This is a genomic window from Klebsiella pneumoniae subsp. pneumoniae HS11286, from assembly GCF_000240185.1.
GTDB classification, from domain to species: Bacteria; Pseudomonadota; Gammaproteobacteria; order Enterobacterales; family Enterobacteriaceae; genus Klebsiella; species Klebsiella pneumoniae.
In genome coordinates this window covers 1,540,527-1,655,071 of the sequence record NC_016845.1, presented here as the reverse complement: position 1 = coordinate 1,655,071, position 114,545 = coordinate 1,540,527, and the positions used below count along the sequence as shown (strand labels likewise).

The window sequence follows — 114,545 nt, the reverse complement described above, 5'->3', positions numbered from 1 at the left end:
CGCTGACTATCGACCGCGTCGTGCCTTACTGGAACGAAACCATTCTGCCGCGCCTGAAAAGCGGTGAGCGCGTGATCATCGCCGCTCACGGTAACTCCCTGCGCGCGCTGGTGAAATACCTCGACAACATGGGCGAAGACGAGATCCTCGAACTGAACATCCCGACCGGCGTACCGCTGGTATATGAGTTCGATGAAAACTTCAAGCCGATCAAACATTACTATCTGGGCAACGCGGAAGAGATCGCGGCGAAAGCGGCTGCCGTCGCCAACCAGGGTAAAGCGAAGTAATTTCTCCTGGTGAGAACAAAAAAGCGTGGAAATCTCCACGCTTTTTTTATGACCTGCGCTAGCGCGGAGTAGCTTAGCCGCGGCGGGTTTTCACCGCTTCCGCCAGCTGACGCAGGATCGTTTCGGTATCCTCCCAGCCGATGCAGGCGTCGGTGACGCTCTTGCCGTAGGTCAGCGGTTCACCGCTCTCGAGGCTCTGGTTGCCTTCCACCAGATGGCTTTCAATCATCACGCCCATAATGGCGCGCTCGCCGCCGGCGATCTGCTGGCATACGTCGGCGCCCACTTCCATCTGCTTCTTGAACTGCTTGCTGGAGTTGGCATGGCTGAAGTCGATCATCACCTGGGCCGGAAGACCCGCTTTCGCCAGACCGATTTTCACCTCCGCCACGTGCTTCGCGCTGTAGTTAGGCTCTTTGCCGCCGCGCAAAATAATATGACAGTCGCCGTTACCGCTGGTATTCACGATGGCGGAGTGGCCCCACTTGGTGACCGACAGGAAACAGTGCGGCGCGCCGGCGGCGTTAATCGCATCGATAGCCACCTTGATGGTGCCATCGGTACCGTTTTTAAAGCCCACCGGGCAGGAGAGTCCGGAGGCGAGCTCACGGTGCACCTGGGATTCGGTGGTTCGCGCGCCAATGGCGCCCCAGCTCATCAGATCGGCGACATACTGCGGGGTGATCATATCGAGGAATTCCCCCGCCGCCGGCAGGCCGCTGTCGTTAATGTCCAGCAGCAGTTTGCGCGCGATGCGCAACCCGTCGTTGATGCGGAAGCTGTTATCCATATGGGGATCGTTGATGAGCCCTTTCCAGCCGACGGTGGTGCGCGGTTTTTCAAAATAGACCCGCATGACGATCTCGAGCTCGCCCTTCAGCGCCTCGCGCAGGGTCAGCAGGCGGGCGGCATACTCTTTCGCCGCTGCCGGATCGTGAATAGAACAAGGCCCAATCACCACCAGCAGACGGTCATCGTCGCCTTTGAGGATCTGATGGATCGCTTTGCGAGCATGTGCAACGGTGTTTGCAGCATTTTCGGTAGCAGGGAATTTTTCCAGGAGCGCAACGGGAGGTAATAATTCGTTGATCTCTTTAATGCGTAAATCGTCGTTCTGATAATTCATCTTATTTCCAGCGTGGCCATACTTATTCAATGAAATGCAATCCCTCCAATCTATCTCTTCGCTGAAATAGTGTAAACGTGATTTTACAGTAGTGATGGAATAATCCTGGAAATAGGCAAAAATACGCCATAAAGTAGCGAAACCAGGCTCATGAACTACAATATTTAACTGTTAAAGCTAATTAAGTCTTACGTTTCAGGATTATATAGTGACACTGCGATCGTCTGCGGAGTCTTAAACCATAGCGAGTCAGATCCCTGGCACACTCACCGCGGGAAGCGCATTTCCCCTTCCCGGCTTAACAGGAGTATCCGATGAATATGAAAAAACTGACGACCCTTTTGCTCACCGCCACCTTAGGTCTTGCCAGCGGCGCGGCCCTGGCGGCAGACACCGGCGCCCAGTCCAATAATGGCCAGGCCAACTCTTCCGCGGATGCCGGTCAGGTGGCGCCGGATGCCCGTGAGAACGTGGCGCCGAACAACGTGGACAATAGTCAGATCAACTCTGGCTCTGGGGGCACCACGGGCTCGACGATGACCCAGGATAATATGTCGAGCGATGAGGTACATAAAAACTCGATGTGTAAAGACGGCCGCTGTCCGGACACCGGTAAAAAACTGGACAACGGCGGCAATACGACCCAAGACAACAGCAAAACCGACGGCACCACCCAGTAACACATGAGGTGGGCAGATCGAAGAAAAGGCGAGCCGGTCTCGCCTTTTCTTCGTTTTTTATCGCTCTCTGTTTATGATGTCATAGCGTAATAATGATAAGTATTAAGGGACGACACTATGGCGCACTCGCATTCGCACTCCTCTGTCCAGGCTCCGGATAACAGCAACGCCCGCCGGCTGCTATGGGCGTTTATCGTCACCGCCGGCTTTATGCTGATTGAAGCCGTCGGCGGCGCGATCTCCGGCTCGCTGGCCCTGCTGGCGGATGCCGGCCATATGCTCACCGACTCCGCCGCTCTGCTGTTTGCGCTGCTGGCGGTTCGCTTCGCCAGCCGCCCACCAAATGCCCGCCATACCTTTGGCTGGTTGCGTTTAACCACCCTGGCGGCGTTTCTCAATGCTATTGCTCTGGTGGTGATCACCATGCTGATTGTCTGGGAGGCGATTCAGCGCTTCCAGCATCCGCAGCCGGTAGCCGGCGTGACGATGATGGTCATTGCAGTCGCCGGTCTGCTGGCCAACGTGCTGGCGTTTTGGATCCTACATCGGGGTAGCGAGGAGCGGAATCTTAACGTACGCGCCGCAGCGCTACACGTGCTTGGCGACCTGCTGGGCTCGGTCGGCGCGATCGTGGCGGCCGTGGTGATCCTCACCACCGGCTGGACGCCTGTCGACCCGATTCTTTCCGTGCTGGTTTCCTGCCTGGTATTACGTAGTGCCTGGCGATTACTGAAAGAGAGTCTGAATGAATTGCTGGAAGGCGCGCCGCGTTCGCTGGATGTGGCGGCCCTGCAGCGGGATATCCGTCGCTCTATCCCGGAGGTACGCGATGTTCACCACGTCCACGTCTGGCTGGTGGGGGAAAAACCGGTGATGACGCTCCATGTACAGGTCGTTCCACCGCACGATCATGACGCGTTACTCAACCGCATCCTGCATTTCCTGGAACATAAATATGAAATTGCGCATGCCACGGTGCAGATGGAGTACCAGCCCTGCAGCGGCCCGGAGTGCCATCTCAACACGATGCACGCCGGGCACGATCATCACCACCACCATTAGCCAGAAAACGCGTGAGAACCTCGCTCACGCGCGCTGTTTATCCACATCCGGCTGCCGTTCAACGCAATGAACGTCAGCAAGAGGTATTCCAGCGACATGGCATAGACGCCCTGACGGGCAAAAATCACCACGCTTATCACGTTGACGATCACCCACAGCAGCCAGTTTTCAACATACTTGCGGGTCATTAAGATCATCGCCACCACCGACAGCACCGTCATACAGGAGTCCCAGAACGGGAAAGCATCCGGCTGCAGTTCCGGCATAGTGACCTGCAAACCGAGCGCTTGCATCAGGCTGACCGCGATCCGCGTCAGGAAAGCAAAGAACGGGTTGATAAAAAGGGTCAGCAAGCCGATCGCTACCACGCAGGCCGCCAGCCAGCCCAGCGCTTTGCTGCGCGGCAGCCAGCGGATCTGCAGCTCAGCCTCATGGTTGCTGCTTTGTCGCGACCATGCATACCAGCCGTAAACGTTAGCGGCAAAAAAGAACAGTTGCAGCAGCAGGCTGGCGTACAGCTGGATCTGAAAGAAGATGATGGCGAACAGCGTGACGTTGACCAGCCCGAAAGCATAGTTACTGATCTTCTCCAGGCTCGCCAGCCAGATACACAACAGCCCGGCAATCGTCCCCACGGCCTCTATCCAGGAGAGATCGTACCCCCCAGCGCCGATGGGTATATGTACTAAAATATTCTGCGTGCTAAAAAAATCCATTTCCTCCCCTCAGCGTCTGGCGACGCGACAATAGGTTATCCCCGTAGTGTAGCCGCAAAATCCAGCATCCGGTTAAGGGGAATTAATGCGCCGGTTCGCAGCGCTTCGTCGACATGGATTTCATGTTCAGCGCCGCCCTGCTCGAGACCCTCGGCAATGGCTTTCAGGCCATTCATCGCCATCCACGGACAATGCGCGCAGCTGCGACAGGTCGCTCCTTCGCCGGCGGTGGGCGCTTCCAGCAGCGTTTTCTCCGGCACCGCCTGCTGCATTTTATAGAAAATACCGCGATCGGTGGCCACGATCAGCTGGCGCTGGGGCAGGCTTTTCGCCGCCGCAATCAGCTGGCTGGTGGAGCCTACGGCATCGGCCATCTCAACGATCGCCTGCGGCGACTCGGGATGGACCAGCACGGCGGCTTCGGGATGCAGAGCCTTCATCCGCATCAACGCCTGGGTTTTAAACTCGTCGTGCACGATGCACGCCCCCTGCCAGCACAGCACGTCTGCGCCGGTCTGACGCTGAACGTAACGCCCAAGGTGGCGGTCCGGCGCCCAGAGGATCTTTTGACCAAGACTATCCAGATGGTCAATGAGTTCCACGGCGATGCTGGAGGTCACCACCCAGTCGGCGCGGGCCTTCACCGCGGCGGACGTATTGGCATAGACCACGACGGTGCGGTCAGGATGGGCGTCGCAAAAGGCGTTGAATTCCTCAATCGGACAGCCCAGATCCAATGAACACTCGGCGTTCAGGGTCGGCATCAAAATGGTCTTTTCCGGGCTGAGGATTTTGGCTGTTTCCCCCATAAAACGCACTCCGGCGACCAGCAGCGTGGAGGCCGAATGGCGGGCGCCAAAGCGCGCCATCTCCAGCGAGTCGGCGATACAGCCGCCGGTCTCTTCCGCCAGCTGTTGAATTTCAGGATCGGTGTAGTAATGCGCCACCATCACGGCATCGCGCTCGCGCAGCAGGCGCTTGATTTTTTCGCGGTAAAACTGCTTTTCGTCGACGGTCAGCGGCTGCGGTTTAGCAGGGAAAGGATAAATCGCCGTTTCAGGATCAAACATTACGCTCATCATGCAATCTCGTTTTACTGGCTTAACTCTACAACCGTCAGTATGGCCTGTCGGCGGCTTAACACGGTCATGGTGTTTTATATGCTAAACAAGATAGCCGATTACGAGCTAAAAGTCGTGATGAATTTTGTACATCAGACCCTTTTCCCGGGGACGGTGCTGCGCATCTGCCCGAACGACCGGTTCGTATCCTGTGCAGGCACGGTAAGCGCAGCGTGACCGTGGGAAAATGATGAATTAAGAAATTATTAACATTGATGAGTGGCAGGGAAATGCAGATAGCAAAAAGGCGCCTTTAGGGCGCCTTTTTACATTGGTGGGTCGTGCAGGATTCGAACCTGCGACCAATTGATTAAAAGTCAACTGCTCTACCAACTGAGCTAACGACCCCTTGCGGGATTTTACTGCTGCCATCATTCAGGATGGTGGGTCGTGCAGGATGACTCGACTTCGCCTCGCCCTTCGGGCCGTTGCTGTCGCAACGTTATCCTTCACGTTCAGCATCTGAGTTAAATACTGAAATTGGTGGGTCGTGCAGGATTCGAACCTGCGACCAATTGATTAAAAGTCAACTGCTCTACCAACTGAGCTAACGACCCGCTCTGGTACTACCTGAATAATTTCACTCGACACCAATTCAGAAATTGGTAGGTCGTGCAGGATGACTCGGCTTTGCCTCGCCCTTCGGGCCGTTGCTGACGCAACGTTATCCTTCACGTTCAGCATCTGAGTTAAATGCTGAAATTGGTGGGTCGTGCAGGATTCGAACCTGCGACCAATTGATTAAAAGTCAACTGCTCTACCAACTGAGCTAACGACCCGAGTGGTGGGTGATGACGGGATCGAACCGCCGACCCCCTCCTTGTAAGGGAGGTGCTCTCCCAGCTGAGCTAATCACCCGAAACTGCGCTGGATACTACCGATACTGCGTCCACCTACCCCATCATAAAAATGATTGGAGTGCAGGATGACTCGCTTCGCTCGCCCTTCGGGCCGTAGCTGAAGCAACGTTATCCTTCACGTTTAACACCGACGTTCGATGTTAAAGATGGTGGGTCGTGCAGGATTCGAACCTGCGACCAATTGATTAAAAGTCAACTGCTCTACCAACTGAGCTAACGACCCGGTGGTGGGTGATGACGGGATCGAACCGCCGACCCCCTCCTTGTAAGGGAGGTGCTCTCCCAGCTGAGCTAATCACCCGATACTACGCTGGATACTACTAAGCGGTGGGTCGTGCAGGATGACTCGGCTTCGCCTCGCCCTACGGGCCGTTGCTGACGCAACGTTATCCTTCACGTTTTACTATCGCGTTCCACCAGAACGATTGGTGGGTCGTGCAGGATTCGAACCTGCGACCAATTGATTAAAAGTCAACTGCTCTACCAACTGAGCTAACGACCCACTCTGGCATTGCTTTGGGCTTGTTTGATATCCCTTGGCAACGGCGGCATATATTACTGATTTCAGAATTCAGCGCAACTAAAATTTCGATAAAGATCACTTAACTGCTGGCGATTCAGGCGACAAGACCAGAAATAACGCGATTTCTGGTCATGCCGTAATCAACCAAGAGCATTAAGTCGTTTTTGCGCTTGTTTCGCACCGTCGGTGCCGGGGAATTTATTGATCACCTGCTGGTAAACCGCTTTCGCTTTCGCGGTATCACCTTTGTCCTGCATGATCACGCCGACTTTAAACATCGCGTCAGGCGCTTTTGGCGATTTCGGGTAGTTCTTCACCACCGAAGCGAAGTAAAACGCCGCGTCGTCTTTTCTCCCCTTATTGTAGTTCAACTGCCCGAGCCAGTAGTTAGCGTTTGGCTGGTAGGTTGAATCCGGGTACTTTTTGACGAAGTTTTGAAACGCCACCATCGCGTCATCCTGGCGTGAGGCATCCTTCACCAGGGCAATAGCGGCATTATAATCGGTGTTCGCATCGCCGGTCATCGCCGGGGCGCCTGAGGTGGCCGCTGGCGCTGCGCTGGTGGCAGCCGCGCTCTGATCGCCAGAAGACGACGGAGCCTGCGCACCTGATGCTGCGCCGCCACCGCTGCTCAAACTATCTATCTGCAGCAGAATCTGTTTCTGGCGCTCAACGATCTGATTCAGCTGGTACTGGTTCTCCTGGATCTGCCCGCGGAGAGAATCAATGTCAGTCTGGTTATCAGAGAGTTGTTGCTGGAGTTGGGTTAAAAGCTGGCTGTGAGCATTGGAAATACGCTCGAGTTGAGTGACGCGGTCTTCGACCGAGCCTGAGCCGACACTACTGATTGGCGCCTGAGCAAAAGCGGCCCAGGGGGCCGCTATGCCAACCAGTAACGACAGACTCAATAAATGATGTCTGAAGTTACTGCTCATGCAATTCTCTTAGTAAACCAGTACGGCGCGACGGTTTTTGGCATATGCCGCTTCGTCATGACCCAGTACTGCTGGTTTTTCTTTACCGTAAGAAACGATGGAGATCTGATCGGCAGAAACACCTTTGCCCTGCAGATACATCTTAACGGCGTTAGCACGACGCTCACCCAGAGCGATGTTGTATTCCGGCGTACCGCGCTCATCCGCGTGACCTTCTACAGTCACTTTGTAGGACGGGTTGCTGCGCAGGAAGTTAGCGTGCGCGTCCAGCATAGCAGCGAAGTCAGAACGGATATCGTACTTGTCGAGATCGAAGTAAACGATGTTGTTCTGCTGCAGCTGCTGCATCTGCAGACGAGCTTGCTCTTCAGAAGACATGTTGCCGCCGTTACCGTTAGCGTCCATACCAGTGCCGGCACCCAGCATGCCTTCACCGCTCTGGTCGTTGCTGGCGTTCTTGTTAGAAGAACATGCCGCGATTGCCATAACCGGCAGAGCGATCATCAGCCCTTTCAGCACTTTGTTCAGTTGCATTTCTTTGATTCCTTTAATAATCAATTATTTATTATCACAGATACGGCGACCAGGCAGGCGATTTTACCTGTCCATCAGTTGCCGGAAGACGCGCTTTGAAACGCCCATCTGTAGAAACCAGATTCAGCACGGATCCCATCCCCTGAGAAGAGCTGTAGATTACCATAGTGCCGTTAGGTGCCAGACTTGGCGTTTCGTCTAAAAACGTTGATGACAGAACCTGTACACCACCCGTTTCCAGATCTTGTTTGGCAATGTGCTGCTGACCGCCGGCCGAGCTGACCATTACCATGGTTTTACCATCCGCGCTCACGTCGGCGTCCTGGTTCTGAGAACCTTCCCAGGTGATACGCTGCGGCGTGCCGCCATTAATGTTGACTTTATATACCTGCGGACGACCTGCCTGGTCAGAAGTGAAGGCCAGATTCTGGCTGTCCGGGAACCAGCTTGGTTCGGTGTTGTTGCTGCGACCGTTGGTCACCTGACGAATCTGACCCGATCCCAGATCCATTACGTACAGGTTCAGGCTACCGGTTTTCGACAGCGCGAACGCCAGTTTAGAACCATCCGGTGAGAACGCCGGGGCGCCGTTGTGCTGCGGGAAGGAGGCGATCTGACGCACAGAGGCGTTCGCCAGGGTCTGAACCACCAGCGCAGAACGACCGCTTTCAAAGGTAACGTAGGCCAGTTTAGAACCGTCCGGAGACCAGGCCGGGGACATCAGCGGCTGGGAGGAACGGTGAACCAGGAACTGGTTGTAACCATCGTAGTCGGACACGCGCAGTTCGTAAGGGTACTGGCCGCCGTTTTTCTGCACCACGTAGGCGATACGGGTACGGAAGGCGCCCTTGATGCCGGTCAGCTTCTCAAATACCGCGTCGCTGGCCGCGTGCGCCGCATAGCGCAGGTACTGCTTAGTGACTTTAAAAGAACCTTGCGCCAGCGTTGTGCCCGGCGCTCCGCCGGTGTCCACCAGTTGATACGCAACCTGATAAGAACCATCCGGATTTTGCGTGACCTGGCCGACGACTACGGCGTCAATACCCAGCGCAGACCAGGCAGCAGGCTGCACTTCCTGGGCACTAGTCGGCTGCTGCGGCAGACGAGAGCGATCCAGCGGATTGAATTTACCGCTGTTGCGCAGGTCAGCTGCCACGATACCACCGACATCTTCCGGCGCAGCGCCCTGGCCGGCCCACTGGAACGGTACCACGCCGATAGGGCGCGCCGAGTCCACCCCCTGGGTGATCTCGATACGTACTTCTGCGTGCAGCACCGCCGCCCACAGCATTAAAAAACCAAATGCTACTCGTAATGCCTGCTTCATCATATCTCCCTTATCCGGGCGGAAAGCCCACGATAATTTAGCAGAATGTTAACAAACTCAAATATACAAAACTACCAAAACCCTGTGACTACCATAGATTGTTTTTCCCCGTTTGCACGGGGAAAAATGTCACTGAGGTTTGAAGTCCAGTGGCGCATTTTTGAAGACTTCATATACTGCCTGGCTAGGTGGTTTCGGAAACTTAGCCTGTCGGGCTGCGGCAAGAGCGGCCTGGCACAGAGCAGGATCACCACCTTCGGACTGTATATTTAACAACAGACCGTCAGGAGCAAGTTTGATACGCAAGGTACATGTTTTGCCCGCATAGGACGATGCGTCATAAAACTTACTTTCAATCGCCGATTTTATCTGTCCGGCATAGTTGTTGATATCAGCCCCTGAGGCACTGTTTTTAGTATTACCACTCCCGGCAGCGGAGGCATTGTTTCCTTTGGCCCCACCGCCTGTTTTAGGCGCATTCTTACCAGAACTCAGATCGCCGAGCAGGTTGTCAACGCCGTCCGCTTCTTTCGCAGCCGCCGCTTTCTTCGCCGCCGCGGCTTTTGCTGCTGCCGCCTTGGCCGCTTTATCAGCTGCAGCCTTCTCTGCTGCAGCCGCTTTCGCTGCCGCCGCTTTTTCAGCGGCTGCGGCTTTCTCGGCGGCGGCCTTCTCAGCGGCCGCTTTTTGCGCGGCTGCTTTCTCAGCGGCTTTTTCGGCAGCCGCTTTTTCAGCTGCCGCCTGCTTAGCCGCTTCCTGCTGGGCTTTTTTCTCCGCTTCCTGTTGCGCTTTCTTCGCAGCCGCCGCTTCCGCTTTCTTCTGCGCCTCGGCCGCAGCTTTCGCCGCTTCAGCTTCCGCCTGTTTCTTCGCCTCGGCAGCGGCTTTCGCTGCAGCGGCTTCGGCCTGCTTCTTCGCGTCAGCAGCCGCCTTGGCCGCCGCCTGTTCTGCCGCTTTCGCCTGGGCATCCGCCTTCGCTTTCGCCTCGGCGGCCGCTTTGGCAGCGGCTTCCTGCGCTTCTTTTGCCTGTGCGTCCGCTTTGGCTTTTGCCGCCGCGGCGGCCTTGGCAGCCGCTTCTTCAGCCTGCTTCTGCTGCTCCTTCGCTTCTTTCGCCGCTTCCTGCGCCTGCAGCCGCTCCTGTTCGAGCTGTTTCAGCCGTTCCTGTTCCGCCGCCTGTTTCTCACGTAACTCTTCCGCCTGCTGCTGCGCCTGTTTTTCACGCTGTTCAGCGGCGCGACGTGCGCTGGCCTGCTGCTGTTGCTGACGGTTATAGTTATTTACCACCGCCCCCGGATCGACCATGACGGCATCAATCGACGATCCGCCGCCGCCGGCAGAGGCATCCAGATGCTCGTCAAACGAACTCCAGATCAGCAGCGCGATCAGAATGATGTGCAGCGCGACTGAAATGATGATCGCTCGTTTAAGCTTGTCGTTTTGTTCGGTTGCCTTTGACACTATCGGTTCCCAAAAGCTGTTCGCCTGTATCCGCGATGCGCACCGACGACGAGCGATACCCGCCACCGGACGCCGCGCGGACGCACCTACCTGAAGCGATTAAATAGGTTTGGTCATCAAGCCGACCGATTTAACCCCTGCACTATGCAACAGGTTCAGCGCTTTAATAATTTCATCGTAAGGGACGTCTTTCGCACCGCCGATCAGGAATACCGTTTTTTCATTGGCTTCAAGACGACGCTTCGCTTCGGCAATTACCTGCTCCGGCGGCAGCTGGGACAGCGTCTCCTGCCCCACCTTCACGCTGTACTGCCCTACCCCGGAGACTTCCACAATCACCGGCGGATCGTCATTGCTTTTCACCGCTTGCGATTCCGTGGCGTCCGGCAGATCGACTTCCACGCTCTGCGTAATGATCGGCGCCGTTGCCATAAAGATCAGCAGCAGCACCAGCAGGACATCCAGCAGCGGAACGATGTTGATCTCGGACTTCAGTTCGCGACGTCCGCGTCCACGTGCTCTGGCCATGGCTTACCCCTTATTGCTTTCGCTGGTGGTAAAGGCCTGACGGTGCAGAATAGCGGTGAACTCTTCCATAAAGTTGTCGTAATTCAGTTCAAGCTTGTTCACGCGCTGGTTCAGGCGGTTATACGCCATGACCGCCGGGATTGCGGCGAACAGACCAATCGCGGTGGCGATCAGCGCTTCGGCGATACCTGGCGCCACCATCTGCAGGGTGGCCTGCTTCACCGCGCCAAGGGCGATAAAGGCGTGCATAATCCCCCAGACGGTACCGAACAGACCGATATACGGGCTGATCGAGCCTACGGTGCCGAGGAACGGAATATGGGTCTCCAGCGTTTCCAGTTCGCGGTTCATCGAAATACGCATCGCGCGCGATGCCCCTTCGACAATCGCTTCCGGCGCATGGCTGTTAGCCCGATGCAGGCGTGCAAACTCTTTGAAACCGCTGTAGAAGATTTGTTCCGAACCGGTCAGGTTATCGCGACGCCCCTGGCTCTCCTGGTACAGACGAGAGAGCTCGATCCCGGACCAGAATTTGTCCTCGAACGCTTCAGCTTCACGCGCGGCCGAGTTAAGGATACGCGTTCTCTGAATAATGATAGCCCAGGAAGCGATAGAAAAACCAATCAAAATCAACATGATAAGTTTTACCAGAAGGCTCGCCTTCAGGAACAAATCAAGGATATTCATGTCAGTCACTGCTTAAACTCCGCGACAATAGACTTGGGAAGCGCACGTGGCTTCATTAAGAGTGGATCAACGCACACAATGAGAACCTCAGCTTCGTTTAACACTGTATTCTCGGCGTTGACGATTCGCTGCGTGAAAACCAAAGAGGTGCCGCGCATCGAGGTAATTTCCGTCTGGACTTCGAGCATGTCGTCGAGTCTGGCGGGGGCAAAATACTCCAGCGTCATTTTGCGAACCACGAAGGCAACGCGTTCAGCCAACAGCACCTGTTGACTAAAGTGATGGTGGCGCAGCATCTCTGTGCGTGCTCTTTCATAAAAAGCGACGTAACTGGCGTGGTAAACCACACCACCGGCATCGGTATCTTCGTAGTAGACCCGAACCGGCCATCGAAACAGCGTTGTATTCACTTTACATCCCGGTAATGCAAAAAAAGGTTAGAGCTTTCAAACTTCGCTACTATACGCGCGGGAAAGGTGCTTTGGAATGGGGGAAAGTAAACGGGGCGTAAATTTTTATGGGCTTATGCAAGCCCATAGCATTAACAGAGATCTCTTATTCAAAAGAAGAAAAAGAAGAGACCTAAAGCGAGCACGATATCAGCGATAAGCGGACAAAAAATCCCCTGCCAGTGAACGGCACGCGGGCGAAAGCCCACGCCGTGAATAACGCCGCTGCAAACCGCCCACATCAGCAAGAAACCATGCCAGATTTCCAGCTCGCTGGTCTTCGCCGCAAAGCGCGACGGATCCCAGAAAATGCAGCCAGCCAGCAGCAGCGCCATCAATAAGGAAAGCGCCCGGAGCGGGCGCTTGTCCATTATCGCGTACAGAGTAGCGATAAATTTCATCAGATTTCTTCTTTCTTCCCGGCTTTGGTGGCTTCCACGTGCTCAAGCGCCAGCGCGGTAATGACCCCAAAAGCACAGGCAAGAAGCGTTCCCAAAATCCATGCGAAGTACCACATATATAGCTCCTTACCTTAGTACAGCGAGTGGGTATTCTTTTCGATGTCTTCGCGCGTTATGCGGCCAAACATCTTCCAGTAACACCAGCTGGTGTAGGCCAGAATGATCGGCACGAAAACAATCGCCACGTAGGTCATCAGGTTCAGCGTCCGCTGACTGGAGGTCGCGTCCCACATTGTCAGGCTGGCGTTCAGCATGGTGCTGGACGGCATGATGAACGGGAACATCGCGATACCGGCAGTCAGAATGATGCAGGCCAGGGTCAGCGAGGAGAACAGGAATGCCCAGGCACCTTTATCCGCTTTGGTCGAAACGACGGTCAGCAGCGGCAACACCACGCCCAGGGCAGGCACCGCCCACAGCGCTGGCATATTGTTAAAGTTCACCATCCACGCGCCAGCTTCCCGCACCACTTCCTTGGTCAGCGGGTTAGACGGGCCGGTATGGTCAATCACCGATTTCACCACATAGCCGTCGATGCCGTAGTAGACCCACACGCCCGCCAGCGCGAAGCAGACCAGCGTCACCAGCGCCGCCACCATGGAAACGGTGCGAGTACGCAGGTGCAGTTCGCCTACGGTACGCATCTGCAGATAGGTGGCGCCCTGAGTCAGGATCATCGCCACGCTGACGATACCGGCCAGCAGACCAAACGGGTTCAGCAACTGGAAGAAGTTACCGGTATAGAACAGACGCAGGTATTCATCGACGTGGAACGGCACGCCCTGCAGCAGGTTGCCAAAGGCCACGCCAATCACCAGCGGCGGCACGAAGCTACCGATGAAGATGCCCCAGTCCCACATGTTGCGCCAGCGGGTGTCCTCGATCTTGGAACGGTAGTCAAAACCGACCGGACGGAAGAACAGCGAGGCCAGCACCAGAATCATCGCCACATAGAAGCCAGAGAACGCCGCGGCGTAAACCATCGGCCAGGCAGCGAACAGCGCGCCGCCGGCGGTGATCAGCCACACCTGGTTACCGTCCCAGTGCGGGGCGATGGCGTTGATCATAATCCGACGCTCGGTGTCGTTGCGGCCGAGGAAGCGGGTGAGCATGCCCACCCCCATGTCGAACCCGTCGGCGACGGCAAAACCAATCAGCAGAATGCCAATCAGCAGCCACCAGATAAAACGCAATACTTCATAATCGATCATTTGACGACTCCTGTCTTAGCGTGCCGACTGAATAGCCGCAGAGGACTGTTCAAAGTGATAGCGGCCGGTTTTCAGGCTGCTAGGTCCTTTGCGGGCAAACTTGAACATCAGGAACAGTTCAGCCACCAGGAACAGCGTGTACAGACCACAGATCAGCAACATTGAGAAGATCAGGTCGCCCGCGGTCAATGATGAGTTAGCCACCGCCGTCGGCAGGACCTCACCAATCGCCCACGGCTGACGGCCGTATTCGGCAACAAACCAGCCCGACTCCACGGCAATCCACGGCAGCGGCAGGCCGTAGAATGCGGCGCGCAGCAGCCATTTTTTCTCGCCGATGCGGTTACGGATCACGCTCCAGAAGGAGGCGCCTATAATCAGCAGCATCAGGATGCCGCACGCCACCATGATACGGAAGGCGAAGTACAGCGGTGCGACGCTTGGAATGGAATCTTTGGTCGCTTTGGCGATCTGCTCTTCCGTGGCGTCAGCGACGTTCGGGGTATAGCGCTTCAACAGCAGGCCATAACCGAGGTCCTTCTTCACGTTATTGAACTGGTCGCGCACGGCCTGATCGGTTGAACCGGCGCGCAGCTGTTCCAGCAGCGCGTAGGCTTTCATGCCGTTACGGATACGCTCTTCGTGCTGAACCATCAGATCCTTGAGGCCGATAACCGGCTTGTCCACCGAGCGGGTAGCAATGATGCCCAGCGCGTAGGGGATCTGGATCGCAAAGTGGTTGGTCTGCGCATTCTGATCGGGAATACCAAACAGGGTGAAGGCCGCCGGCGCAGGCTGGGTTTCCCACTCTGCTTCGATAGCCGCCAGTTTGGTTTTCTGCACGTCACCCATTTCGTAACCGGATTCGTCACCCAGCACAATAACGGAGAGGATCGCCGCCATACCGAAGCTGGCTGCGATGGCAAAGGAGCGCTTGGCAAAGGCGAAGTCGCGACCTTTCAGCATGTACCAGGAGCTAATCGCCAGGATGAACATCGCGCCGGTGACATAGCCCGACGCCACAGTGTGAACGAATTTCACCTGGGCGACCGGGTTGAGCACCAGTTCAGAGAAGCTGACCATCTCCATACGCATGGTTTCGAAGTTGAAGTCCGATGCGATAGGGTTCTGCATCCAGCCGTTGGCGACAAGGATCCACAGCGCGGAGAGGTTGGAACCCAGCGCAACCAGCCAGGTGACGGCCATGTGCTGAACTTTGCCCAGACGATCCCAACCGAAGAAGAACAGACCTACAAAGGTGGATTCGAGGAAGAAGGCCATCAGACCTTCAATGGCCAGCGGCGCACCAAAGATATCGCCCACGTAGTGTGAGTAATACGACCAGTTAGTCCCGAACTGGAACTCCATGGTCAGACCGGTCGCCACACCCAGCGCGAAGTTGATACCAAACAACTTGCCCCAGAATTTGGTCATATCTTTATAAATCTGTTTGCCGGAAAGGACGTAGACCGTTTCCATGATGGCCAGCAGGAACGCCATACCGAGCGTTAGCGGCACAAACAGGAAGTGGTACATCGCGGTCAAGGCAAACTGTAAGCGCGACAGTTCGACTATATCTAACATCATGACTCCTTGCTCATCGCATGAAGACTCCGAAAATGAACCGAGAAGCTCTGGCTCATACGCATGCCCCAATACAAATTTATTTGTCGCCCGTCCACAGCAGGTTTCAATCGAAGGTAAAACCATGCCAGGGTAAGGTTACAAATACGTTAACGAAAAACCCAATTGATTCCCCAATATATTACGCCGCAATAACCTTACAATAAATATGTTTTTATTGTTCCAGTTTTACATTTTTCGACGGTGATCAATATATAGTGAAGATGGCTGAATTCAGCCAATTTGACTTGAGACAATTTAACGTTTTTTGAGGGATTTTTCCAAGGATTAAGTATTGATATAAATCAATTTTTACTCTATGTGTTAATTATGTAGCCCAATAAAGAATATTGGTGAACTTAATGTTAATTAAGTGTTTAAACTATGGCTTTTCCAGTTACTAAAAAGAGAGATATGAGAATCATAGGTAATATTATTTAACGTCGTGGAAAAAAAACAAAAAAAAGGAACCGTTCCGAATAATGTTAGACCGCTCACAGTATTTTATCTTCTTCCTTATCCCCTGCCCCACGCTTTTTCGCTGCCGCTTTTGTTTCCCAACGGTACAGCCGGGATATATTTTTTAGCCAGTACAGCGCATCGAAAATACTTATTAAATAATAAATTAAATCAATATGATAGATAGGGCTTTTCGCAGAAAATCAATTCGTTGTTGGCGCTGCGGTTCTGACGAGACGGGATAACGGTCACAAAAAAGGCCACCTGACGGTGGCCAACCATGTCGAAATCGGACAGATTTCTGCTTGCGGACAAGCAGAGAGGGTTTACTTGATAATAGCTTTCAGCGCTTCGCCGATGTCGGCCAGGCTGCGAACAGTTTTCACACCCGCCGCTTCCAGCGCTGCGAATTTCTCATCCGCTGTACCTTTACCGCCGGCGATGATAGCGCCCGCGTGGCCCATACGCTTGCCTTTCGGCGCGGTAACGCCCGCGATGTAGCCGACAACCGGCTTAGTGACATGATCTTTAATATAAGCAGCCGCTTCTTCTTCCGCGCTGCCGCCGATCTCACCGATCATGACGATCGCTTCGGTCTGCGGATCTTCCTCGAACATCTTCAGGATATCGATGAAGTTGGAGCCCGGGATCGGGTCGCCGCCGATACCGACGCAGGTAGACTGGCCGAAGCCGTAGTCGGTGGTCTGCTTAACCGCTTCATAGGTCAGGGTGCCGGAACGGGAAACGATGCCCACTTTACCCGGCTTGTGAATGTGACCCGGCATGATGCCGATTTTGCACTCGCCCGGAGTGATAACGCCCGGGCAGTTCGGGCCGATCATACGCACGCCCGCTTCGTCCAGCTTCACCTTCACGGTCAGCATATCCAGCGTTGGGATACCTTCGGTGATGGTGATGATAAGCTTAATGCCCGCGTCGATCGCTTCCAGGATGGAATCTTTGCAGAACGGCGCCGGAACGTAGATCACGGTCGCGGTCGCGCCGGTCGCTTCAACGGCTTCGCGCACGGTGTTGAACACCGGCAGGCCCAGGTGAGTGGTGCCGCCTTTGCCTGGCGTCACGCCGCCAACCATTTGCGTACCGTAAGCGATCGCTTGTTCAGAGTGGAAGGTCCCCTGGCTACCGGTGAAGCCCTGGCAGATAACCTTGGTATCTTTATTGATTAAAACTGACATTATTTCCCCTCCACTGCGGCAACAACCTGCTGTGCTGCGTCCGTCAGACTTTTCGCTGCAATAATATTCAGGCCGCTGTCAGCCAGTTTTTTCGCGCCCAGTTCGGCGTTGTTACCTTCCAGACGTACAACAACCGGAACGTTAACCCCTACTTCCGCTACCGCGCCGATGATGCCGTCAGCGATCAGGTCGCAACGCACGATGCCGCCGAAGATGTTAACCAGCACCGCTTTAACGTTGTCGTCAGAGAGGATGATTTTGAACGCTTCGGTCACGCGCTCTTTGGTCGCGCCGCCGCCTACGTCGAGGAAGTTAGCCGGTTCGCCGCCGTGCAGCTTAACGATGTCCATGGTACCCATCGCCAGGCCTGCGCCGTTAACCATGCAGCCGATGTTGCCGTCCAGCGCGACGTAGTTCAGTTCCCACTGCGCCGCCTGCGCTTCACGTGGGTCTTCCTGAGACTGATCGCGCATTTCGCGCAGATCCGGCTGGCGGAACAGCGCGTTGCCGTCAGCGCCCAGTTTGCCGTCGAGGCAGATCAGGTCGCCCTGCTTGGTGATCACCAGCGGGTTGATCTCGATCAGCGCCAGGTCGCGCTCAAGGAAAATGGTCGCCAGACCCATGAAAATCTTGGTGAACTGCTGAACCTGTTTACCTTCCAGACCCAGTTTGAACGCCAGTTCACGACCCTGGTAAGGCATCGGGCCCGCCAGCGGATCGATGGCGATCTTGTGGATCAGGTGCGGGGTCTCTTCCGCCACTTTCTCGATTTCCACGCCGCCTTCGGTAGACGCCATGAACACCACGCGACGGGAGCTACGGTCAACAACCGCGCCCAGGTACAGCTCTTTGTCAATATCGGTCGCCGCTTCAACCAGGATCTGGTTAACCGGCTGGCCGTTCGCATCTGTTTGATAGGTCACCAGACGTTTGCCCAGCCAGTGCTCGGCAAATGCGCGGATCTCTTCTTTGCTCTTAACTACTTTCACACCGCCCGCTTTGCCGCGGCCACCAGCGTGAACCTGACATTTCACTACCCACGGACCCGCGCCGATTTTTGAAGCGGCTTCTTCTGCTTCACGCGGAGTAGTACAGGCATAACCCACCGGCGCCGGTAAGCCATAGCGGGCAAAAAGTTGTTTTGCCTGATATTCATGTAAGTTCATGTGTTCAGTCCATCCTTCAGGGTGTAATTATCTTTAAACCTGTAGGCCTGATAACGGCGCTAACGCGTGTTATCCGGCCTACGGTAGGTAATACGCTTGCTGACTACACGTCCAGCAGCAGACGGGTCGGATCTTCCAGCAGCTCTTTAATCGCCACCAGGAAGCCTACCGATTCACGTCCGTCGATCAGACGGTGGTCATAGGAGAGCGCCAGGTACATCATCGGCAGGATCTCTACCTTGCCATTGACCGCCATCGGACGGTCTTTAATGGCATGCATACCCAGAATAGCGCTCTGCGGTGGGTTGATGATCGGCGTGGACATCAGGGAGCCGAAGACGCCGCCGTTGGTAATAGTGAAGTTACCGCCGGTCAGGTCGTCTACGGTCAGCTTGCCGTCGCGGCCTTTCACTGCCAGCTCTTTGATATTCTTTTCGATATCCGCCATGCCCAGCAGGTCGACGTCACGCAGCACCGGGGTGACCAGACCGCGCGGAGTGGATACGGCCATGCTGACGTCGAAGTAGTTGTGGTACACCACGTCGTCGCCATCGATGGAAGCGTTCACTTCCGGATAGCGTTTCAGCGCTTCCACTACCGCTTTCACGTAGAAGGACATAAAGCCCAGGCGGATGCCATGACGTTTTTCGAACGCCTCACCGTACTGCTTACGCAGATCCATGATGGGCTTCATGTTGACTTCGTTAAAGGTCGTCAGCATGGCGGTAGAGTTTTTCGCTTCCAGCAGACGTTCGGCTACGCGTTTACGCAGACGGGTCATCGGGACGCGTTTTTCCGAACGGTGGCCCAGCTGCGGCGCCGGCGCGGCTGCCGGGGCGGCGGCTGGCGCTTTGGCTTCTGCCGGCGCCGGGGCTTTCGCCAGATGTTTCTCAACGTCTTCGCGGGTCAGACGACCGCCGACGCCAGTGCCTTTGATGGCCGCTGGGTCAAGGTTGTGTTCAGCCAGCAGACGACGGATCGCCGGGCTCAGCGCGTCGTTGTTCTGCTCTTCCAGAGAGGCCTGCTGACGCTGCGCCGGAGTGGACGCTTTCGCATCGGCTTTCTCGCTGCTTTCTTTACCTGCGCTGTTGCCTTCGCGCAGGCGGCCAAGGATCTGGCGAGACAGGACGGTGGCGCCCTCGTCTTCCAGCACTGCATCCAGAATGCCGTCCGCTGATGCCGGTACTTCCAGTACCACTTTGTCAGTTTCGATTTCGACCAGAACTTCGTCACGGACGACCGCGTCGCCCGGTTTTTTGTGCCAGGTGGCGACGGTTGCGTCAGCTACGGACTCAGGCAGGTCGGGAACCAGAATATCTACGCTACTCATTGTGTATCCTTTAATTAATCGACGTTCAGCGCGTCATTGACCAGATCTTGTTGCTGTTTCTGGTGAACGGACATATACCCTACCGCCGGAGAGGCGGAGGCCGGGCGGCCTGCATAACGCAGAGAGGCCCCAAACGGAATCACTTCACGGAAGTGATGCTGGCTGCAGTACCATGCGCCCTGGTTGAGCGGCTCTTCCTGGCACCAGACAAAATCATGCACGTGCGCATACGCTTTCAGCGCTTCCTGCACCGCCTGATGCGGGAACGGATAGAGCTGCTCGATACGAACGATAGCGACATCTTTTTGCTCGTTTTTGCGGCGCTGTTCCAGCAGGTCGTAGTAAACCTTACCAGAGCACAGCACAACGCGCTTCACAGCCTGCGGATCAAGTTGATCGATTTCACCAATAGCCGGCAGGAAAGTGCCGTTCGCCAGCTCATCCATGCTGGAGACCGCCAGCGGATGACGCAGCAGCGACTTCGGCGACATCACCACCAGCGGACGACGCATACCGCGCAGCGCCTGGCGACGCAGCATGTGATAAACCTGTGCCGGCGTGGACGGCACGCAGACCTGCATGTTTTGTTCAGCGCACAGCTGCAGATAACGCTCCAGACGCGCGGAGGAGTGCTCCGGGCCCTGGCCTTCGTAACCGTGCGGCAGGAGCATCACCAGGCCGCACATCCTTCCCCATTTCTGCTCACCGGAGGAGATGAACTGGTCGATCACCACCTGCGCGCCGTTGGCGAAGTCGCCAAACTGCGCTTCCCAGATGGTCAGAGTGCGCGGCTCGGCGGTGGCGTAGCCATATTCGAACGCCAGCACCGCTTCTTCAGACAGTACCGAGTCCCAAACGCGGAACTGGCCCTGGCCGTTATGGACATGCTGCAGCGGCGTGTAGGTTGAACCATTGGTCTGGTTATGGATCACCGCATGACGGTGGAAGAAGGTGCCGCGGCCGGAGTCTTCGCCGGACAGACGAACCGGAATACCTTCGTCAACCAGCGTGGCGTAGGCCAGGTTTTCGGCGCCGCCCCAGTCAAACAGCTTCTCGCCTGCCGCCATCGCCTGGCGGTCGGCGTAAATTTTCGCCACGCGGGACTGCATTTCGATACCTTCCGGTACCGTGCTGATGCGTTTGGCCAACTCCTGCAGACGTTTCGGCTCAACTTTATCCGGATAGCTCTCGTCCCACTCGTGGTTGAGGTACGGCGACCAGGTAAAGGAATGCATATTCATCGGACGCCATTCCTGCACCACGCATTCGCCGGCATCCAGCGCATCGCGATAGAGGTTAACCTGCTCGGTCGCATCTTCCAGAGTCGCCACCTTCTCCTGCTCCAGCTTGTCAGCATAGATTTTGCGCGGAGTCGGATGCTTTTTGATCTTCTGATACATCAGCGGCTGGGTTGCGCTCGGCTCATCGGCTTCGTTGTGGCCGTGACGGCGGTAGCACACCAGATCAATGAAGACATCGCGTTTAAAGGTATTGCGGAAATCAAGCGCCAGACGGGTGACGAAGGCGACCGCTTCCGGATCGTCCGCATTGACGTGGAAAATCGGCGCCTGCACCATTTTACCGATGTCGGTGCAGTACGGCGTCGAGCGCGCATCCAGCGGGTTAGAGGTCGTGAAGCCCACTTGGTTGTTGATAACGATGCGCACGGTACCGCCCACTTCGTAACCGCGGGCTTTGGACATGTTCAGAGTTTCCTGAACCACGCCCTGGCCGGTGACGGCGGCGTCGCCGTGGATGGTAATAGGCAGAACTTTGTTGCTGCTTGGCTCGTCCAGACGATCCAGACGGGCGCGTACGGAACCGATAACCACCGGGCTGACGATCTCGAGGTGCGACGGGTTAAACGCCAGCGCCAGGTGCACCAGACCGCCTTCGGTTTCCATATCGGAAGAGAAGCCCATGTGGTACTTCACGTCGCCGGTGCCGAGGTGTTCTTTATGTTTGCCCGCGAACTCGTCGAACAGGTCCTGCGGTTTTTTACCCAGCACGTTGACCAGCACGTTCAGACGGCCGCGGTGCGCCATGCCCAGCACCACTTCGCGGGTGCCGCTTTTGCCTGCATGGCGGATCATCTCTTTGAGCATCGGGATCAGGGCGTCGCCACCCTCCAGCGAGAAGCGCTTCGCCCCCGGGAATTTGGCGCCGAGGTAGCGCTCCAGACCTTCCGCGGCGGTCAGTTCGCTGAGGAAGCGTTTTTTCTCTTCCGGGGTAAAGCTCGCTTTGCCAGCTACCGATTCAATGCGCTGCTGGATCCAGCGTTTTTCTTCGGTAGAGGTGATATGCATGTATTCCGCGCCGATGGAGCCGCAGTAGGTTTGCTTGAGGGCGACAATCAGCTCGCCCAGCTTCATCGTGTCTTTACCGATGGCAAATGAACCTACGTTATAGCTTTCCTGGAAATCGGCCTCGGTCAGATCGTGGTAGGCCGGATCGAGATCCGCCACTCTCTCTTGCTTCCACAGCCCCAGCGGATCGAGATTCGCATGCTGGTGGCCACGGAAACGGTATGCGTTGATGAGCTGCAGGACTTTAACCTGCTTCACATTAGTGTCTGGGTCGGAAATCGAAGAAGTGTAACGTGAGGCATCCTTCGCCAGTCGACGGAAATAATCACGCGTTTTGGAATGAAATTGATCCGGTTTAACTCCGGTGCCAGGTAACTGCTGGAACATTGAACGCCAGTTGGCGTCAACAGAGTCAGGATCGGTTAAGAAGTCTTCATAGAGCTGTTCTATCCAGCTCTGGTTCGAACCAGAGAGGTAAGAAGAGTCCAGCCAGGCTTTCATTGCGCCGTTCTGCATCGTGATCCCTTAAGCATTCATATGCTTATTTCGCCGTAGAAACTACCACGCACACCGAGTGCACGTGCCGGGGTTCACTTGTTGCGGACGAGTTGTGGTTTCTATCCGCTAAGGAACCTTTAAAAACTGCCATTAATCTTCAGCGTTCAGGCTGCGGTTGCGTTGGCTGCCTTCGCTTACCCCGGTCACATAGTTCACTATGCTCCCGGGGATGCGCTCAGTTGCCGCCTTACCTCGCACTGAACGCCTCGATTACTGGTACATCTTGTGGCGGTTTTTAAAGATTTCCTGCTATATCCCCCGGCGGCGCTAACGCTTGCCGGGGCTACTGCTTTGGTAGCCCGGATAAGCGCTAGCGCCATCCGGGACAGACCGTGTTGCTTACGCGCTGCGCTGCAGCAGCATCGACTTAATATGGCCGATGGCGCGCGTCGGGTTCAGCCCCTTCGGACACACACTGACGCAGTTCATAATGCTGTGACAGCGGAATACGCTGAAAGCATCGCTCAGGCCGTCCAGGCGCTCGCTGGTTTCGGTATCGCGACTGTCGATCAGGAAGCGATACGCGGCCAGCAGGCCAGCCGGGCCGATGAACTTGTCCGGGTTCCACCAGAACGACGGGCACGAGGTCGAACAGCAGGCGCACAGAATACACTCGTACAGCCCGTCGAGTTTCTCACGCTGCTCAGGCATCTGCAGATGCTCGCGAGCCGGAGGATTTTGCCCATTATTCAACAAGTAAGGCTTAATCTTCTCATATTGTGCATAGAATTGCCCCATGTCCACCACCAAATCACGGATAACCGGTAATCCTGGCAGCGGACGGATAACAATCTTCTTGCCCGGCTGATTCAGCGCGGAGATTGGCGTGATGCACGCCAAACCGTTTTTCCCGTTCATGTTCAGACCATCGGACCCGCAGACCCCTTCACGGCAGGAGCGGCGGAACGACAGCGACGGATCTTTTTCTTTCAGCTGGATCAGCGCATCCAGCAGCATCATGTCGCGACCTTCTTCCGCTTCAAGGGTGTAATCCTGCATGTGCGGAGCGTCGTCAACATCCGGGTTATAGCGATAAATTGAAAACTCGAGTTTCATTTTCCTGTCTCCGCATTAGTAAGTACGAATCTTCGGCGGGAATGCCGGACGCAGTTTCGGTTCCATATTGACGCTACGACGCGTCATGGATTCCGACTCTGGCAGGTACAGGGAATGGCACAGCCAGTTTTCATCATCACGATCCGGGAAGTCGAAGCGGCTGTGGGCGCCACGGCTCTCGGTACGGAAGTTAGCGGATACGGCGGTCGCGTAGGCGGTTTCCATCAGGTTATCCAGCTCCAGGCACTCAACGCGCTGGGTGTTGAACTCGCTGGAGGTATCGTCGATACGGGCGTTTTTCAGGCGCTCGCGGATCACTTTCAGTTGCTCCAGACCTTTGTGCATCGCATCGCCTTCGCGGAACACCGAGAAGTTATGCTGCATACATTCCTGCAGCGCTTTACGAATCGCCACCGGATCTTCACCAGAGCGGGTGTTGTTCCAGCGGTTGAGGCGATCCAGCGAGCCTTCGATATCGGATTCGCTGGCGTCGCGCAGCGTGCCCTGCTCGGCAATGGATTCCTGCAGATGCAGGCCCGCCGCGCGGCCGAAGACCACCAGGTCGAGCAGCGAGTTGCCGCCCAGACGGTTGGCGCCGTGGACCGATACGCAGGCGATTTCGCCTACCGCGAACAGGCCCGGGATCACCACGTCTTCGCCCTTCTCATTCACGGTCAACGCCTGGCCGGTGACTTTGGTCGGGATACCGCCCATCATGTAGTGACAGGTTGGGATAACCGGGATCGGCTCTTTCACCGGATCGACGTGGGCAAAGGTACGGGAAAGTTCAAGGATACCCGGCAGACGAGATTCCAGAACCTCTTTACCGAGGTGATCCAGTTTCAGTTTCGCGTGCGGGCCCCACGGACCGTCGCAACCGCGGCCTTCGCGGATTTCGATCATGATGGAACGCGCCACCACGTCACGGCCCGCCAGGTCTTTAGCGTTCGGGGCATAACGCTCCATAAAGCGTTCGCCGTGTTTGTTCAGCAGGTAACCGCCTTCGCCGCGGCAACCTTCGGTAACCAGAACCCCAGCCCCGGCGATACCGGTCGGGTGGAACTGCCACATTTCCATATCCTGCACCGGCACGCCGGCGCGGATGGCCATCCCGACGCCGTCACCCGTATTGATGTGGGCGTTGGTGGTGGACTGATAGATACGGCCTGCGCCGCCGGTCGCCAGCACGGTGGCGCGGGCTTTAAAGTAGACCACTTCGCCGGTCTCGATGCACAGGGCGGTACAACCGACTACCGCGCCGTCCTGGTTTTTCACCAGATCGAGGGCGTACCATTCGGAGAAGATAGTGGTGTGGTTTTTCAGGTTCTGCTGATACAGAGTGTGCAGCAGGGCGTGACCGGTACGGTCAGCCGCCGCCGCGGTACGCGCCGCCTGTTCGCCGCCGAAGTTCTTCGACTGGCCGCCAAACGGGCGCTGATAAATACGGCCATCGTCAAGACGAGAGAACGGCAGTCCCATGTGCTCCAGCTCAAGAATCGCTTCCGGGCCGGTCTTACACATGTATTCGATGGCGTCCTGGTCGCCGATATAGTCCGACCCTTTTACGGTGTCGTACATATGCCATTCCCAGTTATCTTCATGGGAGTTACCGAGCGCGACGGTGATGCCACCCTGCGCGGATACGGTATGGGAACGGGTAGGGAACACTTTGGAGAGCAGTGCACAAGTCTGTCCGCTCTGGGAAATTTGCAGCGCCGCGCGCATACCTGCGCCGCCGGCACCGATGACAACAGCATCAAACTCTCTGACTGGCAATTTCATTACACACCCCACACCACAACAAATCCATAAAGAACGTAAGCCACCAGCGCCACAACGATAGCCAGTTGCAGAACCAGGCGCAGAGCCAGTGGTTTAACGTAGTCTGTTAACACCTGCCACATCCCGATCCAGGCATGGATGAGAATGGAAACGAGAGCCAGCAGAGTGAAGACTTTAGTGAAGCCGGAGGCAAAGAATCCGGTCCACACTTCCCATGAGATTTCACCGGTGGTGGCGAAGAAGCCAACCATGTAGATGATGTAGAGGGTCAGAACGATGGCGGTAGCACGGACCAGGATAAAGTCATGTACGCCGTTGCGTCCCAGTGCTGAGGCGTTGCTTACCATACGAGGACTCCTGCGAGAAGTGAAAGCACGACAGTAATAACAAAAGAAATTTTGGCGGAACGTTTCCCTGCTTCGAGGGTTTCGTCAAGGTAGCCAAAGTCCATCATCAGATGGCGAATACCGACAACGACGTGATAGGCCAGCGCGGTGAGAATGCCCCACATGATGAACTTCACAAAGAAGCTATCCATGATGGAGGCCGCCGTCAGAAAACCTTCTGGGGAGGAAAGGCTGGTGCCCAGCAGCCAAAGCAGAATTCCGACCGCCACGAAGGTGATGACACCGGAAACGCGATGGAGAATGGACGCTATCGCCGTGATTGGGAACCGTATCGTTTGTAGATCCAGATTGACAGGTCTTTGTTTTTTCACATTTCTTACCATGAATAACGCCCACATGCTGTTCTTATTGTTTCCTTCCTCCGGTCTGCTTGCGGGTCAGACAGCGTCCTTTCTATAACCAGAAGTCATGTTAAAACGTCTTTTCAGGCATTAAAACATCACTAAACAACGCTGGGTGGCTCGGGATTGCAGGGTGTTCCGGAGACCTGGCCGCAGTATAGGCCGTTCACAAAATCATTACAATTAACCTACATATAGTTTGTTGGGTTTTCTCCGGAACAGTGATCAAGGTCACGATACCAACATTTTTTTAATTTTTAATCACCTGATTTGACAAATATTAAACATTCTTGTTACAACCATTACCAGTTAAATGCAATAATGCTCAAAAGTTATGGGGTCACTCTTTCACCTGAGAATAAGTTATGTAACAGTGTGTCAGTATTGACCGATGTAATCAGGACAGTTATTAGTGGTATATAGGTTTTAATATTCGGACTGCTAAAACGCTGATTTGCTGTTGTTTCACCGCAGCCCTGAAGGACGTGCCATCAAGCGCCGTTGCTCTGTACCCTGCCCTTTTCGCTGACGCAGAGCTGTGTGCAACATAACAAACTGGTAACGTATGCAGGCGCGGGCCGAAAGCAAATCCACCACCCGGCAGTCTTAAGCAATAAAGGCGCTAAGGAGACCATAAATGTCTGATGCTAAAGCAAAAATCACCCTGGGTGGTGACACTGCTATTGAACTGGATGTGCTAAAAGGCACGCTCGGTCAGGATGTTATTGATATTCGTAGTCTTGGTTCAAAAGGCGTATTTACCTTTGACCCAGGTTTCACATCAACGGCTTCTTGTGAATCTAAAATTACGTTTATCGATGGTGACGAGGGGATCCTGCTGCACCGCGGCTTCCCGATCGACCAGTTAGCGACCGAATCTAATTATCTTGAAGTCTGTTATATCCTGCTGTACGGCGAAAAGCCGACCCAGGCCGAATATGACGAATTCAAAACTACCGTCACCCGCCACACCATGATTCATGAGCAGATCACCCGTCTGTTCCACGCGTTCCGTCGCGATTCCCACCCGATGGCGGTGATGTGCGGGATCACCGGCGCGCTGGCGGCGTTCTATCATGATTCCCTCGACGTGAATAACCCGCGTCACCGCGAGATTGCCGCCTACCGTCTGCTGTCCAAAATGCCAACCATGGCAGCCATGTGTTACAAGTATTCTATCGGCCAGCCGTTTGTTTATCCGCGCAACGACCTCTCCTACGCCGGCAACTTCCTGCGCATGATGTTTGCGACACCGTGCGAAGAGTATGAAGTCAATCCGGTGCTGGAGCGCGCGATGGATCGTATTCTGATCCTGCACGCCGATCACGAGCAGAACGCGTCGACCTCCACGGTACGTACCGCAGGCTCCTCCGGCGCTAACCCGTTCGCCTGTATCGCTGCGGGCATCGCCTCCCTGTGGGGACCGGCACACGGTGGCGCCAACGAAGCGGCGCTGAAAATGCTGGAAGAGATCAGCTCCGTTGAGCACATTCCGGAATTTGTTCGTCGTGCGAAAGACAAGAATGACTCTTTCCGCCTGATGGGCTTCGGCCATCGTGTTTACAAAAACTACGATCCGCGCGCCACCGTGATGCGTGAAACCTGCCATGAAGTGCTGAAAGAGCTGGGCACCAAAGACGACCTGCTGCAGGTGGCCATGGAGCTGGAGCATATCGCGCTGAACGACCCGTACTTCATCGAGAAGAAACTGTATCCGAACGTCGACTTCTACTCCGGTATCATCCTGAAAGCGATGGGTATTCCGTCCTCCATGTTTACCGTTATCTTCGCCATGGCGCGTACCGTGGGCTGGATTGCGCACTGGAACGAAATGCACAGCGATGGCATGAAGATCGCCCGTCCGCGTCAGCTGTATACCGGCTACGCCAAACGCGATTTCCAGTCCGACATTAAGCGTTAATCTCACTGTCCGGATCATAAAAAACGCGCCTGCTGGCGCGTTTTTTATGCCTGATAACGCGCTTCATGCTGAAATCGCCCGCCAGCCGGCTTAATGCTGGCATCCTGGACACCAGTAAAATGGCCGCGAGGAGAGCGTCGTCTTCTCAATGATTCCCCCACAGCGTTCGCACCTTTCCCCATCGCGATGGAAGACCTTAAAGCGAAACAGCGCGCCATGATGCTTGTTGTCATCCACCAGACCGCGAGTACGATAGGACAGCCGCGGGATATCGAGCAGCGCGTGCGCCAGCGCATCCAGCTGACTGTCGCTCAGTTCAGCGGCTTTACGCTTACCGCTTAATCCCACCTGCCAGAGAATTTCCACCCGCAGATAGTTTCCGAGCCCGGCAAGAAAAGCCTGATCCAGAAGCAGGCCGGAAAACTGACGATTGCGGAATTTGGCCGACAGCAGCCGCGCTTTCACCTGCTCCGCGGTTAACGTCATGTCCAGCACGTCCGGTCCGACGCGCAGCAAGAACGGATGGTTGGCAACCTGCTCCGCCGTGAGGATATCAATGTCCGACGCGCTGTAGAGCAAAATCGCCTTGCTGGCGGTCTGCAGCCTGACACGCAGTACGCGGTTCGATTGCGGCTCAACGCCGGCATCCACCACCCGCCAGACGCCGTACAGCTGGTTATGGCTATACAGGGTCAATCCGCCGGAGAAGTGGGTTAACAGGGCCTTGCCGCGGGTGGCGATATGGGTCACCCGCTGACCAATTAGCTGAGTTTGATAGGGTTGCAACTGAGGAAAGGCGAACCAAACGTTGGTTAAGGGTTCGCCTTTTATTGCCGCCTCCAGTTTATCCGCCGCACGGCGGATCTCCGGACCTTCCGGCATACTGTCATCCTTCTGTTAATGGGTGGCGCCGCCGCCAATTTTGACATCGTCATTCTGTTCAAGGGCGACGGCAATCGCCGTTTCCAGCGCCGCGCGTACCGTCGCGACCGACATACTCGCCTGCCCCGGGTGGGCCGCCGCCTGTTCAGGCAGATAAGGAATATGGATAAAACCTCCCTTCTGCCCGCTTTTTCCCTGCAACTGATGCAGCAAACCATACATCACGTGATTGCAGACGAAGGTGCCCGCGGTTTGCGACACCGAGGCCGGGATCCCCTGCTGGCGCAACGCGCTAACGATCGCTTTGATCGGCAGCGTACTGAAGCAGGCCGCAGGGCCATTAGCGACGATCGGCTCATCGATCGGTTGCTGGCCTTTATTGTCGGGGATCCGCGCATCATCGACATTGATCGCTACACGTTCGACGGTAATATCGACACGGCCGCCGGCCTGTCCGACGGCAATCGTCAGCCGCGGTTGATAGGTTTCCAGCGCCGCCTTCAGCACCGTCAGCGCTTCGCCGAATACGCAGGGTAACTGTTTAGCCACCACCTGCTGTCCGCGAATAATCATGCCATCCAGCTGCTTAACCACTTCCCATGAAGGGTTAACCGTTTCGCCGCCGAACGGCTCAAAACCGGTAATCAATACGCCAGCCATCATCCCTCCTTACAGGAACATCAGGAAATAGAGTAAGAATACATTGACGATAAGCAGCAGGATACCGGTCGGTATCTGGGCTTTAATCACCGCATTTTTATCCGGCAGTTCCAGCAGCGCCGCCGGGACAATATTGAAGTTCGCCGCCATCGGCGTCATCAGCGTGCCGCAGTAGCCGGAAAACATACCAATCGCCGCCATTACCGCCGGATTGCCGCCGTGCTGCAGGACTAAAATCGGAATGCCAACTCCGGCGGTCACAATCGGGAAAGCGGCAAAGGCGTTGCCCATCACCATTGTCAGCACCGCCATGCCGATGGCATACACAGCCACGGCGATAAAGCGGTTATCGACCGCCAGATAGTGCTCGGTCAGCCATGAAATGCTGGTTCCGACGCCCGCTGCGGTAAACAGCAGCCCCAGCACCGCGAGGATTTGCGGCAGGATAAAGGCCCAGCCGACGGAATCAAGCAAACGGCGCGCTTCCTGCATTGGCTGCGCCACCGTTTCATGCGTCATACGAATCGCCATCGCCAGGCCAATCAGCGTACCGACAGTCATCGAGAACAGAGTAATCAGCGTCGCGTGGTTGCCCGGCCCGAAGAGCGCCACCTGCCATGAGGGCAGATTGTTAAACAGCAGTACGCCAATGACGGTGACGACCGGAATCGCCAGCGCCGGAAAGAAAAGTTTGTTGCCGAGGCGTTTCGCGCTGGCGGTTTTCTCTTCCTGGCTACGCTGATGGTAGCTGCCGAGGCGCACGCCGCCAAAACCGGCGATCAGCGCCAGGACGACCACCACCCCGCCGACAGCGATATTCACCTTACGCTTATCGCCCACCAGTTGATATGTCCAGTCGCCGAGCAAGAACACCAGCCCGTACAGGCCCCAGAACAGACCGGTTGTCAGACGTCGCGGATTGCTTTTGTCGCGCCAGGACATGATAGCCACGACCAGCAGTACCGCGCCGGCCAGCCAGTATAAATAGGTTTGCTGGAAATTCATGCCGCACCGCCTTTCGCCTGTCCGGCGTTTATCCGGTCCAGCTCGCGCTGGAGATGGCGATCGAGTCGCCACAGGCGCGCGGCGTGGATCAGAAAGGCGCAGATCGCCGTCGGGATCCCCCACAGGGCAATATGCAACGGTTCTGTCTGGATCCCACCCGACTCCAGCATAAAGTTGTGCATGAAGATGATCGCGCCGAAGGCGACAAAAATATCTTCGCCGAAGAACAGCCCGACGTTATCGGTCGCCGCCGACATCGCGCGCAGGCGGTAGCGTACATTGCCCGGCAGCGGGCCAAAGCGCTTTTCCGCCGCCCCCTCCGCCATCGGCGCCAGCAGCGGGCGCACCATTTGCGGATGTCCGCCGAGGCTGGTCAACCCCAGAGCGGCGGTGGCTTCGCGCACAAACAGATAGACGATCAGCAGACGTCCGGCGGTCGCGCTATGGATCTTCGCGATCCACGCCTGCGCCCGCTCTTTCAGACCATGGCGCTCCAGCAGCCCGATCACCGCCAGCGGCAGCAGCAGAATAAACGGCAGATTACGGGTATTCAGGAAGCCCTCGCCCAGTTTCTCCAGAATAGTGGCTATTGGCATATGCGCCGCCACGCCGGTGACGATCCCGGAGATAATCACCACCAGCACCGGGTTAAAGCGTAATACAAAACCGACCACAATCACGGCAATGCCGATTAGCGGCCAGAGGGATATCGCCTCTTGCATAATAACGTCCTGTTCAGTTGTGAGTATTGTGAGTGTTGTTAATTATTTGATTTAATTATTATTAATAACTTAGGCGGACTATTACTCGAGGTCCGCGCTGACGTCGATATTCCGCCCGGCAAACGCGGCGCGCAAGCGTCGGGCGAAATCGAGCGCGTGAGCGCCATCGCCATGCAGGCAGACCGTTTCCGCCTTTACATGCGCCCATTCGCCGCTCAGGCTGCGCACCCGGTTGTGCTGCACCATTTCCAGCGTTTGCGCCAGCGCCTGCTCTTCGCTCTCAATCAGCGCGCCCGGTTGGCTACGCGGCACCAGGCTGCCGTCGGCCAGATAGCCGCGATCGGCGAAGACTTCCTGGCGCGTCGTCAACTGATAATGCTGTCCGGCGCGGATAAGCTCGCTGCCCGCCAGCCCAACCAGCACCAGGTCGGCGTCGGCATCGCGCACCGCACGGGCGATAGCGTCGGCCAAAGGCGGCTCTTTCGCCGCCTGGTTGTACAACATGCCATGCGGTTTGACGTGCCGCAGCTCGCCCCCCTGGGCGTGTACGATTGCCGCCAGCGCGCCAATTTGGTACAGCACCTGGGCGTAGACCGTCTCTGGCGGTAACTGCATCGCGGTTCGACCGAAATTTTCCCGGTCCGGGAAGCTCGGGTGTGCGCCGATAGCGACGCCGTTTTTCAGCGCCTCGCGCACGCATTGCTGCATGAGAACCGCATCGCCGGCGTGAAAGCCGCAGGCGATATTGGCGGAAGAGACCAGCTGCAGCAGCGCGCTATCGCTGGCGCAGCCTTCGCCGAGGTCGGCATTTAAATCAATTTTCATCGCTTAATCTCCAGGCCAGTTGTTCAAGGTAGCGCTGCTGGTCGGCGCGCGCTTTTAGCGCTTCCTCCAGCGAACAGGGGACGAAATGGATCGGCTGACCTAGCGGAATTTGCGCCAGTTGGTACATATCGGCTTCAATAATGCAGGCTATACGCGGATAGCCGCCGGTGGTTTGCGCATCGTTCATCAACACAATCGGCTGGCCGTTATGCGGTACCTGTACCACGCCGGGCAGCAGGCCATGAGAGAGCATTTCCCGGTCGGTTGTGCGCCTGAGCGGCTGCCCCTGCAGGCGGTAGCCCATACGGTTGCTTTGCGGACTCAGCTTCCACGGCGAGCGCCAGAAAGACTCCTGCGACACGCTGTCGAATTCGTGATACTCCGGCCCCGGCAGCGCGCGAATAATATTGCCTATCGGCAGCTGTTTAACGCCGCGCGAGGCGCTAAAGCGGCGGGACGATTTCCCAATCTTCACTTGATCGCCATCCTGCAACCGGCGCCCTTCGATTCCGCCGATACCGACTTTCAGATCGGTAGAGCGGGAACCTAAAACTTCAGGGACATCAATACCGCCCGCGACCGCCAGATAGCTGCGGATCCCATGCTGAGGATTTTTCAGCACCAGCCGCTGCCCGGCCTTCGCCTCCATTCGCCAGCCCAACCAGACCGGCGCGCCGTCGAGCGTCGCTTCACAGGCGGCGCCGGTCAACGCGAACCAGCAGTGGCGGGTAAACTGCACATCGACCTGACCCAGCGTAATTTCCAGCGCCGCCGCCTCCGGCGCATTGCCCACCAGCAGATTGGCAATGGTCATCGCCGGTTTATCCAGCGCGCCGCAGCGGCTAATCCCCCACTGGCGCTGGCCTTCCCGGCCGCCATCCTGTACCGAGGTATACATGCCGGCGCGGATAAATTTCAACATACCCCCTCCTTCTGCGGCACAAAGCGCACGCGATCGCCGGAACGCAGCAGCACCGGCTCTTCACGTTTTGGATCGAATAATGCCAGCGGCGTGCGCCCCAGCAGCTGCCAGCCGCCCGGCGTCGCCAGCGGATAAATACCGGTTTGCGATCCGCCGATGCCGACGGATCCCGCCGGTACCAGTACGCGCGGCTCGGCGCGACGCGGCATCGCCAGCTGCTCCGGCAGGCCGCCAAAGTACGGAAACCCCGGCTGGAAACCCAGAAACCACACCATGTACTCCACCGAAGAGTGCAGTTCAACCACCTGCTTTTCGCTCAACCCGCTATGGCGCGCGACGTCGCCAAGATCTGGTCCCGCCTCGCCGCCGTAGATAACCGGGATACTTATCTCACGGTATTCCGGCTCCAGCGCATCGCTCTCTTCCCACCAGCGCTGCAGCTTGTCAATCGCCTCCCACGCCATCTCCTGCGGACGACGCAGCACAACGGTGATGTTGTTCATCCCCGGGATCACTTCAACCACCTCTTCGCGATCGGTCAACCGCTGCGTCAGTCCCCAGATACGTTTTTGGCTCTCCAGGGTCACCGGAGGCTCAAGCTCCAGGACCACCGCCGTTTCACCTAACAGATAACAACGCGCTCGCTGCACTTTCTTCTCTCCCGTCAGGCAGGGTTAGGAATATCAATAAAGGTAACATCCAGATCGGTCGTTTCCGTCAGCCATTCGCTGAGGGCGCGAATGCCGCCACGCTCGGTGGCGTGGTGGCCGGCGGCATAAAAATGCAGGCCCTGCTCGCGGGCAGAGTGAATAGTTTGTTCCGACACTTCGCCGGTGATAAAGGCGTCCACGCCAAAGCGCGCCGCGGCGTCGATAAAGCTCTGGCCGCCGCCGGTACACCAGGCGACGCGGCTGACGGTGTCCGGCCCGGTATCGCCGCACCACAGCGGCTTGCGCCCCAGCCGCGCTTCGATCCACGAGGCCAGTTCGAGGCCGGAAACCGGCATCGACAGCTCGCCCCACGGCACCAGCGGTTCGATTTCGCCGAGCACGTTAATCCCCAGCAGATGCGCCAGCTGCGCGTTATTGCCCAGCTCCGGATGGGCATCCAGCGGCAGGTGCCAACCGTAGAGATTGATATCGTTGGCCAGCAGGGTTTTCAGGCGACGGCGCTTCATGCCGCGGATCACTGGCAATTCGTTTTTCCAGAAATAGCCGTGATGAACAATCACCGCATCCGCCTGCAGACGGACGGCCTCATCCAGCAGCGCCTGGCAGGCCGTCACTCCGGTGACGATCTTGTGCACCGTTTCGCGTCCTTCCACCTGCAGACCGTTAGGGGCGAAGTCACTGATGGCCGCACTATTGAGCTTGTCGTTAATCAGTTGTTCCAGTTCGCTATTTTTCATCGCCACTCCAGCAGATAATCAGGTTATACAAAGGCATAACATAACCATATCCATTCGGGTCGTCGATAGTCCGCTACCGTCACTGACCATGACTTTTTAACGAATCCCGCAATTTGTCTATTCATCCCGCCGCGCATTAGTGTATATTTATGCACTAATAAAGCATATTAAATAATCAGAAAGCCCCTCAAGCCATGAATATGACTGATAAATCGCTATTCATGCAGAACGATCGACTTTCGCTTTACGCCAGGAAACACACGTCATATGCAGACAACATCATCGCAGCCGCGGGCGATCTACTACGTCGTGGCGCTGCAAATCTGGGAGTACTTTAGCTTTTACGGCATGCGCGCCCTGCTGATCCTCTATCTCACCAATCAGCTCAAATATGACGATAACCATGCCTACGCCCTGTTCAGCGCCTACTGTTCGCTGGTCTATGTGACGCCGATCCTCGGCGGCTATCTGGCCGATAAGCTGTTAGGCAACCGGATGGCGGTCATGCTCGGCGCGCTGCTGATGGCCATTGGCCATCTGGTGCTCGGGGCCAGCGAAACCGCTCCGCTTTTCCTGTACCTGTCGCTGGCGATCATCGTCTGCGGCTACGGGTTGTTTAAATCCAACGTCAGCTGTCTGCTGGGCGAGCTGTACGAACCCGCCGATCCGCGTCGCGATGGCGGCTTTTCGCTGATGTATGCCGCCGGCAATATCGGCTCGATTATCGCGCCGATCGCCTGCGGCTACGTACAGGAGGAGTATAGCTGGGCGATGGGCTTTGCCCTGGCGGCCATCGGCATGGTCGCGGGGCTGGTGATTTTCCTCTGCGGCAACCGTCATTTCCAGCATACCGCTGGCGTCAACCGCCAGGCGCTGTGCGCGCGCCGCTTCCTGCTGCCAAACTGGGGCTGGCTGCTGGTGTTGCTGGTTACCGCCCCGCTGCTGATTGCGGTACTGTTCTGGCAGGAGTGGTCGGTGTATGCCCTGATCGTGGCCACGGCCATTGGCCTCGCGGTACTGGCGCGGATCTACCTGCGCGCCGAAACCGATAAACAGCGCAAGGATCTGCGCCTGATCGTCGTCCTGACCGCCTTCAGCCTGCTGTTCTGGGCCTTCGCCCAACAGGGCGGGAGCTCCATCAGCCTGTATATTGACCGCTTCGTTAACCGCCATATCATGAGCTACGAAGTCCCTACCGCTATGTTCCAGTCAATCAACGCCTTCGCGGTGATGCTCTGCGGGATGGTGCTGGCGTGGCTGGTGAAAGAGAGCGTGAACGGCAATCGCACCGTGCGCATCTGGGGGAAATTTGCCCTCGGTCTGGGCCTGATGAGCGCCGGGTTCTGCATTTTGACCCTCAGCGCCCGCTGGTCGGCGGCCTATGGTCAGTCGTCCATGCCGCTGATGGTGCTGGGTCTGGCGGTGATGGGCTTTGCCGAACTGTTTATCGACCCGGTCGCGATGTCGCAGATCACCCGCATTGAGATCCCGGGTGTCACTGGGGTGCTGACCGGTATTTATATGCTGCTCTCAGGGGCCATCGCCAACTATCTGGCCGGCGTTATCGCCGACCAGACCTCGCAGGCGTCATTCGACGCCGCCGGAGCGGTGAACTACTCCATTGACGCCTACATTACCGTCTTCAGCCAGATCACCTGGGGCGCGCTGGCCTGCGTCGGCGTGGTGCTGGTCATCTGGCTGTATCATTCGCTGAAAGTCAGGACCCGCCGTCTGGCGGTGGAGTAATTCCTTTTCTGGCGGCCTCCCAGGCCGCCAGCGTCTCCTGCCGCGCCTGCTTGTGATCAACTATCGGGCGCGAATAATCCAGCGTGATCCCTTGTTTATCCGCCCACGCCCACGGCTGATGCAGGGCCTTCTCCGGCACCTTTGCCAGCTCCGGCAGCCAGCGACGTATAAACACCCCCTGTTTATCAAACTTTTCGCCCTGGGTGGTGGGATTAAATATGCGGAAATAGGGCGCGGCGTCGGTGCCCGTTGAAGCCGCCCACTGCCAGCCGCCGTTATTCGCCGCCAGGTCGCCATCAATCAGCTGGCTCATGAAATAGCGCTCGCCCGCCCGCCAGTCGAGGCGCAAATCTTTGGTCAGGAAGCTGGCTACAATCATGCGCAACCGGTTATGCATCCAGCCGGTGGCGTTAAGCTGGCGCATGGCGGCATCAACAATCGGAAAACCGGTCTCCCCGCGCTGCCAGGCCTGTAGGGAGGCCTCCTCTGCGCGCCAGGCGACCTTATCTGTCCAGGCAGTAAATGGCCGCCCTTTACAGAGCTTCGGATAGTAGACCATCAGATGGCGGTAAAACTCGCGCCAGATCAGCTCGTTAAGCCAGGTGGCGCCGGCTCCGCCGTCCAGCGCGGCGGGATGTTCCGTCAGCAGACGATGCAGGCACTGGCGGGGGGACAGCACGCCGATGGCCAGGCAGGGCGACAGGCGACTGGTCCCTTCCACGGCCGGGAAGTCGCGCTGCCCCTCGTAATCCGCCGCCGCTTGCTGACAAAACGCGCGCAGACGCGCCAGCGCCGTTTTTTCATCCGCGGCAAACAGCAGCCCGTCAAACGGCGTTTGCGGGTAGTTAAGCTCAGGCAGCGGCGGCGCCTGGCGGGCAGGCGCCTGGCGCGGCTTCGGGGCCGCCACGCACGCCGGCAGCCCGTCCCGCAGACGGCGAATAAACGCATTTTTAAACGGGGTGAAGACTTTATACATTTCGCCGCCACCGGTCAGTACGCTGCCGGGGGGCAACAGGACGCTGTCGTCAAAGCCCTGGCAAATCACGTCGCACAAGGTGTTCTCAACGGCGGCATCGCGCTGGCGTTCATTGAATTCGTACTGATAGTTGTAGAACAGGTGACTGACCTGATGCTGCTGGCAAAAATCGGCCAGCCGTTCGACGCTGGCGGTAAAATCGTCCGCCTCTTCTACCCACAGCGGTATGCCCCGTTCCGCCAGCGCGGCATGCAGACTCTGTAAATGGCTGGCGATAAAAGCGGCCTGCCGTGGCGCCAGGTGATGTTCACGCCACTGCCCCGGGGTGGCGATATACAGCGCCAGCACCTGCGCCTGCGGATCGCGGCAGGCGGCAGCCAGCGCCAGGTTATCGTGAATGCGTAAATCCGTGCGTAACCAGACCAGATGGGTGGCCATATCACTCCTTATTATCCGTCAGCAATACTCATCTTATGATCTAAGCCGGCAAAAATAGCGCGCTCCGGCAAAATACGCACCTGCCAATTCCAAGGCGGCGCATAAAAACGAGTGTAGACAAGCGGCGAAAAAAAACCGCCGGGGCAACCTGGCGGTCTTGTTATTTTCTTCGCAGCAGGAGGATTAATAGAAATCGTGAGCGGCTTTCTCCGCCTGCGCCATCCACACCGGCTGCTCGCTGGTTTTCGACCACACCCGGTGCAGCCAGCTGTAGTAGCGGGCGCGATCTTTCCAGAACAGCATCACCGGCAGCGCTGCGACACCAGCCACGACGGCGAAAGCACGACGCAGCAAAATAATATGAGCAGGATAAGCTTTGTACAACGCCATCATTTCTCTCCCCTTTGTCAGGCCGGCAAGCAGCGCCGGTAAAATTAATCATGTTTGTCTGAGCAAAATAATACCGCTCTGCTTGTAATTTTACTACTCATCCGACCACTAAAAAGCACGTATTTATACTTAATTTACATTCGCCACGTAAATTAGTTACGAAAAAGTTAAATTAATACTAACCATCAGTTAATTTGTGCCTTTGTCATTTTTATACTTTTTTTACACCGCACCCGCGGATTTTTGCGAAATCTTTGCGCCGTAATTTCTATCCTCCAGGTAAATCGAAAACACACCCGGAGGTGGATTGTGACTGCAGGCGTACTCACTGGCGTTGGGCTGGTGTTCCTGTTACTGGCTTATCTGGTTTATGCCTTGATACATGCGGAGGCATTCTGATGGCTGCCCAGGGATTTTTATTATTAGCCAGCTATCTGCTGGTATTGCTGGTGCTGGCGCGCCCGCTGGGGATGTGTCTGGCGAGAATGGTGAACGATATCCCGCTTCCCGGCCTGGCCGGCGTCGAGCGCGTCCTGTGGCGCGTGGCCGGGATCCGCGCCGAGGAGATGGGCTGGCTGCAGTATTTGCTGGCGATCCTGCTGTTTAACGCCCTCGGCGGCCTGGCGCTGTTTGCCCTGCTGATGCTCCAGGGCGTGCTGCCGTTTAACCCGCAGCACCTGCCGGGGCTGTCATGGGATCTGGCGCTCAATACCGCGATCAGCTTTGTCAGCAATACCAACTGGCAGGCTTACGCCGGCGAAAGCACCATGAGTTATCTCAGCCAGATGGTCGGCCTGACGGTGCAGAATTTCCTCTCCGCCGCCACCGGCATCGCCGTGGTCTTCGCCCTGACCCGCGCCTTCGCCCGGCAGAAAATGTCGACCCTCGGCAATGCCTGGGTCGATCTGACGCGCATTACCCTGTGGCTGCTGCTGCCGCTCTCTCTGCTGGTGGCCCTGTTCTTTATTCAGCAGGGCGTGCCGCAGAATCTGCAGGCCTACCAGCCCTTTACCACCCTCGAAGGGGTGCACCAGCTGCTGCCGATGGGGCCTGTCGCCTCACAGGAAGCGATTAAGCTGCTGGGCACTAACGGCGGCGGTTTCTTCAATGCCAACTCCGCCCATCCGTTTGAAAACCCGACCGCGCTGACCAATCTCGTGCAGATGCTGGCGATCTTCCTGATCCCGGCGGCGCTGTGCTTCGCCTTCGGCGAGGTGGTAAGCGATCGGCGTCAGGGACGCGCCATCCTGTGGGCAATGACGCTGATCTTTATCCTCTGCGTCGCCGTGGTGATGTGGGCGGAGACCCGCGGCAATCCGCATCTGCTGACGCTGGGTGCCGACAGCAGCCTGAATATGGAAGGAAAAGAGAGTCGCTTCGGTATTCTCGCCAGCAGTCTGTTCGCGGTGATCACCACCGCCGCCTCCTGCGGCGCGGTCAATGCCATGCATGACTCCTTCACCGCGCTGGGCGGCATGGTGCCGATGTGGCTGATGCAGATTGGCGAAGTGGTATTCGGCGGCGTCGGCTCGGGCCTGTACGGCATGCTGCTGTTCGTTATGCTGGCGGTATTTATCGCCGGGCTGATGGTCGGCCGCACCCCGGAGTACCTCGGGAAGAAAATCGATGTCCGGGAAATGAAAATGATCGCCCTCGCCATTCTGGTCACCCCGACGCTGGTGTTGCTCGGCACGGCGCTGGCGATGATGACCGACGCCGGCCGCGCCGGGATGTTCAACCCTGGACCGCACGGCTTTAGCGAAGTGCTGTACGCCGTCACCTCGGCGGCCAATAACAACGGTAGCGCCTTCGCTGGCCTGGGTGCGGCGACGCCGTTCTGGAACCTGCTGCTGGCGTTCTGCATGCTGGTCGGCCGCTTCGCCGTCATCATTCCGGTGATGGCCATCGCCGGCTCGCTGGTGGCGAAGAAAATTCAACCGGCCAGCCCCGGCACCCTGGCCACCCACGACGCCCTGTTTATCGGTTTACTGATCGGCACCGTGCTGCTGGTGGGCGCCCTGACCTTTATTCCTGCGCTGGCGCTTGGCCCGCTGGCTGAACACTTTTCCTTACTTTGAGCGATGCGGAGCACCCTGTTATGAGTCGCAAACAATTAGCCCTGCTGGAGCCGACGCTGGTGCGCCAGGCGCTGCTGGATGCCGTGAAAAAACTCAGCCCGATGGTGCAATGGCGCAATCCGGTGATGTTTATCGTCTGGGTGGGCAGTCTGTTAACCACCCTGCTGGCGATCGCCATGGCTGGCGGCGCCCTGACCGGTAGCGCCACCTTTACCGCCGCCGTCAGTATCTGGCTGTGGTTTACCGTGCTGTTCGCCAACTTTGCCGAAGCGATGGCGGAAGGCCGCAGCAAAGCCCAGGCCAACAGCCTGAAAGGGGTGAAAAAAACGGCCTTCGCCCGCAAACTGCGCACCCCGCAGCATGACGCGCCGGTCGATCACGTGCCGGCGGAAGACCTGCGCAAAGGCGACGTGGTACTGGTGGAAGCCGGGGATATTATCCCCTGCGATGGCGAAGTCATCGAAGGCGGCGCCTCGGTGGACGAAAGCGCCATTACCGGCGAGTCTGCCCCGGTGATCCGTGAATCCGGTGGCGATTTTGCCTCGGTGACCGGCGGGACACGCATTCTCTCCGACTGGCTGGTGATCCGCTGCAGCGTGAACCCGGGAGAAACCTTCCTCGACCGGATGATCGCCATGGTGGAAGGCGCCCAGCGCCGTAAAACGCCGAACGAGATCGCCCTGACGATCCTGCTGATCGCCCTGACGCTGGTGTTCCTGCTGGCCACCGCCACCATTTGGCCCTTCTCGGCGTGGAGCGGCAATGCGGTCAGCGTTACCGTACTGGTCGCCCTGCTGGTGTGCCTGATCCCGACCACCATCGGAGGGCTGCTGTCGGCCATCGGCGTCGCCGGGATGAGTCGTATGCTCGGCGCCAACGTGATCGCCACCAGCGGCCGCGCGGTGGAAGCCGCTGGCGACGTCGATGTTCTGCTGCTGGATAAAACCGGGACTATTACTCTCGGCAACCGCCAGGCCTCCGCCTTCCTGCCGGCTCGCGGCGTGGAAGAGCGAACCCTCGCCGACGCCGCCCAGCTCTCCTCGCTGGCGGATGAAACCCCTGAGGGGCGCAGCATCGTGGTGCTGGCGAAACAGCGCTTTAACCTGCGCGAACGCGATCTGCAGTCGCTGCACGCCACCTTTGTCCCCTTTACCGCGCAAACGAGGATGGGCGGCATCAATATCGATCAGCGCATGATCCGCAAAGGGTCGGTGGACGCCATTCGCCGCCACGTGGAGGCCAACGGCGGCCACTTCCCTGCCGATGTCGATAAACAGGTGGAAGAGGTCGCTCGCCAGGGGGCCACGCCGCTGGTGGTCGCCGAAGGCGAAAAGGTGCTGGGGATTATTGCGCTCAAAGATATCGTCAAAGGCGGCATCAAAGAACGTTTCGCCCAGCTGCGCAAAATGGGCATTAAAACGGTGATGATCACCGGCGATAACCGCCTGACCGCCGCGGCGATCGCCGCCGAGGCCGGCGTCGATGATTTCCTCGCCGAAGCGACGCCGGAAGCCAAGCTGGCGCTGATCCGCCAGTACCAGTCGGAAGGTCGGCTGGTGGCGATGACCGGCGACGGCACCAACGACGCGCCCGCGCTGGCTCAGGCCGACGTGGCGGTGGCCATGAACTCCGGCACCCAGGCGGCGAAGGAAGCGGGCAACATGGTCGACCTGGATTCCAACCCCACCAAGCTGATTGAGGTGGTCCATATCGGCAAACAGATGTTAATGACGCGCGGTTCGCTGACCACCTTCAGTATTGCCAACGACGTGGCGAAATATTTCGCCATTATTCCGGCGGCGTTTGCCGCGGTCTATCCTCAGCTGGCCATGCTGAACGTGATGGGCCTGCATTCGCCCTCATCGGCGATCCTCAGCGCCGTTATCTTCAACGCGCTGATCATCGTCTTTCTGATCCCGCTGGCCCTGAAAGGCGTCAGCTATCGCCCGCTCTCCGCCTCGGCGATGCTGCGCCGCAACCTGTGGATCTACGGCCTCGGCGGTCTGCTGGTGCCCTTTATCGGTATTAAAGCCATCGACCTGCTGCTGACCCTGAGCGGTCTGGTGTGAGGAACAAACTATGTCATTGATTCGTCCGGCACTTGTGCTATTTATTCTGTTAACGCTGCTCACCGGCGGCGTCTATCCTCTGCTTACCACCAGCCTGGGACAATGGTGGTTTAACTCACAGGCCAACGGCTCGCTGATCCGCCTGAACGGTGAAGTGCGCGGCTCGGCGCTGATTGGCCAGAACTTCACCGCCGCAGGCTATTTTCAGGGCCGCCCGTCGGCCACCGCGGAGACGGCGGATAATCCCATGGCCTCTGGCGGCAGCAACCTCGCCGCCAGCAACCCGGCGCTGGATAAAGCGGTGAGCGAGCGCGTGCAGGCCCTGCGCGCCGCCAACCCGGACGCCGACCCGCGGGTGCCGGTCGAACTGGTCACCACCTCGGCGAGCGGTCTCGATAACAACCTGACTCCGGCCGCCGCGCTGTGGCAGGTGCCCCGGGTGGCTCAAGCGCGCCAGCTGAGCGTTGAGCAGGTAACCCAGTTGGTGAATCAGGCCACACAAACCCCGCTGCTGAGCTTCCTTGGCCAGCCGGTGGTCAATATACTGCAACTCAATATGGCGCTGGATGCCCTGAAGGATAAGTAAATGAGTGACGAGCCGCTGCGCCCGGACCCTGACCGCCTGCTGCAGCACACCGCCGCCCCGCATCGCGGCAAACTGAAAGTGTTCTTTGGCGCCTGCGCCGGGGTGGGGAAAACCTGGGCGATGCTGGCGGAAGCGCAGCGGCTGCGCGCCCAGGGGCTGGATATTCTGATTGGCGTGGCGGAGACCCACGGCCGTAAAGAGACCGCCGCGATGCTGCAGGGCCTGAGCACTCTGCCGCCGCGGCGGCTTGCCCATCGCGGGCGGTACGTCTATGAGTTCGATCTCGACGCCGCCCTCGCCCGCCGTCCGGCGTTGATTCTGGTGGATGAGCTGGCGCACAGCAATGCGCCAGGCTCCCGCCATCCAAAGCGCTGGCAGGATGTGGATGAACTGCTGGAGGCCGGGATAGATGTTTTCACTACCGTTAACGTCCAGCATCTGGAAAGTCTGAATGACGTCGTCAGCGGGATCACCGGCGTGCAGGTGCGGGAAACGGTTCCCGATCCCTTCTTTGACGCCGCGGACGACGTGGTGCTGGTGGACCTCCCCCCTGACGATCTGCGCCAGCGGCTCAATGAGGGCAAAGTCTACATCGGCGGCCAGGCCGAGCGCGCTATCGAAAACTTTTTCCGCAAGGGCAATCTGATTGCGCTGCGCGAGCTGGCCCTGCGCCGCACCGCCGACCGCGTCGATGAGCAGATGCGCGCCTGGCGCGACCGCCAGGGCCAGGAGAAAGTCTGGCACACCCGCGATGCGATCCTGCTCTGTATCGGGCACAATACCGGCAGCGAAAAGCTGGTGCGCGCCGCCGCCCGGCTCGCCGCCCGCCTGGGCAGCGTCTGGCATGCGGTGTATGTCGAGACCCCTTCCCTGCACCGGCTACCGGAAGGCCGGCGGCGGGCTATTCTCGCCGCGCTGCGTCTGGCCCAGGAGCTGGGGGCCGAAACCGCCACCCTCTCCGACCCGTCGGAAGAGAAAGCGGTCCTCCATTACGCCCGCGAACATAACCTCGGCAAAATCGTCATTGGCCGCCAAAGCAAGCGCCGCTGGTGGGATCGCAGCGGCTTCGCCGATCGTCTGGCTCGCCATGCGCCGGACCTCGATCTGGTGGTGATCGCCCTCGATGAGAAACCCTTCCCCCTTGCCGCACGCGCCAGCGACAGCCGTCCGGCGCTGGAGAAATGGCGCCTGCAGCTGCAGGGCTGCGCGGTGGCGGTGGCGCTATGCGCCATCATTACCCTGGTGGCCATGCAGTGGTTGATGGCTTTCGAAGCCGCCAACCTGGTGATGCTCTATCTGCTGGGGGTGGTGATCATCGCCCTGGTCTATGGCCGCTGGCCGTCGGTGCTGGCGACGGTGATCAACGTCATCAGCTTCGATCTCTTTTTTGTCGCCCCGCGCGGGACGCTGGCGGTGTCGGATGTCCAGTATCTGCTCACCTTCGGCGTGATGCTCACCGTGGGCCTGCTTATCGGCAACCTCACCGCCGGCGTGCGCTACCAGGCGCGGGTGGCGCGCTACCGTGAACGCCGTACCCGCCATCTGTATGAGATGTCTAAAGCACTGGCGGTGGGTCGCAGCCAGCAGGATATCGCCACCACCAGCGAGCGATTTATCGCCTCCACCTTTCAGGCCCGCAGCCAGCTGCTGCTCCCGGACGCCCAGGGAAAACTGCTGCCCTTAACCCACCAGCCAGGGCTGACCCCGTGGGATGATGCCATCGCCCGCTGGAGCTTTGATAAGGGCCAACCTGCCGGCGCCGGCACCGATACCCTGCCCGGCGTGCCGTATCAGATCTTGCCCCTGAAGAGCGCCGCCCGCACCTGGGGACTACTGGTGGTGGAACCGGAGAATCTGCGCCAATTGATGATCCCGGAGCAGCAGCGGCTGCTGGAGACCTTTACTCTGCTGGTGGCCAGCGCCCTGGAGCGCCTCACCCTGACCGCCAGCGAAGAGCAGGCCCGGCTGACCAGCGAGCGGGAAAGCCTGCGTAACTCGCTGCTCGCCGCCCTGTCGCACGATCTGCGTACTCCGCTGACCGTGCTGTTTGGCCAGGCGGAAATTCTGACCCTCGATCTGGCCAGCGAAGGTTCAAAACATGCCCCGCAGGCCAACGAAATCCGCCAGCATGTGCTCAACACCACCCGGCTGGTGAACAACCTGTTGGATATGGCGCGGATCCAGTCCGGCGGCTTTAATCTGCATAAGGAGTGGCTGACGCTGGAGGAAGTGGTCGGCAGCGCGCTGCGCATGCTCGAGCCAAGCCTCGGCGGCCAGCATATTCAGCTGGATTTACCCGATCCCCTCCAGCTGGTGCATGTCGACGGACCGCTGTTCGAGCGGGTGCTGATCAACCTGCTGGAAAATGCCCATAAGTATGCCGGCGCCCGGGCGAGCATCGGCATCCGCGCCGAGGCGGACGCCCGGCAGCTGTCGCTGGAGGTATGGGATAACGGTCCTGGGATCCCGGCAGGCCAGGAGCAGACTATCTTTGATAAATTCGCCCGCGGCAACAAAGAGTCGGCGATCCCTGGCGTCGGGCTGGGCCTTGCCATCTGTCAGGCCATCGTCGACGTCCACGGCGGGACCATCTCCGCCAGCAACCGGCCCGAGGGCGGCGCCTCATTCCGTGTTACACTGCCGGGAGAAACGCCCCCTGAACTGGAAGAGCTACCTGAGGAATTGTGATTAACGTTCTGATTATCGAAGACGAACACGCTATCCGACGCTTTCTCCGCACCGCGCTGGAAGCCGACGGCATGCGCGTATTTGAAGCGGAAACCCTGCAGCGTGGGCTGATTGAAGCCGCCACCCGTAAGCCCGACCTCGCGATCCTCGATCTCGGCCTGCCGGATGGTGACGGCATTGATTTTATTCGCGACCTGCGTCAGTGGAGCCAGATGCCGATTATCGTCCTGTCAGCGCGTAGCGAAGAGCATGACAAAATTGCCGCCCTGGATGCCGGCGCCGATGACTACTTAAGTAAACCCTTTGGCATCGGCGAGCTGCAGGCCCGCCTGCGCGTCGCGCTGCGTCGCCACGGCGCGGCGCAGGCCGATGAGCCGGTGGTGCGCTTCGCTGACCTGGAGGTCAATATCCCCGCCCGCCGCATCCTGCGCGGCAGCGAAGAGATCCACCTGACGCCTATCGAGTTTCGCCTGCTGGCGGCGCTGTTGAATAATCCCGGCAAAGTGCTTACCCAGCGCCAGCTGCTGAATCAGGTGTGGGGGCCTAACGCCGTGGAGCACAGCCACTATCTGCGGATCTATATGGGTCATCTGCGACAAAAGCTGGAGGCCGATCCGGCACGGCCGCAGCATTTGCTGACCGAAACCGGGATTGGCTATCGCTTTATGCCCTGAATCCCGCCTCTGCAGTACCAGAGGCTGGCGATTTTCAGCCCTTCAGAGAGCAGCAGAAAGCCTGCCAGGATCGCTACATGCCGGACGCCGGCAGCCTGAATCAGCCACAGGCCCAGCAATAGCGAAGGCTGCATGAACAGCAGCCTGAGCGGCGCCTGCCCCCAGGCCAGCCACAGCGCATAGCGGCTCTGGCGGAAAAAAAAGATCATCGATAGCGGGATGCTGATAATCAGCAGAACATTCAGCGGGTACAGCCAGACCGCCGCGGAGCCCCAGGTGTGCAGCAGCTGGAGATAAGCCAGCAGATCGTCGTAAAAAGGGAGGCGGCGGTGGGCAATATTCCACCATAAGAATTGCAGGACGAAAAAGAGATCCATCCACGCCCAGAACAAAAACAGAGACTTCCGTTGTATTTTCATCGCTATCCTTGCGAAAAAAATCAGGCCCGCAAGGGGCCTGATGGTAGTGCGTCGTTAAGCGTTCTTCAGCACTTCGCTGACAATCTCTACCGCTTCTTTTTCAATCAGCTTGCGATGCTCTTCGCCGAGGAAGCTTTCGCAGTAGATCTTGTAGGCGTCTTCGGTGCCTGACGGACGCGCCGCGAACCAGCCGTTGTCGGTCATCACCTTGAGGCCGCCAATCGCCGCCCCGTTGCCCGGCGCCGCGGTCAGACGGGCAGTGATCGGATCCCCCGCCAGGGTGTCAGCGCTGACCATTTCCGGAGAGAGCTTGGACAGCGCCGCTTTCTGCGCGGAGGTCGCGGAAGCCTGCAGACGGTTATAGCTCGGCGCACCGAAGCGTTCCGCCAGTTCGTTGTAATGCTCCTGCGGGTTTTTCCCGGTCACCGCGGTGATTTCCGCCGCCAGCAGGCACATGATGATGCCGTCTTTATCGGTGGACCACGGCGTGCCGTCGAAGCGCAGGAAGGAGGCCCCGGCGCTCTCTTCGCCGCCGAAGCCGAAGCTGCCATCGAACAGGCCGTCGACAAACCACTTAAAGCCCACCGGCACTTCCACCAGCTTGCGGCCCAGATCGTTCACCACGCGGTCAATCATCGCGGAGGAGACCAGCGTTTTACCCACCGCCACCTCTTTGCCCCACTGCGGACGATGCTGGAACAGGTAGTTGATCGCTACCGCCAGGTAGTGGTTCGGGTTCATCAACCCCGCCGGGGTGACAATCCCGTGGCGGTCGTAATCCGGGTCGTTAGCAAACGCCAGATCGAACTTATCGCGCAGCGCCAGCAGGCCGGCCATCGCACACTCTGAGGAGCAATCCATGCGGATGGCGCCGTCTTTATCGAGGTGCATAAAGCGGAAGGTCTGATCCACCTGATCGTTAACAATGGTCAGATTGAGCTTGTAGTGCTCGCCAATGCGCTTCCAGTATTCGATACCGGACCCGCCCAGCGGATCGACGCCCAGCGTCAGGCCGGCTTTCTGGATTGCGGCCATATCGACGATATCCGCCAGCCCCTCAATGAACGGCTGCACCAGATCCTGTTCTTTAACGTGGCCAGAAGCCAGCGCCGCGTCCAGAGAAATGCGTTTCACGCCCTGCAGGCCCGCGGCCAGCAGTTCGTTGGCGCGGTTTTCCACCACTTTGGTGACGTTGGTATCAGCCGGGCCGCCGTTTGGCGGATTGTACTTGATACCACCATCTTCCGGCGGGTTGTGTGACGGGGTGATCACAATGCCGTCCGCCAGCGGACCGCCTTTTTTGTTATGCACCAGAATCGCGTTGGAGACCGCCGGCGTCGGGGTGAAGCCGTTGTTTTCCTGCACGATCACGTCGACGCCGTTGGCGGTTAACACTTCCAGCACCGAAATAAACGCCGGCTCGGAGAGGGCGTGGGTATCTTTGCCGACATAGCACGGACCGGTGATCCCGTTTTTCGCACGATCTTCCGCAATGGCCTGGGCGATGGCCAGGATATGCGGTTCGTTGAAGTTGTGGCGCGCCGCGCTACCGCGATGGCCAGAGGTGCCGAATTTTACCGCATGCTCCGCATTACCGACTTCAGGCTTCAGCACGTAGTACTGAGCAGTCAGTTGGGCGACGTTAATCAAATCACTCTGTTGCGCAGGCTGCCCCGCACGTTTATCGATTGCCATTGCCTGATCCTTCTGGTGCAAATGTTAAAAAGCTAGATCGTGCCGCAAACCTTTTCAATCAGCTCCGCAGGGAACTGCATCGACTGCATGATGTGCTCAATCATGCTGCATTTACGGCCGGTATTGGTATTGGTGATCACCCACCACGGTGTACCAGGAACCTGTTTCGGTTTGGTCTGATTACCGCTTTTCAGCAGCGTACGCGCATCTTCCGCGAAGTAAACGCGCGTGCGGCCGTGCAGAGACTCGGTGGCCTCGGCAAATGCTTTACTGTCCAGGGAGTAGAGGGTCGTCAACACCAGCATAAAACGGTTCACCGCGCGCTTCTGCTCGGCGTATTCATCAGATAACAGCATCTCGCGCATGGCGCGGACTTTATCTTTCACCGGGTTAGCGGGTTTCACCTCAGCGACAGGCGCTGGCGCCAGCGTCGGCGCGGCTTTGCTGACCGGTGTAGCCGGTTGGGAAACGGCGGAAAATTTTAGCATACGCCGTAAAATGTCGGATGCGCTCTCGCCGATATGCAGAGTGTGGCTGGCAATATAGCGATAGAGTTCATCATCAACTTCAATTGTTTTCATCTTAATCCAGTGCGATATCTTTTCTGAATACAAATCGTTGGGATTATAAGTACAAATCCCAACCGCGGATAGCGTCAAACCAGGATGGCGGTAAAACTCAGAAAACTTCTGGGTCTTGCAGCCGGATGGCAGAATGTCCAACATAATACCCTAACCCGACGGAGCGAAAAAAAGAACTTTGCCATGAAATTAAATAGCCGAGCGCAATCTGCACAGAATCCGCACAACCACTCCCCGATCGTGCTGGTCCACGGTCTGTTTGGCAGCCTGGACAACCTGGGCATCCTCGCCCGCGACCTGATCGCCGACCATGATATTGTGCAGGTCGATATGCGCAACCACGGTTTGTCGCCGCGGTCGCCAGAGATGACCTACCCCGCCATGGCGCAGGATCTGCTTGATACGCTCGACGCGCACCAGATCGAGCGCGCCACCTTTATCGGCCATTCGATGGGCGGGAAAGCGGTAATGGCGCTTACCGCCCTGGCGCCTGAACGCATCAGCGGTCTGGTGGCGATCGATATCGCGCCGGTGGATTATCACGTTCGCCGCCATGATGAGATCTTCGCCGCTATCCGCGCCGTCAGCGAATCCGCCGCCAGCACCCGCCAGCAGGCGGCGCAGGTGATGCGCGAGCACCTGCAGGAAGAAGGCGTGATTCAGTTCCTGCTGAAATCATTCGTCGACGGCGACTGGCGCTTCAACGTGCCGGTGCTGTGGGACCAGTATCCGCATATCGTCGGCTGGGAAACCATCCCGGCCTGGCCGCACCCGACGCAGTTTATTCCCGGCGGCAACTCGCCCTATGTGACCGACGCCTACCGCGACGCGCTGCTGGCCCAGTTCCCGCAGGCCCGGGCCCACGTCATCGCCGGCGCCGGACACTGGGTCCATGCTGAGAAACCCGAGGCGGTGTTACGCGCCATCCGCCGCTATCTGACGAGCATCGCCGCCTGATTGGCTAAAATATGCCCGACCGCGCCGCAGAATGCCCACGGTCGTTGGCGCAGCCGTTCGCCTGATGTATGATGGCGCGCTATCTGCGCCGGCTAGAGCCCGGCAGCTTGTTTCCCCGAAGTCACTCAGAATCATGGCAAAAGAACAAACGGACCGTACGACATTAGATTTGTTCGCAAACGAGCGTCGCCCGGGAAGACCGAAAACCAATCCGCTGTCGCGCGATGAACAACTGCGCATCAACAAACGTAACCAGCTGAAACGCGATAAGGTTCGCGGGCTGAAGCGCGTGGAGTTAAAACTCAACGCCGATGCGGTCGATGCGCTCAACGAGCTGGCGGAAGCGCGTAATATGAGCCGCAGCGATCTCATTGAAGAGATGCTGATGACCCAGTTAACCGCCCTGCGCAGCCAGGGAAAAGTCTAACTTTCCGCGAAAAACCCGCATTCATGTAGCAGAGTGTGCAGTCGGGCGTGATTGCTGTTTCCGCGCCCTTGCCTGTTCTGCTATGATTGCCGTTATCTATGGGCATTGCGTCCCTACCACATCATTTAAGTTTCAAGAGGTTATTTTACTCATGGCAATCATCGGCATCTTTTTTGGCAGCGACACCGGCAACACCGAAAATATTGCAAAAATGATTCAAAAGCAGCTTGGTAAAGATGTTGCTGATGTTCACGACATTGCCAAAAGCAGCAAAGAAGACCTGGAAGCCCACGACATCCTGCTGCTCGGTATCCCGACCTGGTACTACGGTGAAGCGCAGTGTGACTGGGATGACTTCTTCCCGACGCTGGAAGAGATCGACTTCAATGGCAAACTGGTGGCGCTGTTCGGCTGCGGCGACCAGGAAGATTACGCAGAATACTTCTGCGACGCGCTGGGCACCATCCGCGACATCATTGAGCCGCGCGGCGCGACCATCGTCGGTCACTGGCCAACGGCGGGGTATCATTTTGAGGCTTCCAAAGGCCTGGCGGATGACGACCACTTCGTCGGCCTCGCCATCGATGAAGACCGCCAGCCGGAGCTGACCAACGAGCGCGTTGAGAAATGGGTGAAGCAGGTTGCCGAAGAGCTGCACCTCGAAGAAATCAAAAACGCCTGATGATTAAGCGGCGCAATCATTGAGTTGCGCCGCATTAATAGACAAAAGCAATCAAACTAATAGCTACAAGTTTTTAACTTTTAATCACATATCTGTACAATGTCCTCTGATTCTACGAGGCACGTGACGCAGTTTGTAGCTGGTGCCTCGTTTTTGACAGCAAACCAGGCCTGATGCTTGCAGTTTTCATTTACCAGTGGCAGTTCTATAATGAGACGCATTACGTCGGGTTAATTTCTGTATGACTTCCGTTGAAGGAAGTAGATCGTTTAGCAACAGGACAGATTCCGCATGACTGACAACAATACCGCATTAAAGAAGGCTGGCCTGAAAGTCACACTTCCTCGACTAAAAATCCTTGAAGTGCTGCAGGAACCGGATAACCATCATGTCAGTGCGGAAGACTTATATAAACGCCTGATCGACATGGGCGAAGAGATCGGTCTGGCGACCGTTTACCGCGTCCTCAACCAGTTTGATGACGCCGGCATCGTGACTCGTCATAATTTCGAAGGCGGAAAATCCGTTTTCGAACTGACCCAGCAGCATCACCACGATCACCTGATCTGCCTCGACTGCGGCAAAGTGATCGAATTCAGCGACGACTCGATCGAATTACGCCAGCGTGAAATTGCCTCCCGCCACGGCATCCGCCTGACCAACCACAGTCTGTATCTGTACGGTCACTGTGCGGAAGGGGATTGCCGCGAGGACGAACACGCCCACGACGCGGTGGAAAAATAATTCCCCGTTTCGCTGAGACTGAAAAGCCAACCTGCCGGTTGGCTTTTTTATGGGCGCCTCTGGCGCCCTTCCCGCACACGCCCCTGGGGTGACTTTCCTCGTCCCCGCTTTGTCCGGAGAGTTGATATGGAACTTCGCCAGCGGGGCGATCTCTGACCGGATCGGTCGTCGTCCGGTGCTGATGGGCATTACCGTGCTGGCGCTGCTCACCACCTGGCCGGTGATGCACTGGCTCACCGTCGCGCCCGATTTCACCCGTATGACGCTGGTCCTGGTATGGTTCTCGTTCTTCTTTGACATGTATAACGGCGCGATGGTCGCGGCGCTTACCGAAGTGATGCCGGTACACGTCCGCACCGTGGGCTTTTCGCTGGCCTTCAGCCTTGCCACCACGATCTTCGGCGGACTGACGCGAGCTATTTCCACAGCCCTGGTCGAGCTCACCGGCGATAAAAGCGCGCCGGGCTGGTGGCTAATGTGCGCCGCGCTATGCGGGTTCGTCGCCACCGTCCTGTTGTTCGTGCGGCTGAGCCGCGGCTATCAGCCGGCGGAGAGTCAGCGCAAAAAAAACAAACGGGCGGAGATATGCCCCGCCCGTTTGCCGCTGTCGTCTGATTTAATGGGTCGTATTATTGCTGCGGATCTCTTTCCAGATCTGATCGCAGCGCGCTTTCACCGCCTGATCGTTGCCGGTGCGGGTGGCCTGAATACACTGTTGGTAATCCAGGACGCGAACGCTCTCCTGGTTGGCGAACTGCTGGTGCTGTTTATCCTTTTTCAGCACATTCAGTACGCTCTGGCAGGCTTCAATCTTGTCCGGATTCCCTTCCGCCGTATTAATACAGGCGCTATAGGCATCTTTCAGTTTGGTGTCTTCTTTCGGCGCCGGCGACGTGGTGCAGGCCACCAGGCCCGCTGCCATCATGGCAATAAGCAGCATTTTTTTCATTGTCGTTCTCCCAGAGGTGCGGCAGGCTCACGCCCGCCGCGCAGGCATCAGAAAATAGTGAACGGGGCGATAACCATGAACTTCACGTCGCGCTCATCCTGGAAGATGTTGCCGTAGCCGCCGCTCCAGCTCGGAATATCGGAATGGTTGTCGTATTGGGTAAAGTGCAGTTTGAACAGGGTGCCCTTCGCCCGCCCTTCCTGTACGGTATACATTGCATCCAGGCTATAGGCCGACTCTTTCAGGCGATAGTCAGGGTCATAGTACGCATCCGGAGAGGACATTCGGCCCGGCTTCGCATCCCAGGCGTAGACATAAGACGCGCCGAACGCCCAGCCCGGCATATCCCAGTTTTTCATGTCATACATCGCGCCAAAGAAGACCGCTTTTTCGCCGTTGGCGTTAAAGTCGGAGCGGTTATCCCACCAGATATCGAGACGACCATTGGAAGAGGCGTAGGTCGGGGTCATACGCTGCAGGAAGTAGCCCTGCTGGCCATCAGCCTTCACCCAGGTTCCCTCGAGACGCAGATCCAGGACATCCGCCACCTTATAACCAAAGGTTAACGCCTGCAGCCATGCGGTGCCATCATAGATGTCGTTGACCCCGCCGTTGCTGACCTTATCGCGGGTGCCGTAGAACTGGTAGCTGGTGCTCAGCGGCGCGCCGGCGACATCAAACTTGTAGCTGGCTTTAGCAAAGTACTGATCGATATAGCCCTGAGCCTGACCAAATGCCGCCTCCAGCACCAGGTCATTTTTGAAATCATATTTAGCGCCGACGGAGTGGAGATAATCGACTTTGGTCTTCTTATCGTTCTGATAGAAATCGTCCATCTCGATATGCCATGGCGCTTTATACTCGTTCGTCCACATATAGGAGAAACTTAACGCGCCCGCCGTGCCATAGTCGAAGTTAGCCCCGGCCTCCGCCCCCTGATAGGTACCTGGCATAAAACTCCAGTGCGGGGCCAGCAGAGTCTGGCCGGTTGGCTGGATATAGCCCGCACGTGCCCACGCCGGACCATATTTGAATTTCGCTGCGGCTTTATACAGGCTGATGCCGCTCTTATCGCCGGAATAGTCTTCGTCATAGGCTTTGTTACGTGACGAGAAGGCAATTTCGTTCGGGTGACCGCTATCACCGTTCTCCGCCATTTCAATCGCGGTAAACGCGGCAATATCAAGGCCAAACATATCGGCGGCATAGCCGGACTGGAAGTCCAGGTTGGCGTTCCAGGTGGAGTGGGAAAGGTTGGTTTTGTATTTGTCGCCGTCGGTCACATCTTTACGGTCACGCTCACGCTGCCAGTAATAGATACCGCCGGTTAAGGTTGAATCATCGATAAAGCCTGCTGCGCTGGCCTGTGGAGCCACAACCCAGCCCGACATCGCGGTGACGGCGGCAATAGCCAGCGCCAGCGTACTACGTTTGCCACTAAACGTACGCATGTGCATATCCTCTTTGACGTTTTAAAAGGCGAAGACCAGCGGTCAATCGCTAAAAAATAAATAAAACTGCAAAATGTGGGGCGGTAAAAAAGACCGCGAAACCACTATAGATAGACTATTTTTCGTGACGCGAATTATCAATGTTTTTCGTGAGGCAAAGCTTAAGATTATGACAAAGCGCACATATTTTATGTCGTTTTGTTACAGTCTTATCTCTGATGATTTTGTTATGGAAGTCATTGCAAAATCAGGGAAAAACGCAATCATTGAAAGCGATTACATTGGTTTTTTGTATGTGACAGGAAACATCAGAAGCGCTATTTATTACCGCGCAGAAACAGAATTAATTCGCATCGCGAAAATGAAAAGTTTAATTAGCTGATTCTGAAACAAAAAAAGCGCCGCTGGGAGCGACGCTTTGACAGAAAAGAAATGTTATTCGCCCGCTTTCGCCCAGGTATCACGCAGCCCGACGGTGCGGTTGAACACCAGATTGGTTGCGGTTGCATAGCGGCTGTCGAGGCAGAAATAGCCTTCACGCTCAAACTGGTAAGCTTTACCGGCTTCGGCCTGCGCCAGGCTCGGCTCCGCGTACCCCTGTTTGATCACCAGCGATTCCGGGTTGATTACCGCGAGGAAATCGTCCGCCGCGCCCGGGTTTGGCACGCTGAACAGACGATCGTAGAGACGGATCTCTACCGGCAGCGCATGCGCCGCGCTTACCCAATGGATCACGCCTTTGACCTTGCGGCCGTCGGCCGGGTCTTTGCTCAGGGTGTCGGCATCGTAGGTGCAGAAGATGGTGGTAATATTGCCTTCGGCATCTTTCTCCACGCGTTCCGCTTTGATGACGTAGGCGTTGCGCAGACGCACTTCTTTACCCAGCACCAGACGCTTGTACTGTTTGTTGGCTTCTTCGCGGAAGTCCGCGCGATCGATCCAGATTTCGGCGCTGAACGGCACTTCACGACTGCCCATTTCCGGCTTGTTCGGATGGTTCGGCATCACCACCATTTCGCTTTCGCCCTGCGGATAGTTCTCGATAACCAGTTTCACCGGATCGATCACCGCCATCGCGCGCGGGGCGTTTTCGTTCAGATCTTCACGAATGCAGGACTCCAGCGACGCCATCTCGATGGTATTGTCCTGCTTGGTCACGCCGATGCGCTTGCAGAACTCACGGATGGATTCGGCGGTGTAGCCGCGACGACGCAGACCGGAGATGGTCGGCATACGCGGGTCGTCCCAGCCTTCCACGTGCTTCTCAGTCACGAGCTGGTTCAGCTTACGCTTGGACATCACGGTGTATTCGAGATTCAGGCGCGAGAATTCGTACTGACGCGGATGCACCGGGATGCTGATGTTGTCCAGCACCCAATCGTACAGGCGGCGGTTGTCCTGGAACTCCAGGGTACACAGCGAGTGGGTAATGCCTTCCAGCGCATCGCTGATGCAGTGGGTGAAGTCGTACATCGGGTAGATGCACCACTTGTTGCCAGTCTGATGATGCTCAGCGAACTTAATGCGGTACAGCACCGGATCGCGCATCACGATAAACGGCGACGCCATATCGATCTTCGCGCGCAGGCAGGCTTTGCCCTCTTCGAAGCCGCCGCTACGCATTTTTTCAAACAGCGCCAGGTTCTCTTCCACGCTGCGGTCGCGATACGGGCTGTTTTTACCCGGCGCTTTCAGGGTGCCGCGGTATTCGCGAATTTCATCAGGAGAGAGTTCATCAACATAGGCCAGACCTTTGTTGATCAGCTCAACCGCATACTGATGCAGCTGATCGAAATAATCAGACGAGTAGCATACGTCCCCGGACCAGTGGAAACCTAACCACTGCACGTCGTTTTTAATCGACTCAACGTATTCGATATCTTCTTTCACCGGGTTGGTGTCATCGAAACGCAGGTTGCATTGGCCCTGATAATCCTGGGCGATGCCGAAGTTCAGGCAGATGGATTTTGCATGGCCAATGTGCAGATAACCGTTCGGCTCCGGCGGGAAGCGAGTGTGAACGGTGGTATGTTTACCGGTAGCCAGATCTTCATCAATAATCTGACGGATAAAGTTAGTCGGGCGGGCTTCTGCCTCACTCATCACGGGTTCCTCAAAGCGTAAACAACGTATAACGGCACATGATCTTACAAGCAGGGCGTAGTGACAACTATTAGTTACGTAAAATAGGTATCAGAAGAGGATTATGGGGCCGATTGCTGGAAAAAAAAGCGGCGAAGGTTTCCCTTCGCCGCTGAGGCAAAAACTCGACTCAGGAGCCTTACTTGCCTTTAATCTCATACAGCGGCGTCTGGCCAGCAACGACCTTACCGCTCGCCAGTATCACCAGCGCGCTGTAGTCATCGCTGTTGCTGCAGACGACCGGACTGATCATTGAGCGCGCGTTGGCGTTGAGGAAGTCCAGATCCATTTCCAGAATCGGCTCACCCGCCTTCACGTCCGTGCCCTCTTCAACCAGACGTTTGAAGCCCTTGCCTTCCAGCGCCACGGTGTCGATACCCATGTGAACGACGATTTCCGCACCGTTGTTGGTTTCGAGGCAGAACGCGTGGTTAGTGTTGAAAATTTTCACCACGGTACCGGCGGCCGGGGCCACCACGATGTTGCTGGTCGGTTTCACCGCGATCCCGTCGCCAACGGCTTTGCTGGCGAAGGCTTCGTCCGGCACCTGCTCGAGGGCCACCACGTCACCGGTAATCGGCGAAACCAGCGACTCAACGGTCTTCGCGTTCGCTACCGCCTGCGGTTTAGCCGCGGGCGCTGCGGTGGCGACGTTGCCAGCCGGTGCGGCTGCCGCTGCCGCTACCGGGCCGCGGGTAACCACTTTTTTCATCTCATCGCCGATAGACTCTGCTTTCGCACCGACGATAACCTGAATGGTTTGCTTATTCAGTTTCACCACCCCGGACGCGCCGAGACGTTTACAGGCGGCGTCGTTCACCTTCGCCGAATCGCCCACGGTCAGACGCAGACGGGTGATACAGGCGTCAATGGCTTTCAGGTTGTCCGTTCCGCCCACCGCGGCGATATAGCTGGTCGCCAGCTGGGTCAGCCCCTCTTCAGTGTTGCTGTTGGCTTCTTCCGTTACCACGTCAGCGGCTTTGTCTTCACGACCCGGCGTTTTCAGGTTGAACATGCGGATCACCGCGCTGAACAGCAGGAAGTAGACGAAGAAGAACACCACGCCCATCACCAGCAGCATCCAGACGTTTTTGCTGGCGGCCGGCAGGCTGTACATCAGCACGTAGTCAATTGCACCTGCGGAGAAGGAGAAGCCCGCATGGATCCCGAGCGCCGTTGCGATGAACAGGCTGATACCGGTCAGCACCGCATGCAGGAGGTACAGCAGCGGAGCCAGGAACATGAACAGGAATTCCAGCGGCTCGGTTACCCCGGTCAGGAACGCGGTGATGGCCACGGACAGCAGCATACCGCCTACCATCGGACGACGCGCTTTCGGCGCCGCCAGATACATCGCCAGCGCCGCACCCGGCAGACCAAACATCATGATTGGGAAGAAGCCGGACATGAACATCCCCGCGGTGCCGTCGCCGGCGTAGAAGCGGTTGATGTCGCCGTGGAACACAGCGCCAGCGGCGTTAGTGAACTCACCAATCTGGAACCAGGCGATAGTGTTCAGCACCTGATGCAGACCGGTTGGGATCAGCAGACGGTTGATGAAACCAAAGATACCGGAACCCAGCGCCCCTGCGGAGACGATCCATTCGCCGCCAGAGTGGATAGCGTGCTGCACCGGCGGCCAGACGTAGCCGAAGATCGCCGCGAGGATCAGACAGAAGAAGCCGGTGGCGATCGGCACGAAGCGTTTGCCGCCGAAGAAGCTCAGGAAGTCCGGCAGCTTGATGCCGGCCCAGCGGTTGTATACCGCCCCTGCCACCAGACCGGTAATGATACCGGCCAGCACGCCCATATTGATTTCCGGGTTGATGGTGACCATCGCTTTGGTCATCACGAAATACCCTACCGCACCGGCCAGCGCCGCAGAACCGGCGTTATCCTTGGACCAGCTTGATGCCACACCAATTGCGAAGATCAGCGCCAGATTATCGAAGATCGCCCCACCCGCTTGCGCGATGAAGGGTACATTCAACAGGTCTGGTTGCCCGAAACGCAGCAGCAATGCCGCGACCGGCAGCACTGCGATAGGGAGCTGCAACGCCCTACCCAGTCGCTGAAAGAAACCTAAAATATTCATCTTATTCCCCCTATGAGACCCCGATGAGGCTCATTTCAAAGCCACTTTTTTATTGTGTAACAAGGTCGGTTTTATCACTTACCGGCAAAGTGTGTGAAAAATTAATTCGTATCGCAAATTAAACGGGTGTTTTTTGTGATAATTATCACCAAATATCGTATTCCCTCCTCCCTTGCACTGGCTAACAACGAAAACTTATTTTATCATTCAAAAAATCAACACGGATTGACCCCGGTCGGCGCAGTTGCTGCAATACTCTCCTTAGAGTGCTGGCGCCAATCCGCCAGAATCTACTTTGACTATAGAGGTGAAGAATGAGACTGATTCCCCTGGTAACCGCTGAGCAGGTCGGTAAATGGGCTGCCCGCCATATCGTTAACCGCATTAATGCATTTAAACCAACCGCGGACCGTCCGTTCGTCCTGGGTCTGCCAACCGGTGGTACCCCGCTGACCGCCTACAAGGCGCTGGTTGAAATGCATAAAGCAGGCCAGGTTAGCTTCAAGCACGTCGTCACCTTTAACATGGATGAATACGTTGGCCTGCCGAAAGAGCATCCGGAAAGCTATCATAGCTTTATGCACCGTAATTTCTTTGACCACGTTGATATTCCGGCAGAAAATATCAACCTGCTGAATGGTAACGCGCCGGACATCGATGCGGAATGCCGTCGCTATGAAGAAAAAATTCGTTCCTACGGTAAAATCCACCTGTTCATGGGCGGCGTGGGCAACGATGGTCATATCGCGTTTAACGAACCGGCCTCTTCTCTGGCGTCCCGCACCCGTATTAAGACCCTGACCCATGAAACCCGCGTAGCGAACTCCCGCTTCTTCGACGGCGATGTGGATCTGGTGCCGAAATATGCGCTGACCGTCGGCGTGGGCACCCTGCTGGACGCAGAAGAAGTGATGATTCTGGTGCTGGGTCATCAGAAAGCGCTGGCGCTGCAGGCGGCGGTAGAAGGTAACGTCAACCACATGTGGACCATTACCTGTCTGCAACTGCATCCGAAGGCGGTGATCGTCTGCGACGAACCGTCCACCATGGAGCTGAAAGTGAAGACGCTAAAATATTTCAACGAATTAGAAGCTGAAAATATTAAAGGTCTGTAATGTAGTCCTTCCCGCGCCCTGGCGCGGGATCATCTTTTTCTTTGTACGCACCATCATGCCGGCGGCAAACGAACGAACGCTGACCTGATGAGGCGTATATACCGGGGGTCGTAATGTATGCATTAACCCAGGGCCGGGTTTATACCGGTCATGAAATTCTCGATGACCATGCGGTTGTTATCGCTAATGGCTTTATCGAACGTCTTTGTCCGCTGGCAGATTTGCCGTCTGACATCGAGCAGCGCTCAGTCAACGGCGCAATAATCGCCCCCGGTTTTATCGACGTCCAGCTCAACGGCTGCGGCGGCGTGCAGTTTAACGACAGCCCAGAGGCGGTCACTGTCGAAACGCTGGAGATCATGCAGAAGGCCAACGAACGCTCAGGCTGCACCAGCTTCCTGCCGACGCTGATTACCTCCAGCGACGATCTGATGAAGCAAGGCGTGCGCGTGATGCGCGAATATCTGCAAAAACATCCGAACCAGGCGCTGGGCCTGCATCTCGAAGGGCCGTGGCTGAATATCGTTAAGAAAGGCACCCACAATCCGGACTACGTGCGTAAACCGGACGCGGCGCTGGTCGATTTCCTGTGCGACAACGCCGATGTGATCACCAAAGTGACCCTCGCCCCTGAGCGCGTTGAGCCAGAAGTGATCCGCAAACTGGTCGCCGCCGGGATCGTTGTCTCCGCGGGCCACTCCAACGCTACGCTGAAAGAGGCGAAAGTCGGCTTCCGTGCGGGCATTACCTTCGCCACCCACCTGTATAATGCGATGCCGTACATTACCGGCCGCGAACCGGGTCTTGCCGGGGCGATTTTTGACGAGCCGGATGTCTACTGCGGTATCATCGTCGACGGGATGCACGTCGATTACGCCAACGTGCGCAACGCCAAGCGCCTGAAAGGCGACAAGCTGTGCCTGGTCACCGACGCCACCGCGCCGGCGGGGGCGAATATTGACCAGTTCATTTTTGCCGGGAAAACAATATACTACCGCAATGGGCTGTGCGTAGATGAAAACGGCACCCTCAGCGGATCTTCCCTGACCATGATTGAAGGGGTGCGTAATCTGGTTGAGCATTGCGGCGTGGCACTGGACGAAGTATTGCGCATGGCGACGCTCTATCCTGCGCGCGCTATCGGCGTGGACAAGCAGCTCGGCAGCATTGCGCCGGGCATGGTCGCTAACCTGACCGCCTTTACACGCGATTATAAAATCACCAAGACCATCGTTAATGGTAACGAGGTCGTCACTGAGTAAGTAAAAGTATGACAGCAGGCGGACAAGCTCAAATTGGTAACGTTGACCTCGTAAAACAACTGAACAGCGCGGCCGTGTACCGCCTGATTGACCAGCATGGGCCCATCTCGCGCATTCAGATAGCCGAACAAAGCCAGCTTGCCCCTGCCAGCGTGACCAAAATCACGCGTCAGCTTATTGAGCGCGGCCTGATCAAAGAAGTCGATCAGCAGGCCTCCACCGGTGGCCGCCGCGCTATCTCTATCATCGCAGAAACTCGCAACTTCAACGCCATCGGCGTGCGGCTTGGCCGCTATGACGCCACTCTGACCCTGTATGATTTAAGCAGCAAGACCCTGGAAGAGGAGCACTTCCCGCTGCCCGAGCGCACCCAGGAAACGCTGGAACACGCCCTGCTGAATATCATCGCCACCTTTATCGAAAACTGTCAGCGCAAAATTCGCGAGCTGATCGCTATCTCAGTGATCCTGCCGGGCCTCGTCGACCCGGAAAGCGGCGTGATCCGCTATATGCCGCATATTGCGGTGGAAAACTGGGGCCTGGTCGGGGCGCTGGAGAAACGCTTCAACGTTACCTGCTTTGTTGGCCACGATATCCGCAGCCTGGCGCTGGCCGAGCACTATTTTGGCGCAAGCCAGGATTGCGAAGACTCCATTCTGGTGCGCGTGCACCGCGGTACCGGGGCGGGGATTATCTCCAACGGGCGCATTTTTATCGGCCGCAACGGCAACGTTGGCGAAATTGGCCATATTCAGGTCGACCCGCTGGGCGAACGCTGCCACTGCGGCAACTTCGGCTGTCTGGAGACCGTCGCGGCCAATGCCGCCATTGAACAGCGGGTTCGCCACCTGCTGGAGCAGGGCTACCAGAGCCGTCTGACGCCGGATGACTGCACGATCAAAACTATCTGCAAAGCGGCCAACAAGGGCGATGCCCTGGCCTGCGAGGTGATTGAGTACGTGGGGCGCCACCTCGGGAAAACGATCGCCATCGCCATTAACCTGTTCAACCCACAAAAAATCGTCGTCGCCGGCGAAATAGTGGAAGCTGAAAAGGTCCTTCTTCCGGCCATCGAAGGCTGCATTAACGCCCAGGCGCTTAAGGCGTTTCGTAAGAACCTGCCGGTGGTGCGCTCCACCCTCGATCACCGCTCTGCAATCGGCGCCTTCGCGCTGGTCAAACGCGCCATGCTTAATGGCACGCTGCTGCAGCGTTTGCTTGAGAGCTAATCGCCCCTTTTCTGATAGCGCGTCACCTTGATACGGGCGGGCCTCGCCTGTCAGAGGTGTGAAACCTCATCGATGACGCGTATAGTTTCGTCTTTGTTAATGATTCTGGACCCACCATGACCATTCAAAACATAATTTGTGATATTGACGGCGTACTGATGCACGATAACGTCGCCGTTCCCGGCGCAGCCGAGTTTATCAAGCGCATCCTCGATAAAGGCATGCCGCTGGTAATGCTGACCAACTACCCGTCGCAAACCGGCCAGGATCTGGCGAACCGTTTCGCCACCGCTGGAATTGATGTTCCGGATAGCGCCTTTTACACCTCAGCGATGGCCACCGCCGATTTTCTGCGTCGCCAGGAAGGCAAAAAAGCCTACGTGGTGGGAGAAGGGGCGCTGATCCACGAGCTGTACAAAGCCGGCTTTACCATTACCGATGTGAACCCGGATTTTGTCATCGTCGGAGAAACTCGCTCCTTTAACTGGGAAATGATGCATAAGGCCGCCTTCTTCGTCGCCAACGGCGCCCGCTTCATTGCCACTAACCCGGATACGCACGGTCGCGGCTTCTACCCTGCCTGCGGCGCGCTGTGCGCCGGGATCGAGAAGATCTCCGGCCGTAAGCCGTTTTACGTCGGCAAACCCAGCCCGTGGATCATCCGTTCAGCGCTGAATAAAATGCAGGCTCACTCCGAGCAGACGGTGATTGTCGGCGATAACCTGCGCACCGATATACTGGCCGGTTTCCAGGCGGGGCTGGAGACTATTCTGGTGCTCTCCGGCGTCTCCACCCTCGACGATATCGACAGCATGCCGTTCCGCCCGTCGTGGATTTACCCTTCCGTCGCGGAAATCGATATTTTCTGATGCCAACCACGTCGCAGGACGTGGTTTTTCATTTCTAGCGGCCATCAGAATTACCCCATCTAATAAAAACGGCCTATAAATACGAATTCCTCAATAAAGCCGTTCAAAAGATACTCTTTTTTCACTGTTCAACAATCACGGTTGCGTTTTTTCTTTTTCCGGCCGCAAAACCCTTGCGCCTGCTCCCCCTTTACGGCATTTTCTTAAGCACGCACTCAGGCTTCGCCACGAGACGAAGCCAGCACAACATCAAACACGACAGGGTAATGGAGAAGGCTATGTGTTCTATTTTTGGCGTACTGGATATTAAAACTGACGCAGGCGAGCTGCGTAAAAAGGCGCTGGAGCTTTCCCGCCTGATGCGCCACCGCGGTCCGGACTGGTCTGGCGTATATGCCAGCGACAAAGCGATTCTGGCGCACGAGCGCCTGTCGATTGTCGACGTCAACGCCGGGGCCCAGCCGCTGTACAACGCCGAAAAAACCCATGCGCTGGCCGTTAACGGCGAGATCTACAACCACCAGGCGCTGCGCGCGGAGTATGGCGATCGCTACCAGTTCCAGACCGGTTCCGACTGCGAAGTGATCCTCGCGCTGTATCAGGAAAAAGGCCCGGAGTTCCTCGACGATCTGCAGGGAATGTTCGCCTTCGCCCTGTACGACAGCGAAAAAGACGCGTACTTAATTGGCCGCGACCATATCGGCATTATCCCGCTGTATATGGGCCATGACGAACACGGCAACTTCTATGTCGCCTCCGAAATGAAAGCGCTGGTGCCGGTATGCCGCACCATTAAAGAGTTCCCGGCGGGCAGCTACCTGTGGAGCAAAGACGGCGAAATTCGCCAGTACTATCAGCGCGACTGGTTTGATTACGACGCGGTGAAAGACAACGTTACCGATAAGAACGAGCTGCGCCAGGCGCTGGAAGAGTCGGTGAAAAGCCACCTGATGTCCGACGTGCCTTACGGCGTGCTGCTCTCCGGCGGTCTTGATTCATCGGTCATCTCGGCTATCACCAAGAAATTCGCCGCCCGTCGCGTCGAAGATCAGGAGCGTAGCGAAGCCTGGTGGCCGCAGCTGCACTCTTTCGCGGTCGGTCTGGAAGGCTCTCCTGACCTGAAAGCGGCGCAGGAGGTGGCCAACCACCTCGGCACCGTGCACCACGAAATTCACTTTACCGTCCAGGAAGGGCTGGATGCCATCCGCGACGTTATCTATCACATCGAAACCTACGATGTGACCACTATTCGCGCCTCGACGCCGATGTACCTGATGTCGCGGAAAATTAAAGCCATGGGCATCAAAATGGTGCTTTCCGGCGAAGGTTCGGACGAAGTGTTCGGCGGCTACCTCTACTTCCATAAGGCGCCGAACGCCAAAGAACTGCACGAAGAGACGGTGCGTAAGCTGCAGGCGCTGCATATGTTTGACTGCGCCCGCGCCAACAAAGCGATGTCCGCCTGGGGCGTGGAGGCCCGCGTGCCGTTCCTCGACAAGAAGTTCCTCGACGTCGCGATGCGCATTAACCCGCAGGATAAGATGTGCGGCAACGGCAAAATGGAAAAACACATTCTGCGCGAATGCTTTGAATCCTACCTGCCGGCCAGCGTCGCCTGGCGCCAGAAGGAGCAGTTCTCTGACGGCGTCGGCTACAGCTGGATCGATACCCTGAAAGAAGTGGCCGCCAAACAGATCAGCGACCAGCAACTGGAAACCGCAAGCTTCCGCTTCCCGTACAACACGCCGACCTCCAAAGAAGGCTATCTGTACCGCGAGATCTTCGAAGAGCTGTTCCCGTTGCCGAGCGCGGCGGAGTGCGTCCCTGGCGGTCCGTCGGTGGCCTGCTCTTCAGCGAAAGCCATTGAGTGGGATGAAGCGTTCAAAACCATGAACGATCCATCAGGCCGCGCGGTCGGTGTCCACCAGTCGGCCTACAAATAAGCCCAGACGGGCGGTGAAACGCAAAACGGACCCTCCGGGGTCCGTTTTCTTTTTGCCGGATTTATACCGCTGAAAAACGATAAATAACCAATAATTGCCGAATATTCCAGCGAGCTGTTCGCAACCTAACCAAACAGTCACATTACAACGATTTTCCTTGAAAAAGAGGTTGACGCTCGCAGGCCCAATACGCATAATGCGCCCCGCAACGCCGATAAGGTTACGCGAAAAAAAGATGGCTACGTAGCTCAGCTGGTTAGAGCACATCACTCATAATGATGGGGTCACAGGTTCGAATCCCGTCGTAGCCACCATCTTTTTTGCGGGAGTGGCGAAATTGGTAGACGCACCAGATTTAGGTTCTGGCGCCGCAAGGTGTGCGAGTTCAAGTCTCGCCTCCCGCACCATTCACCAGTTAGCGTTGTACGGATGGGGTATCGCCAAGCGGTAAGGCACCGGTTTTTGATACCGGCATTCCCTGGTTCGAATCCAGGTACCCCAGCCATATTTCTTCGATATTTGCGGTTCACCGCGACGGTATTGGGGTATCGCCAAGCGGTAAGGCACCGGTTTTTGATACCGGCATTCCCTGGTTCGAATCCAGGTACCCCAGCCATCGAAGAAGCAGTAAGACAATTAGGCTACGTAGCTCAGCTGGTTAGAGCACATCACTCATAATGATGGGGTCACAGGTTCGAATCCCGTCGTAGCCACCAAATTCTGGACGTATCGATACGCATCGATAAATCCGCAAACAATTTGTTGGGGTATCGCCAAGCGGTAAGGCACCGGATTCTGATTCCGGCATTCCGAGGTTCGAATCCTCGTACCCCAGCCAAATTTAAAAGTCGTTCAGCAGTGAACGCACTGTTGCCCTCAACCGGCATAGTTACGGTCAAGCGCAACAGACAATTGGGGTATCGCCAAGCGGTAAGGCACCGGATTCTGATTCCGGCATTCCGAGGTTCGAATCCTCGTACCCCAGCCACTTCAATGCAAAAAAGCTCACTTCGGTGGGCTTTTTTGCTATTGGCGTCCTGACATGCTTACTCCGTACTGACTGCCGGGCAGGCGCTCTCCGCTACGCCCCTGCCCGGGAAGCCGGTTTTACAAGCCTAAGGCATACTTCAGCGCCTGACGCTTCAGCACCCCGGCGCGTTCAGCCGCCATCAGGCCAATATTACGCAGCATCCGCACCGGCGCCAGGTCATTGCTGAAACCGGCATAAAACAGATCCATCCCCGACTGCATGATAAAATTATCCGCTCGCCGCCGCGCCTGGTAGCGCTTCAGCACCGGCAGGCTGGCCCAGTCTTCGCCGCGGCCGCGCGCTTCCGCCAGAATCTCCAGCAGGGCATCGACATCACGATAGCCAAGGTTAACCCCCTGCCCCGCCAGTGGATGAATGGTGTGCGCCGCATCGCCCACCAGCGCCAGGCCGGGCTGAACATACTGCAGCGCATGACGCCGGGTGAGCGGGAAGGCGCCGGCCGCCTGCGGCGTCACCCGTCCCAGCCGCGCCGGAAAGTGACTGGCGATCTCCTGCTGGAGCTGCGCCATGGTCATGCTCTGCAGCTGACGGATCCGCGCCGGGGCGTCGTACCAGACCAGCGAAGCCCAGTGGTCGAACAGCGGCAGGAAGGCGCGTGGGCCGCTGGGAGTAAACTGCTGCCAGGTGCTGTCGCCGGGATCGTCGGCGCATTCGACGCTGATCAGCATACAGGACTGCTGATATTGCCAGGCGTGCACGCCGATGCCGGCCATCTCCCGCACCTGGGAGTTAGCGCCGTCGGCGCCGATAACCAGCCGGGCGTGGATCGTCTCCCCCTCGCGCAAATGCAACGCCGTCTGCGTCTCGCCGCGCTGCATCGTTTTCAGTTCGCTACCGACGCACAGGGTAACCGCCTCATGCGCCGCCAGCGCTTGCCACAGGCCCCATTGCAGAACCTTGTTCTCGACCATATAGCCCAGCTCCGGCAGCTTGAGCTCCGCGGCGTCGAAGGCGACGTGCGCGCTCTCCCACTCCCAGGTCTCCAGACGGCGATACGCGTGGACGCGCATCGCCCGTATGGCATCCCAGACGCCGAGACTCTTCAGCAGGCCGACCGAAGCCGCGCTGATCGCCGAGATCCGCACATCCGGGGCGGATGCCGGATCGAACGCCGGTGGCGCCGCTTTCTCAAGCACCGTCACGGTAAATCCCTGTTGCGCCAGCCCTAACGCCAGGGCGCCGCCGACCATGCCGCCGCCCACGATGGCGACATCTGTTACGTGAATTGTCATGGCTATTATCCTTAAAGCAGAATCCGTTAAGTTTACCGGATTTTTCGCCCTCTTGCGGCGATAACGCTCGCACTGGTCAGGGGGCGACCAAAGCATTACAATACGCGCCCTGGAATGCGAAATTCACCCTGTATATATCCCCGCGTTTTGGATATCTATTACTGAGCATGAGCAAGTCAATGACAAAAAAACTCCATATTAAAACCTGGGGCTGTCAGATGAACGAGTATGATTCATCAAAGATGGCCGATCTGCTGGATGCGACACATGGGTATCAACTGACCGAAGTGGCGGAAGAAGCAGATGTGCTGTTGCTCAATACCTGCTCAATTCGTGAGAAGGCCCAGGAAAAAGTTTTCCATCAGCTTGGCCGCTGGAAGCTGCTGAAAGAGAAGAACCCGGACCTGATTATTGGCGTCGGCGGCTGCGTGGCTTCCCAGGAAGGCGACCATATTCGCCAGCGCGCGCACTATGTCGATATTATTTTCGGGCCGCAAACCCTGCACCGCCTGCCGGAGATGATTAACTCCGTGCGCGGCAACCGCAGTCCGGTAGTTGATATCAGCTTCCCGGAAATTGAAAAATTCGATCGCCTGCCAGAGCCGCGCGCCGAAGGGCCGACCGCCTTTGTCTCGATTATGGAAGGTTGCAATAAATACTGCACCTACTGCGTGGTGCCGTATACCCGCGGAGAAGAAGTTAGCCGTCCGTGCGACGATATCCTGTTTGAAATCGCCCAGCTGGCGGCGCAGGGTGTGCGTGAGGTCAATCTGCTGGGGCAGAACGTTAACGCCTGGCGCGGTGAGAATTACGACGGCACCACCGGCAGCTTTGCCGACCTGCTGCGCCTGGTCGCCGCCATCGACGGCATCGACCGCATTCGCTTCACCACCAGCCACCCGATCGAATTTACCGACGATATCATCGACGTTTATCGCGATACGCCGGAGCTGGTGAGCTTCCTGCACCTGCCGGTGCAGAGTGGCTCCGACCGTGTGCTGAACCTGATGGGACGCACCCATACCGCGCTGGAGTATAAAGCGATTATTCGCAAGCTGCGTGAAGCGCGCCCGGATATTCAGATAAGCTCCGACTTTATCGTCGGCTTCCCGGGCGAAACCACGGAAGATTTCGAAAAGACCATGAAGCTTATCGCCGACGTCAATTTCGATATGAGCTACAGCTTTATCTTCTCCGCTCGCCCGGGCACCCCGGCGGCCGATATGGTCGACGACGTGCCGGAGGCGGACAAAAAACAGCGTCTGTATATCCTGCAGGAACGCATTAACCAGCAGGCGATGGCCTGGAGCCGTCGCATGCTCGGCACGGTACAGCGCATCCTGGTGGAAGGCACCTCGCGTAAGAACATCATGGAGCTCTCCGGACGTACGGAGAATAACCGGGTGGTCAACTTCGAAGGTACCCCGGACCTCGTCGGTAAGTTTGTCGATGTCGAAATCGTCGATGTATATACCAACTCGCTGCGCGGTAAAATCGTGCGCACCGAAGCGGAGATGGGTCTGCGTATCGCTGAATCACCCGAATCAGTGATTGCCCGCACCCGTAAAGAGAACGATCTTGGCGTGGGAATTTACCAGCCATGATCCCTTCAGGCCTGTCGGTTCCGGCAGGCCTTGTAATTCCTCTCTCCGTCCCTATATCTACAGCAATGCTTGCGCCATTTTCCTGTGACGTAAATAATTTCCTGATTAGCCGGCCACGCGCCGCGTCCGGCCACCTGCGTAAAGAGGAATAGTTTGAACATAGACACTCGTGAGATTACCCTGGAGCCAGCGGATAACGCACGCCTGTTAGCCCTGTGCGGCCCGTTTGACGACAACATTAAACAGCTGGAGCGTCGGTTAGGCATTGAGATCAACCGCCGTGACAATCACTTTAAGCTGACCGGTCGCGCCCTGTGCGTGCACGCTGCCGCCGATATTCTGCGCAGCCTGTATGTCGACACAGCGCCAATGCGCGGTCAGATTCAGGATATTGAACCAGAGCAGATCCACCTGGCGATCAAGGAAGCGCGCGTACTGGAGCAGAGCGCCGAAAGCGTGCCTGAGTACGGTAAAGCCGTCAATATCAAGACCAAGCGCGGGGTAATCAAACCGCGTACGCCGAACCAGGCGCAGTACATCGCCAATATCCTCGATCACGACATCACTTTCGGCGTGGGTCCGGCGGGTACGGGTAAAACCTATCTGGCGGTGGCGGCGGCGGTCGATGCGCTGGAGCGCCAGGAGATCCGCCGTATTCTGCTGACCCGTCCGGCCGTCGAGGCAGGCGAAAAGCTCGGCTTCCTGCCCGGCGATCTGAGCCAGAAGGTCGACCCGTATCTGCGCCCGCTGTATGACGCGCTGTTTGAGATGTTCGGCTTTGAGAAAGTGGAGAAGCTGATTGAGCGTAACGTCATCGAAGTGGCCCCGCTGGCCTATATGCGCGGACGGACGCTGAATGACGCCTTTATCATTCTTGATGAAAGCCAGAACACCACCATCGAACAGATGAAGATGTTCCTGACCCGCATCGGCTTTAACTCCAAGGCGGTGATCACCGGCGACATCACGCAGATTGACCTGCCACGCAGCACCAAATCCGGTCTGCGCCATGCCATCGAAGTACTGGCGGAAGTCGATGAGATCAGCTTTAACTTCTTCCATAGCGAAGACGTGGTGCGCCATCCGGTGGTCGCCCGCATCGTGAACGCCTATGAGGCATGGGAAGCCGCAGACCAGAAACGTAAAGCAGAGCTGGCCGCCGAGCGCAAACGCGAAGCCCAGGAACAGGAGCAAAAATGAGTCAGGTGATCCTCGATTTACAGCTGGCCTGCGAAGAGACCAGCGGCCTGCCGGACGAAGCCCTTTTCCAACGCTGGGTCGACGCCGTCATTCCGCCGTTTCAGGAGGAGTCAGAGTTAACGATTCGTCTGGTCGACGTTGCAGAAAGCCATGAGCTGAACCTGACCTATCGCGGCAAGGATAAGCCGACCAACGTCCTCTCCTTCCCGTTTGAAGCGCCGCCGGGAATTGAAATGCCGCTGCTCGGCGATCTGATCATCTGCCGTCAGGTGGTAGAGCAAGAAGCCAGCGAGCAAGGTAAGCCGCTGGAGGCGCACTGGGCGCATATGGTGGTGCACGGTAGCCTGCATCTGCTGGGCTACGATCATATCGAAGACGACGAAGCGGAAGAGATGGAAGGCCTTGAAACAGAGATAATGCTTGCTCTGGGCTATGAGGACCCGTACATTTCCGAGAAGATTGCGGAATAGCGCCCAGCCGGATGGCGGTGCTTGCGCCTCATCCGGCCGCTGTTTCTGCGTTTTACCTGCCAGAAAGTCAGGCAACCCATGCCGTCTGGCGCTGAGTTTACGCGCGACGAGCGACAGTTAAATCAACATGAGAACCCAAACGACGCCATGAGCGACGACAATTCACACAGTAGTGACACAGTAAACAGCAAAAAGGGATTTTTCTCCCTGTTACTCAGCCAGCTTTTTCACGGGGAACCGAAAAACCGCGATGAACTGCTGGCGCTGATCCGTGATTCCGGGCAAAACGACCTTATCGATGAAGATACGCGTGACATGCTCGAAGGGGTAATGGATATCGCCGACCAGCGGGTCCGCGACATTATGATCCCCCGTTCACAAATGATAACCCTGAAACGCAACCAGACGCTGGACGAGTGCCTGGATGTCATCATCGAATCCGCCCACTCGCGTTTCCCGGTCATCAGTGAAGATAAAGATCACATCGAAGGGATTCTGATGGCCAAGGATCTGCTGCCGTTTATGCGCAGCGACGCCGAAGCCTTCAGCATGGAAAAAGTGTTACGGCCGGCGGTTGTCGTCCCGGAAAGCAAGCGGGTCGACCGCATGCTGAAAGAGTTTCGCTCACAGCGCTATCATATGGCGATCGTTATTGACGAATTCGGCGGCGTCTCTGGTCTGGTGACCATCGAGGATATCCTTGAGCTCATCGTCGGGGAAATTGAAGACGAGTACGACGAAGAAGAAGATATCGATTTCCGCCAGCTGAGCCGCCACACCTGGACGGTGCGCGCCCTGGCCTCCATCGAAGACTTCAACGAGGCCTTCGACACGCACTTTAGCGATGAAGAAGTGGATACCATTGGCGGGCTGGTGATGCAGGCCTTCGGCCATCTGCCGGCCCGCGGCGAATCTATCGACATTGATGGTTACCAATTCAAGGTAGCAATGGCAGATAGTCGTCGTATCATTCAGGTGCATGTAAAGCTGCCCGATGACGCTCCCCAGCCGAAGCTGGAAGAGTAAGCGGTAGCGCTGAAATGGCCAGCCGGGAGACCGCGAGTCATACACGGTTGTAGGTGCCCCGCGTCCGGCTGGCAAAAAGAATAGCCTGTAGCAGCAGGCGTTAATTAACGGGACGATTAACCTAAATGGTATTTGCCTCTCTTCTTGAACGCCAGCGCATACGTCTGTTGCTGGCGCTGTTGTTTGGAGCCAGCGGAACGCTGGCTTTTTCACCTTATGACTTCTGGCCAGCGGCTATCGTTTCGCTGATCGGTCTGCAGGCGTTAACCCTCAACCGACGCCCGCTGCAAAGCGCCGGGATCGGCTATTTCTGGGGACTCGGGTTGTTCGGCACGGGTATCAACTGGGTCTATGTCAGCATCGCGCAGTTTGGCGGAATGCCCGGCCCGGTTAACGTCTTCCTCGTCGTTCTGCTGGCGGCCTATCTCTCGCTCTACACCGGCCTGTTTGCCGGCCTGCTCGCCCGTCTGTGGCCTAAAACTAACTGGATACGGATGGCTATCGCTGCCCCTGTCGTCTGGCAAATCACCGAGTTCCTGCGCGGCTGGGTGCTGACCGGCTTTCCGTGGCTACAGTTCGGCTACAGCCAGATTGACGGCCCGCTGAAAGGCCTCGCGCCGGTGATGGGCGTCGAGGCGATTAACTTCCTGCTGATGGTAGTCAGCGGCCTGCTGGCCCTGGCCCTCGTCCAGCGCAACTGGAAGCCGCTGGCGATTGCCGCGCTGCTGTTCGCCCTGCCGTTCCCGCTGCGCTATATCCAGTGGTATCAGCTGCTGCCGGCGCGCGCGACCCAGGTCTCGCTGGTGCAAGGCGATATCCCACAGGCCATGAAATGGGACGAAAAGCAGCTGGTCAATACCCTGAAAACCTACCTGGCGCTGACCCAGCCGCATATCGGCCACTCGCAGCTGATTATCTGGCCTGAATCGGCGATCCCGGATCTGGAGATCAACCAGCAGCAGTTCCTCAGCATGATGGACGATCTGCTGCGCGCAAAAGACAGCTCGCTGATCACCGGCATTGTCGATGCGCGTCTCAACAAGCAGAACCGTTACGATACCTACAACACCATCATTACTCTCGGCAAAGATAACCCGTACCGCTACGACTCGACCAACCGCTACAACAAGAACCATCTGGTGCCGTTCGGCGAGTTTGTACCGCTGGAGTCGATTCTGCGTCCGCTGGCGCCGTTCTTTGACCTGCCGATGTCCTCCTTCAGCCGCGGCCCCTACGTGCAGCCGCAGCTGATGGCGCATAACCTGAAGCTGACCGCGGCCATCTGCTACGAGATAATCCTCGGTGAACAGGTGCGGGATAACTTCCGGCCGGACACCGACTTCCTGCTGACCATCTCCAACGACGCCTGGTTCGGCAAGTCCATCGGCCCGTGGCAACACTTCCAGATGGCGCGAATGCGCGCCCTGGAGCTGGCCCGCCCGCTGCTGCGCAGCACCAACAACGGCATTACTGCGGTGATCGGCCCGCGCGGCGAGATCCAGAAGATGATCCCGCAGTTTACCCGCGAGGTGTTGACCACCACCGTGACCCCCGCCAGCGGCTTAACCCCTTACGCCCGCACCGGCAACTGGCCGCTATGGGCGCTGACGGCGCTGTTTGGTTTCGCCGCGCTGCTGATGAGCCTGCGCCAGCGTCGCCGATAAGTTTCTCCGCCGGCGACGCCCGTCGCCGGCTTTTTCTTCCCATCATCTGCCACTCTGGCACAGTCATTGCTTTATTTAACCTGGTAGCGGCATCGTCCGACCCAGTGCAACCAGGTTGCACCAGAAACGATCGGTGGTCGCGCTATTTTGGTGCAATGGAAGATATTTGCCTCCGATTGGTGCGGAGCGCTTCGCAAAAATAAACAATAAAGCAGCAAAATCTTTACATTAAGCCAAACTAAATGCTAACAAACACATACAAATGCGGCACGTGGACGCGTGCCCCCAATAACAACACACACAATCACAATGGGTATCAATAGCGTCGCTGACGCTGCGGATAAGGAGTTGGATATGCAATTACGTAAACTGGCCACGGCAATGCTGGTAATGGGAATGACCGCTGGTCTGGCGCAGGCGGAAGATGCTGCCCCGGCGGCTGGCCAGAACACCCTGGATAAGATCGCCAAAAACGGGGTTATCGTTGTCGGCCATCGTGAATCTTCGGTCCCGTTCTCTTACTACGATAACCAGCAGAAGGTTGTGGGCTACTCTCAGGATTATTCCAACGCCATCGTCGATGCCATCAAGAAAAAACTGAACAAACCCGATCTGCAGGTCAAACTGATCCCGGTCACCTCGCAGAACCGTATCCCGTTGCTGCAGAATGGCACCTTTGATTTCGAGTGCGGCTCAACCACCAACAACCTTGAGCGCCAGAAACAGGCGGCCTTCTCCGATACCATCTTCGTGGTCGGTACCCGTCTGCTGGTGAAGAAAGGCGGTCCGATCAAAGATTTCCCGGACCTGAAGGATAAAGCGGTCGTCGTCACCTCCGGAACCACCTCGGAGATCCTGCTGCATAAGCTGAACGATGAGAAAAAAATGAATATGCGCATTATCAGCGCCAAAGATCATGGCGACTCTTTCCGCACCCTGGAGAGCGGACGCGCCGTGGCCTTTATGATGGATGATGCCCTGCTGGCTGGCGAACGCGCCAAGGCGAAGAAACCGGATAATTGGGAAATCGTCGGCACCCCGCAGTCGAAGGAAGCCTATGGCTGCATGCTGCGGAAGGATGATCCGACGTTCAAGGCGCTGGTTGATGAAACCGTCGCCCAGGCTCAGACCTCTGGCGAAGCGGAGAAGTGGTTTGACAAATGGTTCAAAAACCCGATTCCGCCAAAAAATCTTAACCTCAACTTCGAGCTGTCGGACGACATGAAAGCGCTGTTCAAATCACCTAACGACAAAGCACTGAACTAATTATAACAACCAGGGGCGGGATATCCTGCCCTCCCGATGATTGTCACAGCACGGACAGACTATACGGCGGCTGGTCGTTCCCCAGCCGCCGCGAATACCGAAACAAGCTGGACAACCGTCTTCGAGGGTAGCAATGGCTACCCTTTTTTTTCCAGGAGTCATGTATGTCAATAGACTGGAACTGGGGGATATTCCTGCAACAGGCCCCCTTCGGCAACACTACCTACCTGGGCTGGCTGTGGAGCGGTTTTCAAATTACCGTCGCCCTCTCCATCTCGGCCTGGATCATCGCTTTTCTCGTCGGCTCACTGTTCGGCATTTTACGCACGGTCCCCAATCGCTTCCTCTCGGGCATTGGCACCTGCTATGTCGAACTGTTTCGCAACGTGCCGCTGATCGTGCAGTTCTTTACCTGGTACCTGGTGGTGCCGGAGTTCCTGCCGGAAAATATCGGCATGTGGTTTAAATCGGAGCTGGACCCAAACATTCAATTCTTTGTCTCCTCCATGCTGTGCCTGGGGCTGTTTACCGCCGCTCGCGTCTGCGAGCAGGTACGCGCCGCCATCCAGTCGCTGCCGCGCGGGCAGAAGAACGCCGGCCTGGCGATGGGCCTGACCCTGCCGCAAACCTACCGCTACGTGCTGCTGCCGAACGCCTACCGCGTTATTGTGCCGCCGATGACCTCGGAGATGATGAACCTGGTGAAAAACTCGGCCATCGCCTCCACCATCGGTCTGGCCGATATGGCCGCACAGGCGGGCAAACTGCTGGACTACTCCGCTCATGCCTGGGAGTCTTTTACCGCCATCACCCTGGCCTATGTTTTCATCAACGCGGTGATTATGCTGATTATGTATGTGGTCGAGCGTAAGGTTCGCCTGCCTGGCAATATGGGAGGCAAATAATGTACGATTTTGACTGGAGTTCGATCGTTCCCTCCATGCCCTATCTGCTGGCAGGGCTGGTGATCACCCTGAAGATTACGGTGATCGCCATCGTGGTCGGCATTGTCTGGGGCACTCTGCTGGCGGTTATGCGCCTGTCCAGCTTTCTGCCGCTGGCCTGGTTTGCTAAATCCTACGTCAACGTATTCCGCTCAATCCCACTGGTGATGGTCCTGCTGTGGTTCTACCTGATTGTCCCGGGCTTCCTGCAGAACGTGCTGGGACTGTCGCCGAAAACGGATATTCGCCTGATCTCGGCGATGGTGGCGTTTTCGATGTTCGAAGCCGCCTACTATTCAGAGATTATCCGCGCCGGCATTCAGAGCATCTCCCGCGGCCAGTCCAGCGCCGCGCTGGCGTTGGGGATGACCCACTGGCAGTCAATGCGGCTGGTGATCCTGCCGCAGGCCTTCCGCGCCATGGTGCCGCTGCTGCTAACCCAGGGGATCGTCCTGTTCCAGGATACCTCGCTGGTGTATGTATTGAGTCTCGCCGACTTCTTCCGTACCGCCTCCACCATTGGCGAGCGTGACGGAACCCAGGTCGAAATGATCCTGTTCGCAGGCGGCGTCTATTTTGTGATTAGCCTCAGCGCCTCGCTGTTGGTCAGCTGGTTGAAGAAAAGGACTGTGTAATGATTACCCTGAAAAACGTTTCAAAATGGTATGGTCACTTTCAGGTGCTGACCGATTGCTCCACGGAAGTGAAAAAAGGCGAAGTCGTGGTGGTCTGCGGGCCGTCAGGCTCCGGTAAATCCACGCTGATTAAGACTGTGAACGGCCTTGAGCCGGTACAGCAGGGGCAGATTATTGTCGATGGCACCGTGGTTAACGATAAAAAGACCAACCTGGCTAAACTGCGCTCGCACGTCGGCATGGTGTTTCAGCATTTTGAACTGTTCCCGCATCTGTCGATTATCGACAACCTGACGCTGGCGCAGGTCAAAGTGCTTAACCGCGATAAAGCCTCAGCGCGCAAGAAAGGCCTCAAGTTGCTGGAGCGCGTTGGCCTGGCGGCGCATGCGGAAAAATACCCGGCGCAACTCTCCGGCGGCCAGCAGCAGCGCGTGGCCATTGCCCGAGCCCTGTGTATGGACCCGATCGCCATGCTGTTTGATGAGCCCACCTCAGCGCTTGACCCGGAGATGATTAACGAGGTGCTGGACGTTATGGTCGAACTGGCCAACGAGGGGATGACCATGATGGTCGTGACCCATGAGATGGGCTTTGCCCGCAAGGTGGCGAACCGGGTGATCTTTATGGATGAAGGGAAGATTGTCGAGGATGCCGATAAAGAGGCCTTCTTTGCCAATCCGCAATCCGAGCGTGCCAAAGATTTCCTCGCCAAAATACTTCATTAATGGTTTTTCTCTGCGCATACCGCCCGGTATGCGCAGTTAATCTTTTCCGCCATATTATTCGCCAATGTTATTTATGCGGTAGATGATCGCTACTATCATTTACGTACCCAATAAACCTGGGCGATAAAAGCTGAACTTATTTATTAAATCGATCAATTCATAAAGAATTCAATAATGAATTCGTGGACCGGCATTGCCACCGCCGCTAGCATATAACGCCTCGTAACAGGTTCGTCGCATGATTATTTTATTAATTGAATATAATATTCTTGCCTGACCTCGCCTGCGCCGAAATAAAGGCCATCAATATTCTCTGCCGCTCGCAGAATAATGGATGCGCCACCAAACCAATGAAACAAATGGATATTGCTTCATGTTAATTCGATCTCGCACGCTCACCGGGCTGCTGTTTATCACGCTGGCGGGCACCTCAGCCGCCGGGGCCGCGCCATTGGCCTCTTCTACTCACCAGACGGAGCAGGATAAAGCCCGCCAGGAGGCGCTGGCGCCGCAGCAACAGGATTTTCAGTCTTCACAACAGCGCGTGGCGCCGCAGGGGATCCCTTTTCCTGAGGAAACGCATTGCAAATTGATCAACCGGGTCGATATCGACTCCGATAACCAGGCGCTCACCCGGAAATTACTGGCGAAAACCGCACGGCAGGCGCAGGGACGCTGTCTGGGTAGCGAAGGCATTCGCCTGCTGGCCTATACCTTGCAAAATGAGCTGATCGCGCAAGGCTACATCACCTCGCTGATTGATGTGCCCTCCCAGTCGCTGGAGCACGGCATACTCAGGTTCACGCTGCACTATGGCAAAGTGGGCGCTATCGACTATGCCGACGGCTCGGACACCACCCGCCTGTGGAATTCCCTACCCACCTCTTCCGGTACTATCCTGCGCTTAAGCGACCTTGAGCAAGGGATGGCCAACCTGCAGCGTCTGCCCGGCGCCACCGCGCACATGAAACTGTTGCCGGGCCAACACGAGGGAGAAAGCGATATCCAGATCGCCCGCAGCCTGGCGAAAAAATGGCAGCTTGGCGCCTGGCTTGACGACGCCGGCAGCAAAGCCAGCGGACGCTACCAGGCCGGCGGGGCCCTCTATCTCTATGACCTGACCACCCTCAACGATATCCTGTACCTTTCCGGCGGGGGCGATATTGAATTCAATCAGCATAACGACGGCAACCACAACGGCAGCCTGTATTACTCCATTCCCTTTGGCTACTGGACACTAAGCGCCTACGGGGCATACAGCCAGTATCGTCAGCAGTTTAACGGCAACTGGTCGACGATGGATTATAAGAGTAAAAATCGCTACTACAGCGCCACGCTGAGTCGTCTGCTCTCCCACACCCGGCAGCAAAAAACCACCGCCGACCTGCGGATCGCCAAGAGCACCTCGCATTATTACTTCGGCGGCAGTGAGCTACTGGTGATGCGCAAGCAGAACCCCTCATGGGAATTCACCCTCAACCACCAGCACTACTTTAACAACAAGATTGTTGATGCCAGCATCGGCATCCAGCGCAGCCTGCCGTGGCTCAGCTCGACAGCAACGCCGGAAGAGCAGGCCGGGCTGTATAGCCCGCTGTCGCGGATTGTGCATGGTAATCTGCAGGCAATGATGAAATTTGACGCCACCGGCGACAAATTTACCTGGGCTCCCCGCCTCAGCGCCCAGTTCAGCCCGGACAAACTCGCTTCCGATAATAAATTCAATATTGGTAGTCGCTGGAGCGTGCGCGGTTTTGACGGTGAAAACAGCCTGTCCGGCAATCAGGGATGGTACTGGCGCAACGATTTTATCTGGGATCTGGCCACCCACGAGCGGCAATTCTATTTGGGCGCGGATATAGGCCGTCTTATCGGCGCCGATCTATATCAAAAAGGCAAAGTGCTCTCCGGCGCCGTCAGCGGGCTGCGCGGTCAGCTATGGTCAACGCAGTACGATCTGTTTATTAGTACCCCGCTGAGTAAACCGGATAAGTTTCATAGCGACGCCCTGAATATGGGCTTTTCATTACAGTGGAGGTATTAATTCGCACATTATTGACTCGTCATATTTACATTATTTATTAATCATTATTTAAAGGAATAAAGAAAATGTTTAAGTTTAAGGCTTCTTATGTCGCACTGGCGGCAGTATTAACCTCGTCGGTAGTTTATGCCGACCCCACAAGCTATACGCACTCTTCCGGCGCCACGGTTATCGATATTGAAAAGCCGAATGCCGCCGGTGTCTCCCATAACCTGTACCGCGACTTCAACGTCGGCACCAATGGCACCATCCTTAATAACAGCGGCGATGATGTCAGCCACAGCACATTTGGCAATATCGCCCGCAACAATAATCTGACCGCCGGCAGCGCTTCGGTGATTTTGAACGAGGTGACCTCCAAAAACGCCAGTAGCCTGAAGGGCTTTATCGAAGTCAACGGTCAGAAAGCGGATGTGGTAATCGCCAACCCGAACGGCATCACCTGTTCCGGCTGTAGCTTTGTTAATACCAACAAGGCTATCCTGACCACCGGCAAGGTTAATATGACCGACGATGGCGCCATCGGCAGCTATACCGTAACGGGCGGCACCCTCACCATCGGCGAAAATGGCATGAACGCCGCCAACGGCTACGCGGTTCTGCTCGCCGACGCGATTAAGATTAACGGTAAAGTGCAGGCCAACAACGCCCTGGTCAGCGCGGGCAACTTCACCATGGATAACAGCTCTGGCTCGGTGACCTCCGCCGGTAAAAAGGCCACCCTGATCCAGATGACGGTTAACCCGCAGTACAGCATCGACGTCAGCAGCCTTGGCGGCATTGAGGCCAACAGCATCAGCATGGTCGGCAATAATATCGGCTTTGGCGTACGTAATAAGGGTTCTATTATCTCCAACGGCACGCTGATGCTCACCAGCAACGGTAATTTGCTGAACAAAGGGTCAATAACGGGCAAAGGTTTGCTGAGCCAGGTTTCCACCGTCACGGGCATCACCAATGACGGTAGCATCGCCGGCGCCTATTATTTAATGCTCTCCAGTGGCGATTATATCGTTAACACCGGTTCTCTCTCCGGCGGCCAGCTGATTGCCACCGCTAACGGCAACATCACCAACGGCGACTCAGGCACGATGACCGGCACCAGTGGATTAAGCCTGACCAGCGGCGGGAAAATCCGCAACGAAGAAAAAGCCTCCCTGCTGTCAAATAACCAGATTGCCGCCACGGCAATCGGTGATTTCCTCAATGAAGGCAAAATCAGCGCCAAACACACCAGCCTGACGTTTGTCGGCGACAGCTTTAAAAACACCGGCAATATTAACTCTACTGGCCAAACCACCATTCAGTCGCTTACACAGGACGGCAGCGCCAATACGGGCGAGATCTATAACCTCGGCAATATCACCGGCGAAAATATCAATCTGCAGACCAATGGCACGCTGGCGCAAAGCAGCAGTGGTCGTATTGAGGCAACCAACGCCATTACCGCCCACAGCTACTGGCTGAACCAAAATGGTTATATGAATGCCGCCGATATCACCACCGATCACGGCGTAGTGAATAATTATGGCAATATTACTGCCAAAAATATTTCAATCACGACCTACTCAGATATCACCAACGAAGGGCAGATCAGCAGCACCGGCGACCTGACCTTAAATACCAAAAATAAAGGCGCGATCTACAATTATTCAACCCTCAGCGCGGGCGGCAACATGACGTTAACCGCCACCAAAGTGGTCAATGGTGGTAAAAGTTGCGGCATACTGGGCCTGGCGAAATGCGGAGTCGGGACGTTAACTGCTGACAAGCTGGTACTGAACTCATCGCAGAAATATGTTAGCGACATGGGTGGAAAACAGTATTTCAAGAGCACCGAAGTCAACACGGTGAAATAAGACAAACCACGATGCGCGAAGCCTCGCGCATCGTTTTTCGCACGCTTAGGGCTCGAAGGGCCGACGCTGGAACTGATCGTGGCCACATTTTGGACAGCGCGGCAGCACGTCCGGGGTGTATACCGCCAGGTGATAGTGGCACTTCTCGCAGACCAGGTTGCCCAGACCGACCACTTCGCCGCTGTGGTACACGCCGTGGTGATTCAGATCCTGAAAGACTTCCCGCCACTCGAGCTGGGTTTTGTCGGTGATATCAGCCAGCTCCTGCCACAGGCTCTCTTTGATCACCCGCATAAACACGCTGTCGCTCTCGTCTTCGTGACTCTCTTCGTAGCTGCGGGCAAACTCCTCTAGGTCGCGCTTGACCGCCGCAATCACCGACTCGATCTCGCTCTGCGTCAGATCGCCGGCGCGGACGATTTTTTCCCGCGCCTGCGTCACCAGCGCGTCGATATCGCGCTCTCCATGGCGGAGCCGTTCGCTGAGCGAGGAGACCAGTTCACGGTAATATTGAGCAACCTTGTTCATCATTTCGCCTCCGGTGGGGTTAACGTCTTCTGATAATAGACCTTATTCCTCTCCCGCTGTGTCTGACAAGCCACAGAGTCGCGAAATAATCTGCGCAGCTTTTGCCGATGTTGATGTGCGAAAAGCTGTTTTGACGTGGGCGTTTGGGCTATGCTATGCCGATCTGAAATAACACATCCATTGGCTACACTTTGTAGCTGTATTGAAAACAGGACCACTGGCTGCCATGCAAGAGCAATACCGCCCGGAAGAGATAGAATCGAAAGTCCAGCTTCACTGGGACGAAAATCGTACATTTGAAGTAACTGAAGACGAGAGCAAAGAGAAGTATTACTGCCTGTCGATGCTTCCTTATCCTTCTGGTCGACTACACATGGGTCACGTGCGTAACTACACCATCGGCGACGTGATTGCCCGCTACCAGCGCATGCTGGGCAAAAACGTCCTGCAGCCGATCGGCTGGGATGCGTTCGGTCTGCCGGCAGAAGGGGCGGCGGTGAAAAACAACACCGCGCCAGCGCCGTGGACCTACGACAACATCGCCTACATGAAAAACCAGCTAAAAATGCTGGGCTTCGGCTATGACTGGAGCCGCGAGCTGGCGACCTGCACCCCGGAATACTACCGCTGGGAGCAGAAGTTCTTCACCGAGCTGTACAAAAAAGGCCTGGTGTACAAAAAAACCTCCGCAGTGAACTGGTGCCCGAATGACCAGACCGTGCTTGCCAACGAACAGGTTATCGACGGCTGCTGCTGGCGCTGCGATACCAAGGTCGAGCGTAAAGAGATCCCGCAGTGGTTTATTAAAATCACCGCCTACGCCGATGAACTGCTGAACGATCTGGATAAGCTGGACCACTGGCCGGACACCGTGAAGACCATGCAGCGCAACTGGATCGGCCGTTCGGTAGGGGTAGAAATCTCCTTTGACGTCAACGACTACGCTGACAAACTGACTGTCTACACCACCCGTCCGGACACCTTTATGGGTTGTACCTACCTGGCCGTCGCGGCGGGTCACCCGCTGGCGCAGCAGGCTGCGGCGAACAATCCGGCGCTGGCCGCCTTTATCGACGAGTGCCGCAATACCAAAGTGGCCGAAGCCGACATGGCGACGATGGAGAAAAAAGGCGTCGATACCGGCTTTAAAGCCATTCATCCGCTGACCGGTGAACAAATTCCGGTCTGGGCGGCAAACTTTGTGCTGATGGAATACGGCACCGGCGCGGTAATGGCCGTTCCGGGTCACGACCAGCGCGACTACGAGTTCGCCAGCAAGTACGGTCTGAACATTAAGCCGGTTATCCTCGCTGCCGACGGCTCCGAGCCGGATCTCTCCGAGCAGGCGCTGACCGAGAAAGGCGTCCTGTTTAACTCCGGCGAGTTCAGCGGTCTTGATTATGAAGCGGGCTTCAACGCCATTGCCGACAAACTGGCTGCCATGGGCGTGGGCGAGCGTAAAGTTAACTACCGTCTGCGCGACTGGGGCGTATCCCGTCAGCGCTACTGGGGCGCGCCGATCCCGATGGTGACCCTGGAAGATGGCACCGTGCTGCCGACCCCGGAAGATCAGCTGCCGGTGATCCTGCCGGAAGACGTGGTCATGGACGGCATCACCAGCCCGATCAAAGCCGATCCTGAATGGGCCAAGACCACCGTCAACGGCCAGCCGGCGCTGCGCGAAACCGACACCTTTGACACCTTTATGGAATCCTCCTGGTACTATGCGCGCTACACCTGCCCGCAGTATCAGGAAGGAATGCTGGATTCGAAAGCGGCCAACTACTGGCTGCCGGTAGATATCTACATCGGCGGTATCGAACACGCCATCATGCACCTGCTCTACTTCCGCTTCTTCCATAAGCTGATGCGCGACGCGGGCATGGTGAACTCCGATGAGCCGGCGAAACAGCTGCTGTGCCAGGGCATGGTGCTGGCTGACGCGTTCTACTATGTGGGCGAAAACGGCGAACGTAACTGGGTTTCCCCGGTTGACGCCATCGTTGAGCGCGACGAAAAAGGCCGCATCGTGAAGGCCAAAGACGCGGCGGGCCACGAGCTGGTGTACACCGGCATGAGCAAGATGTCCAAGTCGAAAAACAACGGCATCGACCCGCAGGTGATGGTTGAGCGCTACGGCGCGGATACCGTGCGTCTGTTCATGATGTTTGCGTCCCCGGCGGATATGACCCTCGAGTGGCAGGAATCTGGCGTTGAAGGGGCGAACCGCTTCCTGAAACGCGTCTGGAAACTGGTCTACGAGCACACCACTAAAGGAGAGGTTGCGGCACTGAACGTGGCGGCTCTGAGCGAAGATCAGAAAGCGCTGCGTCGCGATATCCACAAAACCATCGCCAAAGTGACCGATGACATCGGCCGTCGTCAGACCTTCAACACCGCCATCGCGGCAATCATGGAGCTGATGAACAAGCTGGCGAAAGCGCCGCAGGAAGATGAGCAGGATCGTGCGCTGATGCAGGAAGCTCTGCTGGCGGTGGTGCGTATGCTCAACCCGTTCACGCCGCACGCCAGCTTCACCCTGTGGCGTGAGCTGAACGGCGAAGGCGATATCGACAACGCGCCGTGGCCGGTAGCGGATGAGAGCGCGATGGTGGAAGACAGCACCCTCGTCGTCGTCCAGGTCAATGGCAAAGTTCGTGGTAAAATTACCGTTGCGGTAGATGCAACTGAAGAGCAGGTTCGCGAGCGCGCCGGCCAGGAACATCTGGTGGCGAAATATCTCGACGGTAAAACCGTGCGTAAAGTGATTTACGTTCCCGGTAAACTGCTCAATCTGGTCGTTGGCTAAGCGCGGGAGGAAGCGTGCGATATCTGGTAACAATGTTGTTATCTCTGGCGGTGCTCGTCACCGCCGGCTGTGGCTGGCATTTGCGTAGCACTACCAAGGTGCCCGCCACCATGAAAACCATGATTTTCCAGTCGAGCGATCCGAACGGCCCGTTAAGCCGCGCGGTACGTAATCAGCTGCGTCTTAACGGCGTGGAACTGATCGACGCCAGCACGCTGCGTAAAGATGTCCCTTCTCTGCGCCTCGATGGCTCGTCGATTCAGAAAGATACCGCATCGGTGTTCCAGGATGGTCGTACGGCGGAGTATCAGATGGTCATGACCGTTCATGCCAGCGTCCTGATCCCGGGTCACGATATCTATCCGATTACCACCAAGGTCTATCGGTCGTTCTTTGATAACCCGCAGGCGGCATTAGCGAAAGACGCCGAGCAGGATATGATTATCCAGGAAATGTACGACAAAGCGGCGGAACAGCTGATTCGTAAGCTGCCAAGCGTTCAGGTAGCGGATGTTGAAGCAACCCAGCAGGAAGAGAAACCGGTCGCCAGCAGCGCGGCGCCGGCTTCCTCGGGTAACCGCGTCTCCACCACGCTGGGTCAATGATGATTCGGTTGTACCCGGAACAGCTCCGCGCGCAGCTCACTGAAGGGCTGCGCGCGGCCTATCTGCTGCTTGGCAACGATCCCCTGCTGTTGCAGGAAAGCCAGGACGCCATTCGCGAAGCTGCTGCCGCGCAGGGCTTTACCGAGCACCATACTTTTTCAATCGACAACAGCACCGACTGGCAGGCGATTTTCGCCTTAAGCCAGGCGATGAGCCTGTTTGCCAGCCGGCAAACCCTGCTGTTGATCCTACCGGAAAACGGCCCCAACGCGGCGATCAATGAACAGCTCGCCACGCTGGTTGGCCTGCTGCACGACGACCTGCTGCTGATAGTTCGCGGAAATAAGCTGACCAAAGCCCAGGAGAATGCCGCATGGCTCACCGCCCTGGCTCAGCGCGCCGTCCAGGTCAGTTGCCAGACGCCGGAATACGCGCAGCTGCCGCGCTGGCTGGCCGCCCGGGCCAAACAGCATCAGCTGCAGCTCGACGACGCGGCCAGTCAGCTGCTGTGCTACTGTTACGAAGGCAATCTGCTGGCGCTGGCGCAGGCGCTGGAGCGTCTGGCGCTGCTCTGGCCGGACGGTAAGCTAACCCTCCCCCGCGTTGAGCAAGCGGTAAACGATGCCGCGCACTTTACGCCTTACCATTGGGTCGATGCCCTACTGGCAGGCAAAAGTAAGCGCGTGCTGCACGTCCTGCAGCAGTTACGCCTTGAAGGCTGCGAGCCGGCGATCCTGCTGCGTACTCTGCAGCGGGAGCTGCTGCTGCTGGTTACCCTCAAGCGCCAGGCGACGCACACGCCGCTGCGCTCGCTGTTTGATAAACATCGGGTCTGGCAAAACCGCCGTCAGCTGCTCAGCGACGCCCTCACGCGCCTGAGCGGGGAACAGCTGCGCCAGGCGGTGACCCTTCTGACCCGCGCGGAGCTCACCTTTAAACAGGATTACGGGCACGACGTCTGGCCCGAACTGGAAAGTCTTTCGTTGTTGCTCTGCCACAAAGCCCTGGCGGACGTTTTTATTGATGGTTGATATGACTCAGTTACAGGCAATCTATGGCGGCACCTTCGATCCGGTGCATTACGGTCACCTCAAGCCGGTTGAGATCCTGGCGAATCAGATTGGCCTGAGCAAGGTCATCATCATGCCTAACAACGTCCCGCCGCACCGGCCGCAGCCGGAAGCCACCAGCGCCCAGCGCGTGCACATGCTGAAGCTGGCGATTGCCGATAAACCGCTGTTCACGCTCGATGAACGCGAACTACGGCGCGATACCCCCTCCTGGACGGCGCAAACGCTGCAGGAGTGGCGCCAGGAGCAGGGGCCGCGCAAACCGCTGGCGTTTATCATTGGCCAGGATTCGCTACTGACCTTTCCCACCTGGCACAACTATGAAACCATTCTCGACAATGTCCACCTGATTGTTTGCCGCCGCCCGGGTTACCCGCTGACCATGGCGCAGGAAGCGGATCAGCGCTGGCTGGATCGCCATTTAACCCACGACGTGGAGTCTCTGCATAACCGCCCTTCCGGCGTGATCTACCTGGCTGAGACGCCGTGGTTCGATATTTCCGCGACGATCATCCGCCAGCGCCTTGAGCGCGGCGAGTCCTGCGCCGAGATGCTGCCCGCCGCCGTGCTGGATTACATCCGCGAGCAGGGACTCTATTGCTGACCCCAGGCTGGGCCTGGCGCGAAAAAAGCGCTATCGTAACGCCATCTCTTCATCGCCTGTCAGAGCCTGTTCATGAAATTGTGGTTAGTTCGCCATGGCGAAACCGAAGCCAACGTTGCCGGGTTATACAGCGGCCATGCCCCAACGCCCCTGACGCCGCGCGGCGTCGCTCAGGCGCGCGCGCTCGGCGAACGGCTGCGCCTGGCGCCTTTCGATAAAGTATTCTGTAGCGAGCTGGCGCGGACCGGGACAACGGCCGATCTGCTGCTTGGCGACCGCGCTATTCCGCGTGAGCGCCATCCCGCGCTCAATGAGATGTTTTTCGGCGACTGGGAGATGCGTCATCATCGCGACCTCCAGCGAGAAGATGCGGAAAACTATGCCGCCTGGTGTGCCGACTGGCAGCATGCGGCCCCCACCAACGGCGAAAGCTTTCAGAATTTTGCCCGCCGCGTCAGCGAGTTTATCCCAACGCTGACCGACTGCCGCCATCTTGACCATCTGCTGATCGTCGGCCATCAGGGCGTCCTGAGCCTGCTGACCGCCCTGCTGTTGCAGATGCCTGCGGCGGCGATGTGGCACTTTCCCATTGCCCATGGCGCCTGGAGCCTCCTCGAAATCCGCGACGATTTCACCACCCTGCGGGTATTAAATAGCCAGGCCGTCTGGCGGCCGCAAGAAGAATTCCCGCCAGACCATTGACAGGCCAGAGCAGGCTGTTATTCTCCGCTGCCAGGCAGCATCCGCCAAAGCCGGTTTGCAGAAATTGTTTTACAAAAATGGCGATGCAATCCGCGGCGAGGGATGGGATGATAGCCCGCCACGAACGCCTGCCGACAGACATTTCACCCGACTTTTTCATCAGTTCAGGTATACTGTCAGGCTCTTTATGATTATCAATCTTCACGCACCCAGGGGGAACACTTGCAGGGTAAAGCACTCCAGGATTTTGTTATCGACAAAATTGATGACCTGAAAGGTCAGGACATCGTTGCCATTGATGTACATGGCAAATCCAGCATCACCGATTGCATGATTATCTGCACCGGCACCTCCACGCGTCATGTGATGTCTATCGCCGACCACGTGGTTCAGGAGTCCCGCGCCGCCGGCATGCTGCCGCTGGGCGTTGAAGGGGAAGCCGCCGCCGACTGGATCGTCGTCGACCTCGGCGACGTGATGGTCCACGTCATGCAGGAAGAGAGCCGTCGTCTGTACGAGCTGGAAAAACTCTGGAGTTAATGCGTGAAGTTGCAGCTGGTGGCCGTTGGCACCAAAATGCCGGACTGGGTACAGACCGGCTTTAGCGAGTATCTGCGCCGTTTTCCCAAAGATATGCCGTTCGAGCTGGTGGAGATCCCTGCCGGTAAGCGCGGTAAGAACGCTGATATCAAACGCATCCTCGAAAAAGAGGGCGAGATGATGTTAGCCGCTGCCGGTAAGAACCGCATCGTGACCCTGGATATTCCGGGTAAACCATGGGATACACCGCAGCTGGCGCGCGAACTGGAACGCTGGAAACAGGACGGGCGCGACGTCAGTTTACTGGTAGGCGGTCCGGAAGGTCTCTCTCCCGCCTGTAAAGCAGCGGCGGAACAGAGTTGGTCGCTCTCCACCCTCACCTTACCTCACCCGCTGGTGCGCGTACTGGTGGCCGAGAGTCTGTACCGGGCGTGGAGCATCACCACCAACCACCCGTACCACCGTGAGTAATGATGATCAGGGTAGACTAAGCAGCGAATGAAATTACAGAATTCTTTCCGCGACTATACGGCTGAATCCTCGCTGTTCGTGCGCCGGGCGCTGGTCGCTTTTTTGGGGATTTTGCTGCTTACCGGCGTTCTGATCGCCAACCTGTACAATGTGCAAATCGTTCGCTTCGACGACTATCAGACGCGCTCGAACGAAAACCGCATCAAGCTGGTGCCGATCCCGCCGAGCCGCGGCATTATTTACGATCGCAACGGCACCCCGCTGGCGCTTAACCGCACCATTTACCAGCTGGAGATGATGCCGGAGAAAGTCGATAACGTACAGCAGACGCTGGATGCGCTACGCGACGTCGTCGATTTAACCGACGATGACATCGCCGGTTTCAAAAAGGAGCGCGCCCGCTCCCATCGTTTTACCTCGATTCCGGTAAAGGTCAACCTCAGCGAAGTGCAGGTGGCCCGCTTTGCCGTCAACCAGTACCGCTTTCCCGGCGTGGAAGTCAAAGGCTACAAGCGTCGTTATTACCCCTATAATTCGGCGCTGACTCACGTCATTGGCTATGTCTCAAAAATTAACGATAAAGACGTCGACCGCCTGGATAAAGAGGGCAAGCTGGCCAACTACGCCTCGACGCACGACATTGGGAAGCTGGGTATAGAGCGTTATTACGAGGACGTTCTGCACGGTCAGACCGGCTACGAAGAGGTTGAAGTGAACAACCGCGGCCGCGTCATTCGTCAGCTGAAAGAGGTGCCTCCGCAGGCCGGACGCGACATCTACCTCACCCTCGACCTCAAGCTGCAGCAGTATATTGAAACGCTGCTGGCCGGCAGCCGCGCCGCCGTGGTGGTGACCGACCCGCGTACCGGCGCTATTCTGGCGCTGGTTTCAACCCCGAGCTATGACCCGAACCTGTTCGTCGACGGCATCTCCAGCAAAGATTACTCCGCGCTGCTCAACGACCCGAACACACCGCTGGTCAACCGAGCAACGCAGGGGGTCTATCCGCCGGCGTCGACGGTCAAACCGTACGTCGCCGTCTCGGCGCTGAGCGCCGGGGTGATCACCCGCAACACCAGCCTCTTCGACCCCGGCTGGTGGCAGTTGCCTGGCTCAGAGAAACGCTATCGTGACTGGAAAAAGTGGGGCCACGGCCATCTGAACGTCACCAAAGCGCTCGAGGAGTCTGCAGATACCTATTTCTACCAGGTCGCCTATGACATGGGCATCGACCGTCTCTCAGAGTGGATGAGCAAGTTTGGCTACGGCCACTACACCGGTATCGACCTCTCCGAGGAGCGCTCTGGCAACATGCCGACCCGCGAATGGAAGCTCAAGCGCTTTAAGAAACCCTGGTACCAGGGGGACACCATTCCGGTGGGCATCGGCCAGGGTTACTGGACCGCCACGCCGATCCAGATGAACAAAGCGCTGATGATCCTGATTAACGACGGCGTGGTGAAGGTGCCTCATCTGCTGCAGAGCACCGTGGAAGACGGCAAGCCCGTACCCTGGGTCCAGCCCCATGAGCCGCCGGTAGGCGATATCCATTCCGGCTATTGGGAAATCGCCAAAGACGGCATGTACGGCGTGGCCAACCGCGGCAACGGCACCGCGCACAAATACTTCGCCAGCGCGCCGTATAAAATCGCGGCCAAGTCAGGTACCGCTCAGGTGTTCGGCCTGAAGGCCAACGAAACCTATAACGCGCACCGGATCTCCGAGCGCTTGCGCGACCATAAACTGATGACGGCGTTTGCGCCTTATAACAACCCGCAGGTTGCCGTGGCGATGATTCTGGAAAACGGCGGCGCCGGCCCGGCGGTCGGTACGATTATGCGCCAGATCCTCGATCACATCATGCTGGGCGATAACAACACTACGCTGCCAAGCGAAAACCCGGCGGTAACCGCAGGGGAGGATCAATAATGACGGATAATCCGAACAAAAAATCGCTATGGGATAAAATCCATCTTGACCCCACCATGCTGCTTATCCTGCTGGCGCTGCTGACCTACAGCGCGCTGGTTATCTGGAGCGCCAGCGGTCAGGATGTCGGCATGATGGAGCGTAAAATCGGCCAGATCGCCATGGGCGTGGTGATCATGATCGTCATGGCGCAGATCCCGCCGCGGGTCTATGAAGGCTGGGCGCCCTACCTCTATATTTTCTGTATCATCCTGCTGGTAGCCGTTGACGCCTTCGGTGCCATCTCCAAAGGGGCGCAGCGCTGGCTGGATCTCGGTATTGTGCGCTTTCAGCCGTCGGAGATCGCCAAAATAGCCGTGCCGCTGATGGTGGCGCGGTTTATTAACCGCGATGTCTGTCCACCGTCGCTGAAGAACACCGGCATTGCCCTGGTGCTAATCTTCCTGCCGACGCTGCTGGTGGCGGCGCAGCCTGACCTCGGGACCTCGATCCTGATCGCCCTATCCGGGCTGTTTGTGCTGTTCCTATCCGGCCTCAGCTGGCGCCTGATTGGTATCGCCGTGGTGCTGGTCGCCGCCTTTATTCCGATCCTGTGGTTCTTCCTGATGCACGACTATCAGCGTCAGCGCGTGATGATGCTCCTCGATCCGGAAACTGACCCGCTGGGCGCCGGCTATCACATTATTCAGTCTAAAATTGCCATTGGCTCCGGCGGTCTGCGCGGCAAAGGCTGGCTGCACGGCACCCAGTCGCAACTGGAGTTTCTGCCGGAACGCCACACCGACTTTATCTTCGCCGTCCTCGCCGAAGAGCTGGGCCTGATTGGCGTACTGATCCTGCTAGCGCTTTATATTCTGCTGATTATGCGCGGACTGTGGATCGCCGCCCAGGCGCAAACCACCTTTGGCCGGGTCATGGCCGGTGGTTTAATGTTGATTTTATTCGTTTATGTCTTCGTAAATATTGGTATGGTGAGTGGTATTTTACCGGTGGTGGGCGTACCGTTGCCGCTGGTGAGCTACGGGGGCTCCGCCCTGATCGTACTGATGGCCGGGTTTGGTATCGTAATGTCGATCCATACCCACAGAAAAATGTTGTCGAAAAGCGTTTAAAGGGGTTAGCAATGCGTAAGCAATGGCTGGGGATCTGCATAGCAGCGGGGCTGCTGGCGGCATGTTCGAGTGATGACGTGCAACAAAAAACGGTCAGTACTCCACAGCCGGCCGTCTGTAATGGCCCGACGGTTGAGATCAGCGGCGCCGATCCGCAATATGAAACGCCGAACGCCACGGCGAATCAGGATTATGAGCGCGACGGTAAAAGCTACAAAATCGTTCAGGATCCGGCCAACTTTACTCAGGCCGGTTTCGCGGCGATCTATGACGCTGAACCCAACAGCAACCTGACCGCCAGCGGCGAAGCCTTCGATCCGACTCAGTTGACCGCAGCGCACCCGACGCTGCCGATCCCGAGCTACGCGCGGATCACTAACCTTGCCAACGGACGGATGATCGTCGTGCGGATTAACGATCGCGGTCCCTATGGCAACGATCGGGTCATCTCGCTTTCCCGCGCATCCGCTGACCGCCTGAACACCTCTAACAACACCAAAGTGCGCATCGACCCCATCATCGTCGCGCCTGACGGTTCGCTTTCCGGCCCGGGGATGGCCTGTACCACCGTCGCCAAACAGACTTACGCCCTGCCCGCCCGTCCGAATCTGGACGGTGGGGACGCCGCTGGCATGAGCCAACCCGCACCCACTGACGTTCGCCCGATCAGCAACAGCACGCTGACGCCGGCAGACAGCGTGGGCGCGCCGGTGAACAGCGGCGGTTTCCTCGGCGCGCCGACGCCCCTGAACAACGGCGTGCTGGAGAGTAGCGAACCAGCGGCAGCCGCCGCGACGGCTCCTGCCGCCGGCGCCACGCCAACAGCGCCAGTGACCGCGCCTGGCTCCATTCAGGGTAATGTGGCGCCCGCTGCGGCCACCGCCGCAGCCGCTGGCGCCGTGGCGGCCTCGTCCTCGGCGACCTCCAGCGCCAGCGGTAATTTTGTTGTCCAGGTGGGCGCAGTAAGCGACCAGACGCGGGCGCAGCAGTATCAGCAGCGCCTGAGCCAGCAGTTTTCTGTGCCAGGCCGGGTCATGCAAAACGGCGCGGTCTGGCGTATTCAGCTGGGTCCCTTTGCTGATAAAGCACAGGCCAGCGCCGTGCAGCAGCGCCTGCAAAGCGAAGCGCAGCTGCAGTCCTTTATTACTCGCGCCAACTAAACGCCGCGGGCCGCCCGTTCACCTCGCGCATGTAAAAGTCATTAACAAACTCATGCGCAATGTCGGATGCTGGCCCGCAGAGCATTTGCTATAGTAAGGCACTTTTTTAACTCCATCACGGATGCCGTTGTTCTGACCATGAAGACCTCTTTCACCGCTCGTTTACTCATTACGGCGCTCTCCGTTGCAGCGCTCTCCTCCGCTGCCCGCGCCGATGACCTGAATATCAAAACGATGATCCCAGGCGCCCCGCAGATTGACGCCGAATCCTGGATCCTTATCGATTACAACTCTGGCAAGGTACTGGCTGAAAACAATGCCGACTCCCGCCGCGACCCGGCCAGTCTGACCAAAATGATGACCAGCTATGTTATCGGTCAGGCGATGAAAGCGGGCAAATTCAAAGAGTCCGATCTGGTCACCGTCGGCAACGATGCCTGGGCCACCGGCAACCCGGTTTTCAAAGGCTCTTCTCTGATGTTCCTCAAGCCGGGCATGCAGGTGCCGGTTTCTCAGCTGATCCGTGGTATTAACCTGCAGTCCGGTAACGATGCCTGCGTGGCGATGGCCGACTACGTCGCCGGCAGCCAGGACGCCTTCGTCAGCCTGATGAACAACTACGTCAACGCTCTGGGCCTGAAAAACACCCATTTCCAGACCGTTCACGGTCTTGATGCTGACGGACAGTACAGCTCCGCGCGCGACATGGCGCTGATTGGCCAGGCGCTGATCCGCGACGTACCGAACGAGTACTCCATCTATCGTGAGAAAGAGTTCACCTTCAACGGCATCCGCCAGCTGAACCGTAACGGCCTGCTGTGGGATAACAGCCTGAACGTCGACGGCATCAAAACCGGCCATACCGACAAAGCGGGTTACAACCTCGTCGCTTCCGCCACCGAAGGCCAGATGCGCCTGATCTCCGCGGTAATGGGCGGCCGGACGTTCAAAGGCCGTGAGTCAGAAAGCAAAAAACTGCTTACCTGGGGCTTCCGCTTCTTCGAAACCGTCAACCCGATTAAAGCTGGCAAAGAGTTTGCCTCCGAACCGGCCTGGTTCGGCGACAGCGATCGCGCTTCGCTGGGGGTGGATAAAGACGTCTACCTGACCATTCCGCGCGGCCGAATGAAAGATCTGAAAGCCAGCTACGTGCTGAATAACACTGAGCTGCACGCCCCGCTGCAGAAAAACCAGGTTGTCGGCACCATTAACTTCCAGTTGGATGGTAAAACCATTGACCAGCGTCCGCTGGTGGTCCTGCAGGAAATTCCGGAAGGTAATTTCTTCGGCAAAATTATTGATTACATTAAATTAATGTTCCACCACTGGTTTGGTTAAAAATCGAACACTTGAAAGTGTGATTTCCATCCCCATATACTATTCATCCAAGTAACCTGATAACTCCCGCCCTTGGTGGGAGTTATTATTTTGTCGTAACACCGGAGCTGACATGAAAACCAAACTTAACGAACTGCTTGAATTCCCTACGCCATTTACTTACAAAGTAATGGGGCAGGCGTTGCCGGAGCTGGTTGATCAGGTGGTGGAAGTGGTACAGCGCCATGCGCCTGGTGATTACTCGCCGTCAGTAAAACCGAGCAGCAAAGGTAACTACCACTCGGTCTCCATCACCATCAACGCCACCCACATTGAACAAGTGGAAACGCTGTACGAAGAGTTAGGCAATATCGATATCGTTCGGATGGTGCTGTAACCTTTTCCCTGACCCGGCCGCCGTGCCGGGTCTTCTCATTCCCTTCTGCACGGCTGTGATATACTCCCCAACCTGAATTCTCTCTTCCCGGCGGAGATGTTGTTTTGCAGCACAATAAAATTCTTATCCGGCAGCTTGGCCTGCAACCTTACGAACCCGTCTCGCAGGCGATGCATGAATTTACCGACGCCCGTGATGAAGATACCCTCGACGAGATCTGGCTGGTGGAACATCACCCCGTATTCACCCAGGGTCAGGCCGGCAAAGCGGAACACGTGCTGGTGCCCGGCGATATTCCGGTGATCCAGAGCGATCGCGGCGGCCAGGTCACCTATCACGGTCCGGGACAGCAGGTGATGTACGTCCTGTTGGACCTCAAGCGCCGTAAGCTGGGCGTGCGGGAGCTGGTGACGCTACTGGAGCAAACGGTCGTCAATACCCTGGCTGAATATAGTATCGAGTCGCACCCCCGCGCCGATGCCCCTGGCGTCTATGTCGGCGAACGCAAAATCTGCTCTCTGGGATTGCGGATCCGTAAAGGTTGTTCTTTCCACGGTCTGGCGCTTAATATCGCCATGGATCTCACACCGTTTCTGCGTATCAACCCCTGCGGCTATGCCGGTATGGAGATGACGCAAATGCGCCAGTGGCAGCCGGCAGCCTCCCCGGAGACGGTCGCTCCGCGGCTGGTCGCCAATCTGCTGGCGCTGCTAAATCATCCACCGCACGAATATCTTCCCCGGGATTAAGCGGCAGGCCAACGTCCCGCTGTCAGCGGGGCGCTAAACGAGTAACACGTTATTTTTGCAATCAATTGTCACGCACGGCAACGCGGTGGGCCGCTATACTTGGCCTATCATTCCCAACCGGACTCATCGCGTGCCAGAGAATACGCCTCCGTCAGAATCTCCTGACAGACAGGATGAACGTTACGATCGTCAAATGTTTCGCATCCTGCGTAATATTGACCTCAATCTGTTGACCATCTTTGAAGCGGTATACGTGCATAAAGGTATCGTCAACGCCGCGAAAATACTCAATATCACACCGTCGGCGATTAGCCAGTCAATTAACAAACTGCGGGCGCTGTTCCCCGATCCGCTATTTATCCGCAAAGGACAGGGCGTTACCCCCACCGCCTATGCCACCCATCTTCATCAATACATCAGCCGCGGCATGGAAGCTTTCCTCAGCGCGCTGGATATCACCGGTAGCCCGCACCAGCAGCGGGTGATCACTATCGCCACTACGCCAGCGATGGGAGCGCTGCTGATGCCTGGCCTGGCCAGCGCGCTGAAGCCGACCTTTCCGCAGATCCTGTTGCACAATATCGCCATCGTCGACGCCGCGCGGCAGCTTGACCAGCGCCAGGTGGATCTGCTCATTGATACCCACCTGCACAGCGGCCAGGCGATAAGCCATCATGTGCTGTATCAGGATCGGGTACAGATGTACTGCCGCGCAGGGCATCCCGCGCTGGACGGTCCGCAGGATGAAACGACCCTCGCGGAGTACGAATTTGCGCTGCTGCTGCCGGAAGGCCAGCGCTACCCCACCCTCCATCGCCGACTACAGGAAGAGATGGGCGAGCGCCGCTGCGGCTTTAGCACCTTTAACCTGATGACCCAGGCGGCGATGATCGCCGGGAGCGATATGCTGGGTCTGACCACCGAACGCCTGTTCGCCATGGTGTCCCGTCTCTGGCCGCTGCAGACCCTGGATTTCCCTTCCCTCGGTGAAGAGCAGATTGACGTTGCGCTGCACTTTAATAAGCTGAGCGGGAAAGAGCCATTGCTGAAAGAGATCATCGAGACGGTGATCCGCTCGTTTAAGGCGTAGCGCACGGAAGGGAAAAGGATAAAACAACAACTATTTTACAATTTGCCGGGCAGGCAGGCTGCTTTCTGCCCCTTTTCAATGGTATACTGCCTGCTCTTGATTCAAAAATAGTTGATAATTGCAACATTTCATTGAATTAATTCGCTTTCCTTCGTGACTCGCAACTGGAACACGCACGCTATGAGTAAACCCATTGTGATGGAACGCGGTGTTAAGTACCGCGACGCCGATAAAATGGCCCTTATCCCGGTGAAAAACGTGGCAACTGAGCGTGAAGCTCTGCTCAGAAAACCGGAATGGATGAAAATCAAACTTCCGGCAGACTCGTCCCGTATCCAGGGAATCAAAGCAGCGATGCGTAAGAACGGCCTGCACTCTGTGTGCGAAGAGGCCTCCTGCCCGAACCTTGCAGAATGCTTCAACCACGGTACCGCGACCTTTATGATCCTCGGCGCGATCTGTACCCGCCGTTGCCCGTTCTGCGACGTCGCGCATGGACGCCCGGTCGCGCCAGATGCAAACGAGCCACAAAAGCTGGCGCAAACTATCGCCGATATGGGTCTGCGCTATGTCGTAGTCACCTCGGTAGACCGTGACGACCTGCGTGATGGCGGCGCACAGCATTTTGCCGACTGCATCAGCGCCATTCGCGAGAAAAACCCGTCGATTAAGATCGAAACGCTGGTTCCGGATTTCCGCGGCCGCATGGATCGCGCACTTGATATTCTGACGGTGACCCCGCCGGATGTCTTCAACCATAACCTCGAAAACGTGCCCCGTCTTTATCGTCAGGTACGTCCGGGCGCGGATTACAACTGGTCGCTGAAGCTGCTGGAGCGTTTTAAAGAAGCGCACCCGGAGATCCCGACGAAATCCGGCCTGATGGTAGGTCTGGGCGAAACCAACGACGAGATCATCGAAGTAATGCGCGACCTGCGTCGCCATGGCGTCACCATGCTGACGTTAGGCCAGTATCTGCAGCCGAGCCGTCACCACCTGCCGGTGCAGCGCTACGTCAGCCCGGAAGAGTTTGAAGAGATGAAAGCGGAAGCGATGGCGATGGGCTTCACCCACGCCGCCTGCGGTCCCTTCGTCCGCTCTTCCTATCATGCCGACCTGCAGGCTAAAGGGATGGAAGTTAAATAACCCACCGCTTCCGCCGCTGCGCGCCTTTTCGGCGCAGCGGCTCTCTCCGCTTCATCCGTTTCGCCTGTCCGTAACAGTTAGTTGCATCTTTTCTCCGCGGCGTCGACAAAAACGACAAAGGCCGCAACGATAAACGTCGCGGCCTCTTCGCCGTACCGCCAGCATCCCGTCAGGGGACGCAGCCGGAGAATTACTCTTTATGAGAGAGCTTCTGCGCCGGCGCTTCTTCTTCTGCGGTGGTTTTCTTCGCGCTATCGTCATCTTCGTTCATGGCTTTTTTAAAGCCCTTGATAGCCGACCCCAGGTCGCCGCCCAGCGTACGTAATTTCTTGGTACCAAACACTAAGATAATCAGTGCTGCGACTACCAGCAGTTTGGTAATACTAATCTCACCCATAGCTAACCTTCTTCTCTATACAAGCTGCGAATACGCCATCATACACGCATTTATCCGTCCTATTGTAATCCACCTGTGCGTGGGCTGCGTGTTTCGGCCCATAGCCTCCCCTCCGGGAGTGAGCGCTGAGATGTCCATCCTGACGTGCACAGCGAATTATTGGGATAAACAATACGGGTATTTGACGCGCGGACACAATAGCAATCTGTAACAAGGTGAATCAAGCCTTGTTTAAAAAAACGTCATAATAATTGCGGTGGCGCAAATCGTCGGTTCCGCAGCACTGGCAAACGCTCGCGAACGCGCGCAAGGTCATCCGCTGAGAGATCGGCAAAGATCAGCTGCGGCTCGCTCCCGGCCCCCGCCAGAGTGGTCCCCAGCGGATCGACGATGCGGCTCAGCCCGATATTGCGCGTTCCGCATTCGCCTGCCGCCACGATATAGCAGGTAGTATCGAGAGCGCGTGCCGCCAGCAGCGTCGCCCAGTGATGCTCTTTCTGCGGCCCTTTCACCCATGCAGCGGGCAGCACCAGCAGCTGTGCCCCATTCAGGGCCAACGAAAGCGCCAGTTCCGGAAAGCGAAGATCGTAGCAGGTCATCAGGCCAACGCGTAATCCCGCCACCTCAATCACCGGCGGGATCTGCTGACCGGGATCCACCCGCCGGGACTCCTGCATCGCGAAGGCGTCATATAGATGAAGTTTATGATAATGGGCAATCACTGCGCCTTCCCGCAATACCACCAACGTGTTGGTCGCTCTCCCCTCCCCTGACGGCACATGGAGCGTCAGGACCGTGGTCAGGCTGTTACGCCTGCTCTCGGCCAACAGCGGCTGCAAAAATGCGCCATCCAGCGGCTGGGCCGATTTAACTGACAGATCCGGGTCGTTGTCATCCCGCGCCAGCAACGCCTCCGGCAGCACCAGCAGCGCCGCCCCTTCTCGCTCCGCCTGCTGCATCATCGCCACACAGGTTTGCGCATTCGTCCGCCATACTGGCGTGACGGCAAATTGTCCTGCCGCTACCCGCATGTTCTTCTCCCGTCAGGTTATGGATAGCCAATCGCGCCCGATGCGCGCTACACTTGACACTCTCTTACATCAAATAGCAGGAAACGACCGTGTTTCAACTTCTTTGCGCCGTTTTTATTGGCGGCGGCACCGGCAGCGTATTGCGCTGGTGGCTCGGCATGAAGCTCAATCCTGTGCACCATGCTATCCCGATTGGGACTCTAACGGCCAACCTGTTAGGCGCCTTTGTGATTGGCGCCGGGCTGGCGTGGTTTAATCGTCTGACCGGGATTGACCCGATGTGGAAACTGCTGATTACCACCGGTTTCTGCGGCGGCCTGACCACGTTCTCCACCTTTTCTGCGGAAGTGGTGTTTCTCCTGCAGCAGGGCCGGGTAAGCTGGGCGCTGCTCAACGTCGCGGTGAATTTGCTGGGTTCGTTTGCGATGACGGCGGTCGCCTTCTGGCTTTTCTCGCAGGCGGCCAGCCGCTAAAAGCGAAGGAGACAGGCAAAAAAAACCCGCTTATTAGCGGGTTTTTATATTCTACTGACGCGTTGCTTACAGAGCGATGACGTTTGCAGCAGAAGGGCCTTTGGCACCGTTAGTGATTTCGAACTCTACGCGCTGACCTTCAGCCAGAGTTTTGAAACCGTTGGACTGGATTGCAGAGAAGTGTACGAATACATCTTTGCTGCCATCTTCCGGAGTAATGAAACCGAATCCTTTGGACTCATTAAACCACTTAACGTTACCTTTAATCTTAGACATCAAAATTACCTTTATATGAAAAATCGACACTAATGCTGTGTCGGGTATCAGTACACCAATTGTGGTACCTTTTGTCCAGTGCAACTTTGCTAAAAAGTGATAAAAGTCGCTATCTTTTTTAGTGGGTAACGCTTTAGTCCTTGTTTTTGCACAAGACCTTCCGCTTATCTCATTTATTGCTAAGACTTAGCGAATTAAAACTGGATGCGCGCCCAGGCGAAGTAAACGTTACCGTTATTGTAGGTGCCGGGAATATAGGTCATCTGGAAAGTTGCCGGACCGTAACCTATTGACGCCAATGGCAAGATCACCGGGATCGGGATGTAGTTCCAGTTATCGCGCGCCGTGACGCCGAGGGTATAGCCAAGGCCGAGGTGGAAATTCTGGTCCGTCAGCGGGCGCCAGGTTTTCTCCCAGCCGTAGCCGCCGATGGGCTCCCACTTATTAAAAGAGTCTTTAAACGCCATCAGGTACAGGCCATGCCAGTTCCCTTTCTCATCCCAGCGCGAGACGCCGAAACCTGCCCCCCACGGACGTTCGTTATACTTATCGGTTTTTTCCTTGTCATAGGCAAAGCGCGCATGCCAGGTGATGGCTGGAACGTACAAATCATAGTGCTCCGGCTCATTCCAGGTCTGCGCTACGTTATTACTTAAGGTATGGTAACCTTCGCTAAGGGTCGATGAAAACGACGCGCTGGCGTTTCCGGACACCAATAACCATCCTAAAAAACCAAGAGAAAACAATGAAAAACGACGTAACATCAACACTTTTCTATTACCACTTTGATTTAAAAGCCACCTAAAATAGCAAAGATAATCTCAATACAGGTTGAACGAAATAAGGCAAACTCCTGATTTTCGCCCGCTGTCCATCAGAACGGCTTAACTATCCATCTGGTGATTATATCCAGGCGTGACGGGGGACGTGTAGTTCTTATCGCTTTATTGATTTGCATCAGCGAGTTTTGTCCGTTTTTTCGGCACATTCGCACATTAAAATTTGGTGTGGTGCTTTTTAGCTACATATTCTTTGGGTTTAGGGGTAATAAATGCTGACGTTTATTGAGATCCTGATAGGGATCGTGGTCATTGTGGGCGTAGCCCGCTATATCATTAAAGGCTACTCGGCCACCGGGGTGCTGTTCGTCGGAGGCTTAATCTTACTGATCGTCAGCGCCCTGCTGGGACATAAAGTGTTACCGGGTAATACCGCGAGCACCGGCTATTCCGCTACCGATATTATTGAATACATTAAGATTCTACTCATGAGCCGCGGCGGCGATCTGGGCATGATGATCATGATGCTGTGCGGCTTCGCCACCTATATGACCCATATTGGCGCCAATGATATGGTGGTCAAATTAGCGTCGAAGCCGTTGCGCTATATTAATTCGCCCTATCTGCTGATGATTGCCGCCTATTTTGTCGCCTGCCTGATGTCGCTGGCCGTCTCCTCCGCGACCGGCCTTGGCGTACTACTGGTGGCGACGCTGTTCCCGGTAATGGTGAATGTCGGTATCAGCCGCGGGGCCGCCGCCGCCATCTGCGCCTCACCGGCGGCGATTATCCTCTCGCCAACCTCGGGTGACGTCGTCCTGGCGGCCAAAGCCGCTGAAATGCCGCTGATCGACTTTGCTTTTAAAACCACGCTGCCGATCTCCATCGCGGCTATTATCTGCATGGCGATCGCCCACTTTTTCTGGCAGCGCTATCTGGATAAAAAAGAGCACATTTCTCACGAGATGCTCGATGTCAACGACATCACCACCACCGCCCCGGCGCTGTATGCCATTCTGCCGTTTACCCCGATCATCGGCGTGCTGATCTTTGACGGTAAATGGGGGCCGGAGCTGCACATTATCACCATCCTCGTTGGCTGCATGCTGCTGGCGGCGATCCTCGAGTTCCTGCGCGGTTTCAACACCAAAAACGTCTTTAGCGGGCTGGAAGTCGCCTACCGTGGAATGGCCGACGCCTTCGCCGGCGTAGTGATGCTGTTGGTTGCCGCCGGCGTCTTTGCCCAGGGGTTAAGCACTATCGGCTTTATCAACGGTCTGATCTCAATCGCCACCTCCTTCGGCTCGGCCAGCATTATTCTGATGCTGGTGCTGGTGATCCTGACCATGCTGGCGGCGATGACCACCGGTTCCGGTAATGCCCCGTTCTACGCCTTCGTTGAGATGATCCCCAAGCTGGCGCACTCCTCCGGCATCAATCCGGCCTACCTGTCGATTCCGATGCTGCAGGCTTCTAACCTCGGCCGCACGATATCGCCCGTCTCCGGGGTGGTGGTCGCCGTTGCCGGGATGGCGAAGATTTCCCCATTCGAAGTGGTCAAGCGCACCTCAGTGCCGGTGCTCGTTGGCCTGCTGGTGGTGATCGTTGCTACTGAAATCCTGGTGCCCGGCAGCGCGCTCCACTAATGGTCTAACCACGCGAAAAGGCGCCAGCGGGCGCCTTTTTTATGCTTTAATAACTCCCCGTTATCTTTTGCCATCCATAATCAGGAATAAAAATGTTCAGGAAGGATTTCGCCGCGATTGCCCTTGTGCTTACCGCCACTCAGGCCGGTGCTGAACCGCTCACCGCGATGCGATACGCTGATTTTGACCGCTACGTCCTTGCCCTCTCCTGGCAAACCGGATTCTGTCAGAGCATGTATGACCGCAATCGCAACGAACCGGAAGAGTGTCGCCTGCAGCAGGACACCGCGAATAAAGCCGACTTTCTGACCGTGCATGGCCTGTGGCCCGGGCTGCCAAAGTCCATTGCCGCGCGCGGAGTGGATGAACGTCGCTGGATGCGCTACGGCTGCGCCACGCGTCCGGTGCCCAACATGCCGGAGGTAAAAGCGAACCGCAAATGCCAGGCGGCGGAGACCGGACTGTCGCTGGAGATGGCCAATAAACTTAATAATGTGATGCCGGGATCGGGCGGCACCTCCTGCCTGGAACGCTACGAATATGCCAAACATGGCGTCTGCTTCGGCTTCGATCCCGACAGCTACTTTGGCGCCATGGTGCGACTAAACGGTGAAATTAAGCGCAGCCCGGTGGGGGATTTTCTCGCGAAGCACTATGGCCAAACGGTCAGCCGCGCCGACTTCGACGCCGCCGTGGCCCGCGCCTGGGGTCCGCAGAGCGTAAAGGCGTTTAAGCTAACCTGCAACGGTAATCCGGCCTATCTGACGGAGATGCAAATCTCGCTCAACGCCGCGACCATCAACGCCCCGCTGGCCACTTCCGCTTTTCTGCCCCAGCCTCACCCGGGTAACTGCGGCGCACAGTTTATCCTCGATAAGGTTGGCCACTAGCGTAAAGCGGGATGCTGATTGGAAAACACCGTCCGCCGGATGGTGTTGCACGCTGAATGTGCGTTTCATCACTTCAAACTGCCGGCAACTCTCAGTATGATGGTAGGACCTTAACCCTTGCCCCTTTCGGCGAGGGTTTTCTTTTACGGACAGGTTCCTGGATAACATGGAGTATGCAATGACCAGACCCGCAATCATCATTAATGAACTGGATGCCGAACGTATCGACAGGCTGCTGGAGCAGCCGGCTTTCGCCAACTCACCGGTTGCCGATGCCCTGAATGAGGAACTCGACCGCGCGCAAATGCTGGCCCCGGAAGCGATGCCGCATGATGTCGTCACCATGAATAGCAGGGTAAAATTCCGCGATTTAACCAGCGGCGAAGAGCGCGTGCGGACGCTGGTGTTTCCGTCACAGGTGACCGACAGCGCCAGCCAGCTCTCCGTCCTCGCGCCGGTGGGCGCCGCGCTGCTGGGCCTGAAAGTCGGCAGCACCATTCACTGGGAGCTGCCGGGCGGCGCATCGACGCACCTGGAAGTGCTGGAGCTATTGTACCAGCCGGAAGCCGCTGGCGAATTCCACCGCTAATCCCGCTGCCTGAGGCGTTTCGCGCTTTATTCAGAGGATGTCCGCACATCCTCTTTCTGCTGTTTTCCCGCCGCTTACCCTTTTTTACGCTTTGCGCCTGCCTGGCTGACAGTTTTGCGACCTGAATGACACAATATCCGCATATAATATGTTGATATAGACGCAAACGAACAAGGAGGATTGCATATGTATAAGACTATCATTATGCCGGTTGATGTCTTTGAGATGGCGCTGAGCGATAAAGCCGTCCGGCACGCGGAGTTTCTGGCCCAGCAGGACGGGGTGATCCATCTGCTCCACGTCTTACCGGGTTCCGCGAGCTTTACCATGAGCCGTTTTACCGCCGACCTGCGGCGGTTTGAGGAACATCTGCAGCATGAGGCGGAGACTCGCCTGCAGACGATGGTCAGCCACTTCAGCATTGACCCGTCTCGTATCAAGCTACATGTCCGTTTTGGCAGCGTGCGCGATATGGTCAACGAGCTGGCCAGCGAAATTAACGCCGACGTGGTAGTTATTGGCTCACGCAATCCCTCCATCAGTACCCACCTGCTCGGCTCCAATGCCTCGAGCGTGATCCGCCATGCCCATATCCCGGTAATGGTCGTCAGGTAAGAATGACGAAAAGAGTATAAAAAAAGAGGCTACCCCTGGGTAGCCTCTTTGTTATGCAGGTCTATTGTCTGACTTGTTATGCGGTTTTCGTGCGGATCAGGTAGTCGAAAGCGCTCAGCGACGCTTTTGCCCCTTCCCCTGCCGCGATAATAATCTGTTTGTACGGCACGGTGGTGCAATCGCCCGCGGCGAACACGCCTTTGACGTTGGTTTCGCACTTCGCATCGATGATGATCTCACCCATGCGGTTGCGCTCAACGGCGCCTTCCAGCCAGGTGGTGTTAGGCAGCAGGCCAATCTGGACGAAGATCCCCGCCAGCGCGATATGATGCTCATCGCCGCTCACCCGGTCACGATACTGCAGGCCGGTGACTTTGCTGCCATCGCCTTTCACTTCCGTGGTCTGCGCATTAAGAATGATGTCGACATTCTTCAGGCTGCGGACTTTATCCTGCAACACCTGGTCGGCTTTCATCTCTGGGGCAAACTCCAGCAGGGTTACGTGCTCTACGACGCCCGCCAGGTCAATGGCGGCTTCCACGCCGGAGTTCCCGCCGCCGATTACCGCTACGCGTTTGCCCTTAAACAGCGGACCATCGCAGTGAGGGCAGTAGGTCACGCCCTTGGTGCGATACTGATCTTCGCCCGGCACGTTCATATTGCGCCATTTCGCCCCGGTGGCGATGATGACGCTACGCGCCTTGAGCACCGCGCCGGAGGCGGTTTCGATCTGATGCAGGCCGCCCTCTGTCGCCGCCGGCGTCAGTTTGGTCGCACTCTGGGAGTCGATCACGTCGACGTTATAGTCATTGACGTGCGCTTTCAGCGCGCCTGCCAGCTTCTGGCCTTCGGTTTTCGGCACCGAAATATAGTTTTCGATATCCACGGTATCCAGCACCTGACCGCCGAAGCGTTCGCCCATCAGGCCGGTACGAATCCCTTTACGTGCAGAGTAGACCGCCGCCGCCGCGCCGGACGGGCCGGAGCCAACGATCAGTACATCGTAAGCGTCACGCTGATTCAGCTCTTCCGCTGCGCGTTTTTCCGCACCGGTATCCACTTTGGCGACGATTTCAGTCAGCGTCATCCGTCCCTGACCAAACTCCTGACCGTTCATGAACACCGCTGGCACGCCCATGACGTTACGCTCGGTGATCTCATTCTGGAAGGTCCCGCCGTCAATCGCCGTGTGTTTGATGCGCGGGTTGAGCACCGCCATCAGGTTCAGGGCCTGGACCACGTCCGGGCAGTTATGACAGGAGAGCGAATAGTAGGTTTCGAATTCGAAATCGCCATCAATATCGCGGATCTGCTCCAGCAGCGACTGGGCCTCTTTCGACGGATGACCGCCGGTCCACAGCAGCGCCAGCACCAGCGAGGTAAACTCGTGGCCCAGCGGCGAGCCCGCAAAACGCGGCCCCTGGTCGGAACCTGGGTTAGTAATCAGGAACGAGGGCTTACGTACCGCGAGCGTGTTGTCTTCTTTAAAGGTGACTTTGTCTGACAGTTCAGCGATTTCAGCCAACAGTTCCTTGATTTCTGCCGATTTAGCGCTGTCATCCAGCGTGGCAATCAGCTCAACAGGCTTGGTCAGCTTCTCAAGGTAGGCCTTGAGCTGGGTTTTCATGTTGGTGTCGAGCATTGTTATCTCCTGGGCTTAAAACATCATCATGCAAGCGGCCTCGTCAGGCTGCCTGAATGCGCTTGCATCATGGTGTTGGAATAAAATGGGCGCGAAAGCGCCCATTGATTGCCGGGTGGCACGCCGTTTACCCGGCCTACGATCTTGTAGGCCCGTGCAAGCGTAGCGCCGCCGGGCACAAACAGACTTAGATCTTACCAACCAGATCTAAAGAAGGAGCCAGCGTCGCTTCGCCTTCTTTCCATTTCGCCGGGCAGACTTCGCCTGGGTGAGAAGCAACGTACTGCGCCGCTTTGATTTTACGCAGCAGGTCAGACGCATCACGGCCGATACCTTCAGCGGTAACTTCGATCGCCTGGATGATACCCTGCGGGTCAACGACGAAGGTAGCGCGGTCAGCCAGACCTTCATCTTCACGCATGTTGTCGAAGTTACGGGTCAGGGCGCCAGTCGGGTCGCCGATCATCGCATATTTGATTTTGGCGATGGTTTCAGAGCTGCTGTGCCACGCTTTGTGGGTGAAGTGGGTATCGGTAGACACAGAGTAAACGTCTACGCCCAGCTTCTGCAGTTCTTCGTAATGGTCAGCCACGTCGCCCAGTTCGGTCGGGCAGACGAAGGTGAAGTCAGCCGGATAGAAGAAGAAGACGCTCCAGCGGCCTTCGGTGTCTTTCTCGGTGACTTCGATGAATTCACCATTTTTGAATGCCTGGTTTTTGAACGGTTTGATTTTGGTGTTAATTAAGGACATCTATACTTCCTCCGTGTTTTCGTTGAGGTCTAAGTTAACGAATTTTTCCTGACTCGACCAATGCGTTTACATTATCGAATCAATAAGCGTTATCTAACAACCGGAACAAGACAACTCTGTGAACCTGTCGACGCGTTCAGCGCTAATCGCTGTTTTTCGCATCATTTGCCGCGACAAAAGTAAAAAGGCCACCTTTTCAGGCGGCCCCGTTACCTGAAATACCCGAGGGTAGGTTCAGCGCCAGTCAGACTGGCTATGTGTTGCGCTCTACATTACCTTAATGTAACAGCATCCAGGATTACATCACCCACGCCAGCAAAGGGCAATCCGTCATTCTGCTGATCTTGCCTATGACTGTGATAGGTTCGACAATCGTTTTGCCCTTTCCTGCTGATTTTACAAGGAATACTTATGTTAAAGCGTCTGCTGTTACTCAGCCTTTTGCCGTTATGCAGCCATGCGGAGGAACTCCCCGCTCCGGTAAAAGCGATTGAAAAACAGGGCATTACCATTATAAAACCCTTTGAGGCGCCGGGGGGAATGAAAGGCTGGCTGGGCAAATACCAGGACATGGGGGTCGCCATCTACCTAACGCCGGATGGTAAACACGCGATCTCCGGCTATATGTATGATGAGAACGGCAGCAACCTCAGCGAGCAGCTGTTTCAGAAAGAACTCTATACCCCGGCGGGACAAGAGATGTGGAAGAAGATGGCCAGCGCACACTGGCTGCAGGATGGTCGCAAGGACGCCCCTATCGTGCTGTATGTCTTTGCCGATCCCTTCTGTCCCTACTGCAAGCAGTTCTGGCAGCAATCCCGCCCCTGGGTAGAGGCCGGTAAAGTGCAGATCCGCACTCTGCTGGTGGGGGTGATTAAGCCGGAGAGCCCGGCCACCGCCGCGGCGATTCTCGCCAGCAGCGATCCGGCGAAAACCTGGCATGATTACGAGCAATCGAATGGGAAAATGGCTCTGACGATCCCGAAAGCAATTCCGCCGGAGAAAATGAAAATGCTCAACGTCAACCAGCAGCTGATGGACGATCTGGGAGCCAACGTGACGCCGGCGATTTATTATATGAATAAAGATAATATGCTGCAGCAGGTGGTCGGCCTACCGGATAAAGAGAAACTGCATATTATGATGGGTGAAAAAGAGTAATTCCATCCCGCAGTGGCGCCTGGCGGAAGCGACCGCTGGCGCCACCGTCGACGATAAGATATATTAAGCAGAACTTAACTGTATTTGCCAATAATTAAATTCACACCGCAAATATTAAGCCACAAAACATTATCATTAAGAATATTATAATCCGCACCGGTAATAAACAGGACTGCATTAATGGCAAATCTTTACGATCTGAAAAAGTTCGATTTGAATTTATTGGTTATTTTCGAATGTATCTATCAACATTTGAGCATCAGCAAAGCGGCGGCGATGTTATTTATCACCCCCTCAGCGGTGAGTCAGTCGTTGCAGCGTCTGCGCCAGCAGTTAAACGATCCGCTATTTGTTCGTGTTGGCAAAGGAATGACGCCCACCACCGCCTGCGTCAATCTTCATTATCATCTACAGCAAAATCTGGAGCAGCTGGAAAAAACCATCAATCTTAATAATCGCTCAGAACTGCGTAAACGTATTGTGATATATGGCCCCCCGCTGTTCTGTTCAGTCAATAGCCACGTTATGATTAACCAGCTCTGTCATCAGGCGAACTTGCAAATTGAGCACCATAACCTGACCACCACCGAATCGGCTGAGGAGCTGCTGGCGTATCGCCAGGCGGACCTGGTGTTCACCCGCATGCCCATTACCAACCGCGCCACGATCTGTCAGCCCTATCAGACGGTGCAGACGCTGGCGGTTTGCCGGGCGGGCCATCCGCGACGCGAAACGCTTACCTCGGTAGAGTCACTGGCGCAGGAGTTTTTCACTCACTATATTACCAACGATCCCGTTATTCAGCGCGTGCAGCAAAGCAGCATCGCCTGGCTGAATCCGCGCAATATTGCCTTTCGCAGCGACTCTTTTATGACCATTCTTAACATGATTAATAAAACCGACTTAATTGGCTTTTTGCCTTCCTATTTATATGACTTTATCTCACCCACTATGCAGCTTCACGCCATCAACATAGATAATCTTTTTCCGGATATCACGATCTACATTAATTACCACCATGCATCTTCGCAAAATCATTTTTTAACTGAATTAATCACCATATTAATGAATGATCGAGAGGCATCACGGCCCAAATTTAATCACAGCGAATAACGCCCTTCTGTTCCCCCGCTGCCAGAAACAATAATCGACCATTAATTTCCTACCCCTCATCGTTTATACTGAGCTAACGGGAATTTTCTACTATTAAAGGATTAATGGTCATGTCGTTTATTAAATATCCCTTACCGGAATCGGTGCTGCAAGCAACTGAGCAGCGGATCCAGTGGGTCATGGATAATTTTTCGCGCATCTGTGTCTCTTTTTCCGGGGGAAAAGACTCCACCGTTATGCTGCATTTAACCGCCCAGGCGGCGCGGTTACAGGGGAAAAAAATCTGCGTGTTGTTTATTGACTGGGAAGCGCAGTTCTCCTGCACCATCGCCCACTGTGAAAAACTGCGTGCGCTGTATGCGGATGTCATCGAAACCTTTTACTGGGTCGCCCTGCCGCTCACCACCCAAAATGCCCTGACGCAGTATAAGCCGCAATGGCAATGCTGGGAGCCCGGAACCGAGTGGGTACGCCAGCCGCCGCCCTGGGCCATTACCCACCCGGGCTATTTTTCATTTTATCAACCCGGAATGAGCTTTGAAGCCTTCGTCAGCCACTTCGCCGAGTGGTTTTCGCAGCGTCGTCCCGCCGCCGTGCTGGTGGGCATTCGCGCCGACGAATCGCTAAATCGCTTTATGACGATTTCTTCACAGCGTAAACAGCGCTTCGCCGACGATAAACCATGGACCACTTCAGCGCCGGGCGGCCATGCCTGGTACATCTACCCGCTCTATGACTGGAAAACCGCCGATATCTGGACCTGGTTTGCCAAAAGCGGCGAGCCCTATAACCCGTTGTACGATCTGATGTATCAGGCCGGGGTGCCGCTGCGCTATATGCGCATTTGCGAACCGTTTGGTCCCGAGCAGCGCCAGGGGCTGTGGCTGTATCACGTGCTGGAACCTGAGCGCTGGGCCGCGATGTGCCAGCGAGTGAGCGGCGCGCACAGCGGCGGGGTCTATGCCGGGCATGATAACCAGTTCTACGGTCATCGGAAAATCGACAAGCCCGACCACCTGACGTGGAAAAGCTACGCCCTGTTCCTGCTCGACAGCATGCCGGAAACCACCGCCGAGCACTACCGCAATAAAATCGCCGTCTACCTGCGCTGGTACCAGAAAAAAGGTATGGAGGATATTCCGGATACCCAACCTGCGGACATTGGCACCAAAGATATCCCATCCTGGCGGCGAGTCTGCAAAGTACTGCTCAATAACGATTACTGGTGCCGTCAGCTTTCGTTTAGCCCAACCAAAAGCAGCCACTATCAGCGCTACCGTAAACGCATGGAAAAACATCGCCAACAATGGGGGATATTATGCAACAACAACTGACGCAGGCGCTGGAAGCTTACCTGCAAAAGCTGGATGACGAGGCGCGCATTGAGGCTATCAACGCGTTTCGCCAGGTGCTCCACCACTACAGCCCCTTCCGCTCGCAGCCCGTCGACTGCGTGCTGTGGGTCAAACAGGAGCTGGTCGCCCCCAACGATTACAACCCGAATAACGTGGCGCCGCCGGAGAAGCGTCTGCTGCAAACGTCGCTGGAGGCCGACGGCTTTACCCAGCCGGTCGTCGTCATCCAGCAACGCCCACAGGCGTATACGATTGTCGATGGTTTTCACCGCCATGAGCTGGCCTGCAGCAAAGCCGCGCTGAAAAAAACGCTAAAAGGCTATTTGCCGGTGACCTGCCTGACGAGTGAAGCTGCCTCGCGTGACGGGCTGATGGCAGCGACCATACGCCATAACCGGGCGCGCGGTCGCCACCAAATCCACGCCATGTCAGAGATCGTCCGCGAGCTGACCCAGCTCGGCTGGACGCCGCAGAAAATCGGCAAAGAGCTGGGGATGGATGCCGATGAAGTGCTGCGTCTGAAGCAAATTAGCGGCCTGACAGAGATGTTCGCCGGCCGCCAGTTCTCCCAGGCGTGGACGATTAAGTAACTACAGCTGGCACAAACGCGCCGCCGCAGCCAGCAGAGTCGCCGGCTGTTTGGCGAAGCACAAGCGGATCAGCTTGTGCGGGAACGGATCGGCGCAGAAGACGGAGAGCGGGATCGCCGCCACGCCGATCTCAGTGGTCAACCAGCGGCAGAAGCTGACATCGTCAAGATCGGAGATGGCGCTGTAGTCCGCCAGCAGGAAATAGGTCCCTTCACAGGGCAGGATTTCCAGCCGGCTTGGGCGCAGCGCTTCAATAAACAGATCGCGACGTTCCCGATAAAACGCCGGCAGCTCACGATAATGCTCCGGCGCTTCGCGCAGCATGTCGGCGATCGCCAGCTGCGCCGGGGTATTCACCGAGAAGGTCAGATACTGGTGCACCTTGCGCAGTTCGGCGCTGATGGCCGCCGGGGCCACGCAGTAGCCGACCTTCCAGCCGGTCATATGAAAGGTTTTGCCAAACGAAGAGACCGCCACCGCCCGCTCGCGCAGCTGCGGATGCGCCAGTACGCTGGCGTGGCCGCCATCGGCAAAGCAGATATGCTCATAGACTTCATCGCTCAGGACATAGATCTCGCGTTCGGCGATCGCCTGCCACAGGGCGGCAAAATCCTCGCGCTGCCAGACGGTGGCCGAAGGGTTGTGCGGGGTGTTGAGGATCACCAGCCGGGTTTTCTCGCTCAGGGCGGCGGCAAATTGCCGCCAGTCGACGCGAAAATGCGGCGGCTGCAGCGCAATACGACGTAACTCGCCGCCGGCCAGCGCCACCGCAGGGGCGTAGCTGTCATAGCTGGGATCGAAACAGATCACCTCGTCGCCGCGGCGCACCAGGGCGGTGATCGCCGCATACAGGGCCTCCGTCGCGCCGGCGGTGACCGTGATCTCGCTGTTAACGTCGGGCTGGTAACCATACAGCTCCGCCGTCTTCCCGGCGATCGCCTCGCGCAGCGCCGGCACGCCGGTCATTGGGGCGTACTGATTCGCCCCCTGCGCCACGTGGTACGCCAGACGCTCCTGCAGATAGCGCGGGCCGTCAAAATCGGGAAAGCCCTGGGACAGGTTTATGGCCTGATGCTGCTGGGCCAGGGCGCTCATCTGGGTAAAAATCGTGGTGCCGAGCGCAGGAAGTTTACTCTCTGGAATCAAGGGGTTATTGTTCATTCTTTTTATACCGATTGTAATGCTGTTGTTGAAGCCACTATAACACGATGTTAATATTTGGCAATCAAGACGCTTAGACGTCTAAATGCTAATGTTATTCCACGCTACGCCCACTCTGGAGAAACCATGATCCGCGCCATCGTGACCGACATAGAAGGCACCACCAGCGATATCCGCTTTGTGCATAACGTGCTGTTCCCCTACGCCCGCGAACGACTGGCCGGCTTTGTGACCGCTCAGCAGCACGCTGAACCGGTCAAAACCATTCTCGACAACCTGCGCCGCGAAACAGACGCCCCCGCCGCCAGCACCGCCGACCTTATCACTACCCTCTTCACCTTTATGGATGAAGACCGTAAATCCACGGCGCTGAAGGCGCTGCAGGGGATCATCTGGCGCGACGGCTATCTCAACGGCGACTTTACCGGCCATCTCTACCCGGACGTACTGCCGGCGCTGGAGCAATGGAAAGCGCAGGGTATTGATCTGTATGTATATTCCTCAGGTTCCGTGGCTGCGCAGAAATTGTTATTTGGCTACAGCGATGAAGGTGATATTACTCATCTGTTCACGGGCTATTTCGATACCCTGGTAGGCGCCAAACGTGAGGTGCAGTCCTACCGTAACATTGCTGAACACCTGGGCCATGCCCCTGGCACCATCCTGTTCCTGTCGGATATCCATCAGGAACTTGATGCCGCCGAGGCCGCGGGTTTGCGCACTGTGCAGCTGGTTCGCGGCGACCGCGACCCGGCGAGCCACCATCCTCAGGTTCAGCGTTTTGACGACATTCATCCGGAGCAGATCCCAGCATGAGCGCATTAACTCTTTTTTCCGTGACCGATCCGCAAACGCCGGTCTGGCACAGCACCGACGCCAAAGCGATTCAGGATCAACTTAACGCCAAAGGCGTCCGCTTCGAGCGCTGGCAGGCCGACCGCGACCTCGGCGCAAATCCCAGCCCAGAAACGGTGATTGCCGCCTATCAGCATGCGATTGATAAACTGGTCGCCGAAAAGGGCTACCAGAGCTGGGACGTCATCAGCCTGCGCGCCGATAACCCGCAAAAAGAGGCGCTGCGGGAAAAGTTCCTGAACGAGCACACCCATGGCGAAGACGAGGTGCGGTTTTTTGTCGAGGGCGCTGGCCTGTTTTGCCTGCACATTGGCGACGAGGTGTTCCAGGTGCTGTGCGAAAAGAACGATCTGATTTCGGTTCCCGCCCACACTCCGCACTGGTTTGATATGGGATCAGAACCGAACTTCACCGCCATTCGCATTTTTGATAACCCGGAAGGCTGGATCGCTCAGTTTACCGGTGACGATATCGCCAGCGCCTACCCGCGGCTGGCGTAACGTCAAACTGTCGTCAGTCTAAAACCGCCAGGCGCGGGCTTTGCCGGAGGCGGCGCATACCGCGCCTTCTCCGGGCTACCCGCCCCGCCGCCGGCGAGCGCCAACGCCTAAACTTCAATAAATTTCGGCGGATCAAAGGCAGTGATCGGCGGCAGCTCCTCTCGCCACGGGGCGATCTCCACCCAGCAGCTCTGGGCGCTACAGCCCTGCCCCAGGCGCGAACTGCCGCGATCCTCGGTTAACACATTGGGATTACCGTGCTTATCGAGCGTTCCTTTTTCATTGGGATCCAGCGGGTCATACCAGGCGCCGGTGGACATCTGTACCACGCCGGGCAAAATCTGCTCGCTCAGGTGCACGCCCGCCAGAATCGCCCCGCGGTCGTTATAGACCTTCACCACGCTGCCTTCGCGGATGTCTCTTGCCTGCGCATCGCTCGGATGCATCCACAGCGGCTCGCGTCCCTGAATTTTCGTCGCCCGGCTGACGCTGCCGTGGTCGTACTGACTGTGCAGGCGGGCGCGCGGCTGGCTGGAGAGCAGATGAAGCGGCCAGCGCGCCGCCTCCTGCCGCTGCCGGGCGGCCTCCTGTTCATCCCACCACGGATGGCCAGGACATTCGCGATAGCCAAACCCGGCGACGGTGGCGGAAAAGAGTTCAATTTTGCCGGAGGGGGTGGAGAGCGGATTGCGCTCAGGATCGGCGCGAAAATCGGCGAGAAAAATTTGCGGCCGCTCCGGCGCGCTGTACTCCAGCACCCCTTGCTGCCAGAAGTCATCGAACGAGGGCAGCGCAATACCCTCCTCCTGCGCCCGCGGTCTTGACTCCTCATAGAGATGACGCAGCCACTGCCCGGCGTCCCGCCCTTCGCTGAACGCTTCTCCGAATCCCAGCCGATCGGCGAGATCGCAGAAAATGGCGTAATCGTCACGCGCTTCGCCCACCGGCGGGATCTGCGCGCTCATGGCGATCATAAACCCGTCGTGACCGCCGCTGCCGATATCCTCTCGCTCCAGCGAGGTGGTGGCCGGCAGAACGATATCGGAGAATTTGGCCTGCGCGGTCCAGTACTGCTCATGCACCACCACCGTCTCCGGGCGGCGCCAGGCCTCGCACAGTCGGTTGAGATCCTGATGATGATGAAACGCATTGCCTCCCGCCCAGTAGACTAAACGGATATCGGGATAGCGCCGCCGCTGACCGTCGAACTCATAGGTTTCTCCCGGGTGCAGCAGCATATCGGACAGCCGCGCCACCGGGATAACGCTGTCCACCGCATTCTCCCCGGCGGGTAAGCGCGGGCCGGAAAACGCTTTTCGTACCGCGCCCGCCAGGTTAGTGCAGGCGTAGCCAAACCCGAGACCGCCGCCCGGCGTGCCGATCTGTCCCAGCAGCGCAGTCAGGGCCACCGTCGCCCAGTAGGCCTGCTCCCCTTGACGGGCGCGCTGGATAGACCATGAGATATTCACCATCGTCCGGTGGCGGGCCATCTCCCGCGCCAGGTCGGCGATGCGCTGGGCGTCCAGGCCGGTAATCGCCGCCGCCCACGCCGGGGTTTTCGCCACGCCATCGTGCTCGCCCAACAGATAAGCGCGATAGGGGGCAAACCCGACGGTATGGCTGGCAACAAACGCCTGGTCGTAAAGGGACTCAGCGATCAGCACATAGCTCAGGGCCAGCAGCAGTGCGGTATCGGTGCCCGGCCGAATGGCCAGCCACTCGGCGTCGGGCACCGCGCTGAGGTCATTGCGCACCGGACTGATATTGATAAACCGCGTGCCGTTGGCCTGCATCTTATCCAGCCAGTACTGGAGCATATGGTCATTGGCGCCGCCGCCGTTGACCTGGGCATTGCGCAGCGGCAGACCACCAATGGCGACAAACAGCTGACACTCCCGGGCCAGCTCGGAAAAATGGGTATGCTGCCGGTGCAGCGGGCTCAGCGGCCCGAGAATATGCGGCAGAATACGCTCGCCCGCGGCGCTGCTATAGGTATTGGTGCTGGCGGTGTACCCGCCAAAGCCCTTGAGAAACCG

General features: G+C 57.0%; 112 protein-coding genes and 14 tRNA genes (2 of these 126 cut by a window edge). 67 read left to right on the top strand and 59 right to left on the bottom strand.

Annotation, left to right across the window (positions count from 1 at the left end; all coding sequences use genetic code 11):
- Positions 1-290, top strand: partial view of a phosphoglyceromutase gene (locus KPHS_15910; protein YP_005225891.1) — the end only. The gene continues 463 nt to the left of window position 1, outside the view; the window shows 290 of its 753 coding nt (coding positions 464-753); its start codon lies off the left edge, out of view; its stop codon occupies positions 288-290.
- Positions 291-363: 73 nt separating this feature from the next.
- Here KPHS_15910 and KPHS_15900 read toward each other — a convergent pair whose 3' ends face one another.
- A complete protein-coding gene (locus KPHS_15900) occupies positions 364-1,416 on the bottom strand; it encodes a phospho-2-dehydro-3-deoxyheptonate aldolase (protein ID YP_005225890.1) in 1,053 nt (350 codons plus the stop codon).
- A gap of 314 nt (positions 1,417-1,730) precedes the next feature.
- On the opposite strand from KPHS_15900, the gene KPHS_15890 reads away from it, so the two are divergent.
- A complete protein-coding gene (locus KPHS_15890; RefSeq protein YP_005225889.1) occupies positions 1,731-2,096 on the top strand; it encodes a putative homeobox protein in 366 nt (121 codons plus the stop codon).
- A gap of 117 nt (positions 2,097-2,213) precedes the next feature.
- Positions 2,214-3,158: a zinc transporter ZitB gene (locus tag KPHS_15880; protein ID YP_005225888.1), complete on the top strand. Its 945-nt coding sequence runs from the start codon at positions 2,214-2,216 to the stop codon at positions 3,156-3,158.
- Here the strand turns inward: KPHS_15880 and KPHS_15870 are convergent.
- Together KPHS_15870 and KPHS_15860 are read right to left on the bottom strand one after the other, a co-directional pair.
- On the bottom strand, positions 3,155-3,793 hold the full coding sequence (locus KPHS_15870; protein ID YP_005225887.1) for a nucleoside/purine/pyrimidine transport protein: 639 nt from the start codon (positions 3,791-3,793) through the stop codon (positions 3,155-3,157). The genes KPHS_15880 and KPHS_15870 overlap by 4 nt on opposite strands.
- A gap of 116 nt (positions 3,794-3,909) precedes the next feature.
- Positions 3,910-4,956 carry a quinolinate synthetase gene (locus KPHS_15860; RefSeq protein YP_005225886.1) on the bottom strand — a complete coding sequence of 349 codons (1,047 nt, stop codon included), beginning with the start codon at positions 4,954-4,956 and terminating at the stop codon, positions 3,910-3,912.
- 66 nt (positions 4,957-5,022) lie between these two features.
- On the opposite strand from KPHS_15860, the gene KPHS_15850 reads away from it, so the two are divergent.
- On the top strand, positions 5,023-5,172 hold the full coding sequence (locus KPHS_15850; RefSeq protein ID YP_005225885.1) for a hypothetical protein: 150 nt from the start codon (positions 5,023-5,025) through the stop codon (positions 5,170-5,172).
- 95 nt (positions 5,173-5,267) lie between these two features.
- On the opposite strand, the gene KPHS_t00350 is transcribed toward KPHS_15850, so the two are convergent.
- The 13 genes from KPHS_t00350 to KPHS_15780 all read right to left on the bottom strand — a co-directional run bounded on the left by KPHS_t00350 (position 5,268) and on the right by KPHS_15780 (position 11,850).
- Positions 5,268-5,343 (bottom strand) — tRNA-Lys (locus tag KPHS_t00350).
- Between the two features lie 133 nt (positions 5,344-5,476).
- Positions 5,477-5,552, bottom strand: a tRNA-Lys gene (locus KPHS_t00340).
- A 146-nt stretch (positions 5,553-5,698) separates the two neighbouring features.
- A tRNA-Lys gene (locus KPHS_t00330) sits at positions 5,699-5,774 on the bottom strand.
- A gap of 3 nt (positions 5,775-5,777) precedes the next feature.
- Positions 5,778-5,853, bottom strand: a tRNA-Val gene (locus tag KPHS_t00320).
- 149 nt (positions 5,854-6,002) lie between these two features.
- A tRNA-Lys gene (locus tag KPHS_t00310) sits at positions 6,003-6,078 on the bottom strand.
- Between the two features lie 2 nt (positions 6,079-6,080).
- Positions 6,081-6,156: transfer RNA gene (locus KPHS_t00300), tRNA-Val, on the bottom strand.
- A 125-nt stretch (positions 6,157-6,281) separates the two neighbouring features.
- A tRNA-Lys gene (locus tag KPHS_t00290) sits at positions 6,282-6,357 on the bottom strand.
- Between the two features lie 161 nt (positions 6,358-6,518).
- Positions 6,519-7,313, bottom strand: coding sequence for a tol-pal system protein YbgF (locus KPHS_15840; RefSeq protein ID YP_005225884.1), 795 nt, complete (start codon positions 7,311-7,313; stop codon positions 6,519-6,521).
- Between the two features lie 9 nt (positions 7,314-7,322).
- Positions 7,323-7,847: a peptidoglycan-associated lipoprotein gene (locus KPHS_15830; RefSeq protein YP_005225883.1), complete on the bottom strand. Its 525-nt coding sequence runs from the start codon at positions 7,845-7,847 to the stop codon at positions 7,323-7,325.
- Positions 7,848-7,881: 34 nt separating this feature from the next.
- Positions 7,882-9,174, bottom strand: a complete 1,293-nt coding sequence (locus tag KPHS_15820; RefSeq protein YP_005225882.1) for a translocation protein TolB precursor — start codon at positions 9,172-9,174, stop codon at positions 7,882-7,884.
- Between the two features lie 129 nt (positions 9,175-9,303).
- Positions 9,304-10,626 (bottom strand): TolA colicin import membrane protein, encoded by a 1,323-nt coding sequence (locus KPHS_15810; protein ID YP_005225881.1) that lies wholly within the window; start codon positions 10,624-10,626, stop codon positions 9,304-9,306.
- A gap of 99 nt (positions 10,627-10,725) precedes the next feature.
- Positions 10,726-11,154: a colicin uptake protein TolR gene (locus tag KPHS_15790; protein ID YP_005225880.1), complete on the bottom strand. Its 429-nt coding sequence runs from the start codon at positions 11,152-11,154 to the stop codon at positions 10,726-10,728.
- Positions 11,155-11,157: 3 nt separating this feature from the next.
- Positions 11,158-11,850, bottom strand: a complete 693-nt coding sequence (locus KPHS_15780; RefSeq protein YP_005225879.1) for a protein TolQ — start codon at positions 11,848-11,850, stop codon at positions 11,158-11,160.
- 69 nt (positions 11,851-11,919) lie between these two features.
- Between KPHS_15780 and KPHS_15800 the strand changes: the two genes are divergently transcribed.
- Complete coding sequence (locus KPHS_15800; RefSeq protein YP_005225878.1) at positions 11,920-12,114, top strand: hypothetical protein; 195 nt, start codon at positions 11,920-11,922, stop codon at positions 12,112-12,114.
- Between the two features lie 286 nt (positions 12,115-12,400).
- Here KPHS_15800 and KPHS_15770 read toward each other — a convergent pair whose 3' ends face one another.
- The 11 genes from KPHS_15770 to KPHS_15660 all read right to left on the bottom strand — a co-directional run bounded on the left by KPHS_15770 (position 12,401) and on the right by KPHS_15660 (position 25,324).
- Positions 12,401-12,691, bottom strand: a complete 291-nt coding sequence (locus KPHS_15770) for a cyd operon protein YbgE (protein ID YP_005225877.1) — start codon at positions 12,689-12,691, stop codon at positions 12,401-12,403.
- Complete coding sequence (locus KPHS_15760) at positions 12,691-12,807, bottom strand: riboflavin synthase subunit beta (RefSeq protein ID YP_005225876.1); 117 nt, start codon at positions 12,805-12,807, stop codon at positions 12,691-12,693. Before KPHS_15760 ends, KPHS_15770 begins: the two co-directional genes overlap by 1 nt.
- 15 nt (positions 12,808-12,822) lie before the next feature.
- On the bottom strand, positions 12,823-13,962 hold the full coding sequence (locus KPHS_15750; RefSeq protein ID YP_005225875.1) for a cytochrome d terminal oxidase polypeptide subunit II: 1,140 nt from the start codon (positions 13,960-13,962) through the stop codon (positions 12,823-12,825).
- A 15-nt stretch (positions 13,963-13,977) separates the two neighbouring features.
- Positions 13,978-15,546, bottom strand: a complete 1,569-nt coding sequence (locus KPHS_15740; RefSeq protein ID YP_005225874.1) for a cytochrome d terminal oxidase, polypeptide subunit I — start codon at positions 15,544-15,546, stop codon at positions 13,978-13,980.
- 669 nt (positions 15,547-16,215) lie between these two features.
- On the bottom strand, positions 16,216-16,359 hold the full coding sequence (locus tag KPHS_15730) for a hypothetical protein (protein ID YP_005225873.1): 144 nt from the start codon (positions 16,357-16,359) through the stop codon (positions 16,216-16,218).
- 11 nt (positions 16,360-16,370) lie between these two features.
- Positions 16,371-17,240, bottom strand: coding sequence for a succinyl-CoA synthetase subunit alpha (locus KPHS_15720; protein YP_005225872.1), 870 nt, complete (start codon positions 17,238-17,240; stop codon positions 16,371-16,373).
- On the bottom strand, positions 17,240-18,406 hold the full coding sequence (locus KPHS_15710; RefSeq protein YP_005225871.1) for a succinyl-CoA synthetase subunit beta: 1,167 nt from the start codon (positions 18,404-18,406) through the stop codon (positions 17,240-17,242). The genes KPHS_15720 and KPHS_15710 overlap by 1 nt, the downstream gene beginning before the upstream one ends.
- A gap of 103 nt (positions 18,407-18,509) precedes the next feature.
- Positions 18,510-19,736: a dihydrolipoamide acetyltransferase gene (locus KPHS_15700; protein ID YP_005225870.1), complete on the bottom strand. Its 1,227-nt coding sequence runs from the start codon at positions 19,734-19,736 to the stop codon at positions 18,510-18,512.
- 14 nt (positions 19,737-19,750) lie between these two features.
- The gene (locus tag KPHS_15690; RefSeq protein YP_005225869.1) at positions 19,751-22,558 is read right to left on the bottom strand and encodes an alpha-ketoglutarate decarboxylase; all 2,808 of its coding nucleotides are present in this window, start codon (positions 22,556-22,558) and stop codon (positions 19,751-19,753) included.
- Positions 22,559-22,939: 381 nt separating this feature from the next.
- On the bottom strand, positions 22,940-23,656 hold the full coding sequence (locus KPHS_15680; protein YP_005225868.1) for a succinate dehydrogenase iron-sulfur subunit: 717 nt from the start codon (positions 23,654-23,656) through the stop codon (positions 22,940-22,942).
- 15 nt (positions 23,657-23,671) lie between these two features.
- Positions 23,672-25,324, bottom strand: coding sequence for a succinate dehydrogenase flavoprotein subunit (locus KPHS_15660; RefSeq protein YP_005225867.1), 1,653 nt, complete (start codon positions 25,322-25,324; stop codon positions 23,672-23,674).
- Between KPHS_15660 and KPHS_15670 the strand changes: the two genes are divergently transcribed.
- Positions 25,304-25,468: a hypothetical protein gene (locus KPHS_15670; protein ID YP_005225866.1), complete on the top strand. Its 165-nt coding sequence runs from the start codon at positions 25,304-25,306 to the stop codon at positions 25,466-25,468. The genes KPHS_15660 and KPHS_15670 overlap by 21 nt on opposite strands.
- On the opposite strand, the gene KPHS_15650 is transcribed toward KPHS_15670, so the two are convergent.
- Together KPHS_15650 and KPHS_15640 are read right to left on the bottom strand one after the other, a co-directional pair.
- Complete coding sequence (locus KPHS_15650; protein YP_005225865.1) at positions 25,438-25,785, bottom strand: succinate dehydrogenase cytochrome b556 small membrane subunit; 348 nt, start codon at positions 25,783-25,785, stop codon at positions 25,438-25,440. The two genes, KPHS_15670 and KPHS_15650, sit on opposite strands and share 31 nt — an antisense overlap.
- The gene (locus KPHS_15640) at positions 25,779-26,054 is read right to left on the bottom strand and encodes a succinate dehydrogenase, cytochrome b556 subunit (RefSeq protein ID YP_005225864.1); all 276 of its coding nucleotides are present in this window, start codon (positions 26,052-26,054) and stop codon (positions 25,779-25,781) included. The genes KPHS_15650 and KPHS_15640 overlap by 7 nt, the downstream gene beginning before the upstream one ends.
- Positions 26,055-26,823: 769 nt before the next feature.
- On the opposite strand from KPHS_15640, the gene KPHS_15630 reads away from it, so the two are divergent.
- Positions 26,824-28,107, top strand: coding sequence for a type II citrate synthase (locus tag KPHS_15630; protein ID YP_005225863.1), 1,284 nt, complete (start codon positions 26,824-26,826; stop codon positions 28,105-28,107).
- On the opposite strand, the gene KPHS_15620 is transcribed toward KPHS_15630, so the two are convergent.
- The 9 genes from KPHS_15620 to KPHS_15540 form a co-directional block, all read right to left on the bottom strand.
- On the bottom strand, positions 28,097-28,210 hold the full coding sequence (locus KPHS_15620; protein YP_005225862.1) for a hypothetical protein: 114 nt from the start codon (positions 28,208-28,210) through the stop codon (positions 28,097-28,099). The genes KPHS_15630 and KPHS_15620 overlap by 11 nt on opposite strands.
- Positions 28,198-28,989: an endonuclease 8 gene (locus tag KPHS_15610; RefSeq protein YP_005225861.1), complete on the bottom strand. Its 792-nt coding sequence runs from the start codon at positions 28,987-28,989 to the stop codon at positions 28,198-28,200. Before KPHS_15610 ends, KPHS_15620 begins: the two co-directional genes overlap by 13 nt.
- Before the next feature lie 15 nt (positions 28,990-29,004).
- Positions 29,005-29,649 carry a pyroglutamyl-peptidase I gene (locus tag KPHS_15600; protein ID YP_005225860.1) on the bottom strand — a complete coding sequence of 215 codons (645 nt, stop codon included), beginning with the start codon at positions 29,647-29,649 and terminating at the stop codon, positions 29,005-29,007.
- A gap of 9 nt (positions 29,650-29,658) precedes the next feature.
- Positions 29,659-30,654, bottom strand: a complete 996-nt coding sequence (locus tag KPHS_15590) for a DUF979 domain-containing protein (protein YP_005225859.1) — start codon at positions 30,652-30,654, stop codon at positions 29,659-29,661.
- Positions 30,651-31,376, bottom strand: a complete 726-nt coding sequence (locus KPHS_15580) for a DUF969 domain-containing protein (RefSeq protein YP_005225858.1) — start codon at positions 31,374-31,376, stop codon at positions 30,651-30,653. Before KPHS_15580 ends, KPHS_15590 begins: the two co-directional genes overlap by 4 nt.
- Before the next feature lie 81 nt (positions 31,377-31,457).
- Positions 31,458-32,201 (bottom strand): 5-oxoprolinase subunit PxpA, encoded by a 744-nt coding sequence (locus tag KPHS_15570; protein YP_005225857.1) that lies wholly within the window; start codon positions 32,199-32,201, stop codon positions 31,458-31,460.
- Complete coding sequence (locus KPHS_15560; RefSeq protein ID YP_005225856.1) at positions 32,191-33,123, bottom strand: putative carboxylase; 933 nt, start codon at positions 33,121-33,123, stop codon at positions 32,191-32,193. Before KPHS_15560 ends, KPHS_15570 begins: the two co-directional genes overlap by 11 nt.
- Complete coding sequence (locus KPHS_15550) at positions 33,117-33,773, bottom strand: putative carboxylase (RefSeq protein YP_005225855.1); 657 nt, start codon at positions 33,771-33,773, stop codon at positions 33,117-33,119. Before KPHS_15550 ends, KPHS_15560 begins: the two co-directional genes overlap by 7 nt.
- Positions 33,774-33,787: 14 nt before the next feature.
- A complete protein-coding gene (locus KPHS_15540) occupies positions 33,788-34,531 on the bottom strand; it encodes a putative hydrolase-oxidase (RefSeq protein YP_005225854.1) in 744 nt (247 codons plus the stop codon).
- Positions 34,532-34,798: 267 nt separating this feature from the next.
- On the opposite strand from KPHS_15540, the gene KPHS_15530 reads away from it, so the two are divergent.
- Positions 34,799-36,277 carry a putative transport protein gene (locus tag KPHS_15530; RefSeq protein YP_005225853.1) on the top strand — a complete coding sequence of 493 codons (1,479 nt, stop codon included), beginning with the start codon at positions 34,799-34,801 and terminating at the stop codon, positions 36,275-36,277.
- On the opposite strand, the gene KPHS_15520 is transcribed toward KPHS_15530, so the two are convergent.
- Positions 36,249-37,691, bottom strand: a complete 1,443-nt coding sequence (locus KPHS_15520) for a deoxyribodipyrimidine photolyase (protein ID YP_005225852.1) — start codon at positions 37,689-37,691, stop codon at positions 36,249-36,251. The two genes, KPHS_15530 and KPHS_15520, sit on opposite strands and share 29 nt — an antisense overlap.
- A 183-nt stretch (positions 37,692-37,874) precedes the next feature.
- On the bottom strand, positions 37,875-38,084 hold the full coding sequence (locus KPHS_15510; RefSeq protein YP_005225851.1) for a DUF2517 family protein: 210 nt from the start codon (positions 38,082-38,084) through the stop codon (positions 37,875-37,877).
- Between the two features lie 395 nt (positions 38,085-38,479).
- On the opposite strand from KPHS_15510, the gene KPHS_15500 reads away from it, so the two are divergent.
- The 5 genes from KPHS_15500 to KPHS_15460 are packed head-to-tail and all read left to right on the top strand — an operon-like array spanning position 38,480 to position 46,176.
- On the top strand, positions 38,480-40,159 hold the full coding sequence (locus KPHS_15500) for a K+-transporting ATPase (RefSeq protein YP_005225850.1): 1,680 nt from the start codon (positions 38,480-38,482) through the stop codon (positions 40,157-40,159).
- Between the two features lie 20 nt (positions 40,160-40,179).
- Positions 40,180-42,228 carry a potassium-transporting ATPase subunit B gene (locus KPHS_15490; RefSeq protein ID YP_005225849.1) on the top strand — a complete coding sequence of 683 codons (2,049 nt, stop codon included), beginning with the start codon at positions 40,180-40,182 and terminating at the stop codon, positions 42,226-42,228.
- 10 nt (positions 42,229-42,238) lie between these two features.
- Positions 42,239-42,814 carry a potassium-transporting ATPase subunit C gene (locus KPHS_15480; protein ID YP_005225848.1) on the top strand — a complete coding sequence of 192 codons (576 nt, stop codon included), beginning with the start codon at positions 42,239-42,241 and terminating at the stop codon, positions 42,812-42,814.
- Positions 42,815-45,502 carry a sensor histidine kinase KdpD gene (locus tag KPHS_15470; protein ID YP_005225847.1) on the top strand — a complete coding sequence of 896 codons (2,688 nt, stop codon included), beginning with the start codon at positions 42,815-42,817 and terminating at the stop codon, positions 45,500-45,502. It begins immediately after the preceding gene.
- A complete protein-coding gene (locus tag KPHS_15460; RefSeq protein ID YP_005225846.1) occupies positions 45,499-46,176 on the top strand; it encodes a KDP operon transcriptional regulatory protein KdpE in 678 nt (225 codons plus the stop codon). Before KPHS_15470 ends, KPHS_15460 begins: the two co-directional genes overlap by 4 nt.
- On the opposite strand, the gene KPHS_15450 is transcribed toward KPHS_15460, so the two are convergent.
- The 4 genes from KPHS_15450 to KPHS_15410 form a co-directional block, all read right to left on the bottom strand.
- Positions 46,158-46,595 (bottom strand): putative arginine/ornithine antiporter, encoded by a 438-nt coding sequence (locus KPHS_15450; RefSeq protein ID YP_005225845.1) that lies wholly within the window; start codon positions 46,593-46,595, stop codon positions 46,158-46,160. The two genes, KPHS_15460 and KPHS_15450, sit on opposite strands and share 19 nt — an antisense overlap.
- 54 nt (positions 46,596-46,649) lie before the next feature.
- Positions 46,650-48,290, bottom strand: coding sequence for a phosphoglucomutase (locus KPHS_15440; protein YP_005225844.1), 1,641 nt, complete (start codon positions 48,288-48,290; stop codon positions 46,650-46,652).
- A 32-nt stretch (positions 48,291-48,322) separates the two neighbouring features.
- On the bottom strand, positions 48,323-48,871 hold the full coding sequence (locus KPHS_15430) for a replication initiation regulator SeqA (protein ID YP_005225843.1): 549 nt from the start codon (positions 48,869-48,871) through the stop codon (positions 48,323-48,325).
- 97 nt (positions 48,872-48,968) lie between these two features.
- On the bottom strand, positions 48,969-49,085 hold the full coding sequence (locus tag KPHS_15410; RefSeq protein YP_005225842.1) for a hypothetical protein: 117 nt from the start codon (positions 49,083-49,085) through the stop codon (positions 48,969-48,971).
- Between the two features lie 26 nt (positions 49,086-49,111).
- Between KPHS_15410 and KPHS_15420 the strand changes: the two genes are divergently transcribed.
- The 4 genes from KPHS_15420 to KPHS_15380 all read left to right on the top strand — a co-directional run bounded on the left by KPHS_15420 (position 49,112) and on the right by KPHS_15380 (position 51,681).
- Positions 49,112-49,828, top strand: coding sequence for an esterase YbfF (locus tag KPHS_15420; protein YP_005225841.1), 717 nt, complete (start codon positions 49,112-49,114; stop codon positions 49,826-49,828).
- Positions 49,829-49,961: 133 nt separating this feature from the next.
- Positions 49,962-50,255, top strand: a complete 294-nt coding sequence (locus KPHS_15400) for a LexA regulated protein (RefSeq protein YP_005225840.1) — start codon at positions 49,962-49,964, stop codon at positions 50,253-50,255.
- Positions 50,256-50,406: 151 nt separating this feature from the next.
- Positions 50,407-50,937 (top strand): flavodoxin, encoded by a 531-nt coding sequence (locus KPHS_15390; RefSeq protein ID YP_005225839.1) that lies wholly within the window; start codon positions 50,407-50,409, stop codon positions 50,935-50,937.
- Positions 50,938-51,228: 291 nt separating this feature from the next.
- Positions 51,229-51,681 (top strand): ferric uptake regulator, encoded by a 453-nt coding sequence (locus tag KPHS_15380; RefSeq protein YP_005225838.1) that lies wholly within the window; start codon positions 51,229-51,231, stop codon positions 51,679-51,681.
- A 616-nt stretch (positions 51,682-52,297) separates the two neighbouring features.
- Here the strand turns inward: KPHS_15380 and KPHS_15370 are convergent.
- Entirely contained in the window at positions 52,298-52,630 is a 333-nt protein-coding gene (locus KPHS_15370; RefSeq protein ID YP_005225837.1) for a hypothetical protein, read from the bottom strand.
- A gap of 47 nt (positions 52,631-52,677) precedes the next feature.
- Positions 52,678-54,081 carry a chitoporin gene (locus KPHS_15360; RefSeq protein YP_005225836.1) on the bottom strand — a complete coding sequence of 468 codons (1,404 nt, stop codon included), beginning with the start codon at positions 54,079-54,081 and terminating at the stop codon, positions 52,678-52,680.
- 73 nt (positions 54,082-54,154) lie between these two features.
- Here KPHS_15360 and KPHS_15350 point away from each other — a divergent pair, with 73 nt between their 5' ends.
- Entirely contained in the window at positions 54,155-54,463 is a 309-nt protein-coding gene (locus KPHS_15350; protein ID YP_005225835.1) for a B12-dependent methionine synthase, read from the top strand.
- Between the two features lie 53 nt (positions 54,464-54,516).
- On the opposite strand, the gene KPHS_15340 is transcribed toward KPHS_15350, so the two are convergent.
- Both KPHS_15340 and KPHS_15330 read right to left on the bottom strand, forming a co-directional pair.
- A complete protein-coding gene (locus KPHS_15340; RefSeq protein YP_005225834.1) occupies positions 54,517-56,184 on the bottom strand; it encodes a glutaminyl-tRNA synthetase in 1,668 nt (555 codons plus the stop codon).
- A gap of 178 nt (positions 56,185-56,362) precedes the next feature.
- A complete protein-coding gene (locus KPHS_15330; RefSeq protein YP_005225833.1) occupies positions 56,363-58,318 on the bottom strand; it encodes an N-acetyl glucosamine specific PTS system components IIABC in 1,956 nt (651 codons plus the stop codon).
- A 314-nt stretch (positions 58,319-58,632) separates the two neighbouring features.
- Between KPHS_15330 and KPHS_15320 the strand changes: the two genes are divergently transcribed.
- From KPHS_15320 to KPHS_t00820, 12 genes are all read left to right on the top strand, one after another.
- A complete protein-coding gene (locus KPHS_15320) occupies positions 58,633-59,433 on the top strand; it encodes a glucosamine-6-phosphate deaminase (RefSeq protein YP_005225832.1) in 801 nt (266 codons plus the stop codon).
- A gap of 113 nt (positions 59,434-59,546) precedes the next feature.
- On the top strand, positions 59,547-60,695 hold the full coding sequence (locus KPHS_15310; RefSeq protein YP_005225831.1) for an N-acetylglucosamine-6-phosphate deacetylase: 1,149 nt from the start codon (positions 59,547-59,549) through the stop codon (positions 60,693-60,695).
- An 8-nt stretch (positions 60,696-60,703) separates the two neighbouring features.
- The gene (locus tag KPHS_15300) at positions 60,704-61,924 is read left to right on the top strand and encodes an ROK family transcriptional regulator (RefSeq protein ID YP_005225830.1); all 1,221 of its coding nucleotides are present in this window, start codon (positions 60,704-60,706) and stop codon (positions 61,922-61,924) included.
- Positions 61,925-62,040: 116 nt separating this feature from the next.
- The gene (locus tag KPHS_15290) at positions 62,041-62,793 is read left to right on the top strand and encodes a UMP phosphatase (RefSeq protein ID YP_005225829.1); all 753 of its coding nucleotides are present in this window, start codon (positions 62,041-62,043) and stop codon (positions 62,791-62,793) included.
- A gap of 278 nt (positions 62,794-63,071) precedes the next feature.
- Entirely contained in the window at positions 63,072-64,736 is a 1,665-nt protein-coding gene (locus tag KPHS_15280; RefSeq protein YP_005225828.1) for an asparagine synthetase B, read from the top strand.
- Positions 64,737-64,973: 237 nt separating this feature from the next.
- Positions 64,974-65,050 (top strand) — tRNA-Met (locus tag KPHS_t00760).
- Between the two features lie 8 nt (positions 65,051-65,058).
- Positions 65,059-65,143 (top strand) — tRNA-Leu (locus KPHS_t00770).
- 23 nt (positions 65,144-65,166) lie between these two features.
- Positions 65,167-65,241 (top strand) — tRNA-Gln (locus KPHS_t00780).
- 36 nt (positions 65,242-65,277) lie between these two features.
- Positions 65,278-65,352, top strand: a tRNA-Gln gene (locus KPHS_t00790).
- Between the two features lie 23 nt (positions 65,353-65,375).
- Positions 65,376-65,452 (top strand) — tRNA-Met (locus KPHS_t00800).
- A 47-nt stretch (positions 65,453-65,499) separates the two neighbouring features.
- A tRNA-Gln gene (locus KPHS_t00810) sits at positions 65,500-65,574 on the top strand.
- A 75-nt stretch (positions 65,575-65,649) separates the two neighbouring features.
- Positions 65,650-65,724 (top strand) — tRNA-Gln (locus KPHS_t00820).
- Between the two features lie 119 nt (positions 65,725-65,843).
- Here the strand turns inward: KPHS_t00820 and KPHS_15270 are convergent.
- On the bottom strand, positions 65,844-67,019 hold the full coding sequence (locus KPHS_15270) for a 2-octaprenyl-3-methyl-6-methoxy-1,4-benzoquinol hydroxylase (protein ID YP_005225827.1): 1,176 nt from the start codon (positions 67,017-67,019) through the stop codon (positions 65,844-65,846).
- 179 nt (positions 67,020-67,198) lie between these two features.
- On the opposite strand from KPHS_15270, the gene KPHS_15260 reads away from it, so the two are divergent.
- The 9 genes from KPHS_15260 to KPHS_15180 all read left to right on the top strand — a co-directional run bounded on the left by KPHS_15260 (position 67,199) and on the right by KPHS_15180 (position 76,553).
- Positions 67,199-68,623, top strand: coding sequence for a tRNA-I(6)A37 thiotransferase enzyme MiaB (locus KPHS_15260; RefSeq protein YP_005225826.1), 1,425 nt, complete (start codon positions 67,199-67,201; stop codon positions 68,621-68,623).
- A 153-nt stretch (positions 68,624-68,776) separates the two neighbouring features.
- Entirely contained in the window at positions 68,777-69,823 is a 1,047-nt protein-coding gene (locus tag KPHS_15250) for an ATP-binding protein (RefSeq protein YP_005225825.1), read from the top strand.
- A complete protein-coding gene (locus KPHS_15240; RefSeq protein YP_005225824.1) occupies positions 69,820-70,293 on the top strand; it encodes a putative metalloprotease in 474 nt (157 codons plus the stop codon). Before KPHS_15250 ends, KPHS_15240 begins: the two co-directional genes overlap by 4 nt.
- A gap of 78 nt (positions 70,294-70,371) precedes the next feature.
- The gene (locus tag KPHS_15230) at positions 70,372-71,319 is read left to right on the top strand and encodes a CNNM family magnesium/cobalt transport protein CorC (protein YP_005225823.1); all 948 of its coding nucleotides are present in this window, start codon (positions 70,372-70,374) and stop codon (positions 71,317-71,319) included.
- A gap of 125 nt (positions 71,320-71,444) precedes the next feature.
- Positions 71,445-72,983 (top strand): apolipoprotein N-acyltransferase, encoded by a 1,539-nt coding sequence (locus KPHS_15220; protein YP_005225822.1) that lies wholly within the window; start codon positions 71,445-71,447, stop codon positions 72,981-72,983.
- Between the two features lie 354 nt (positions 72,984-73,337).
- Entirely contained in the window at positions 73,338-74,249 is a 912-nt protein-coding gene (locus tag KPHS_15210) for a glutamate/aspartate periplasmic binding protein (RefSeq protein ID YP_005225821.1), read from the top strand.
- 164 nt (positions 74,250-74,413) lie between these two features.
- Positions 74,414-75,154, top strand: a complete 741-nt coding sequence (locus KPHS_15200) for a glutamate/aspartate ABC transporter permease (RefSeq protein ID YP_005225820.1) — start codon at positions 74,414-74,416, stop codon at positions 75,152-75,154.
- A complete protein-coding gene (locus tag KPHS_15190; protein YP_005225819.1) occupies positions 75,154-75,828 on the top strand; it encodes a glutamate/aspartate ABC superfamily ATP binding cassette transporter, permease protein in 675 nt (224 codons plus the stop codon). Before KPHS_15200 ends, KPHS_15190 begins: the two co-directional genes overlap by 1 nt.
- A complete protein-coding gene (locus KPHS_15180; RefSeq protein ID YP_005225818.1) occupies positions 75,828-76,553 on the top strand; it encodes a glutamate/aspartate ABC transporter ATP-binding protein in 726 nt (241 codons plus the stop codon). Before KPHS_15190 ends, KPHS_15180 begins: the two co-directional genes overlap by 1 nt.
- Before the next feature lie 242 nt (positions 76,554-76,795).
- Here KPHS_15180 and KPHS_15170 read toward each other — a convergent pair whose 3' ends face one another.
- Complete coding sequence (locus KPHS_15170; protein ID YP_005225817.1) at positions 76,796-76,912, bottom strand: hypothetical protein; 117 nt, start codon at positions 76,910-76,912, stop codon at positions 76,796-76,798.
- Positions 76,913-76,926: 14 nt separating this feature from the next.
- Here KPHS_15170 and KPHS_15160 point away from each other — a divergent pair, with 14 nt between their 5' ends.
- Together KPHS_15160 and KPHS_15150 are read left to right on the top strand one after the other, a co-directional pair.
- Positions 76,927-78,597, top strand: coding sequence for a putative hemolysin activator HlyB (locus KPHS_15160; RefSeq protein ID YP_005225816.1), 1,671 nt, complete (start codon positions 76,927-76,929; stop codon positions 78,595-78,597).
- Between the two features lie 65 nt (positions 78,598-78,662).
- The gene (locus tag KPHS_15150; protein ID YP_005225815.1) at positions 78,663-80,456 is read left to right on the top strand and encodes a putative filamentous hemagglutinin; all 1,794 of its coding nucleotides are present in this window, start codon (positions 78,663-78,665) and stop codon (positions 80,454-80,456) included.
- A gap of 45 nt (positions 80,457-80,501) precedes the next feature.
- Here KPHS_15150 and KPHS_15140 read toward each other — a convergent pair whose 3' ends face one another.
- Entirely contained in the window at positions 80,502-80,987 is a 486-nt protein-coding gene (locus KPHS_15140) for a zinc ribbon-containing protein (RefSeq protein ID YP_005225814.1), read from the bottom strand.
- A 223-nt stretch (positions 80,988-81,210) separates the two neighbouring features.
- Between KPHS_15140 and KPHS_15130 the strand changes: the two genes are divergently transcribed.
- From KPHS_15130 to KPHS_14990, 15 genes are all read left to right on the top strand, one after another.
- Positions 81,211-83,793, top strand: coding sequence for a leucyl-tRNA synthetase (locus KPHS_15130; RefSeq protein ID YP_005225813.1), 2,583 nt, complete (start codon positions 81,211-81,213; stop codon positions 83,791-83,793).
- A gap of 32 nt (positions 83,794-83,825) precedes the next feature.
- On the top strand, positions 83,826-84,398 hold the full coding sequence (locus tag KPHS_15120; protein YP_005225812.1) for an a minor lipoprotein: 573 nt from the start codon (positions 83,826-83,828) through the stop codon (positions 84,396-84,398).
- An 8-nt stretch (positions 84,399-84,406) separates the two neighbouring features.
- Complete coding sequence (locus KPHS_15110) at positions 84,407-85,429, top strand: DNA polymerase III subunit delta (protein YP_005225811.1); 1,023 nt, start codon at positions 84,407-84,409, stop codon at positions 85,427-85,429.
- On the top strand, positions 85,422-86,072 hold the full coding sequence (locus KPHS_15100) for a nicotinic acid mononucleotide adenyltransferase (RefSeq protein ID YP_005225810.1): 651 nt from the start codon (positions 85,422-85,424) through the stop codon (positions 86,070-86,072). The genes KPHS_15110 and KPHS_15100 overlap by 8 nt, the downstream gene beginning before the upstream one ends.
- Positions 86,073-86,144: 72 nt before the next feature.
- On the top strand, positions 86,145-86,774 hold the full coding sequence (locus tag KPHS_15090; protein YP_005225809.1) for a cobC, a phosphohistidine protein: 630 nt from the start codon (positions 86,145-86,147) through the stop codon (positions 86,772-86,774).
- Between the two features lie 222 nt (positions 86,775-86,996).
- Positions 86,997-87,314, top strand: coding sequence for a ribosome silencing factor (locus KPHS_15080; RefSeq protein ID YP_005225808.1), 318 nt, complete (start codon positions 86,997-86,999; stop codon positions 87,312-87,314).
- Between the two features lie 3 nt (positions 87,315-87,317).
- Positions 87,318-87,785 carry an SPOUT methyltransferase superfamily protein gene (locus KPHS_15070; protein YP_005225807.1) on the top strand — a complete coding sequence of 156 codons (468 nt, stop codon included), beginning with the start codon at positions 87,318-87,320 and terminating at the stop codon, positions 87,783-87,785.
- A 27-nt stretch (positions 87,786-87,812) separates the two neighbouring features.
- Positions 87,813-89,714, top strand: coding sequence for a penicillin-binding protein 2 (locus tag KPHS_15060; RefSeq protein ID YP_005225806.1), 1,902 nt, complete (start codon positions 87,813-87,815; stop codon positions 89,712-89,714).
- The gene (locus tag KPHS_15050) at positions 89,714-90,826 is read left to right on the top strand and encodes a cell wall shape-determining protein (protein ID YP_005225805.1); all 1,113 of its coding nucleotides are present in this window, start codon (positions 89,714-89,716) and stop codon (positions 90,824-90,826) included. The genes KPHS_15060 and KPHS_15050 overlap by 1 nt, the downstream gene beginning before the upstream one ends.
- Positions 90,827-90,837: 11 nt before the next feature.
- Positions 90,838-91,986, top strand: a complete 1,149-nt coding sequence (locus KPHS_15040) for a rare lipoprotein A (protein ID YP_005225804.1) — start codon at positions 90,838-90,840, stop codon at positions 91,984-91,986.
- Between the two features lie 66 nt (positions 91,987-92,052).
- Positions 92,053-93,324, top strand: a complete 1,272-nt coding sequence (locus KPHS_15030) for a D-alanyl-D-alanine carboxypeptidase (protein YP_005225803.1) — start codon at positions 92,053-92,055, stop codon at positions 93,322-93,324.
- A gap of 112 nt (positions 93,325-93,436) precedes the next feature.
- Complete coding sequence (locus KPHS_15020) at positions 93,437-93,700, top strand: YbeD family protein (protein YP_005225802.1); 264 nt, start codon at positions 93,437-93,439, stop codon at positions 93,698-93,700.
- 104 nt (positions 93,701-93,804) lie between these two features.
- Positions 93,805-94,449, top strand: a complete 645-nt coding sequence (locus KPHS_15010) for a lipoyltransferase (RefSeq protein YP_005225801.1) — start codon at positions 93,805-93,807, stop codon at positions 94,447-94,449.
- 193 nt (positions 94,450-94,642) lie between these two features.
- Positions 94,643-95,539: a putative DNA-binding transcriptional regulator gene (locus KPHS_15000; RefSeq protein YP_005225800.1), complete on the top strand. Its 897-nt coding sequence runs from the start codon at positions 94,643-94,645 to the stop codon at positions 95,537-95,539.
- A 180-nt stretch (positions 95,540-95,719) separates the two neighbouring features.
- On the top strand, positions 95,720-96,685 hold the full coding sequence (locus KPHS_14990; protein YP_005225799.1) for a lipoyl synthase: 966 nt from the start codon (positions 95,720-95,722) through the stop codon (positions 96,683-96,685).
- 190 nt (positions 96,686-96,875) lie between these two features.
- Here KPHS_14990 and KPHS_14980 read toward each other — a convergent pair whose 3' ends face one another.
- Both KPHS_14980 and KPHS_14970 read right to left on the bottom strand, forming a co-directional pair.
- Complete coding sequence (locus KPHS_14980) at positions 96,876-97,082, bottom strand: twin arginine translocase protein E (RefSeq protein ID YP_005225798.1); 207 nt, start codon at positions 97,080-97,082, stop codon at positions 96,876-96,878.
- 242 nt (positions 97,083-97,324) lie between these two features.
- Positions 97,325-98,113 (bottom strand): putative NAD(P)-binding amidase-type enzyme, encoded by a 789-nt coding sequence (locus KPHS_14970; protein ID YP_005225797.1) that lies wholly within the window; start codon positions 98,111-98,113, stop codon positions 97,325-97,327.
- 89 nt (positions 98,114-98,202) lie between these two features.
- Here KPHS_14970 and KPHS_14960 point away from each other — a divergent pair, with 89 nt between their 5' ends.
- Entirely contained in the window at positions 98,203-98,586 is a 384-nt protein-coding gene (locus KPHS_14960; RefSeq protein YP_005225796.1) for a fluoride efflux transporter CrcB, read from the top strand.
- A gap of 66 nt (positions 98,587-98,652) precedes the next feature.
- Here the strand turns inward: KPHS_14960 and KPHS_14950 are convergent, their stop codons facing one another.
- Positions 98,653-98,862, bottom strand: coding sequence for a cold-shock protein (locus KPHS_14950; RefSeq protein ID YP_005225795.1), 210 nt, complete (start codon positions 98,860-98,862; stop codon positions 98,653-98,655).
- Positions 98,863-99,056: 194 nt separating this feature from the next.
- A complete protein-coding gene (locus tag KPHS_14940; RefSeq protein ID YP_005225794.1) occupies positions 99,057-99,632 on the bottom strand; it encodes an antimicrobial peptide resistance and lipid A acylation PagP in 576 nt (191 codons plus the stop codon).
- A gap of 281 nt (positions 99,633-99,913) precedes the next feature.
- On the opposite strand from KPHS_14940, the gene KPHS_14930 reads away from it, so the two are divergent.
- The 4 genes from KPHS_14930 to KPHS_14900 all read left to right on the top strand — a co-directional run bounded on the left by KPHS_14930 (position 99,914) and on the right by KPHS_14900 (position 103,381).
- The gene (locus KPHS_14930; protein ID YP_005225793.1) at positions 99,914-101,287 is read left to right on the top strand and encodes a DcuC family dicarboxylate transport protein; all 1,374 of its coding nucleotides are present in this window, start codon (positions 99,914-99,916) and stop codon (positions 101,285-101,287) included.
- 92 nt (positions 101,288-101,379) lie between these two features.
- On the top strand, positions 101,380-102,177 hold the full coding sequence (locus KPHS_14920; protein ID YP_005225792.1) for a ribonuclease T2: 798 nt from the start codon (positions 101,380-101,382) through the stop codon (positions 102,175-102,177).
- 178 nt (positions 102,178-102,355) lie between these two features.
- Positions 102,356-102,766, top strand: a complete 411-nt coding sequence (locus tag KPHS_14910; RefSeq protein ID YP_005225791.1) for a nucleoside diphosphate kinase regulator — start codon at positions 102,356-102,358, stop codon at positions 102,764-102,766.
- 186 nt (positions 102,767-102,952) lie between these two features.
- Positions 102,953-103,381 (top strand): universal stress protein UspG, encoded by a 429-nt coding sequence (locus KPHS_14900; protein ID YP_005225790.1) that lies wholly within the window; start codon positions 102,953-102,955, stop codon positions 103,379-103,381.
- Positions 103,382-103,457: 76 nt separating this feature from the next.
- Here KPHS_14900 and KPHS_14890 read toward each other — a convergent pair whose 3' ends face one another.
- Positions 103,458-105,023: an alkyl hydroperoxide reductase FAD/NAD(P)-binding subunit gene (locus KPHS_14890; RefSeq protein ID YP_005225789.1), complete on the bottom strand. Its 1,566-nt coding sequence runs from the start codon at positions 105,021-105,023 to the stop codon at positions 103,458-103,460.
- Between the two features lie 187 nt (positions 105,024-105,210).
- Positions 105,211-105,774: an alkyl hydroperoxide reductase subunit C gene (locus KPHS_14880; protein ID YP_005225788.1), complete on the bottom strand. Its 564-nt coding sequence runs from the start codon at positions 105,772-105,774 to the stop codon at positions 105,211-105,213.
- A gap of 411 nt (positions 105,775-106,185) precedes the next feature.
- On the opposite strand from KPHS_14880, the gene KPHS_14870 reads away from it, so the two are divergent.
- The 4 genes from KPHS_14870 to KPHS_14840 all read left to right on the top strand — a co-directional run bounded on the left by KPHS_14870 (position 106,186) and on the right by KPHS_14840 (position 109,993).
- Positions 106,186-106,935 (top strand): thiol:disulfide interchange protein DsbG, encoded by a 750-nt coding sequence (locus KPHS_14870; RefSeq protein ID YP_005225787.1) that lies wholly within the window; start codon positions 106,186-106,188, stop codon positions 106,933-106,935.
- Positions 106,936-107,115: 180 nt separating this feature from the next.
- Positions 107,116-108,048: a putative LysR-family transcriptional regulator gene (locus KPHS_14860; protein YP_005225786.1), complete on the top strand. Its 933-nt coding sequence runs from the start codon at positions 107,116-107,118 to the stop codon at positions 108,046-108,048.
- Between the two features lie 110 nt (positions 108,049-108,158).
- Positions 108,159-109,382, top strand: a complete 1,224-nt coding sequence (locus KPHS_14850) for a DUF3440 domain-containing protein (protein ID YP_005225785.1) — start codon at positions 108,159-108,161, stop codon at positions 109,380-109,382.
- The gene (locus KPHS_14840; RefSeq protein ID YP_005225784.1) at positions 109,367-109,993 is read left to right on the top strand and encodes a ParB-like nuclease domain-containing protein; all 627 of its coding nucleotides are present in this window, start codon (positions 109,367-109,369) and stop codon (positions 109,991-109,993) included. Before KPHS_14850 ends, KPHS_14840 begins: the two co-directional genes overlap by 16 nt.
- Here the strand turns inward: KPHS_14840 and KPHS_14830 are convergent, their stop codons facing one another.
- Entirely contained in the window at positions 109,994-111,139 is a 1,146-nt protein-coding gene (locus tag KPHS_14830) for a putative aminotransferase (RefSeq protein ID YP_005225783.1), read from the bottom strand. It lies immediately after the preceding gene.
- A gap of 141 nt (positions 111,140-111,280) precedes the next feature.
- Here KPHS_14830 and KPHS_14820 point away from each other — a divergent pair, with 141 nt between their 5' ends.
- Both KPHS_14820 and KPHS_14810 read left to right on the top strand, forming a co-directional pair.
- The gene (locus KPHS_14820) at positions 111,281-111,970 is read left to right on the top strand and encodes a 2,3-diketo-5-methylthio-1-phosphopentane phosphatase (protein ID YP_005225782.1); all 690 of its coding nucleotides are present in this window, start codon (positions 111,281-111,283) and stop codon (positions 111,968-111,970) included.
- Complete coding sequence (locus KPHS_14810; RefSeq protein YP_005225781.1) at positions 111,967-112,509, top strand: 1,2-dihydroxy-3-keto-5-methylthiopentene dioxygenase; 543 nt, start codon at positions 111,967-111,969, stop codon at positions 112,507-112,509. The genes KPHS_14820 and KPHS_14810 overlap by 4 nt, the downstream gene beginning before the upstream one ends.
- A 107-nt stretch (positions 112,510-112,616) precedes the next feature.
- Here the strand turns inward: KPHS_14810 and KPHS_14800 are convergent, their stop codons facing one another.
- Positions 112,617-114,545 carry the 3' portion of a biotin sulfoxide reductase gene (locus tag KPHS_14800; RefSeq protein ID YP_005225780.1) on the bottom strand. 381 nt of this gene lie beyond the right edge of the window, so only the last 1,929 of its 2,310 coding nucleotides appear in the window; its start codon lies beyond the right edge, outside the window — the gene reads right to left on this strand; its stop codon occupies positions 112,617-112,619.

Coding starts and splice junctions, on each gene's coding strand:
- KPHS_14920 (YP_005225792.1), top strand. CDS start 101,380: ATGTTCAGGAAGGATTTCGCCGCGATTGCCCTTGTGCTTACCGCCACT.
- KPHS_15400 (YP_005225840.1), top strand. CDS start 49,962: ATGGCAAAAGAACAAACGGACCGTACGACATTAGATTTGTTCGCAAAC.
- KPHS_15220 (YP_005225822.1), top strand. CDS start 71,445: ATGGTATTTGCCTCTCTTCTTGAACGCCAGCGCATACGTCTGTTGCTG.
- KPHS_15300 (YP_005225830.1), top strand. CDS start 60,704: ATGACAGCAGGCGGACAAGCTCAAATTGGTAACGTTGACCTCGTAAAA.
- KPHS_15380 (YP_005225838.1), top strand. CDS start 51,229: ATGACTGACAACAATACCGCATTAAAGAAGGCTGGCCTGAAAGTCACA.
- KPHS_15750 (YP_005225875.1), bottom strand. CDS start 13,962: ATGATCGATTATGAAGTATTGCGTTTTATCTGGTGGCTGCTGATTGGC.
- KPHS_15650 (YP_005225865.1), bottom strand. CDS start 25,785: ATGGTAAGCAACGCCTCAGCACTGGGACGCAACGGCGTACATGACTTT.
- KPHS_15740 (YP_005225874.1), bottom strand. CDS start 15,546: ATGTTAGATATAGTCGAACTGTCGCGCTTACAGTTTGCCTTGACCGCG.
- KPHS_15090 (YP_005225809.1), top strand. CDS start 86,145: ATGAAATTGTGGTTAGTTCGCCATGGCGAAACCGAAGCCAACGTTGCC.
- KPHS_15840 (YP_005225884.1), bottom strand. CDS start 7,313: ATGAGCAGTAACTTCAGACATCATTTATTGAGTCTGTCGTTACTGGTT.
- KPHS_15190 (YP_005225819.1), top strand. CDS start 75,154: ATGTACGATTTTGACTGGAGTTCGATCGTTCCCTCCATGCCCTATCTG.
- KPHS_15510 (YP_005225851.1), bottom strand. CDS start 38,084: ATGATGGCGTTGTACAAAGCTTATCCTGCTCATATTATTTTGCTGCGT.
- KPHS_15830 (YP_005225883.1), bottom strand. CDS start 7,847: ATGCAACTGAACAAAGTGCTGAAAGGGCTGATGATCGCTCTGCCGGTT.
- KPHS_15520 (YP_005225852.1), bottom strand. CDS start 37,691: ATGGCCACCCATCTGGTCTGGTTACGCACGGATTTACGCATTCACGAT.
- KPHS_15690 (YP_005225869.1), bottom strand. CDS start 22,558: ATGCAGAACGGCGCAATGAAAGCCTGGCTGGACTCTTCTTACCTCTCT.
- KPHS_14860 (YP_005225786.1), top strand. CDS start 107,116: ATGGCAAATCTTTACGATCTGAAAAAGTTCGATTTGAATTTATTGGTT.
- KPHS_15390 (YP_005225839.1), top strand. CDS start 50,407: ATGGCAATCATCGGCATCTTTTTTGGCAGCGACACCGGCAACACCGAA.
- KPHS_15720 (YP_005225872.1), bottom strand. CDS start 17,240: ATGTCAGTTTTAATCAATAAAGATACCAAGGTTATCTGCCAGGGCTTC.
- KPHS_15600 (YP_005225860.1), bottom strand. CDS start 29,649: ATGGCTGGCGTATTGATTACCGGTTTTGAGCCGTTCGGCGGCGAAACG.
- KPHS_15770 (YP_005225877.1), bottom strand. CDS start 12,691: ATGAAATTTATCGCTACTCTGTACGCGATAATGGACAAGCGCCCGCTC.
- KPHS_15900 (YP_005225890.1), bottom strand. CDS start 1,416: ATGAATTATCAGAACGACGATTTACGCATTAAAGAGATCAACGAATTA.
- KPHS_15260 (YP_005225826.1), top strand. CDS start 67,199: ATGACAAAAAAACTCCATATTAAAACCTGGGGCTGTCAGATGAACGAG.
- KPHS_15560 (YP_005225856.1), bottom strand. CDS start 33,123: ATGTTGAAATTTATCCGCGCCGGCATGTATACCTCGGTACAGGATGGC.
- KPHS_15180 (YP_005225818.1), top strand. CDS start 75,828: ATGATTACCCTGAAAAACGTTTCAAAATGGTATGGTCACTTTCAGGTG.
- KPHS_15680 (YP_005225868.1), bottom strand. CDS start 23,656: ATGAAACTCGAGTTTTCAATTTATCGCTATAACCCGGATGTTGACGAC.
- KPHS_15700 (YP_005225870.1), bottom strand. CDS start 19,736: ATGAGTAGCGTAGATATTCTGGTTCCCGACCTGCCTGAGTCCGTAGCT.
- KPHS_15790 (YP_005225880.1), bottom strand. CDS start 11,154: ATGGCCAGAGCACGTGGACGCGGACGTCGCGAACTGAAGTCCGAGATC.
- KPHS_14950 (YP_005225795.1), bottom strand. CDS start 98,862: ATGTCTAAGATTAAAGGTAACGTTAAGTGGTTTAATGAGTCCAAAGGA.
- KPHS_15150 (YP_005225815.1), top strand. CDS start 78,663: ATGTTTAAGTTTAAGGCTTCTTATGTCGCACTGGCGGCAGTATTAACC.
- KPHS_15100 (YP_005225810.1), top strand. CDS start 85,422: ATGGTTGATATGACTCAGTTACAGGCAATCTATGGCGGCACCTTCGAT.
- KPHS_15310 (YP_005225831.1), top strand. CDS start 59,547: ATGTATGCATTAACCCAGGGCCGGGTTTATACCGGTCATGAAATTCTC.
- KPHS_15060 (YP_005225806.1), top strand. CDS start 87,813: ATGAAATTACAGAATTCTTTCCGCGACTATACGGCTGAATCCTCGCTG.
- KPHS_14990 (YP_005225799.1), top strand. CDS start 95,720: ATGAGTAAACCCATTGTGATGGAACGCGGTGTTAAGTACCGCGACGCC.
- KPHS_15290 (YP_005225829.1), top strand. CDS start 62,041: ATGACCATTCAAAACATAATTTGTGATATTGACGGCGTACTGATGCAC.
- KPHS_15500 (YP_005225850.1), top strand. CDS start 38,480: ATGGCTGCCCAGGGATTTTTATTATTAGCCAGCTATCTGCTGGTATTG.
- KPHS_15490 (YP_005225849.1), top strand. CDS start 40,180: ATGAGTCGCAAACAATTAGCCCTGCTGGAGCCGACGCTGGTGCGCCAG.
- KPHS_15140 (YP_005225814.1), bottom strand. CDS start 80,987: ATGATGAACAAGGTTGCTCAATATTACCGTGAACTGGTCTCCTCGCTC.
- KPHS_15470 (YP_005225847.1), top strand. CDS start 42,815: ATGAGTGACGAGCCGCTGCGCCCGGACCCTGACCGCCTGCTGCAGCAC.
- KPHS_15760 (YP_005225876.1), bottom strand. CDS start 12,807: ATGTGGTACTTCGCATGGATTTTGGGAACGCTTCTTGCCTGTGCTTTT.
- KPHS_15800 (YP_005225878.1), top strand. CDS start 11,920: ATGAGAACCTCAGCTTCGTTTAACACTGTATTCTCGGCGTTGACGATT.
- KPHS_15450 (YP_005225845.1), bottom strand. CDS start 46,595: ATGAAAATACAACGGAAGTCTCTGTTTTTGTTCTGGGCGTGGATGGAT.
- KPHS_14810 (YP_005225781.1), top strand. CDS start 111,967: ATGAGCGCATTAACTCTTTTTTCCGTGACCGATCCGCAAACGCCGGTC.
- KPHS_15320 (YP_005225832.1), top strand. CDS start 58,633: ATGAGACTGATTCCCCTGGTAACCGCTGAGCAGGTCGGTAAATGGGCT.
- KPHS_15210 (YP_005225821.1), top strand. CDS start 73,338: ATGCAATTACGTAAACTGGCCACGGCAATGCTGGTAATGGGAATGACC.
- KPHS_15340 (YP_005225834.1), bottom strand. CDS start 56,184: ATGAGTGAGGCAGAAGCCCGCCCGACTAACTTTATCCGTCAGATTATT.
- KPHS_15330 (YP_005225833.1), bottom strand. CDS start 58,318: ATGAATATTTTAGGTTTCTTTCAGCGACTGGGTAGGGCGTTGCAGCTC.
- KPHS_15030 (YP_005225803.1), top strand. CDS start 92,053: ATGCTGGCCCGCAGAGCATTTGCTATAGTAAGGCACTTTTTTAACTCC.
- KPHS_15370 (YP_005225837.1), bottom strand. CDS start 52,630: ATGAAAAAAATGCTGCTTATTGCCATGATGGCAGCGGGCCTGGTGGCC.
- KPHS_15710 (YP_005225871.1), bottom strand. CDS start 18,406: ATGAACTTACATGAATATCAGGCAAAACAACTTTTTGCCCGCTATGGC.
- KPHS_15620 (YP_005225862.1), bottom strand. CDS start 28,210: ATGCCAGCATTAAGCCGGCTGGCGGGCGATTTCAGCATGAAGCGCGTT.
- KPHS_15570 (YP_005225857.1), bottom strand. CDS start 32,201: ATGAAAATTGATTTAAATGCCGACCTCGGCGAAGGCTGCGCCAGCGAT.
- KPHS_15580 (YP_005225858.1), bottom strand. CDS start 31,376: ATGCAAGAGGCGATATCCCTCTGGCCGCTAATCGGCATTGCCGTGATT.
- KPHS_15240 (YP_005225824.1), top strand. CDS start 69,820: ATGAGTCAGGTGATCCTCGATTTACAGCTGGCCTGCGAAGAGACCAGC.
- KPHS_15590 (YP_005225859.1), bottom strand. CDS start 30,654: ATGAATTTCCAGCAAACCTATTTATACTGGCTGGCCGGCGCGGTACTG.
- KPHS_15440 (YP_005225844.1), bottom strand. CDS start 48,290: ATGGCAATCGATAAACGTGCGGGGCAGCCTGCGCAACAGAGTGATTTG.
- KPHS_14900 (YP_005225790.1), top strand. CDS start 102,953: ATGTATAAGACTATCATTATGCCGGTTGATGTCTTTGAGATGGCGCTG.
- KPHS_15890 (YP_005225889.1), top strand. CDS start 1,731: ATGAATATGAAAAAACTGACGACCCTTTTGCTCACCGCCACCTTAGGT.
- KPHS_14820 (YP_005225782.1), top strand. CDS start 111,281: ATGATCCGCGCCATCGTGACCGACATAGAAGGCACCACCAGCGATATC.
- KPHS_15120 (YP_005225812.1), top strand. CDS start 83,826: ATGTTGTTATCTCTGGCGGTGCTCGTCACCGCCGGCTGTGGCTGGCAT.
- KPHS_15860 (YP_005225886.1), bottom strand. CDS start 4,956: ATGATGAGCGTAATGTTTGATCCTGAAACGGCGATTTATCCTTTCCCT.
- KPHS_15050 (YP_005225805.1), top strand. CDS start 89,714: ATGACGGATAATCCGAACAAAAAATCGCTATGGGATAAAATCCATCTT.
- KPHS_15880 (YP_005225888.1), top strand. CDS start 2,214: ATGGCGCACTCGCATTCGCACTCCTCTGTCCAGGCTCCGGATAACAGC.
- KPHS_14840 (YP_005225784.1), top strand. CDS start 109,367: ATGCAACAACAACTGACGCAGGCGCTGGAAGCTTACCTGCAAAAGCTG.
- KPHS_15850 (YP_005225885.1), top strand. CDS start 5,023: ATGGTGTTTTATATGCTAAACAAGATAGCCGATTACGAGCTAAAAGTC.
- KPHS_14850 (YP_005225785.1), top strand. CDS start 108,159: ATGTCGTTTATTAAATATCCCTTACCGGAATCGGTGCTGCAAGCAACT.
- KPHS_15360 (YP_005225836.1), bottom strand. CDS start 54,081: ATGCGTACGTTTAGTGGCAAACGTAGTACGCTGGCGCTGGCTATTGCC.
- KPHS_14890 (YP_005225789.1), bottom strand. CDS start 105,023: ATGCTCGACACCAACATGAAAACCCAGCTCAAGGCCTACCTTGAGAAG.
- KPHS_15480 (YP_005225848.1), top strand. CDS start 42,239: ATGTCATTGATTCGTCCGGCACTTGTGCTATTTATTCTGTTAACGCTG.
- KPHS_15160 (YP_005225816.1), top strand. CDS start 76,927: ATGTTAATTCGATCTCGCACGCTCACCGGGCTGCTGTTTATCACGCTG.
- KPHS_15130 (YP_005225813.1), top strand. CDS start 81,211: ATGCAAGAGCAATACCGCCCGGAAGAGATAGAATCGAAAGTCCAGCTT.
- KPHS_15040 (YP_005225804.1), top strand. CDS start 90,838: ATGCGTAAGCAATGGCTGGGGATCTGCATAGCAGCGGGGCTGCTGGCG.
- KPHS_14870 (YP_005225787.1), top strand. CDS start 106,186: ATGTTAAAGCGTCTGCTGTTACTCAGCCTTTTGCCGTTATGCAGCCAT.
- KPHS_15540 (YP_005225854.1), bottom strand. CDS start 34,531: ATGAAAAATAGCGAACTGGAACAACTGATTAACGACAAGCTCAATAGT.
- KPHS_15630 (YP_005225863.1), top strand. CDS start 26,824: ATGTCTGATGCTAAAGCAAAAATCACCCTGGGTGGTGACACTGCTATT.
- KPHS_15230 (YP_005225823.1), top strand. CDS start 70,372: ATGCCGTCTGGCGCTGAGTTTACGCGCGACGAGCGACAGTTAAATCAA.
- KPHS_15610 (YP_005225861.1), bottom strand. CDS start 28,989: ATGCCGGAAGGTCCGGAGATCCGCCGTGCGGCGGATAAACTGGAGGCG.
- KPHS_15280 (YP_005225828.1), top strand. CDS start 63,072: ATGTGTTCTATTTTTGGCGTACTGGATATTAAAACTGACGCAGGCGAG.
- KPHS_14980 (YP_005225798.1), bottom strand. CDS start 97,082: ATGGGTGAGATTAGTATTACCAAACTGCTGGTAGTCGCAGCACTGATT.
- KPHS_14910 (YP_005225791.1), top strand. CDS start 102,356: ATGACCAGACCCGCAATCATCATTAATGAACTGGATGCCGAACGTATC.
- KPHS_15000 (YP_005225800.1), top strand. CDS start 94,643: ATGTTTCGCATCCTGCGTAATATTGACCTCAATCTGTTGACCATCTTT.
- KPHS_15430 (YP_005225843.1), bottom strand. CDS start 48,871: ATGAAAACAATTGAAGTTGATGATGAACTCTATCGCTATATTGCCAGC.
- KPHS_15820 (YP_005225882.1), bottom strand. CDS start 9,174: ATGAAGCAGGCATTACGAGTAGCATTTGGTTTTTTAATGCTGTGGGCG.
- KPHS_14970 (YP_005225797.1), bottom strand. CDS start 98,113: ATGCGGGTAGCGGCAGGACAATTTGCCGTCACGCCAGTATGGCGGACG.
- KPHS_15200 (YP_005225820.1), top strand. CDS start 74,414: ATGTCAATAGACTGGAACTGGGGGATATTCCTGCAACAGGCCCCCTTC.
- KPHS_15530 (YP_005225853.1), top strand. CDS start 34,799: ATGCAGACAACATCATCGCAGCCGCGGGCGATCTACTACGTCGTGGCG.
- KPHS_14930 (YP_005225793.1), top strand. CDS start 99,914: ATGCTGACGTTTATTGAGATCCTGATAGGGATCGTGGTCATTGTGGGC.
- KPHS_15020 (YP_005225802.1), top strand. CDS start 93,437: ATGAAAACCAAACTTAACGAACTGCTTGAATTCCCTACGCCATTTACT.
- KPHS_15270 (YP_005225827.1), bottom strand. CDS start 67,019: ATGACAATTCACGTAACAGATGTCGCCATCGTGGGCGGCGGCATGGTC.
- KPHS_15350 (YP_005225835.1), top strand. CDS start 54,155: ATGTGGGGCGGTAAAAAAGACCGCGAAACCACTATAGATAGACTATTT.
- KPHS_15670 (YP_005225866.1), top strand. CDS start 25,304: ATGGGAACGGGTAGGGAACACTTTGGAGAGCAGTGCACAAGTCTGTCC.
- KPHS_14880 (YP_005225788.1), bottom strand. CDS start 105,774: ATGTCCTTAATTAACACCAAAATCAAACCGTTCAAAAACCAGGCATTC.